Origin of the sequence: Pseudomonas sp. GXZC (assembly GCF_026967615.1) — a bacterium.
Taxonomy (GTDB): Bacteria; Pseudomonadota; Gammaproteobacteria; order Pseudomonadales; family Pseudomonadaceae; genus Aquipseudomonas; species Aquipseudomonas azotoformans_A.
The window spans coordinates 458,495-573,837 of sequence record NZ_CP114115.1 but is presented as its reverse complement, the minus strand read 5'-3'; the positions used below and the strand labels follow the sequence as shown (position 1 = coordinate 573,837).

The 115,343-nt window shown below is 61.0% G+C and carries 103 protein-coding genes and 2 pseudogenes (2 of these 105 running past the window's edge); 50 read left to right on the top strand and 55 right to left on the bottom strand.

Features of this window, described 5'->3' with window-relative positions:
* The 5 genes in view from OZ428_RS02760 to OZ428_RS02740 are tightly spaced (at most 26 nt apart) and all read left to right on the top strand, a layout consistent with a single transcriptional unit that may run on beyond the window.
* A protein-coding gene (locus OZ428_RS02760) for a beta-ketoacyl-[acyl-carrier-protein] synthase family protein (protein WP_269132626.1) crosses the window boundary here: on the top strand, positions 1 to 769 show its 3' portion. 398 nt of this gene lie to the left of the window's left edge; 769 of the gene's 1,167 nt are visible here — the last part of the coding sequence; the start codon falls outside the window, past its left edge; it ends in the stop codon at positions 767 to 769.
* Entirely contained in the window at positions 766 to 1,227 is a 462-nt protein-coding gene (locus OZ428_RS02755) for a hotdog family protein (RefSeq protein ID WP_269132625.1), read from the top strand. Before OZ428_RS02760 ends, OZ428_RS02755 begins: the two co-directional genes overlap by 4 nt.
* Positions 1,224 to 1,952 carry a 3-oxoacyl-ACP reductase FabG gene (gene fabG, locus OZ428_RS02750; protein ID WP_269132624.1) on the top strand — a complete coding sequence of 243 codons (729 nt, stop codon included), beginning with the start codon at positions 1,224 to 1,226 and terminating at the stop codon, positions 1,950 to 1,952. Before OZ428_RS02755 ends, fabG begins: the two co-directional genes overlap by 4 nt.
* Complete coding sequence (locus OZ428_RS02745) at positions 1,952 to 3,178, top strand: beta-ketoacyl-ACP synthase (protein ID WP_033897771.1); 1,227 nt, start codon at positions 1,952 to 1,954, stop codon at positions 3,176 to 3,178. The genes fabG and OZ428_RS02745 overlap by 1 nt, the downstream gene beginning before the upstream one ends.
* Before the next feature lie 26 nt (positions 3,179 to 3,204).
* A complete protein-coding gene (locus tag OZ428_RS02740) occupies positions 3,205 to 3,648 on the top strand; it encodes a hypothetical protein (RefSeq protein ID WP_061435000.1) in 444 nt (147 codons plus the stop codon).
* Between the two features lie 207 nt (positions 3,649 to 3,855).
* Here the strand turns inward: OZ428_RS02740 and OZ428_RS02735 are convergent, their stop codons facing one another.
* Both OZ428_RS02735 and OZ428_RS02730 read right to left on the bottom strand, forming a co-directional pair.
* Positions 3,856 to 4,242, bottom strand: a complete 387-nt coding sequence (locus tag OZ428_RS02735; protein ID WP_028615429.1) for a type II toxin-antitoxin system PemK/MazF family toxin — start codon at positions 4,240 to 4,242, stop codon at positions 3,856 to 3,858.
* Between the two features lie 87 nt (positions 4,243 to 4,329).
* Positions 4,330 to 5,223: a LysR family transcriptional regulator gene (locus tag OZ428_RS02730; protein ID WP_269132623.1), complete on the bottom strand. Its 894-nt coding sequence runs from the start codon at positions 5,221 to 5,223 to the stop codon at positions 4,330 to 4,332.
* A 172-nt stretch (positions 5,224 to 5,395) separates the two neighbouring features.
* On the opposite strand from OZ428_RS02730, the gene OZ428_RS02725 reads away from it, so the two are divergent.
* Complete coding sequence (locus OZ428_RS02725) at positions 5,396 to 6,622, top strand: MFS transporter (protein WP_442964830.1); 1,227 nt, start codon at positions 5,396 to 5,398, stop codon at positions 6,620 to 6,622.
* 119 nt (positions 6,623 to 6,741) lie between these two features.
* On the opposite strand, the gene hemE is transcribed toward OZ428_RS02725, so the two are convergent.
* From hemE to OZ428_RS02670, 11 genes and pseudogenes are all read right to left on the bottom strand, one after another.
* Positions 6,742 to 7,809 carry a uroporphyrinogen decarboxylase gene (gene hemE, locus OZ428_RS02720; protein ID WP_033897765.1) on the bottom strand — a complete coding sequence of 356 codons (1,068 nt, stop codon included), beginning with the start codon at positions 7,807 to 7,809 and terminating at the stop codon, positions 6,742 to 6,744.
* Positions 7,810 to 7,918: 109 nt separating this feature from the next.
* On the bottom strand, positions 7,919 to 9,337 hold the full coding sequence (locus OZ428_RS02715; protein ID WP_038846429.1) for an FAD-dependent oxidoreductase: 1,419 nt from the start codon (positions 9,335 to 9,337) through the stop codon (positions 7,919 to 7,921).
* Positions 9,338 to 9,369: 32 nt separating this feature from the next.
* Complete coding sequence (gene gltB / locus OZ428_RS02710) at positions 9,370 to 13,815, bottom strand: glutamate synthase large subunit (RefSeq protein WP_269132621.1); 4,446 nt, start codon at positions 13,813 to 13,815, stop codon at positions 9,370 to 9,372.
* Positions 13,816 to 14,168: 353 nt separating this feature from the next.
* On the bottom strand, positions 14,169 to 15,734 hold the full coding sequence (locus tag OZ428_RS02705) for an SPOR domain-containing protein (protein WP_269132620.1): 1,566 nt from the start codon (positions 15,732 to 15,734) through the stop codon (positions 14,169 to 14,171).
* A 10-nt stretch (positions 15,735 to 15,744) separates the two neighbouring features.
* Positions 15,745 to 16,845: a 3-dehydroquinate synthase gene (gene aroB / locus OZ428_RS02700; protein WP_269132619.1), complete on the bottom strand. Its 1,101-nt coding sequence runs from the start codon at positions 16,843 to 16,845 to the stop codon at positions 15,745 to 15,747.
* A gap of 125 nt (positions 16,846 to 16,970) precedes the next feature.
* A complete protein-coding gene (aroK, locus tag OZ428_RS02695; protein WP_016979191.1) occupies positions 16,971 to 17,489 on the bottom strand; it encodes a shikimate kinase AroK in 519 nt (172 codons plus the stop codon).
* A 4-nt stretch (positions 17,490 to 17,493) separates the two neighbouring features.
* Positions 17,494 to 18,751 (bottom strand): annotated as a pseudogene (locus OZ428_RS02690) (type IV pilus secretin PilQ); the annotation flags it as partial.
* Between the two features lie 138 nt (positions 18,752 to 18,889).
* Positions 18,890 to 19,849: a pilus assembly protein PilP gene (locus tag OZ428_RS02685; protein WP_269132618.1), complete on the bottom strand. Its 960-nt coding sequence runs from the start codon at positions 19,847 to 19,849 to the stop codon at positions 18,890 to 18,892.
* A complete protein-coding gene (locus OZ428_RS02680; protein ID WP_269132617.1) occupies positions 19,846 to 20,400 on the bottom strand; it encodes a PilN domain-containing protein in 555 nt (184 codons plus the stop codon). Before OZ428_RS02680 ends, OZ428_RS02685 begins: the two co-directional genes overlap by 4 nt.
* A complete protein-coding gene (pilM, locus tag OZ428_RS02675; RefSeq protein WP_050572433.1) occupies positions 20,397 to 21,050 on the bottom strand; it encodes a type IV pilus assembly protein PilM in 654 nt (217 codons plus the stop codon). Before pilM ends, OZ428_RS02680 begins: the two co-directional genes overlap by 4 nt.
* Before the next feature lie 23 nt (positions 21,051 to 21,073).
* A complete protein-coding gene (locus OZ428_RS02670) occupies positions 21,074 to 21,220 on the bottom strand; it encodes a hypothetical protein (protein WP_021492324.1) in 147 nt (48 codons plus the stop codon).
* Between the two features lie 51 nt (positions 21,221 to 21,271).
* Here OZ428_RS02670 and OZ428_RS02665 point away from each other — a divergent pair, with 51 nt between their 5' ends.
* Complete coding sequence (locus tag OZ428_RS02665) at positions 21,272 to 23,731, top strand: penicillin-binding protein 1A (RefSeq protein ID WP_442964829.1); 2,460 nt, start codon at positions 21,272 to 21,274, stop codon at positions 23,729 to 23,731.
* 325 nt (positions 23,732 to 24,056) lie between these two features.
* On the opposite strand, the gene OZ428_RS02660 is transcribed toward OZ428_RS02665, so the two are convergent.
* The 3 genes from OZ428_RS02660 to rpmE all read right to left on the bottom strand — a co-directional run bounded on the left by OZ428_RS02660 (position 24,057) and on the right by rpmE (position 26,555).
* Positions 24,057 to 25,325, bottom strand: a complete 1,269-nt coding sequence (locus tag OZ428_RS02660; RefSeq protein WP_016979185.1) for a malic enzyme-like NAD(P)-binding protein — start codon at positions 25,323 to 25,325, stop codon at positions 24,057 to 24,059.
* Positions 25,326 to 25,506: 181 nt separating this feature from the next.
* Entirely contained in the window at positions 25,507 to 26,301 is a 795-nt protein-coding gene (locus tag OZ428_RS02655; protein ID WP_269132614.1) for a thermonuclease family protein, read from the bottom strand.
* 35 nt (positions 26,302 to 26,336) lie between these two features.
* Positions 26,337 to 26,555 (bottom strand): 50S ribosomal protein L31, encoded by a 219-nt coding sequence (gene rpmE / locus OZ428_RS02650; RefSeq protein ID WP_010213765.1) that lies wholly within the window; start codon positions 26,553 to 26,555, stop codon positions 26,337 to 26,339.
* A 215-nt stretch (positions 26,556 to 26,770) separates the two neighbouring features.
* Between rpmE and OZ428_RS02645 the strand changes: the two genes are divergently transcribed.
* The 10 genes from OZ428_RS02645 to OZ428_RS02600 all read left to right on the top strand — a co-directional run bounded on the left by OZ428_RS02645 (position 26,771) and on the right by OZ428_RS02600 (position 39,589).
* On the top strand, positions 26,771 to 28,990 hold the full coding sequence (locus OZ428_RS02645) for a primosomal protein N' (RefSeq protein WP_269132613.1): 2,220 nt from the start codon (positions 26,771 to 26,773) through the stop codon (positions 28,988 to 28,990).
* 218 nt (positions 28,991 to 29,208) lie between these two features.
* The gene (argS, locus tag OZ428_RS02640; RefSeq protein ID WP_095014382.1) at positions 29,209 to 30,945 is read left to right on the top strand and encodes an arginine--tRNA ligase; all 1,737 of its coding nucleotides are present in this window, start codon (positions 29,209 to 29,211) and stop codon (positions 30,943 to 30,945) included.
* A 1-nt stretch (position 30,946) separates the two neighbouring features.
* Positions 30,947 to 31,648: an SPOR domain-containing protein gene (locus tag OZ428_RS02635; protein WP_025858692.1), complete on the top strand. Its 702-nt coding sequence runs from the start codon at positions 30,947 to 30,949 to the stop codon at positions 31,646 to 31,648.
* Positions 31,649 to 31,924: 276 nt separating this feature from the next.
* Positions 31,925 to 32,455, top strand: coding sequence for an ATP-dependent protease subunit HslV (gene hslV, locus OZ428_RS02630; RefSeq protein WP_003171209.1), 531 nt, complete (start codon positions 31,925 to 31,927; stop codon positions 32,453 to 32,455).
* A gap of 36 nt (positions 32,456 to 32,491) precedes the next feature.
* Complete coding sequence (gene hslU / locus OZ428_RS02625) at positions 32,492 to 33,829, top strand: ATP-dependent protease ATPase subunit HslU (protein WP_038844805.1); 1,338 nt, start codon at positions 32,492 to 32,494, stop codon at positions 33,827 to 33,829.
* A gap of 165 nt (positions 33,830 to 33,994) precedes the next feature.
* Positions 33,995 to 34,372, top strand: a complete 378-nt coding sequence (locus OZ428_RS02620) for a gamma-butyrobetaine hydroxylase-like domain-containing protein (protein WP_038844804.1) — start codon at positions 33,995 to 33,997, stop codon at positions 34,370 to 34,372.
* Positions 34,373 to 34,621: 249 nt separating this feature from the next.
* The gene (gene phaC / locus OZ428_RS02615) at positions 34,622 to 36,301 is read left to right on the top strand and encodes a class II poly(R)-hydroxyalkanoic acid synthase (protein ID WP_061434981.1); all 1,680 of its coding nucleotides are present in this window, start codon (positions 34,622 to 34,624) and stop codon (positions 36,299 to 36,301) included.
* A gap of 22 nt (positions 36,302 to 36,323) precedes the next feature.
* The gene (phaZ, locus tag OZ428_RS02610; RefSeq protein WP_016979176.1) at positions 36,324 to 37,169 is read left to right on the top strand and encodes a poly(3-hydroxyalkanoate) depolymerase; all 846 of its coding nucleotides are present in this window, start codon (positions 36,324 to 36,326) and stop codon (positions 37,167 to 37,169) included.
* An 89-nt stretch (positions 37,170 to 37,258) separates the two neighbouring features.
* Positions 37,259 to 38,941: a class II poly(R)-hydroxyalkanoic acid synthase gene (gene phaC / locus OZ428_RS02605; RefSeq protein WP_269132611.1), complete on the top strand. Its 1,683-nt coding sequence runs from the start codon at positions 37,259 to 37,261 to the stop codon at positions 38,939 to 38,941.
* A gap of 27 nt (positions 38,942 to 38,968) precedes the next feature.
* Entirely contained in the window at positions 38,969 to 39,589 is a 621-nt protein-coding gene (locus tag OZ428_RS02600; protein WP_269132610.1) for a TetR/AcrR family transcriptional regulator, read from the top strand.
* A gap of 13 nt (positions 39,590 to 39,602) precedes the next feature.
* Here the strand turns inward: OZ428_RS02600 and OZ428_RS02595 are convergent, their stop codons facing one another.
* A complete protein-coding gene (locus tag OZ428_RS02595; protein WP_269132609.1) occupies positions 39,603 to 40,277 on the bottom strand; it encodes a response regulator transcription factor in 675 nt (224 codons plus the stop codon).
* A 368-nt stretch (positions 40,278 to 40,645) separates the two neighbouring features.
* Between OZ428_RS02595 and OZ428_RS02590 the strand changes: the two genes are divergently transcribed.
* The 6 genes from OZ428_RS02590 (at position 40,646) to OZ428_RS02565 (ending at position 47,038) form a co-directional block, all read left to right on the top strand.
* Positions 40,646 to 41,227, top strand: a complete 582-nt coding sequence (locus OZ428_RS02590) for a fimbrial protein (RefSeq protein ID WP_269132608.1) — start codon at positions 40,646 to 40,648, stop codon at positions 41,225 to 41,227.
* Between the two features lie 63 nt (positions 41,228 to 41,290).
* Positions 41,291 to 42,067 (top strand): fimbrial biogenesis chaperone, encoded by a 777-nt coding sequence (locus OZ428_RS02585; RefSeq protein WP_269132607.1) that lies wholly within the window; start codon positions 41,291 to 41,293, stop codon positions 42,065 to 42,067.
* 6 nt (positions 42,068 to 42,073) lie between these two features.
* Positions 42,074 to 42,829, top strand: coding sequence for a fimbrial biogenesis chaperone (locus OZ428_RS02580; protein WP_269132606.1), 756 nt, complete (start codon positions 42,074 to 42,076; stop codon positions 42,827 to 42,829).
* 123 nt (positions 42,830 to 42,952) lie between these two features.
* Complete coding sequence (locus OZ428_RS02575) at positions 42,953 to 45,514, top strand: fimbria/pilus outer membrane usher protein (protein WP_269132605.1); 2,562 nt, start codon at positions 42,953 to 42,955, stop codon at positions 45,512 to 45,514.
* Positions 45,515 to 45,557: 43 nt separating this feature from the next.
* On the top strand, positions 45,558 to 46,493 hold the full coding sequence (locus OZ428_RS02570; protein WP_269132604.1) for a fimbrial protein: 936 nt from the start codon (positions 45,558 to 45,560) through the stop codon (positions 46,491 to 46,493).
* A gap of 17 nt (positions 46,494 to 46,510) precedes the next feature.
* Positions 46,511 to 47,038: a fimbrial protein gene (locus OZ428_RS02565; RefSeq protein WP_269132603.1), complete on the top strand. Its 528-nt coding sequence runs from the start codon at positions 46,511 to 46,513 to the stop codon at positions 47,036 to 47,038.
* Positions 47,039 to 47,100: 62 nt separating this feature from the next.
* Here OZ428_RS02565 and OZ428_RS02560 read toward each other — a convergent pair whose 3' ends face one another.
* The 3 genes from OZ428_RS02560 to OZ428_RS02550 all read right to left on the bottom strand — a co-directional run bounded on the left by OZ428_RS02560 (position 47,101) and on the right by OZ428_RS02550 (position 48,885).
* The gene (locus tag OZ428_RS02560; protein ID WP_269132602.1) at positions 47,101 to 48,069 is read right to left on the bottom strand and encodes a phasin family protein; all 969 of its coding nucleotides are present in this window, start codon (positions 48,067 to 48,069) and stop codon (positions 47,101 to 47,103) included.
* A 12-nt stretch (positions 48,070 to 48,081) separates the two neighbouring features.
* On the bottom strand, positions 48,082 to 48,504 hold the full coding sequence (locus tag OZ428_RS02555; protein WP_269132601.1) for a phasin family protein: 423 nt from the start codon (positions 48,502 to 48,504) through the stop codon (positions 48,082 to 48,084).
* 105 nt (positions 48,505 to 48,609) lie between these two features.
* A complete protein-coding gene (locus OZ428_RS02550; RefSeq protein ID WP_269132600.1) occupies positions 48,610 to 48,885 on the bottom strand; it encodes a polyhydroxyalkanoic acid system family protein in 276 nt (91 codons plus the stop codon).
* 144 nt (positions 48,886 to 49,029) lie between these two features.
* Between OZ428_RS02550 and ubiE the strand changes: the two genes are divergently transcribed.
* From ubiE to OZ428_RS02495, 12 genes and pseudogenes are all read left to right on the top strand, one after another.
* Positions 49,030 to 49,800, top strand: coding sequence for a bifunctional demethylmenaquinone methyltransferase/2-methoxy-6-polyprenyl-1,4-benzoquinol methylase UbiE (ubiE, locus tag OZ428_RS02545; RefSeq protein ID WP_016972732.1), 771 nt, complete (start codon positions 49,030 to 49,032; stop codon positions 49,798 to 49,800).
* Positions 49,800 to 50,423 carry a ubiquinone biosynthesis accessory factor UbiJ gene (locus OZ428_RS02540; protein ID WP_269132599.1) on the top strand — a complete coding sequence of 208 codons (624 nt, stop codon included), beginning with the start codon at positions 49,800 to 49,802 and terminating at the stop codon, positions 50,421 to 50,423. Before ubiE ends, OZ428_RS02540 begins: the two co-directional genes overlap by 1 nt.
* Positions 50,420 to 52,024 carry a ubiquinone biosynthesis regulatory protein kinase UbiB gene (ubiB, locus tag OZ428_RS02535; RefSeq protein ID WP_033897736.1) on the top strand — a complete coding sequence of 535 codons (1,605 nt, stop codon included), beginning with the start codon at positions 50,420 to 50,422 and terminating at the stop codon, positions 52,022 to 52,024. Before OZ428_RS02540 ends, ubiB begins: the two co-directional genes overlap by 4 nt.
* A gap of 41 nt (positions 52,025 to 52,065) precedes the next feature.
* On the top strand, positions 52,066 to 52,458 hold the full coding sequence (gene hisI, locus OZ428_RS02530; protein WP_033897735.1) for a phosphoribosyl-AMP cyclohydrolase: 393 nt from the start codon (positions 52,066 to 52,068) through the stop codon (positions 52,456 to 52,458).
* A gap of 2 nt (positions 52,459 to 52,460) precedes the next feature.
* Positions 52,461 to 52,793, top strand: coding sequence for a phosphoribosyl-ATP diphosphatase (locus OZ428_RS02525; RefSeq protein ID WP_003187881.1), 333 nt, complete (start codon positions 52,461 to 52,463; stop codon positions 52,791 to 52,793).
* A 26-nt stretch (positions 52,794 to 52,819) separates the two neighbouring features.
* Positions 52,820 to 53,098 carry a twin-arginine translocase TatA/TatE family subunit gene (locus OZ428_RS02520; RefSeq protein WP_016979166.1) on the top strand — a complete coding sequence of 93 codons (279 nt, stop codon included), beginning with the start codon at positions 52,820 to 52,822 and terminating at the stop codon, positions 53,096 to 53,098.
* A gap of 10 nt (positions 53,099 to 53,108) precedes the next feature.
* The gene (gene tatB / locus OZ428_RS02515; RefSeq protein WP_269132598.1) at positions 53,109 to 53,513 is read left to right on the top strand and encodes a Sec-independent protein translocase protein TatB; all 405 of its coding nucleotides are present in this window, start codon (positions 53,109 to 53,111) and stop codon (positions 53,511 to 53,513) included.
* Positions 53,510 to 54,298: a twin-arginine translocase subunit TatC gene (gene tatC, locus OZ428_RS02510; RefSeq protein WP_010213805.1), complete on the top strand. Its 789-nt coding sequence runs from the start codon at positions 53,510 to 53,512 to the stop codon at positions 54,296 to 54,298. Before tatB ends, tatC begins: the two co-directional genes overlap by 4 nt.
* Positions 54,295 to 55,002, top strand: a complete 708-nt coding sequence (locus tag OZ428_RS02505) for a 16S rRNA (uracil(1498)-N(3))-methyltransferase (RefSeq protein WP_269132597.1) — start codon at positions 54,295 to 54,297, stop codon at positions 55,000 to 55,002. Before tatC ends, OZ428_RS02505 begins: the two co-directional genes overlap by 4 nt.
* Positions 55,003 to 55,161: 159 nt before the next feature.
* Positions 55,162 to 56,172: pseudogene (locus OZ428_RS34560) on the top strand (methyl-accepting chemotaxis protein); the annotation flags it as partial.
* Between the two features lie 33 nt (positions 56,173 to 56,205).
* A complete protein-coding gene (locus OZ428_RS34555; protein ID WP_371317946.1) occupies positions 56,206 to 57,078 on the top strand; it encodes a methyl-accepting chemotaxis protein in 873 nt (290 codons plus the stop codon).
* 105 nt (positions 57,079 to 57,183) lie between these two features.
* On the top strand, positions 57,184 to 59,091 hold the full coding sequence (locus OZ428_RS02495) for a methyl-accepting chemotaxis protein (RefSeq protein WP_269132595.1): 1,908 nt from the start codon (positions 57,184 to 57,186) through the stop codon (positions 59,089 to 59,091).
* Here the strand turns inward: OZ428_RS02495 and OZ428_RS02490 are convergent.
* From OZ428_RS02490 to hutU, 20 genes are all read right to left on the bottom strand, one after another.
* The gene (locus OZ428_RS02490) at positions 59,086 to 59,820 is read right to left on the bottom strand and encodes an amino acid ABC transporter ATP-binding protein (protein WP_269132594.1); all 735 of its coding nucleotides are present in this window, start codon (positions 59,818 to 59,820) and stop codon (positions 59,086 to 59,088) included. The two genes, OZ428_RS02495 and OZ428_RS02490, sit on opposite strands and share 6 nt — an antisense overlap.
* Positions 59,813 to 60,772, bottom strand: a complete 960-nt coding sequence (locus OZ428_RS02485) for an amino acid ABC transporter permease (RefSeq protein ID WP_269132593.1) — start codon at positions 60,770 to 60,772, stop codon at positions 59,813 to 59,815. The genes OZ428_RS02490 and OZ428_RS02485 overlap by 8 nt, the downstream gene beginning before the upstream one ends.
* Positions 60,773 to 60,903: 131 nt before the next feature.
* On the bottom strand, positions 60,904 to 61,701 hold the full coding sequence (locus tag OZ428_RS02480) for a transporter substrate-binding domain-containing protein (protein ID WP_025999974.1): 798 nt from the start codon (positions 61,699 to 61,701) through the stop codon (positions 60,904 to 60,906).
* 219 nt (positions 61,702 to 61,920) lie between these two features.
* The gene (locus tag OZ428_RS02475; protein WP_269132592.1) at positions 61,921 to 62,721 is read right to left on the bottom strand and encodes a transporter substrate-binding domain-containing protein; all 801 of its coding nucleotides are present in this window, start codon (positions 62,719 to 62,721) and stop codon (positions 61,921 to 61,923) included.
* 186 nt (positions 62,722 to 62,907) lie between these two features.
* Complete coding sequence (gene mdoH, locus OZ428_RS02470) at positions 62,908 to 65,478, bottom strand: glucans biosynthesis glucosyltransferase MdoH (RefSeq protein ID WP_442964815.1); 2,571 nt, start codon at positions 65,476 to 65,478, stop codon at positions 62,908 to 62,910.
* On the bottom strand, positions 65,471 to 67,207 hold the full coding sequence (locus OZ428_RS02465; protein ID WP_038844817.1) for a glucan biosynthesis protein G: 1,737 nt from the start codon (positions 67,205 to 67,207) through the stop codon (positions 65,471 to 65,473). Before OZ428_RS02465 ends, mdoH begins: the two co-directional genes overlap by 8 nt.
* A 267-nt stretch (positions 67,208 to 67,474) precedes the next feature.
* A complete protein-coding gene (dtd, locus tag OZ428_RS02460; protein ID WP_033897726.1) occupies positions 67,475 to 67,912 on the bottom strand; it encodes a D-aminoacyl-tRNA deacylase in 438 nt (145 codons plus the stop codon).
* Complete coding sequence (gene pip, locus OZ428_RS02455) at positions 67,909 to 68,880, bottom strand: prolyl aminopeptidase (protein ID WP_033897725.1); 972 nt, start codon at positions 68,878 to 68,880, stop codon at positions 67,909 to 67,911. Before pip ends, dtd begins: the two co-directional genes overlap by 4 nt.
* Positions 68,881 to 68,983: 103 nt before the next feature.
* Positions 68,984 to 69,919, bottom strand: a complete 936-nt coding sequence (locus tag OZ428_RS02450) for an alpha/beta hydrolase (protein WP_269132591.1) — start codon at positions 69,917 to 69,919, stop codon at positions 68,984 to 68,986.
* Complete coding sequence (locus tag OZ428_RS02445; RefSeq protein ID WP_038844762.1) at positions 69,916 to 70,848, bottom strand: choline ABC transporter substrate-binding protein; 933 nt, start codon at positions 70,846 to 70,848, stop codon at positions 69,916 to 69,918. Before OZ428_RS02445 ends, OZ428_RS02450 begins: the two co-directional genes overlap by 4 nt.
* 129 nt (positions 70,849 to 70,977) lie before the next feature.
* Positions 70,978 to 71,778, bottom strand: coding sequence for an N-formylglutamate deformylase (gene hutG, locus OZ428_RS02440; protein ID WP_269132590.1), 801 nt, complete (start codon positions 71,776 to 71,778; stop codon positions 70,978 to 70,980).
* Positions 71,779 to 71,790: 12 nt separating this feature from the next.
* Positions 71,791 to 72,996, bottom strand: a complete 1,206-nt coding sequence (hutI, locus tag OZ428_RS02435) for an imidazolonepropionase (protein ID WP_269132589.1) — start codon at positions 72,994 to 72,996, stop codon at positions 71,791 to 71,793.
* Between the two features lie 15 nt (positions 72,997 to 73,011).
* The gene (locus OZ428_RS02430) at positions 73,012 to 74,421 is read right to left on the bottom strand and encodes an amino acid permease (protein WP_269132588.1); all 1,410 of its coding nucleotides are present in this window, start codon (positions 74,419 to 74,421) and stop codon (positions 73,012 to 73,014) included.
* 215 nt (positions 74,422 to 74,636) lie between these two features.
* Positions 74,637 to 76,175, bottom strand: a complete 1,539-nt coding sequence (gene hutH, locus OZ428_RS02425; protein WP_156717472.1) for a histidine ammonia-lyase — start codon at positions 76,173 to 76,175, stop codon at positions 74,637 to 74,639.
* A gap of 32 nt (positions 76,176 to 76,207) precedes the next feature.
* Positions 76,208 to 77,716, bottom strand: a complete 1,509-nt coding sequence (hutH, locus tag OZ428_RS02420) for a histidine ammonia-lyase (protein WP_269132587.1) — start codon at positions 77,714 to 77,716, stop codon at positions 76,208 to 76,210.
* A 16-nt stretch (positions 77,717 to 77,732) separates the two neighbouring features.
* Positions 77,733 to 78,557 (bottom strand): quaternary amine ABC transporter ATP-binding protein, encoded by an 825-nt coding sequence (locus OZ428_RS02415; RefSeq protein ID WP_050572407.1) that lies wholly within the window; start codon positions 78,555 to 78,557, stop codon positions 77,733 to 77,735.
* Complete coding sequence (locus OZ428_RS02410; RefSeq protein WP_010213842.1) at positions 78,554 to 79,405, bottom strand: ABC transporter permease; 852 nt, start codon at positions 79,403 to 79,405, stop codon at positions 78,554 to 78,556. Before OZ428_RS02410 ends, OZ428_RS02415 begins: the two co-directional genes overlap by 4 nt.
* Positions 79,406 to 79,476: 71 nt before the next feature.
* Positions 79,477 to 80,442 (bottom strand): ABC transporter substrate-binding protein, encoded by a 966-nt coding sequence (locus OZ428_RS02405; RefSeq protein ID WP_177113853.1) that lies wholly within the window; start codon positions 80,440 to 80,442, stop codon positions 79,477 to 79,479.
* Between the two features lie 69 nt (positions 80,443 to 80,511).
* Complete coding sequence (locus OZ428_RS02400) at positions 80,512 to 81,957, bottom strand: purine-cytosine permease family protein (protein WP_269132586.1); 1,446 nt, start codon at positions 81,955 to 81,957, stop codon at positions 80,512 to 80,514.
* Between the two features lie 43 nt (positions 81,958 to 82,000).
* Positions 82,001 to 83,686 carry a urocanate hydratase gene (gene hutU / locus OZ428_RS02395; protein WP_269132585.1) on the bottom strand — a complete coding sequence of 562 codons (1,686 nt, stop codon included), beginning with the start codon at positions 83,684 to 83,686 and terminating at the stop codon, positions 82,001 to 82,003.
* Positions 83,687 to 84,191: 505 nt separating this feature from the next.
* Here hutU and OZ428_RS02390 point away from each other — a divergent pair.
* Entirely contained in the window at positions 84,192 to 84,539 is a 348-nt protein-coding gene (locus OZ428_RS02390) for a hypothetical protein (protein ID WP_269132584.1), read from the top strand.
* Positions 84,540 to 84,581: 42 nt separating this feature from the next.
* Here OZ428_RS02390 and OZ428_RS02385 read toward each other — a convergent pair whose 3' ends face one another.
* Together OZ428_RS02385 and hutC are read right to left on the bottom strand one after the other, a co-directional pair.
* Positions 84,582 to 85,139 (bottom strand): HutD/Ves family protein, encoded by a 558-nt coding sequence (locus OZ428_RS02385; RefSeq protein ID WP_269132583.1) that lies wholly within the window; start codon positions 85,137 to 85,139, stop codon positions 84,582 to 84,584.
* Positions 85,136 to 85,846 carry a histidine utilization repressor gene (gene hutC, locus OZ428_RS02380; RefSeq protein ID WP_232920667.1) on the bottom strand — a complete coding sequence of 237 codons (711 nt, stop codon included), beginning with the start codon at positions 85,844 to 85,846 and terminating at the stop codon, positions 85,136 to 85,138. Before hutC ends, OZ428_RS02385 begins: the two co-directional genes overlap by 4 nt.
* A 147-nt stretch (positions 85,847 to 85,993) precedes the next feature.
* Here hutC and OZ428_RS02375 point away from each other — a divergent pair, with 147 nt between their 5' ends.
* Entirely contained in the window at positions 85,994 to 87,358 is a 1,365-nt protein-coding gene (locus tag OZ428_RS02375; RefSeq protein WP_269132582.1) for a formimidoylglutamate deiminase, read from the top strand.
* Positions 87,359 to 87,488: 130 nt separating this feature from the next.
* Here OZ428_RS02375 and OZ428_RS02370 read toward each other — a convergent pair whose 3' ends face one another.
* Positions 87,489 to 88,058, bottom strand: coding sequence for a lipocalin family protein (locus tag OZ428_RS02370; protein WP_028615380.1), 570 nt, complete (start codon positions 88,056 to 88,058; stop codon positions 87,489 to 87,491).
* 30 nt (positions 88,059 to 88,088) lie between these two features.
* Positions 88,089 to 88,343 (bottom strand): lipoprotein, encoded by a 255-nt coding sequence (locus OZ428_RS02365; RefSeq protein WP_033897714.1) that lies wholly within the window; start codon positions 88,341 to 88,343, stop codon positions 88,089 to 88,091.
* Between the two features lie 222 nt (positions 88,344 to 88,565).
* Between OZ428_RS02365 and OZ428_RS02360 the strand changes: the two genes are divergently transcribed.
* On the top strand, positions 88,566 to 88,838 hold the full coding sequence (locus OZ428_RS02360) for a type II toxin-antitoxin system Phd/YefM family antitoxin (RefSeq protein WP_269132581.1): 273 nt from the start codon (positions 88,566 to 88,568) through the stop codon (positions 88,836 to 88,838).
* Positions 88,835 to 89,158: a type II toxin-antitoxin system RelE/ParE family toxin gene (locus OZ428_RS02355; RefSeq protein WP_269132580.1), complete on the top strand. Its 324-nt coding sequence runs from the start codon at positions 88,835 to 88,837 to the stop codon at positions 89,156 to 89,158. Before OZ428_RS02360 ends, OZ428_RS02355 begins: the two co-directional genes overlap by 4 nt.
* Before the next feature lie 56 nt (positions 89,159 to 89,214).
* On the opposite strand, the gene OZ428_RS02350 is transcribed toward OZ428_RS02355, so the two are convergent.
* The 4 genes from OZ428_RS02350 to OZ428_RS02335 all read right to left on the bottom strand — a co-directional run bounded on the left by OZ428_RS02350 (position 89,215) and on the right by OZ428_RS02335 (position 97,275).
* Entirely contained in the window at positions 89,215 to 90,225 is a 1,011-nt protein-coding gene (locus OZ428_RS02350) for a class 1 fructose-bisphosphatase (RefSeq protein WP_133076478.1), read from the bottom strand.
* A gap of 109 nt (positions 90,226 to 90,334) precedes the next feature.
* Positions 90,335 to 91,690, bottom strand: a complete 1,356-nt coding sequence (locus OZ428_RS02345) for a DUF3999 domain-containing protein (RefSeq protein WP_269132579.1) — start codon at positions 91,688 to 91,690, stop codon at positions 90,335 to 90,337.
* Positions 91,690 to 94,740, bottom strand: coding sequence for a DUF2339 domain-containing protein (locus tag OZ428_RS02340; protein WP_269132578.1), 3,051 nt, complete (start codon positions 94,738 to 94,740; stop codon positions 91,690 to 91,692). Before OZ428_RS02340 ends, OZ428_RS02345 begins: the two co-directional genes overlap by 1 nt.
* A gap of 84 nt (positions 94,741 to 94,824) precedes the next feature.
* The gene (locus tag OZ428_RS02335; protein ID WP_033897710.1) at positions 94,825 to 97,275 is read right to left on the bottom strand and encodes a glycogen/starch/alpha-glucan phosphorylase; all 2,451 of its coding nucleotides are present in this window, start codon (positions 97,273 to 97,275) and stop codon (positions 94,825 to 94,827) included.
* Positions 97,276 to 97,515: 240 nt separating this feature from the next.
* Between OZ428_RS02335 and OZ428_RS02330 the strand changes: the two genes are divergently transcribed.
* Positions 97,516 to 97,950 carry a YkgJ family cysteine cluster protein gene (locus tag OZ428_RS02330; protein WP_017734855.1) on the top strand — a complete coding sequence of 145 codons (435 nt, stop codon included), beginning with the start codon at positions 97,516 to 97,518 and terminating at the stop codon, positions 97,948 to 97,950.
* A 238-nt stretch (positions 97,951 to 98,188) separates the two neighbouring features.
* Here OZ428_RS02330 and typA read toward each other — a convergent pair whose 3' ends face one another.
* Together typA and thiI are read right to left on the bottom strand one after the other, a co-directional pair.
* Positions 98,189 to 100,009: a translational GTPase TypA gene (gene typA / locus OZ428_RS02325; protein ID WP_032890153.1), complete on the bottom strand. Its 1,821-nt coding sequence runs from the start codon at positions 100,007 to 100,009 to the stop codon at positions 98,189 to 98,191.
* 139 nt (positions 100,010 to 100,148) lie between these two features.
* Entirely contained in the window at positions 100,149 to 101,603 is a 1,455-nt protein-coding gene (gene thiI / locus OZ428_RS02320) for a tRNA uracil 4-sulfurtransferase ThiI (RefSeq protein WP_269132577.1), read from the bottom strand.
* Positions 101,604 to 101,937: 334 nt separating this feature from the next.
* On the opposite strand from thiI, the gene glnA reads away from it, so the two are divergent.
* The 5 genes from glnA to ntrC all read left to right on the top strand — a co-directional run bounded on the left by glnA (position 101,938) and on the right by ntrC (position 107,318).
* Positions 101,938 to 103,344 carry a type I glutamate--ammonia ligase gene (gene glnA / locus OZ428_RS02315; RefSeq protein WP_016979133.1) on the top strand — a complete coding sequence of 469 codons (1,407 nt, stop codon included), beginning with the start codon at positions 101,938 to 101,940 and terminating at the stop codon, positions 103,342 to 103,344.
* A gap of 128 nt (positions 103,345 to 103,472) precedes the next feature.
* Complete coding sequence (locus OZ428_RS02310; protein ID WP_133076482.1) at positions 103,473 to 104,009, top strand: chorismate mutase; 537 nt, start codon at positions 103,473 to 103,475, stop codon at positions 104,007 to 104,009.
* 77 nt (positions 104,010 to 104,086) lie between these two features.
* Positions 104,087 to 104,512, top strand: coding sequence for a cupin domain-containing protein (locus tag OZ428_RS02305; RefSeq protein ID WP_269132576.1), 426 nt, complete (start codon positions 104,087 to 104,089; stop codon positions 104,510 to 104,512).
* 287 nt (positions 104,513 to 104,799) lie between these two features.
* Positions 104,800 to 105,885 (top strand): nitrogen regulation protein NR(II), encoded by a 1,086-nt coding sequence (glnL, locus tag OZ428_RS02300; protein ID WP_016979130.1) that lies wholly within the window; start codon positions 104,800 to 104,802, stop codon positions 105,883 to 105,885.
* Positions 105,882 to 107,318, top strand: a complete 1,437-nt coding sequence (ntrC, locus tag OZ428_RS02295) for a nitrogen regulation protein NR(I) (RefSeq protein WP_269132575.1) — start codon at positions 105,882 to 105,884, stop codon at positions 107,316 to 107,318. The genes glnL and ntrC overlap by 4 nt, the downstream gene beginning before the upstream one ends.
* Before the next feature lie 324 nt (positions 107,319 to 107,642).
* Here ntrC and OZ428_RS02290 read toward each other — a convergent pair whose 3' ends face one another.
* Positions 107,643 to 108,083, bottom strand: a complete 441-nt coding sequence (locus tag OZ428_RS02290; protein WP_133076485.1) for a hypothetical protein — start codon at positions 108,081 to 108,083, stop codon at positions 107,643 to 107,645.
* Here OZ428_RS02290 and OZ428_RS02285 point away from each other — a divergent pair.
* Entirely contained in the window at positions 108,082 to 108,537 is a 456-nt protein-coding gene (locus OZ428_RS02285) for a tRNA (cytidine(34)-2'-O)-methyltransferase (RefSeq protein ID WP_016979127.1), read from the top strand. The two genes, OZ428_RS02290 and OZ428_RS02285, sit on opposite strands and share 2 nt — an antisense overlap.
* A 45-nt stretch (positions 108,538 to 108,582) precedes the next feature.
* Here OZ428_RS02285 and secB read toward each other — a convergent pair whose 3' ends face one another.
* The 3 genes from secB to OZ428_RS02270 are packed head-to-tail and all read right to left on the bottom strand — an operon-like array spanning position 108,583 to position 109,773.
* Positions 108,583 to 109,062 carry a protein-export chaperone SecB gene (gene secB / locus OZ428_RS02280; protein ID WP_010213875.1) on the bottom strand — a complete coding sequence of 160 codons (480 nt, stop codon included), beginning with the start codon at positions 109,060 to 109,062 and terminating at the stop codon, positions 108,583 to 108,585.
* A gap of 41 nt (positions 109,063 to 109,103) precedes the next feature.
* On the bottom strand, positions 109,104 to 109,358 hold the full coding sequence (gene grxC / locus OZ428_RS02275) for a glutaredoxin 3 (RefSeq protein ID WP_033896917.1): 255 nt from the start codon (positions 109,356 to 109,358) through the stop codon (positions 109,104 to 109,106).
* Position 109,359: 1 nt separating this feature from the next.
* Positions 109,360 to 109,773 (bottom strand): rhodanese-like domain-containing protein, encoded by a 414-nt coding sequence (locus OZ428_RS02270; RefSeq protein WP_010213877.1) that lies wholly within the window; start codon positions 109,771 to 109,773, stop codon positions 109,360 to 109,362.
* A 151-nt stretch (positions 109,774 to 109,924) separates the two neighbouring features.
* Between OZ428_RS02270 and gpmI the strand changes: the two genes are divergently transcribed.
* Positions 109,925 to 111,451 (top strand): 2,3-bisphosphoglycerate-independent phosphoglycerate mutase, encoded by a 1,527-nt coding sequence (gene gpmI, locus OZ428_RS02265; RefSeq protein ID WP_269132574.1) that lies wholly within the window; start codon positions 109,925 to 109,927, stop codon positions 111,449 to 111,451.
* A gap of 215 nt (positions 111,452 to 111,666) precedes the next feature.
* Here the strand turns inward: gpmI and OZ428_RS02260 are convergent, their stop codons facing one another.
* Entirely contained in the window at positions 111,667 to 112,128 is a 462-nt protein-coding gene (locus tag OZ428_RS02260; RefSeq protein WP_269132573.1) for a PBECR2 nuclease fold domain-containing protein, read from the bottom strand.
* Between the two features lie 305 nt (positions 112,129 to 112,433).
* Here OZ428_RS02260 and OZ428_RS02255 point away from each other — a divergent pair, with 305 nt between their 5' ends.
* The 3 genes in view from OZ428_RS02255 to OZ428_RS02245 are tightly spaced (at most 30 nt apart) and all read left to right on the top strand, a layout consistent with a single transcriptional unit that may run on beyond the window.
* On the top strand, positions 112,434 to 113,729 hold the full coding sequence (locus tag OZ428_RS02255; protein WP_269132572.1) for a murein hydrolase activator EnvC family protein: 1,296 nt from the start codon (positions 112,434 to 112,436) through the stop codon (positions 113,727 to 113,729).
* Between the two features lie 30 nt (positions 113,730 to 113,759).
* Complete coding sequence (locus OZ428_RS02250) at positions 113,760 to 115,076, top strand: S41 family peptidase (RefSeq protein ID WP_033896914.1); 1,317 nt, start codon at positions 113,760 to 113,762, stop codon at positions 115,074 to 115,076.
* A 1-nt stretch (position 115,077) separates the two neighbouring features.
* Positions 115,078 to 115,343: the beginning of a divergent polysaccharide deacetylase family protein gene (locus tag OZ428_RS02245; RefSeq protein ID WP_269132571.1), read on the top strand. 520 nt of this gene lie beyond the right edge of the window; the window shows 266 of its 786 coding nt (coding positions 1-266); the start codon lies at positions 115,078 to 115,080; the stop codon falls past the right edge of the window.

Here is a 115,343-nt window from a genome sequence, read left to right as displayed (position 1 = left end):
CAGCGCCCCGGCGAATTTCCTCGCCGACTGGCTGCAACTGAGCGGCCCGGCCTATGTGATCTCCACCGCCTGCACCTCCAGCGCCCGCGCCTTGATGAGTGCCCAGCGCCTGCTGGACCTGGGTGTGTGCGATGCGGTGATCTGCGGCGGCGTCGACAGCCTGTGCAAGCTGACCCTCAACGGTTTCAGCTCATTGGAAGCGGTGTCGAACGAGCGCTGCAATCCGTTCTCGGTGAACCGCAACGGCATCAACATCGGCGAAGCGGCCGTGCTGTTTGTGATGAGCAAGCAACCCGCGCCGATTGCCTTGCTGGGCAGCGGCGCCAGTTGCGACGCTCACCATATCTCCGCGCCCGAGCCCACCGGCAAAGGCGCATTGCAATCGATGCGCAAGGCCTTGGCCAGCGCCCGATTGCAGCCTGAGCAGATCGGCTACCTGAACCTGCACGGCACCGCCACCCAACATAACGACGCCATGGAAAGCCTGGCTGTCGCCAGCCTGTTCCCGCACGGCGTGGCCTGCTCATCGACCAAACCCATGAGCGGTCACACCCTGGGCGCAGCCGGGGCGCTGGAAGCGGCGTTCTGTTGGTTGAGCCTGGCTCACAATCGCGTGCCGCCCCACGTGTGGGACGGCCAGGCCGACCCGGCCCTGCCCGCCTTGCAGTGGGCGCAGGCCTCGGAAGCCCTGGGAAAGCGCTGCCTGATGAGCAATTCATTTGCCTTCGGCGGCAACAACGTCAGCCTGATTATCGGAGAGGCCCCATGATTGCTTGGCCACTCGCTGAACTGCTGCCCCATGCGGGCGACATGATCCTGATCGACCAGGTGCTGTCGTTCGATGAAGAGCAGATCCACACCCGCGCCACGGTCAAACCCGGCGGCCTGTTCAACCGCCCGGACGGCAGCCTGCCGGCCTGGGTCGGCATCGAGCTGATGGCACAAAGCGTCGCCGCCTACGCCGGTTGCCGCGCGCGCCAGAAAGGCGAAGCGGTGGAACTGGGCTTCCTGCTCGGCACACGTAAGTTCGAGTGCAACGTGGAGCACTTCCCGGCGGGCGCCGAGCTGGCGATCCACGGGCTGCGCTCCCTGGAAGACGACAACGGCATGGGTGTGTTCGAATGCCACCTGATCGGCGACGGGATCCAGGCCAGCGCCCGCTTGAATGTATTTCGACCGCCCCAGGCGGCCAACTATTTAGATGAATCGAAGGACGTAACGCCATGACTGAATCCGTACTGGTCACCGGCTCCAGCCGTGGCATCGGCCGCGCCATCGCCCTGCGCCTGGCCCAGGCCGGGCATGACATCGTGCTGCATTGTCGCAGCGGCCGTAGCGACGCCGATGCGGTGCAGGTCGAGGTTGAAGCCCTAGGCCGCAAGGCGCGGGTGCTGCAATTCGATGTCGCGGATCGGGCTGCGTGCAAGGAAATCCTCGACGCTGACGTCGAGCAACACGGCGCTTATTACGGCGTGGTGCTCAACGCCGGCCTGACCCGTGACGGCGCCTTCCCGGCCCTGTCGGAAGACGATTGGGACGTGGTGATGCGCACCAACCTCGACGGTTTCTACAACGTGCTGCACCCGGTGATGATGCCGATGATTCGTCGTCGCGCGGCTGGGCGCATCGTGTGCATCACCTCGGTTTCCGGACTGATCGGCAACCGCGGCCAAGTCAACTACAGCGCCTCCAAAGCCGGCCTGATTGGCGCAGCCAAGGCCCTGGCCATTGAGCTGGGCAAGCGCAAGATCACCGTCAACTGCGTCGCCCCCGGCTTGATCGACACCGCCATGCTGGATGAAAACGTGCCGGTGGAAGAACTGATGAAGATGATCCCGGCGCAGCGCATGGGCACGCCGGAAGAGGTGGCCGGTGCGGTGAACTTCCTGATGTCGGCCGAAGCCGGTTACATCACGCGCCAGGTCTTGGCCGTGAATGGAGGCCTGTGCTGATGAAACGCGTCGTAGTGACCGGCATGGCCGGCATGACTTCCCTGGGCGGCGATTGGGCGACCATTTCCGCCAACTTCCGCGCCAACCGCAGCGGCATCCGGCGCATGGACGAGTGGGACCGTTTTACCGAACTGAACACGCGCCTGGCCGGGCCGATCGACGATTTTGTCGTGCCCGCGCACTGGACGCGCAAGCAACTGCGCAGCATGGGCCGGGTCTCGCGCCTGGCAGTGTGGGCGGCCGAGCAGGCGTTGCAGGACGCGGGCTTGCTGGGCGACGAGTCGATCAAGGACGGGCGCATGGGCGTGGCCTGCGGCTCGTCTACCGGCAGCACTGACGAGATCAAGGCGTTCGGCAACATGCTGCTGAACTCGGTGGCCGAGGGGCTGAATGCCAACTCCTATGTGCGCATGATGCCGCACACTACGGCGGCGAATATCAGCATCTTCTTTGGCCTGACCGGGCGGCTGATCCCTACATCAAGCGCTTGCACCAGCGGCAGCCAGGGCATTGGTTATGCCTATGAGGCGATCAAGTTCGGCCGTCTGCCGCTGATGCTCGCCGGTGGCGCCGAGGAGTTGTGCCCCACCGAAGCCATGGTGTTTGACGCGCTCTACGCCACCAGCCTGAAAAACGACGCGCCGCAGACCAGCCCACGCCCCTACGACAGCGGCCGCGACGGCCTGGTGATCGGCGAAGGCGGCGGCATGCTGGTGCTTGAAGAACTGGAACACGCGTTGGCCCGTGGTGCGCATATCCACGCCGAGCTGGTCGGTTTTGGCAGCAATGCCGACGGCCAGCACACCACCCGCCCGGAACAGAAAACCATGCGCCGCGCCATGGAACTGGCCCTGGAAGATGCCGGACTGGAGCCCTCCGCTATCGGCTACGTGAACGGGCATGGCACCGCCACCGACCAAGGCGATATCGCCGAAACGCTGGCGACCAGCAGCCTGTTCGGCAGCCGCATGCCTATCAGCTCGCAGAAGAGTTTCCTCGGTCACACCTTGGGCGCGTGCGGCGCGCTGGAGTCGTGGTTCAGCATCGAGATGATGAACCGCAACCAGTACGTGCACACCTTCAACCTGGACTCCGTCGACCCGCAATGCGGCGAGCTGGATTACCTGCAAGGTGAGTTCCGCGAGATGCACCACGACTACGTGATGAACAACAACTTTGCCTTTGGCGGCGTCAACACCTCGCTGATCTTCCGCCGCTGGTCCTGACTTTTAAATCGATTGGAGAATACGGAATGTCTTCCTTGCTGCGCGTCACCTTGATCACCCTGGCCCTGTTGGTCACCGCCGGTTGTACCAACAAGCCGATCCTCAATACCCAGCACGACCTGCCGGCCGATGCCCAGGTCAGCGAAGAAAAAATGAAAACGGTGATCGTCAACGCCCTGCAAAAGCGCGAATGGACGGTACAACGCCTGAGCCCGCAACTGGTGCAAGCCGAAATCAACGTGCGTAACCAGTACTACGCAGCCATCGACATCCGCTACACCCGCAACAGCTACGCCATCACCTACCGCGACAGCCGCGACCTGGGCTACAAGGACGGCAAGATCCATCGCAACTACAACCGCTGGGTGAACAACCTGGATAGCGACATCATGGCGGGGTTGCGCAGCAATGGCGTGAATGAGGCGGGGTCGGCGGCGCAGTTGTTTGAACAAACCGGCACCACCAAGTAAAACGAATTCAGGCTCTACAGAAACGACAAAGGGCGCCTTTCGGCGCCCTCTTCACAAACAGGTTGGCTTGTCATCGCCGCTTCCTGCCTGGCTCTGCGATTGCTGGTTGCCCAGGATCCTCAGAGTCTCACAAGCCCCTTTCGGGAACGTGGGCAGTATGCCTGAAATCAACTTTTCGGCAACCTGTGGCAAAGTGCCGTTCATCCTTCAGCGCAACCCCAGCGCACTGCGCACCGCTGCCTTTATCGCTAGAAGCTGATCAGAAGTGAGCTCAGCGATTTTGTAAGTTCGTTTGCCATGACGATCTTTGCTTTTGATTCGGTCAAGCCGGCCCAAGCTGACGGTTGCCACAATGTCACATTTCGCCCAACAGATAGGGCTCGCTCCTTGAAGATGACTATCAAGCTGGCAGTGGTGATCCAGAACCGTCTGCGGCGCAGTAGTACTCAACGGCACAACCGTCACCAGCAACTTATTGGTTCGGTGCTTACGTATCACAATGACCGGGCGGATTTTTATAATTTCCGGGACCTCATAGCCTCGAAAATCACAAATCAACACGCTGCCCTCCTTGGGCTGATAGAGAAGTGCCATCCATATCACTCGCTTGAAAAGAAGCAATTCTGCGCAACTTTCCGGCGAATCACTAAGCCGGTTGCGTTACCTGATATGTGACAGTGCCTACACAATGGCCTTGCGCGTCAACAACTCCACAAACGCCTCTGCCATCGGCGTCTGCGCGCCCTTGCGTTGCACCAGCCACACCGCCGTCATCGCCTCCTGGTCCAGCAACGTGCGATAGACCACGCCATCAATGCGTATGCGCTGGTATGACGCCGGGAGCACCGATACACCCAAACCCGCCGCCACCAGGCCGATGATGGTCATCGCCTCCCCGGCCTCCTGGGCAAAGTGCGGGCTGAAGCCGGCATCACGCGCCAGGCTGAGCAACTGGGCATAGAGGCCACTGCCGTAGGTGCGCGGGAAAAATACGAACGGCTCCTGCGCCAGTTGCGCCAGGTGCAAGCCCCGTTCACTGCCCTCCACCAAAGGATGGCCGGCATTCAACACAGCGACCAAGGGTTCGCGCATCAACTCGACCACACTCAGCGAATCCGGCAATGGCAGCGGCCGCATCAGCCCTACCTGAATCGACTCATCCACCAGCGACTCGGCCACTTCAGTACTGCTCATCTCCTGCAGGTTCAGATGCACCGCCGGGAACGCCTGGCGAAACGAAAAGATCGCCTGGGGAATGCTGGAGTTGAACGGCGCCGACGAGGTGAAGCCAATCTTCAATTCGCCCAGTTCACCCAACTGCGCCCGGCGCGCTACGTCCGCCGCCTTGTCGACCTGTGCCAGCACCAACCGCGCCTCGTGCAGGAACAACCGCCCCGCCTCGCTCAGCTCGACCCGACGATTGGTACGCTCAAACAGCCGCGCCCCCACTTCCTGCTCCAGCGCCTGGATCTGCTGGCTCAGCGGCGGTTGCGAGATGCCCAGCACCTGCGCGGCTCGGCCGAAATGCAGTTCTTCGGCGACGGCGATGAAGTACCGCAAGTGACGCAATTCCATGGGAGCCTCATTAGGTCGTCAAAGCTATCAAACAGGTCGAACAATATATTGGAAAGAATCATTAGGGAGCTATATTCTTTTTTGCATTGCCTGTCCTGGCACGCTCTTCCTCCCCGAGGTCCCCTTGAAAGCTGCTGTCGCTCCACTCGCTCAAGACGTCCCGCCCACCGCCCTGGATGAGGTGGTGGCCCAGCTCAATGACGAGTTCATCGAAAAAGGCACGCCGATGTTCATGCGTACGGTTCTGGCGCTGTTCTCCGGTGGTTTCGCCACCTTTGCGCTGCTGTATTGCGTGCAGCCGATGATGCCGGCGCTGTCCCAGGAGTTTTCCATCAATGCGGCACAAAGCAGCCTGATCCTGTCGGTGGCCACGGCGATGCTGGCATTCGGCTTGCTGATCACCGGGCCGATTTCCGACCGCCTGGGGCGCAAGCCGGTGATGGTCTCCGCGCTGTTCTGCGCCGCATTAGCCACCATCGCCAGCGGTCTGATGCCGACCTGGGAAGGCATCCTGCTGATGCGTGCACTGGTGGGCTTGTCACTGAGTGGCCTGGCTGCCGTGGCCATGACCTACCTGAGCGAGGAGATCCACCCGCAGCACATCGGCCTGGCCATGGGTTTGTACATCGGCGGCAACGCGATTGGCGGTATGAGCGGGCGCCTGATCATCGGCGTGTTGATCGACTTCGTCAGCTGGCACACCGCCATGCTGATCATCGGCGCCCTGGCGCTGATTGCCGCCACGGTGTTCTGGAAAATCCTCCCCGAATCGCGCAACTTCCGCGCCACCAGCCTCAAGCCGCGCAGCCTGGTGGATGGCTTCGTCATGCACTTCAAGGACGCAGGCCTGCCGTGGCTGTTCCTCGAAGCGTTCCTGCTGATGGGTGCGTTCGTGACCATGTTCAACTACATCGGCTATCGCCTGCTGGCCGATCCCTACGACCTCAGCCAAGCGGTGGTCGGCCTGCTGTCGCTGGTGTACCTCTCGGGTATCTACAGCTCGGCGAAAATCGGCTCCCTGGCCGACCGCCTCGGACGCCGTCGCGTGCTGTGGGGCACCATCGTGCTGATGCTGGCCGGTATGGCCCTGACCCTGTTCACCCCACTGTGGCTGGTGGTACCGGGCATGCTGATCTTCACCTTCGGCTTCTTCGGCGCCCACTCGGTGGCCAGCAGCTGGATCGGCCGCCGCGCGGTGAAAGCCAAGGGGCAGGCGTCGTCGCTGTACCTGTTCTGCTACTACGTGGGGTCGAGTATTGCGGGAACGGCAGGCGGGTTCTTCTGGCACTTTGCCGGATGGAATGGGATTGGGGCGTTCATCATCGCGCTGCTGATCGGCGCGTTGCTGGTGGCGTTGAAGTTGGCGAAGTTGCCGCCGTTGGGGCAAGCGAAGGCCTGAGTTTCTCTGGCTTTTAATGTGGGAGGGGGCTTGCCCCCGATGAGGGTAGATCAGTCATAGTTGTACTGACTGGTACACCGCCATCGGGGGCAAGCCCCCTCCCACATTTGTTTTGCGTGTTATTCGTGATACTGCGCCGACAACTCATGCACCGCACGCAGGAACGCGCCGGCATGCTCCGGATTCACTTCCGGGGTGATGCCATGGCCGAGGTTGAACACGTGCCCAGTGCCTTTGCCGTAGCTGGCGAGGATGCGGCCGACTTCGCTGCGGATCGCTTCCGGCTTGGCATACAGCACGGTCGGGTCCATGTTGCCTTGCAGCGCGACGCGGTTGCCCACGCGCTGGCGGGCTTCGCCAATATCGCAGGTCCAGTCCAGGCCCAGCGCATCGGCACCGGCGTCGGCAATGCTTTCCAGCCAAAGGCCGCCGCCCTTGGTGAACATGATGACCGGCACTTTGCGGCCTTCGTGTTCGCGGATCAGGCCGCTGACGATTTTGCGCATGTAGGCCAGGGAGAACTCCTGGTACGCCGCCGCCGACAGGTTGCCGCCCCAGGTGTCGAAAATCTGCACCGCTTGCGCACCGGCCATGATCTGGCCGTTGAGGTAGGCGGTGACCGACTGCGCCAGCTTGTCCAGCAGCAGGTGCATGGCTTGTGGGTTGTCGTAGAGCATGGCCTTGGTCTTGCGGAAGTCTTTCGACGAGCCGCCTTCGACCATGTAGGTGGCCAGGGTCCACGGGCTGCCGGAGAAGCCAATCAGCGGCACACGGCCGTTAAGCTCGCGGCGGATGGTGCTGACGGCGTCCATCACGTAACCGAGGTCTTTGTGCGGATCGGGGATCGGCAAGGCTTCGATATCGGCCAGGGTGCTGACGACCTTCTTGAAACGCGGGCCTTCGCCGGTTTCAAAGTACAGGCCTTGGCCCATGGCGTCAGGGATGGTGAGGATGTCGGAGAAGAGGATAGCCGCGTCCAGTTGTGGGTAGCGGTCCAGCGGCTGCATCGTGACTTCGCAGGCGAACTCCGGGTTCATGCACAGGCTCATGAAGTCGCCGGCGTTGGCGCGACTGGCACGGTATTCCGGCAGGTAGCGACCGGCCTGGCGCATCATCCACACAGGGGTGACGTCCACGGGTTGCTTGAGCAGGGCACGAAGGAAACGGTCGTTCTTGAGGGCAGTCATGTCGGCATCCGCAAAAAAAGTGCGGGCATTTTCTCAGAGCCAGACGCAAAAGGCACGGTATGAGCCGTGCCTTTTGTCTATCGGGTCAATTTGTCGCGGGTATCAGGGCTCAGACGCCCAGGTAATCCAGGATCCCTTCGGCAGCATTGCGCCCTTCGAAGATCGCCGTCACTACCAGGTCAGAACCACGCACCATGTCGCCACCGGCGAAGATCTTCGGGTTGCTGGTCTGGTGCTTGTACTGGCCTTGTTCCGGGGCGACGACGCGGCCCTGGCTGTCGGTCTGAATCTGGAACTGCTCGAACCACGGCGCCGGGCTTGGGCGGAAACCGAAGGCGATGACCACGGCGTCGGCCGGGATGATTTCTTCGGAACCCGGGATCGGCTCAGGGCTGCGACGGCCACGGGCGTCCGGCTCGCCGAGACGGGTCTCGACCACCTTCACGCCTTCGACGCGGTCTTCACCAACAATTGCGATCGGCTGGCGGTTGTAGAGGAATTTCACGCCTTCTTCCTTGGCGTTCTTCACCTCTTTACGCGAGCCCGGCATGTTGGCTTCGTCACGACGATAGGCACAGGTCACCGACTTGGCGCCCTGGCGGATCGAGGTGCGGTTGCAGTCCATCGCGGTGTCACCACCGCCGAGCACCACGACCTTCTTGCCTTTCATGTCGACGAAATCTTCCGGCGACTTTTCAAAGCCCAGGTTGCGATTGACGTTGGCGATCAGGAAATCCAACGCGTCGTAAACGCCCGGCAGATCCTCACCGGCAAAGCCGCCCTTCATGTAGGTGTAGGTGCCCATGCCCATGAACACAGCATCGTATTCTTCGAGCAGTTGCTCCATGGTGATGTCTTTGCCGATTTCGGTGTTCAGGCGGAACTCGATACCCATACCGGTGAACACTTCACGACGGTTGCTCAGGACGGTTTTTTCCAGCTTGAACTCGGGGATACCGAAGGTCAGCAGGCCGCCGATTTCCGGGTTCTTGTCGAACACCACCGGGGTCACGCCGCCACGCACCAGCACGTCGGCGCAGCCCAGGCCGGCAGGACCGGCGCCGATGATGGCGACGCGCTTGCCGGTCGGCTTGACCTTGGACATGTCCGGACGCCAGCCCATGGCGAACGCGGTGTCGGTGATGTACTTCTCCACCGAGCCGATGGTCACCGCGCCAAAGCCGTCGTTAAGGGTGCAGGCACCCTCGCACAGACGGTCCTGCGGGCACACCCGGCCGCAGACTTCCGGCAGGGTGTTGGTCTGGTGCGACAGTTCGGCGGCGGCGAGGATGTTGCCCTCCGCCACCAGCTTGAGCCAGTTGGGAATGAAGTTGTGCACCGGGCACTTCCATTCGCAATACGGGTTACCGCACCCCAGGCAGCGGTGGGCCTGGTCGGCCGAGTGCTGGGGTTTGAAGGGTTCGTAGATCTCCACGAACTCTTTCTTGCGTTGACGCAACAGTTTCTTCTTCGGATCTTTGCGCCCGACATCGATGAACTGGAAGTCGTTATTCAGACGTTCAGCCATGTTAAAACCTCATCAAACTGTTCAGGCGCATATCACTGCGGGTTGGCACGGATGCTGGAAAGCAACGATTTCAGGTTGGCAGCCTTGGGCTTGACCAGCCAGAAACGACGCAGGTAATCATCGAGGTTTTCGGCGAGGTTGCGGCCCCATTCGCTGCCGGTCTCCTCGACATACTCGTCCAGCACGTGCTGCAAGTGGTTCCGGTAGGATTCCATGGCTTCGCCGCTGATCCGCTGGATCTCGACCAACTCGTGGTTGACCTTGTCGACGAAGGTGTTGTCCTGGTCGAGCACGTAGGCGAAACCGCCGGTCATGCCCGAACCGAAGTTGTAACCGGTCTTGCCCAGTACCGCGACAAAGCCCCCGGTCATGTACTCGCAGCAGTGATCGCCAGTGCCTTCCACTACGGTGTGGGCACCGGAGTTACGCACGGCGAAACGCTCACCGGCGGTGCCGGCGGCGAACAGCTTGCCACCGGTGGCGCCGTACAAGCAGGTGTTGCCGATGATGGCACTGTCCTGGGTCTTGTAGACGCTGCCTTTAGGCGGAACGATCACCAGCTTGCCGCCGGTCATGCCCTTGCCCACGTAGTCGTTGGCGTCACCTTCCAGGTACATGTGCAGGCCACCAGCGTTCCACACGCCAAAGCTCTGGCCCGCAGTGCCCTTGAAGCGGAAGGTGATCGGCGCCTTGGCCATGCCCTGGTTGCCGTGCTTGCGCGCGATTTCGCCGGAGATGCGGGCGCCAATCGAACGGTCGCAGTTGCAGATATCCAGGGCGAACTCACCACCGCTGGCGTCGTTGATCGACGATCCGGCGATTTCCACCATCTTCTCGGCCAGCAGGCCTTTGTCGAAGGGCGGGTTGCGCTCGACGCCGCAGAACTGCGGCTTGTCGGCCGGAATGTGATCGCTGCCGAGCAGCGGCGTGAGGTCCAGGTGATGTTGCTTGGCGGTCTGGCCCTGAAGGATTTCCAACAGGTCGGTGCGACCGATCAGCTCTTCAAGGGAACGCACGCCCAGCTTGGCCAGCCACTCACGGGTTTCTTCGGCGACGTAGGTGAAGAAGTTCACCACCATGTCGACGGTGCCGATGTAGTGATCCTTGCGCAGCTTCTCGTTCTGAGTGGCGACGCCGGTGGCGCAGTTGTTCAGGTGGCAGATGCGCAGGTATTTGCAGCCCAGGGCGATCATTGGCGCGGTGCCGAAGCCGAAGCTCTCGGCGCCGAGGATCGCGGCCTTGATCACGTCGAGGCCGGTTTTCAGGCCACCGTCGGTCTGCACACGGACCTTGCCGCGCAGGTCGTTGCCGCGCAGGGTCTGGTGGGTTTCGGCCAGGCCGAGTTCCCACGGAGCGCCGGCGTACTTGATGGAGGTCAGCGGCGAAGCGCCGGTGCCGCCGTCGTAGCCGGAAATGGTGATCAGGTCGGCATAGGCCTTGGCCACGCCAGCGGCAATGGTGCCCACGCCGGCTTCTGCTACCAGCTTCACCGAGACCAGCGCCTGCGGGTTGACTTGTTTCAAGTCGAAAATCAGCTGCGACAAGTCTTCGATCGAGTAGATGTCGTGGTGCGGCGGAGGCGAGATCAGCGTCACACCCGGCACTGCGTAACGCAGCTTGGCGATCAGACCGTTGACCTTGCCGCCCGGCAGTTGGCCGCCTTCACCGGGCTTGGCGCCCTGGGCCACCTTGATCTGCAGCACTTCGGCGTTGACCAGGTATTCCGGGGTCACACCGAAACGGCCAGTGGCAACCTGCTTGATTTTCGAGCTCTTGATGGTGCCGTAACGCGCCGGGTCTTCACCGCCTTCGCCGGAGTTGGAACGCGCACCCAGGCGGTTCATGGCTTCGGCCAGGGCTTCGTGAGCCTCAGGCGACAAGGCGCCCAGCGAGATACCGGCAGAGTCGAAGCGCTTGAGGATCGACTCCAGCGGCTCGACTTCGCTGATGTCCATCGGCGTGTCCAGGGTCTTCACCTTGAACAAATCGCGGATCATCGACACCGGGCGGTTGTCCACCAGCGAGGTGTATTCCTTGAACTTGGCGTAGTCGCCCTGCTGCACGGCGGCTTGCAGGGTGTTGACCACGTCCGGGTTGTAGGCGTGGTATTCGCCACCGTGCACGAACTTGAGCAGACCGCCTTGCTGGATCGGCTTGCGCGCGCTCCAGGCTTCGGCTGCCAGGGCTTTTTGCTCGGCTTCGATGTCGACGAAACGCGCGCCCTTGATACGGCTCGGCACGCCACGGAAGCTCAGGTCGCAAACCTCTTCGGACAGGCCGATGGCTTCGAACAGCTGTGCGCCACGGTACGAGGTGACGGTAGAGATGCCCATCTTCGACAGGATCTTCAGCAGGCCCTTGGTGATGCCCTTACGGTAGTTCTTGAACACCTCGTAGAGGTCGCCCAGCACTTCACCGGTGCGGATCAGGTCACCCAGCACTTCGTACGCGAGGAATGGGTACACCGCCGAGGCGCCGAAGCCGATCAGCACCGCAAAGTGATGCGGGTCGCGGGCGGTGGCGGTTTCCACAAGGATGTTGGAGTCGCAGCGCAGGCCTTTTTCGGTCAGGCGGTGGTGCACTGCACCCGTCGCCAACGAAGCGTGGATCGGCAGCTTGCCTGGTGCGATGTGGCGGTCGGTCAACACGATCTGGGTACGACCGGCGCGCACGGCTTCTTCGGCCTGGTCGGCGACGTTGCGCACAGCGGCTTCAAGGCCGAGGCTTTCGTCGTAGTTCAGGTCGATGATCTGGCGGTCGAAGCCTGGGCGATCCAGGGTCATCAACGAGCGCCACTTGGCCGGGGAAATGACCGGCGAGCTGAGGATCACTCGGGAAGCATGCTCAGGCGATTCCTGGAAGATGTTGCGCTCGGCACCGAGGCACACTTCCAGGGACATCACGATGGCTTCGCGCAGCGGATCGATCGGCGGGTTGGTCACCTGGGCGAACTGCTGGCGGAAATAGTCGTACGGCGTGCGCACGCGCTGGGACAGCACGGCCATTGGCGTGTCATCGCCCATGGAACCGACCGCCTCGTAGCCTTGCTCGCCGAGCGGACGCAGCACCTGGTCGCGCTCTTCAAACGTGACCTGGTACATCTTCATGTACTGCTTGAGCTGGTCGACATCGTAGAAAGCCGAACCGTGGTCGTTGTCTTCCATGGTCGCCTGGATGCGCAGGGCGTTCTTGCGCAGCCATTGCTTGTACGGGTGACGGGACTTCAGGCGGTTGTCGATGGCGTCGGTGTCGAGGATCTGACCGGTTTCGGTGTCCACGGCCAAAATCTGGCCAGGGCCCACGCGGCCTTTGGCGATAACGTCTTCAGGCTTGTAGTCCCACACGCCGATTTCGGACGCGAGGGTGATGAAGCCGTTGGTGGTGGTGACCCAACGCGCAGGGCGCAGACCGTTACGGTCAAGCAGGCACACCGCGTAGCGGCCGTCAGTCATGACCACACCGGCCGGGCCGTCCCACGGCTCCATGTGCATCGAGTTGTACTCGTAGAACGCACGCAGGTCCGGGTCCATGGTTTCGACGTTCTGCCACGCTGGCGGAATGATCATGCGCACGCCACGGAACAGGTCGATGCCGCCGGTGACCATCAGTTCGAGCATGTTGTCCATGCTGGAAGAGTCGGAACCCACACGGTTGACCAGCGGGCCGAGCTCTTCCAGGTCCATCAAATCGTTGGCGAACTTGGTGCGACGGGCCACGGCCCAGTTGCGGTTGCCGGTGATGGTGTTGATCTCGCCGTTGTGGGCGAGGAAGCGGAATGGCTGGGCCAGCGGCCATTTCGGCAGGGTGTTGGTGGAGAAGCGCTGGTGGAACACGCAGATTGCGGTTTGCAGGCGCTCATCGCTCAGGTCTGGATAGAAGGCGGTAAGGTCCGCCGGCATCATCAGGCCTTTATAAATGATGGTCTTGTGCGAAAAGCTGCAGATGTAGTGGTCGGTGTCGGCGGCGTTGGAAACCGACGAACGACGACGCGAGGTGAACAGCTTGATCGCCATGTCCTGGTCGCTCAGGCCTTCACCGGCGATAAACACTTGTTCGATCTGCGGCAGGCGCTCCAGGGCCAGGCGGCCGAGTACGCTGGTGTCGATTGGCACTTTGCGCCAGCCGACGAGTTGCAGGCCGGCGGCCAGGATCTCGCGGTTCATGTTCTCGCGAGCGGCTTCGGCCTTCACCGGGTCCTGGTTGAAAAACACCATGCCCACGGCGTACTGCTTGGGCAGGTCGACCGCAAATTGTTCTTTTGCGACAGCGCGCAGGAACTGGTCGGGCTTTTGGATCAGCAAGCCACAACCGTCACCGGTCTTGCCGTCGGCGTTGATCCCACCGCGGTGGGTCATGCAGGTCAGGGCCTCGATGGCCGTTTGCAAAAGGGTATGACTGGGCTCGCCCTGCATATGGGCTATCAGGCCGAAACCGCAGTTATCCTTGAATTCATCGGGTTGGTACAGACCTGCTTTCATAGACACTTTCTCACCAGGCTGCCTCTTATATCGAGGCAAATTTCTTTTCAATTCAACCGGTTACCTTCCACGCCGAACGTACGCCGGCTTAGCGGGGGCAAAAGGGAGGTCATTGTACACACCGACACAGACGCTCACAAATTTAGCGACGAAATGTCGCAAATCTATGTCGCATTTATGAAAGGTTTAAAGCGATATGCTGTGCTAGTCAAAACTTTTTTAATTCTGACCGCTACGACTCAAAAGCTACTGTGACGCAGACACCACAAAGCGCGCGGTCTCTAGAGACTGCACGCACTTGCGGTTATTTTTTGAGGTGCCGGGAGGGCGGCCTGGGTAAGGCCGCCGGATCTTCAGCGAGTTGTTGCGAGTTCTTGTTGAACGCTGGCAACAGTGCGAGGCCAAGGTTTACCAGCCTGGACCTTCGCTGGCAAGGTTTTGATCGCAGAATCGGCGGCTGCACGGCTGGAGAAGTTGCCGTAGGTGATCACGTAGAGAGGCTTGCCGTTGAGCACTTTCTTGAAATAACGGTACTCGCCGCCCTGCTCTTTCACGAACGCCTGAGCGTTGGCTTCGGAACTGGTGCCGAGGATCTGCACGACGAAGTTGCCGGTCGGCTGGCTGGCGTACCAGCTGCTGCCAGCGGCGCCGGCTTTGGCAACGGTGGCGGCCGGTTTTTCAGCAGGCTTGGCAGCCGGAGCCGGGGCTGGCTTGGCGGCTGGCGCAGGCGCGACCGGCTTGGTCACAGGCGCAGGCTTGGCGGTGGCGACAGTCGGTGCCGGGGTCGGCTTGGCAACCGCAGCCGGCTGGCCCGCTGGCACGCCCGCAGGCGGCGCAGTGGTGGTCACGGTAGGTGGTGTGGCGCTGGAGCCCTCCAGCGGCACGCCGTCGTCGCCTTCGGAGATGCCACCGGCTTCTTCGGCGAGCGGACCGCGCATCACCGGCTGGCCGACCATCGGCAGGTTGGTCGGTTGGCCGGAGTTGGCGAACTCGACGTTTGGCGTGGGCTTGCCCAGTGGCAACTGCGCCTGTTCGGTTGGCGCGCCGGCCGTGGTCGGTGCCTTGCTGCGGCCTGGAATCAACCAGGCGGCGGCGACAGCGACCACGACAACGGCGGAAATAGCCAATACGTGTTTCTTAGGCATAGTGAACCCCATCTTTGGACGCTTGACCGCAGTGCGGCTGGCAATCATGGCTTCGATCATGGCATCGCGGGCAACCTGGTTGATGGTGCCAGGCCAGCCGTCGGAGCTTTCGTGAATATCAGAGATCTGCTGAGCGGAGAAAAGTTCGATACCGGCCCCTGCGCCTTCAAGGCGTTGAGCCAGGTATTCGCGGGTTTCTTCCTCTTCGTACGGCTGCAGCTCGATGACGTGGAACAGCTCCTGGTCACCGCTGATCTGCTCCAGCTCGGCGATCAGCGACGACTCACCAAACAGGAATACGTGCGGGCGACCTTCCGGTGTACCGGCTGCCAGCGCCAGCAGCGCCTCCAGGGCGGATTCGTCGAGCTGCTCGGCGTCATCCACCAGCAGGTAGACTTCCTGGCCGGTCAGGCCCAGCTGCACCACTTGCTTGAGGATCGCATTCGGCTCGGCAGTCGCCACGTCCAGCGCCTGGGCGACTTGGCGCAGAACGCCCGCCGCATCACCGGCACCACGGGCCGACACCACCACACTCTGCACCGACTGCTTGTTGGTGCTGGCCACCAGGGCCTGGCGCAGCAGGGTCTTGCCGCTGCCCAGCGGGCCGGTCACGACCAGCAGCAGCTGGCTGTAACGTGCGAGGTGGTGCAGCTGGCCAAGCACTGGCTTGCGCTGGGCCGGGAAAAATTTGAAGCCAGGCACCCGTGGAGCAAAAGGGTCGTGGCTTAACTGGTAATGGCCGAGGAACGCCTCGTCGGCATGCAAACTAGTCATCGGGATCTTATTAACCTTTAAGCTGGGCCAGGGCGCGGTAATCCGCTCCCAGCGTGGCCTGTAAAATCTCTTTCGGATAATCGTCGGTCACCACCGCTTCGCCCATGTGGCGCAGCAGCACCAGTCGCAGTCGACCGTCGATCACTTTCTTGTCTATTGCCATATGTTCGAGGAAATCCGCCTCAGTCATCTCCTGCGGCGGGATCACCGGCAAACCGGCGCGCTGGAACAGGCGGATGCCGCGATCACGCTCCTCGGCGCTGATCCAGCCCAGGCGCTGCGACATCTCCAATGCCATCACGGTGCCAGCCGCTACAGCCTCCCCGTGCAACCACACACCATAGCCCATGTGGGTTTCGATCGCATGGCCGAAGGTGTGGCCCAGGTTGAGGGTGGCCCGTACACCGGACTCCCGTTCGTCGGCATTCACCACCAGCGCCTTGGCGGCGCAGGAGCGGGAAATCGCTTCGGTGAGTGCTACTTGGTCAAGGTTGCGCAACGCGTCGACGTGTTCTTCCAGCCAGGCCAGGAACGGCTCGTCGCAGATCAACCCGTACTTGATGACTTCCGCCAGGCCCGCCGACAGCTCGCGCGGCGGCAAGGTGTTAAGGGTCGCGGTGTCGATCAGCACGGCTTGAGGCTGGTAGAACGCGCCCACCATGTTCTTGCCCAGCGGGTGATTGATGCCGGTCTTGCCGCCCACCGACGAATCGACCTGGGACAGCAACGTGGTCGGCACTTGGATAAAGTCCACGCCACGCTGGTAACAGGCCGCAGCAAAGCCGGCCATGTCGCCGATCACACCGCCGCCCAGGGCGATCACGGTGGTGCGTCGGTCATGACGTGCGGTGAGCAGGCCATCAAAGATCAGTTGCAGGGTTTCCCAGTTCTTGTGGGCTTCGCCGTCGGGCAGGATCACGGAGATCACCGAATAGGCCGACAGGCTGCGGCTCAGACGCTCAAGATACAGCGGCGCGACCGTTTCGTTGGAGATGATCGCCACTTGCCGCCCGGCAATATGCGGTGCGAGCAACTCGGGCTGGTCCAGCAGACCTTCGCCAATATGGATCGGGTAGCTGCGCTCGCCTAGATCGACCTTAAGTGTCTGCATGTGTCCCCGCGTTAGAGATATTGTGACGACCGATGACGTCACGTTCTGACGTCACCTGATGGCTCTACGCCACACCCCGCAGGGTGATAGCGCGCCGCCGAGAATAGCGCATTTCGAGCCGGGCTTTAACGGGGTGGCAGCCGTTGCAGGCGCTCAAGAATGTCGAGGACCACCATCCGAGGTGGCCGCTCATCGGTTTCTACCACCAGGTCGGCGATTTCCCGATACAGCGGATCGCGCAGCGTGAGCAGGTCCCGCAGGGTTTTCTCCGGGTTGGCCGTGCGCAGCAACGGGCGATTGCGATCGCGGGCGGTGCGGCCCACCTGCTGCTCGACCGACGCATGCAGATAGACCACCCGACCACCGGCATGCAGCGCGCGACGGTTTTCTTCACGCATCACTGCGCCACCGCCGGTCGCCAATACCACGCCGTCGAGGCCGCACAGCTCGGCGATCATCGCCTGCTCGCGGTCACGAAAGCCCAGTTCGCCTTCCTTATCGAAGATCCATGGGATATTGGCACCCGTGCGCAATTCAATTTCCTTGTCGGAATCTTTGAACGGCAGGCGCAGCTCTTTGGCCAGCAAACGGCCGATGGTGCTTTTTCCAGCGCCCATCGGTCCTACAAGAATCAAATTTCGCACAGAATCAACGACTCACAGCAATCGCCTGGTTATTCATAATACGCGGAGTCAGGAATACCAGCAGCTCGGATTTTTTCTCCGCCATCACATCGCGCCGGAAAAGGCGGCCAAGATACGGCACATCGCCCAAAAATGGCACTTTATCTACCACTTTGCTTTGGGTATTGGAGAAAACCCCGCCGATGACGATGGTCTCGCCATCCTTGACCAGCACCTTGGCGTTGACCTCGTTCTTCTTGATCGGCGGTACGTCGTTGAGTTTGTTCAGGTAGTCGGGCTCGTCCTTGGTGACCTTGACCTCCATGATCACGCGGTCATCCGGGGTGATTTGGGGGGGTGACTTCCAGCGACAGCGAGGCCTCCTTAAATGAAACCGACGTAGCGCCACTGGAGCTGGATTCCTGGTAGGGAATCTCGGTGCCCTTGAGAATGCGCGCGGTTTCCTTGTCGGACGTGACCACCTTGGGTTGCGAGACGATTTCACCGTTGCCGGTTTTCTCCATGGCGGTGAGTTCCAGGTCCAGCAGCAGGTTGTCGGTGATATAGGCGATACCCAGGCCCGAAGTGCCGGTGAGTGACCCCAAGTCCACAAAGGGTGAACTGGGTGGATTTTCCGGCGGTTCCGCGCCTTCAGGCTGAGGTTTCGGAATGCCTCCCGCGCCCCAGTTGCCCCGATTGAGCCGCCCACCCCAACGTGCGCCGAGGCTTTTGTCGTAATCGACATTGGCCTCGACAATCCGCGCCTCGATCATCACCTGGCGTACCGGAATATCCAGCTGTGCCACGATCCGCCGCAGCTCTTCCAGCCGCTCAACGGTCTGGTAGGCGATGATGTTGTTGGTGCGATCATCCACCGCCACCGAACCTCGCTCATCGGTCACGCCTTCAAGGCCGGTGACCGACTGGAACAACTTGGCCAGGTCCGCCGCCTTGGCGTAATTGACTTGCAGCAGCTCCCGGCGCAACGGCGCCAATTCGGCCATCTGTTTGCGCGATTCCAGCGTCAGCAGTTCACGCGCAGCCAGTTCCTCGGCCGGCGCCACCAGCAACACACCGGCCTTGACCCGCTTGTCCAGGCCCTTAGCTTGCAGCACCAGGTCCAGCGCTTGGTCCCAGGGCACCTCCTTGAGACGCAGGGTGATCGAGCCTTGCACATCATCGCTGGCAACCAAGTTGAGGCCCGCCACATCGGCAATTTGTTGCAACGCGGTGCGCAACTCGATGCTCTGGAAGTTGAGGGTGAGCTTATCGCCTGTGTAGGCGCTCAGTGTGCCGATGCCGGGAGGCGGCAACTGGATCAGATCCACACGATTGGGCACAGCAGCAGCCATCGGTGCCGTGAACGCTATCCATAGCGCCACACCGAAGGACGAGAAAGTCCTTTTCATTGTTTGATTCCGTTATGAGTTGATGTTTAACAACAAGGTTCGCGGGCGTTCCAGCCATGCGCCCTGACCATCGGGAAACAGCTCGACCAGTTCTATAGCGCGCTCATGGATGGCCGTGATCCGACCATGATCCGGCCCCAGGTAGTCCCCGACCGCCAGGCGATGGACCTTGGAGGCAGCACGTAACAAGGCAAAAACCTGCACCCCACGGGACAGCGTGCCGACCATTTCAAACTGGTCAACCGCGAGGCTTTCCAGCACGCCACGCGGTCGGGTGAGATCCGGCGCCCGGGCCGGCCGCCCCTTCACAGGGTCGACCTGCGCTGCGAGCAGTTGAAAGGGATCACGCAACCCCGACAAGTCGTAGGCAAAAGGCTGTCGCGGTACACGCTGCCCACCGCCCTGCGCATGCCAGTAAGTCTTGACCAGCAGGTCCAGACGCAGCAGCTTGCCATCACGCCGCAGGGCCCTATCGTACACTGTAGCGATGCGCGACAGGCTGCCCAGACCCGTGAGGAACATTGCCAGATCGTGATAAGTGCCCATGACACCGACCTGCACGGGTTGTTCGTGAAAGAACGGCTGAGACTCCTCATCCAACGGCGTGACGCTCTCGACCAGCAAGCCATTGGCCAGTGCCAAGCGCGCGATATCTTCGAGCAAGCCAGGCATTTCGGACTCGCCGGGCAACGCCTGCGTTAGTTCATTGACCTTAACTTGCATCCGTTGAAGCTGCTGTGCGCGCGCTTCAAGGCTGGCGGCCAGGCCAGTCTTGTGTGCAATTTGCTGTTGTAGGGCCACTTCCCGCGCTTCGACCTGACGCAACCGCTCCCGCGAAGGGCTCAGGTACACAAGGTCGCCCACCACAAACACCACGCCCGCCAGCGCACAGCCCAACAGGGCCTTGCCAGGTAGGGGCCATTTTGCAGCGTTGTGAGTGAGTGCAGAAAGATTGAGCCTTGGCAGGCTCAAGGTTGAGCCTCGGAGGACTCTCCCTGACGCACCATCAGCTGGAATTCATTGTTACCGCGCGCGCCATCCGTTCGCACATGCTGCAGACGCGTGGAATGGGCACCTTCCGCCGCCTCCAGGCGACGCATCAATTGGGCGATGTCCTGGCTGGACTCAGCGCTGCCGCTGATACTGACCGTATCGCCCTTGGCGACCACTTCATGCAGGTGCACGCCGTCGGGGACCGCGCGCGCCAGTTGGTCCAATAGCTGCGCGCCTGGCGAGCGGGCATCGTGCAGGTCTTGCACGACTTTCATGCGCTGGGCCAATTGCTGGCTTTGCTCCTGCAGATCGTCGATGGTCTTGATGCGTGAATCCAGGCCGATGACCTCCTTGCCCAGATGGTCATTGCGGGTCACTTGACGGTCGATGGCCTGGTCGATGACCTGGTCCGCCAGCCACACGGCAGCGAGCGCCGCACAGGTGAACACCAGCAAGCACGCCAGTAGATACTTGCGTCGCCGCTCTGCCAGCGCCTGACGCCAAGGCAGTAGGTTGATTCGTGTCTTCAAGCGAAACTCCTCAGGGCCAACCCGCAGGCAATTCCCATCCCCTGGGCATCCACGGCCCATTGTGCACCATCGACGCGATGGCTCGGCGTGAAGCTGGCGAAATCCTGACGGCAAGCGCGCGCCAATGCAAACGCTTCGATATCGATCACCTTCGGCACCAGCCCCGCCAGCGCCAAAACCGCCTCGCGAGCCTCCACGTGTTCCTTCAAGCACGCGGCCAAGAGCACCTCGACCCGACTCGGATCCAGGGCCGTCGGCCCGCGCACTTGAAAGTCGATAGCCACATCATCCAGCGGATAAGGAATGTACTGGTCCGCCTCCATCTGGATCATCCAGGTCATCTCATCATCAGAGAGCCCGGCGTCCATCTCGATCATCCGCGTGATCACCGAGGGTCCGGACACTGCAGCGACAGCACCACGAACCGAAGTCGACAACCGCGACCACGCGCTGCGCAGGGCGCGCCCTACGCCGTCTAGATCAAGGAACGTGCCATCGACTACCGCTTGCGCCGGCAGCGCCTGTGTGACGTAGCCTTGAACGTTGTAGCCTGAAGCTGAACGGCCCAGCTCGATCAAGCGGATGGCCGTGTCATTGATGTCGACACCCAGCAAGGTGCCGCCTTTTCCCGTGAAAAATCCCTTTCCCATAAAACTCCCTAAAGCTTTGCCTGTCATACCGCCTGATTGCCGCTGGGCGCCATGCATTCGGTCGACTTGTTGAACAGGTGCGAATGACGTCCCAAGTCGAAAAATGCTTTAATGCCCAGCGTTTTTTCCCGCTTTTTATCTGCAGCTCGGGTCGATCCATCGTTTGCCATGCATGCCCCGACGCCTAACTCATTCTTTTCTCTGGAAATCCAAAAGCCTTGATTCGTCTGCTGAAGTTTTTCGGGTACTCCATTGTCGCCATCGTTTGCGGGCTGCTGCTCGTGCTCAGCGGGGCTTACCTCTACCTTAGTCCGGGTTTGCCCTCGGTAGAGGCCCTCAGAAGTATCCAGTTGCAGATTCCTTTGCGGGTCTACAGCAGCGATGAAAAACTGATCGCGGAGTTCGGCGAAATGCGCCGCACACCGATCCGTTTTGCCGATATTCCGCCCAATTTCATCAGCGCCCTTTTGTCAGCTGAAGACGATAATTTTGCCAACCACTATGGCGTCGACCCCAGCAGCCTGGTGCGTGCGGCGACACAACTGGTAAAAAGCGGACACATCCAGTCCGGCGGCAGCACTATCACCATGCAGGTGGCGAAGAACTTCTTCCTCACCAGCGAGCGCAGCTTTTCGCGTAAAGCCACCGAGATCCTCCTGGCGCTGCAGATCGAACGCCAGCTGACCAAGGACGAGATCCTCGAGTTGTACGTCAACAAGATCTACCTGGGCAACCGTGCCTACGGCATCGAGGCGGCTTCGCAGGTCTACTACGGCAAGTCCATCCGTGACGCCAGCCTGGCGCAGATGGCGATGATTGCCGGTCTGCCCAAGGCCCCTTCACGCTTCAACCCCCTGGCCAACCCGGCGCGCAGCAAAGAACGCCGCGACTGGATCCTGGGCCGCATGTACAAGCTGGGCAAGATCGACCAGGCCGCTTACGAAAGCGCCATCGCCGAACCGCTGAACGCCAGCTACCACGTGCCGACGCCGGAAGTGAACGCGCCTTATATTGCTGAAATGGCGCGCGCCGAGATGGTTGGCCGCTATGGCAGTGAGGCCTACACCGAAGGTTTCCGGGTGACCACCACGGTGCCAAGCAACCTGCAGGAAATCGCCAATGACTCGTTGCATTCCGGCCTGATCACCTACGACCAGCGCCACGGCTACCGTGGCCCTGAATCACGCCTGCCAGGCAAGACCCTGAGCGCTTGGACCACCGAACTGGGCAAGCAGCGCGCCATCAGTGGCCTGGAGCCGGCTATCGTCACCCAGGTTAAGAAAGACGGCGTACAGGTGCTGACCCGCACCGGCGAAGCCCATGTAGCGTGGGACAGCATGAAATGGGCGCGTCCCTTCCTGAACACCAACAGCATGGGCGCGCTGCCCAAGCAGCCGTCTGACGTGGCCCAGGTGGGTGATTTGATCCGCGTGCAACGCCAGAAGGACGACAGCCTCAAGTTCAGCCAAGTGCCGCTCGCCCAGGGCGCGCTGGTGTCGCTGGACCCGCAGAATGGTGCAATCCGCGCTCTGGTCGGTGGCTTCGCCTTCGAGCAAAGTAACTACAACCGTGCCACCCAGGCCAAGCGCCAGCCTGGTTCGAGCTTCAAGCCGTTCATCTACAGCGCCGCGCTGGACAATGGCTACACCGCCGCCAGCCTGGTCAACGATGCGCCGATCGTGTTTGTCGACGAGTACCTGGACAAGGTCTGGCGTCCGAAGAACGACACCAACACCTTCCTCGGTCCGATCCGTATCCGCGAAGCGCTGTACAAGTCGCGTAACCTGGTATCGATCCGCTTGCTGCAGGCCATGGGCGTCGGCAAGACCATCGACTATATGACGCGCTTTGGCTTCAACAAGTCGGACCTGCCGCCAAACCTGTCCCTGGCCCTGGGCACCGCGACCCTCACGCCGATGGAAATCGCCACCGGCTGGAGCACCTTTGCCAACGGCGGCTACAAGATCGCGCCGTACCTGATCGACAAGATTGAAAGCCGTAACGGCGACACCCTGTTCACCGCTAACCCGCCGCGAGTGCCGGGGGATGTGGTCAATGGCGTGGCGGCGACGGATGGGCTGGCGGCCCCAGGCAATGGCGGTATCACCATTGAGCCGACTCCAGGTGCCGCACCTGCCACCAACACTGCTGCAACCGAGCCGCAGGCGCCTGCCGTGGCCGAGCGCATCGTGGATGGCCGTACCACCTACATCCTCAACAGCATCCTGGAAGACGTGATCAAGAAGGGCACCGGCCGCCGCGCCTTGGCCCTGGGCCGCCCGGATATCGCGGGCAAGACCGGTACCACCAACGAATCCAAGGATGCCTGGTTCTCCGGTTACAACGCCGATTACGTGACCACCGTGTGGACCGGCTACGACCAACCGGAAAGCCTGGGTCGCCGCGAGTTTGGTGGCACCGTCGCGCTGCCGATCTGGATGAGCTACATGGGCGCCGCCCTGAAGGACAAGCCGCCGCATACCCAGCCGGAGCCGGAAGGTATCCTCAGCCTGCGCATCGACCCGGTGAGTGGCCGTGCAGCGTCGCCAAGCACGCCGAATGCGTACTTCGAACTGTTCAAGAGCGAAGACACGCCGCCGTCGGTCAACGAGCTGGGCAATGGCGTTGTGCCAGGCAGCCCGCTGCCGGCGGATGAGGCGGCACCGATTGATCTGTTCTGAGGTTGGAAGCAGGGCTTATCGTGGTGAGCGGGCTTGCTGTGGTGAGCGGGCTCTTGTGGTGAGCGGGCTTGCCCCGCGCTGGGCTGCGAAGCAGCCCTAAAACATACAACCGAGCTCTAACTGACTTACCGCATTGCCTGGATTAGGGCGGCTTCGCCACCCAGCGCGGGGCAAGCCCGCTCACCACAACAAGCCCACTTACCACAAGGCCTGCTCACCACAAAGGCCTGCTCACCACAGCAAGCCTGACCAGCACAAAGAGATTCGCCACAAAAAAGCCCCGGCTCGCGAGAGCCGGGGCTTTTTGTTGGTGCGTTACAACGACTTAGCCGTTGAACACATCATCCACGCTTTGCAGCGGGTAGTGCTTCGGATACGGCAGGGTCGCAACGCCGGTCTCGATGGCAGCTTTGGCCACGGCATCGGAGATTAGGGTGATCAGGCGCTTATCCATTGGTTTCGGAATGATGTACTCACGACCGAATTCCAGCTTGATACCACCGTAGGCGTCGCACACTTCCTGAGGCACCGGCAGCTTGGCCAGTTCGCGCAGGGCGTTGGCGGCAGCCACTTTCATCTCTTCGTTGATGCGCTTGGCGCGGACGTCCAGGGCACCACGGAAGATGAACGGGAAACCCAATACGTTGTTGACCTGGTTCGGGTAGTCCGAACGGCCGGTCGCCATGATCACGTCGCTACGGGTGGCGTGAGCCAGTTCCGGAGAGATTTCTGGATCAGGGTTGGAGCAAGCGAACACGATCGGGTTGGCGGCCATGGATTTGAGGCCTTCGGCGCTCAGCAGGTTCGGGCCGGACAGGCCGACGAACACGTCTGCACCGTCGAGGGCGTCAGCCAGGGTGCGCTTGTCGGTCGCGTGAGCGAACATCGCTTTGTACTGGTTCAGGTCGGTACGCTCGGACTGGACCACGCCCTTGCTGTCGACCATGAAGATGTTTTCCAGCTTGGCGCCCATGCTCACCAGTAACTTCATGCAGGAGATGGCCGCAGCGCCAGCACCCAGGCAGACGATCTGTGCGTCGGCCAGGGTTTTGCCAGCGATTTCCAGGGCGTTGATCATGCCGGCCGCAGTAACAATCGCGGTGCCGTGCTGGTCATCGTGGAATACCGGAATGTCGCACTGTTCGATCAGGGCCTTTTCGATCTCGAAGCACTCAGGTGCCTTGATGTCTTCCAGGTTGATGCCACCGAAGGTGATGGAAATGCGCTTGACCGTGTCGATGAAAGCCTGCGGGCTTTCGGAGTCGACTTCGATGTCGAAAACGTCGATGCCGGCAAAGCGCTTGAACAGCACGCCTTTACCTTCCATGACTGGCTTGGAAGCCAATGGGCCGAGGTTGCCCAGGCCCAGAATCGCGGTGCCATCGGAAATCACTGCAACCAGGTTGCCTTTGCCGGTGTACTTGTACGCCAGTTCAGGGTCGCGGGCGATTTCACGTACGGGCTCGGCAACACCAGGGCTGTAGGCCAGCGACAGGTCGCGAGCGGTGGCAGTGGCTTTGGTGAGCTCTACACTCAGCTTTCCTGGACGAGGATGGGCATGATATTCGAGAGCGGCAGTTTTCAAATCAGACATATCGGCATTCCGCTTTTACTGTTGGTCGACGGACCGCCGAGGATACGCGTGTCGCAAAGTCCCTACAAGACTGGGCAGTCACAGGTGTCAAGGGCCCTGCGCTACGACTTTTGGCCAAGAGCCACGGGATACAAGGGCTCAACTGTTCACAATCGAATAAAAAAATGTCTACAATTTTTTCTTAATCAGTCGATTTGAGCATGCTGGGGTCGGTCAATGGCAGCACCCAACGTGCGTGGCCGTTTTTCAGGCCACCGCGTTTGGCGCGATCTTGCACCCAGCCACGCGCCTCGATTGCCTTGCCTTGCAGACCACTGAGGGTTGCAGAGTCGAATTGTTTGACGAGGTCGGGTGCAATGCGTAATACCAGTGAACCCTGCAATTCGATCCAGATTCCGCCACGATTGCGTTCGATCTTGCTCACCCGGCCGCTGACCAAGGCGAAGCCGGACTGCTTGAGCCGGGCCACGTTTTGCACCGGCGATTGCCGCCACAGGCCCAACCGCGTGTCACGGGCGCTGTTTTCAGCGGCCTGCTGGCAGGCGACAAGATCCACGTTGGGCGCAACACCTACCTGAAACCCCAGGCCTTCAGCCAGCAGCCGCGCCTCAAGATTCTCGCCATCCGCGCCGTACAGGTGGGCCAACGTGCGGCCGTAGCGGTCCTTGCTCTCGCGCCCAGGCACCAGGCCGACGCGACCGTCGCTGGCATCGACCAATGCCTGCAAGCGCTGGCTGGCGGCGACTGCGTAAGGTTCGTCGGGGCGACCCTTCTTGCCGGTTTCCGGGGCATTGAGGCCAATCATCCGCACATTGCGGCCGTCCTTCAGGCGCAGGGTGTCGCCATCCACTACGCGCTGCACCTCTACGTGGATCAGCGTGGCCGGTGCGGGGCAGAACACCTGGGCCTGGGCGAACGAGAGCCAAATCCCAGGCACAAAAAAGGCGCCCACAAGGGACGCCTTTTTTATCAGCATGGAAAAACCGTAACGGCTTCCCAAGTTGATCGGCCTTAGGCCTTTTTGGCACCGAAAGCACCGAAACGGTCAGCAAAGCGCTGTACACGGCCGCCGGTGTCCAGAGTTTTCTGCTTACCGGTGTAGAACGGGTGGCACTCGTTGCATACGTCAGTACCCAGTGGCTTGCACAGGTTCGAACGGGTTTCGAACTTGTTGCCGCAGCTGCAGGTGACTTCGATGGTTTCGTACGCTGGATGGATATCGGCTTTCATGGCACTTCCTCGGGCTAGCGTGCCGCCACTCGACACTATTGTCGAATACCGCACGTAATTAGGCCGCGGATTCTACCAGACCTTTTTAATCGCGCAAGCCGCGTATCCGGCTGAAAACCTCCTTTCATCAGAAAACCGTGGCATACCCAAGCCCTCCCCTGTCTGCTAGGCTCCCGCCCCTGCGCCACCGCCTGCCTTTATATGAGACTCCCCGCGTGCCCGACGCCATTTTGCGCCTAGCCCTGCCCTCGCCCCTGCGCCGCCTGTTCGATTACCGGGCCCCGGCCGGCGTGCTGCGGGCGCAGTTGCAGCCGGGCATGCGCGTGCGCGTGCCGTTTGGCCGGCGGGAGATGATCGGCATTCTGGTGGAAGTCGCGGACCACAGCGAAGTCCCGGCGGAAAAGCTCAAGCCTGCGCTGGCGATGCTCGACGCCACCCCACCGTTGCCGCCTGCCCTGTTCAAGCTGTGCCTGTGGACCGCCCAGTATTACCAGCACAGCCTCGGCGATACGCTCAGTTGGGCGCTGCCAGTACTGCTGCGCCAGGGCGAACTGGCCGAAGCGCGCCAGGAACGTTTCTGGTCGATGGTGCCCGGTGCGCGCCTCGACGACCCGCGCATCGCCCGCGCCCCGCGCCAGCGTGAAGCCCTGGCGACACTGGCCCAGCACCCCCATGGCGTAGCCCATCAGCTGTTAAGCAAGCTGATGCTGAGCAAAGACAGCCTCGACCTGTTGCTCGCCAAGGGCCTGGTGCAGGTGGAAATCCGCAAACACGCCCCCGATGCCCGCCACGAACACTGGCTGGCCCAACCGGAACTGCCACTGAACCCCGAGCAACGCGCCGCTTATGAGGCGATTCGTGCCGGCTTCGACAGTTTCCATGCGTTCCTGCTGGCGGGCGTCACCGGCAGCGGCAAAACCGAAGTCTATCTGCAGTTGATCCGCGAGACCCTGCAAGCCGGCAAACAGGCGCTGGTGCTGATCCCCGAGATCAACCTGGGCCCACAGACCCTGGCGCGCTTCGAACAGCGCTTCAACGCGCGCATCGCGCTGGTGCACTCGGCAGTCAATGACCGTGAGCGTCTCGAATCCTGGCTGGCCGCACGGGATGGCGAGGCCGACATTATTATCGGCACCCGCTCGGCACTGTTCACCCCGATGAAAAACCCTGGGCTGATCATCATCGACGAGGAGCACGACGGCTCCTATAAACAGCAGGAAGGCTTGCGTTACCACGCCCGCGACCTGGCACTGGTGCGTGCACGCCAGGAAGACATCCCGATTGTGCTGGGCTCGGCCACGCCATCCTTGGAGAGCTTGCACAACGCCTACACCGGGCGTTACGGCCTCCTACGCCTCAACGAGCGCGCGGGTGGCGCCAAGCAACCCAAATTCCTGCGCCTGGACGTCAAAAGCCGTCCGCTGGACAGCGGGATTTCCGGGCCGATGCAACAAGCCATCGGCCAGACCCTCGCCGCTGGCCAACAGGTCCTGGTATTCCTCAACCGGCGCGGTTTTGCACCGACCCTGCTGTGCCACGACTGCGGCTGGATGTCCGAATGCGAGCGCTGCGATGCGCGCATGACCGTGCACCAGCGCTACGGCGAACTGCGTTGCCATCACTGCGGCCATGTGGAACGCGTACCGCGCCACTGCCCGCAGTGCGGCAAAGTCGACCTGCGACCAGTGGGCGCGGGCACCGAACGGGCTGAAGAGCGCCTGGGCATTCTGTTCCCGGATTACCCGGTTTTGCGGGTCGACCGCGACAGCACCTCGCGCAAGGACGCGATGAACCAACTGTTCGCGACCATCCAGAAAGGCCACCCATGCATCCTGGTCGGCACGCAGATGCTTGCCAAAGGGCACCACTTTCCACGGGTGACCCTGGTGTCGATCTTGGATGCCGATGGCGGGTTGTTCTCCGGTGATTTCCGCGCCAGCGAGCGCATGGCGCAGTTGATCGTGCAGGTTGCTGGCCGCGCAGGGCGTGCCGAAGAGCCAGGCCGGGTGATCATCCAGACTCACCTGGCCGACCATCCGCTACTGATCCAGCTGACCGAACAAGGCTACTTCGCCTTCGCCGAGCAGGCGCTGAGCGAACGTCGCGCGGCGGGCCTGCCGCCGTTTTCCCATTTGGCCCTGCTGCGCGCCGAAGCCCACAAGCCAGGGCAAGCAGAGAGTTTTCTGGATGAAGCGTGCAGCGCCGCCGAACGTTTGCTCGGCGAACTGGGCCTGAGCGGCATCGAACTGCTCGGCCCGGTGCCCGCCCCGATGGAGCGCCGCGCCGGGCGTTATCGCGCTCAGCTACTCTTGCAGGCAACCTCGCGCGCGCCCCTTCATCGACTATTAAGTAGCTGGTTGCTTGCCCTGGAGCAAATGCCCAGCGGTCGCCAAGTGCGATGGTCATTGGACGTAGACCCGGTAGATTTGTATTAAATGAACTCTGTGGCGAGGGAGCTTGCTCCCGTTGGAGTGCGCAGCGCTCCCAAAAGCTTGGGGCCGCTACGCAGCCCAGCGGGAGCAAGCTCCCTCGCCACAGGTTAATCGTCTGTAGAGGGTCTTCGAAGGTTGGCAAGCCCGCCCTCGCCACGGATAATGCCCAGTTTTTCCACCTGCGCATCGCGCGCCGCCGCTTGCGGTCGAAAGAGAACACCATGAAAGACACCATTCGCCAGCTGATCCAACAAGCCCTCACCCAACTCGTCAACGAAGGTGTGTTGCCTGAAGGCCTGACGCCGGCGATCCAGGTGGAAAACACCCGCGACAAGACCCATGGTGACTTCGCCAGCAACATCGCGATGATGCTGTCCAAGCCTGCGGGCATGAAGCCGCGCGACCTGGCAGAGAAAATCATCGCCGCGCTGCCGGTGGACGAAAGCGTCACCAAGGCTGAAATCGCCGGCCCAGGCTTCATCAACTTCTTCCAGAACACCCAGGCCCTGGCTTCGCGCCTGGATGCGGCCCTGGCCGACGCCAAGATCGGCGTGCGCAAAGCCGGCCCGCTGCAACGCGTGGCGATTGACCTGTCGGCACCGAACCTGGCCAAAGAGATGCACGTGGGCCACCTGCGCTCCACCATCATCGGCGACGGCGTAGCGCGGGTCCTGGAGTTTCTCGGCGACACCGTGATCCGTCAGAACCACGTGGGCGACTGGGGCACCCAGTTCGGCATGCTGATGGCTTACCTGCAGGAAAACCCGATCACCAGCAACGAGCTGTCGGATCTGGAAAACTTCTACCGCGCTGCCAAGAAGCGTTTCGACGAGTCCGAAGAATTCGCCGACCGCGCCCGTGGCCTAGTGGTCAAGCTGCAAGCCGGCGACAAGGAATGCCTGGAACTGTGGAACCGCTTCCGTGAGATTTCCCTGTCCCACTGCCAGGAAATCTACGAGCTGCTCAACGTCAAGCTGACTATGGCCGACGTGATGGGCGAAAGCGCCTACAACGACGACCTGATCAACGTGGTCAACGATCTCAAGGCCAAAGGCCTGCTGGTAGAAAGCAACGGCGCGCAGTGCGTGTTCCTCGAAGAGTTCAAGACCGCCGAAGGCGAACCACTGCCGGTGATCATCGTCAAGGCCGATGGTGGCTATCTCTACGCCACCACTGACCTGGCCGCCGTGCGCTACCGCAGCGGCGTGCTCAAGGCTGATCGCGCGCTGTATTTCGTTGACCAGCGCCAGGCCCTGCACTTCCAGCAGGTGTTCGAAGTGGCGCGTCGCGCCGGCTTCGTCACCCACCCGATGCACATGGAACACATGGGCTTCGGCACCATGAACGGCGCCGATGGCCGCCCGTTCAAGACCCGTGACGGCGGCACCGTGAAGCTGATCGACCTGCTGACCGAAGCCCAGGAACGTGCCTACAACCTGGTGAAGGAAAAGAATCCGGAGCTGGCCGAGGCCGACCTGCGCAACATCGCCCGCGTGGTGGGCATCGGGGCGGTGAAATACGCCGACCTGTCCAAGCACCGTACCAGCGACTACAGCTTCAACTTCGAGCTGATGCTGAACTTCGAAGGCAACACCGCGCCGTACCTGCTCTACGCCTACACCCGTGTGGCGGGCGTATTCCGCAAGCTGGGCAAGGACTTCAGCGAAGTCGAAGGCCAGATCGTGCTGGACGCCCCGCACGAACAGGAACTGGCCGCCAAACTGGCGCAATTCGGCGAAGTGCTGAACAGCGTCGGTGAAAAAGGCACACCGCATATCCTGTGCACTTACCTGTACGAAGTCGCCGGCCTGTTCTCCAGCTTCTATGAGAACTGCCCGATCCTCACCGCCGACGACGAAGCCCAGAAGCAAAGCCGCCTGCGCCTCGCCGCGTTGGCGGGACGGACCCTCAAGCAAGGCCTGGAGCTGTTGGGCCTGGAAACTCTGGAGCGTATGTAAGTTGGCTGCCAAGAAAAAACCTGCACCCAAGCGCGGCGCCAGCCGCTACCAGGCCCCGGCGAAGAAGCCGATACCGGGCTGGTTGTGGATGGCGATCGGCCTCACCGTCGGTGCGTTTATCGTGTTCCTGATGAAGCTGGATCCGGGCAAGGGCGATGACGTCAAACGGGTCAAGCAGGAACAGCAGAAGGCCACGAAAATGGCCGAAGCCAACAAGACGGCGCCAAGCCCGACCGCACCTGTGAAGCCGAAGTACGACTTCTACACGCTGCTGCCGGAATCGGAAGTGATCGTGCCGCCTGACGCCGTGCCGGAGAAAACCCTGCCGACGCCACAGGTGCCGACCACGCCCGTCACCCCGGCGGAAGCGGCAAAAATCGACACGGCACGCGCCCAGGCCGCGCTGGCTGGCATTACGCCGCCGCCAGCACCGCCGGTTGCCGAGACCAAAGCCGCGCCGGTGACCAAGTTCTTCCTGCAAGCGGGTTCGTTCCCGAAACAGGCGGATGCGGACCGCGTGCGAGCGCAGATCATTCTGCTGGGGCAGTCGGTGACGGTTGAGTCGGGTACGGTGAAGGATGCGACCTGGTATCGCGTGCTGGTGGGGCCGTTCAGCAACCGTGAACAGTTGACTGTGGCGCAGAAGCAATTGGCCGGCGCGGGCTTTAGCAACCTGTTGTTACAACAACGCCAGAGTCGCTGATTACAGTCAACACAGATCAAAATGTATGTATGGGGGCTTTTGTGGTGAGCGGGCTTGCCCCGCGCTGGGCTGCGCAGCAGCCCAAAAATGGGAAAAACCGCCTGTCTGAAAAAAACTGCGCTTCTTATAGTGGGGCTGCTTCGCAGCCCAGCGCGGGGCAAGCCCGCTCACCACAGCAAGCCCGCTCACTACATTTCCTACGGTTGAAATCCCCCCACCACCCCCATATCAGTTTCCATCAGGGCATTTTCGCCCCGCTGCGTGGAGACTCTCCCCTTGACCACCATCGTATCAGTACGTCGCCACGGCAAAGTCGTCATGGGCGGCGACGGCCAGGTTTCCCTGGGTAATACCGTGATGAAAGGCAACGCCAAGAAAGTGCGTCGCCTGTACCACGGCCAGGTTCTCGCAGGCTTTGCCGGCGCCACCGCCGACGCTTTCACCCTTTTCGAGCGTTTTGAAGGCCAGCTAGAGAAACATCAGGGCCACCTGGTGCGCGCTGCGGTTGAACTCGCCAAAGAATGGCGCACCGATCGCTCCCTCAGCCGCCTGGAAGCCATGCTGGCCGTCGCCAACAAAGACGCTTCCCTGATCATCACCGGCAACGGCGATGTGGTTGAGCCTGAACATGGCCTGATCGCCATGGGTTCCGGCGGTGGCTACGCCCAAGCGGCCGCCAGCGCACTGTTGAAGAAAACCGACCTGTCGGCTCGCGAAATCGTCGAGACCGCCCTGGGCATCGCCGGTGATATCTGCGTGTTCACCAACCACAACCAGACCATTGAGGAGCAGGACCTCGCCGAGTAAGCCGTAGGCTTATTCCGCTTGAGGCCGCCAAACACTATGTCCATGACTCCCCGCGAAATCGTCCATGAACTCAACCGCCATATCATCGGCCAGGACGATGCCAAGCGCGCCGTAGCCATTGCGCTGCGTAACCGCTGGCGCCGGATGCAACTGCCCGAAGAACTGCGCGTTGAAGTAACGCCCAAGAACATCCTGATGATCGGCCCGACCGGCGTCGGTAAAACCGAAATCGCCCGTCGCCTGGCCAAGCTGGCCAATGCGCCGTTCATCAAGGTCGAAGCCACCAAGTTCACCGAGGTGGGCTACGTGGGCCGCGACGTCGAGTCGATCATCCGTGACCTGGCCGACGCCGCCCTGAAAATGCTGCGCGAACAGGAAGTGACCAAGGTCAGCCACCGCGCCGAAGACGCCGCCGAAGAACGCATCCTCGACGCCCTGCTGCCACCGGCCCGCATGGGTTTCAACGAAGACGCCGCGCCGGCCTCGGACTCCAACACCCGCCAACTGTTCCGCAAGCGCCTGCGTGAAGGCCAGCTGGACGACAAGGAAATCGAGATCGAAGTCGCTGAAGTCTCCGGCGTCGACATCTCCGCCCCGCCTGGCATGGAAGAAATGACCAGCCAGTTGCAGAACCTGTTCGCCAACATGGGCAAGGGCAAGAAGAAAAGCCGCAAGCTCAAGGTGAAGGAAGCGCTGAAACTGGTGCGCGACGAAGAAGCCGGGCGCCTGGTGAATGAGGAAGAACTCAAGGCCAAGGCCCTGGAAGCGGTCGAGCAGCACGGCATCGTGTTTATCGACGAGATCGACAAGGTGGCCAAGCGCGGCAATTCCGGCGGTGTCGATGTGTCCCGCGAAGGCGTACAGCGCGACTTGCTGCCGCTGATCGAAGGCTGCACGGTGAACACCAAGCTGGGCATGGTCAAGACCGACCACATCCTGTTTATTGCCTCCGGTGCCTTCCATCTGAGCAAGCCAAGCGATCTGGTGCCGGAGCTGCAAGGCCGCCTGCCGATCCGCGTGGAGCTCAAGGCGCTGACCCCAGGCGACTTCGAGCGCATCCTCAGCGAGCCGCATGCGTCGCTCACCGAGCAATACCGTGAGCTGCTGAAAACCGAAGGCTTGGGTATCGAGTTCCAAGCGGACGGCATCAAGCGCCTGGCGGAGATCGCCTGGCAGGTCAACGAGAAGACCGAGAACATCGGTGCCCGTCGTTTGCATACCTTGCTGGAGCGGCTGCTGGAGGAAGTCTCCTTCAGTGCTGGCGATTTGGCTGGCGCGCAGAATGGCGAAGTGATCAAGATCGACGCTGAATACGTCAACAGCCACTTGGGCGAATTGGCGCAGAACGAAGATCTGTCGCGGTATATCCTGTAAGTCATCTCCCTGCGTCGGCGGTCTCTTGTGGCGAGGGAGCTTGCTCCCGCTGGGCAGCGCAGCGGCCCCAAAATATTGGGAGCGCTTCGCACTGGAGCGCCAGCCCGGTCCAGCGGGAGCAAGCTCCCTCGCCACATATACCAGCCATACTGGACGACTTGCGCCATGACTAAATTTCCCACCGCTGTAAACCTGCACAAAACCTCCAACACCCTCGGCCTCACCTACGGGCCCGACGAGGTGTACCAACTCCCGGCCGAACTGCTGCGCACCCACTCGCCTTCCGCCGAGGTCCAGGGGCACGGCAAACCCATCCTGCAATTCGGCAAGCTCAATGTGCGGTTGATCAAGATCGAACCGGCCGGCCAGTACGCACTGAAATTGACCTTCGACGACGGTCATGACAGCGGACTGTTCACCTGGGACTACCTCTACCAACTCGCCGTGCGCCAAGACGCGTTGTGGGTCGATTATCTGGCCGAACTCAAAGCCGCCGGCAAAACCCGCGATCCGGATCAGTCGGTCGTACGGCTGATGCTCTAGCACAGGCCTCTTGCTCTTTAGAGGGCATTTTCTAATTTCATCTGCTTGAATGCCCTGTCGCGTGACCAACGATTGGTCCGCTTGCGAAAAAAATTAAACTCGGGTAACCAATGGAGCTGGCAAGTTCCCTGCATTTGACGATGCGGTATCAACGGTCACCCGAGTCGCAGTACCAGGCTTGTGTTGTGTATCGAAACTGGGTGCGCAGCGGTCCCCGGTACTCGTCTTTCGGACAATGGAGCGTCGTAGATGAGTAACAAGAACAACGATGACTTGAAACGCCAGGCCTCGGAAAACACCCTGGGGCTCAACCCGATCATCGCGTTACGTAAAAAGGATTTACTCGCCTCGGCGAAGATGGTGCTGACGCAAGCCATCAAACAACCGTTGCACAGCGTCAAGCACGTCGCGCATTTTGGCGTCGAGTTGAAGAACGTGATGTTCGGCAAATCCGCGTTGGTGCCCGAGAACGACGACCGTCGTTTCCAGGACCCGGCCTGGAGCCAGAACCCGCTCTACAAACGCTACCTGCAAACCTACCTGGCGTGGCGCAAGGAACTGCACGACTGGATCGGCGACAGCAACCTGTCGGAACAGGACATCAGCCGCGGCCACTTCGTGATCAACCTGATGACCGAAGCCATGGCCCCCACTAACAGCGCGGCCAACCCGGCGGCGGTCAAACGTTTCTTTGAAACCGGCGGCAAGAGCCTGCTCGATGGCCTGTCCCACCTGGCCAAGGACATGGTGCACAACGGCGGCATGCCGAGCCAGGTCAACATGGGCGCCTTTGAAGTGGGCAAGACCCTGGGCACGACCGAAGGCGCCGTGGTGTTTCGCAACGACGTGCTGGAGCTGATCCAGTACAAGCCGATCACCGAACAGGTGCACGAACGCCCGCTACTAGTGGTGCCGCCGCAGATCAACAAGTTCTATGTATTCGACCTGAGCCCGGAGAAGAGCCTGGCGCGCTTCTGCCTGCGCAATAACCAGCAAACTTTTATCGTCAGCTGGCGTAACCCGACCAAGGCCCAGCGCGAGTGGGGCCTGTCGACCTATATCGAGGCGCTCAAGGAAGCGGTGGATGTGGTCACGGCGATTACCGGCAGCAAAGATGTGAACATGCTCGGCGCCTGCTCCGGCGGCATCACCTGCACCGCCCTGCTCGGCCATTACGCGGCGCTGGGAGAGAAAAAGGTCAACGCCCTGACCCTGCTGGTGAGCGTGCTGGACACCACGCTGGACACCCAGGTGGCACTGTTTGTCGACGAACAGACTCTGGAGGCGGCCAAGCGCCACTCCTACCAGGCCGGCGTGCTGGAAGGCCGCGACATGGCCAAGGTGTTTGCCTGGATGCGGCCCAACGACCTGATCTGGAACTACTGGGTCAACAACTACCTGCTGGGCAACGAACCGCCGGTGTTCGACATCCTGTTCTGGAACAACGACACCACGCGGTTGCCGGCGGCATTCCACGGTGACCTGATCGAGCTGTTCAAGAACAACCCACTGGTGCGCGCCAACGCACTGGAAGTGTGCGGTACGCCCATCGACCTCAAGCAGGTCACTGCCGATATCTATTCCCTGGCTGGCACCAACGACCACATTACGCCGTGGCAGTCGTGCTACAAGTCGGCGCAGCTGTTTGGCGGCAAGGTGGAGTTCGTGCTGTCCAGCAGCGGGCATATCCAAAGCATCCTCAACCCGCCGGGCAACCCCAAGGCGCGCTACCAGACCAGCGACAGCCTGACGGCGAAGCCGCTGGAATGGCAGGAGAATGCCACCAAGCACACCGATTCGTGGTGGCTGCATTGGCAAGCCTGGCAGGCGGAACGGGCGGGCAAGTTGAAGAAAGCGCCTACAAGCCTGGGTAACAAAACCTATGCGGCGGCCGAAGCGGCGCCGGGCACTTATGTACACGAACGATAATCCTCACCCGTAGGGTAAGCCCATGCCGCAACCGTTCATCTTCCGCACCATCGACCTGGATGGCCAGACCATCCGCACGGCGGTGCGCCCGGGCAAGCCTCACTTGACGCCGTTGCTGATCTTCAATGGCATCGGCGCCAACCTTGAGTTGGTGTTTCCGTTCGTCCAGGCACTAGACCCGGACCTGGAAGTGATCGCGTTCGATGTGCCCGGCGTGGGCGGTTCCTCCACACCCAATCGACCGTACCGTTTCCCAGGCCTGGCCAAACTCACCGCACGCATGCTCGATTACCTGGACTATGGCCAGGTGAACGCGGTGGGCGTGTCTTGGGGCGGCGCGTTGGCGCAGCAGTTTGCCTACGACTACCCGGAGCGCTGCAAGAAGCTGATTCTGGCGGCCACGGCGGCGGGTGCGGTGATGGTGCCGGGCAAGCCGAAAGTGTTGTGGTTGATGGCCAGCCCGCGCCGTTACATCCAACCGTCCCATGTGGTGCGCATCGCGCCGATGATCTACGGCGGCTCGTTCCGCCGCGATTCCAAGCTCGCCGCCGAGCATGCCAGCAAAGTGCGCTCGGCCGGTAAGTTGGGTTACTACTGGCAGCTATTCGCCGGGTTGGGCTGGACCAGCATCCACTGGCTGCACAAGATCCGCCAACCCACCCTGGTGCTGGCGGGGGACGATGACCCGCTGATCCCGCTGATCAACATGCGCATGCTGGCCTGGCGCATCCCCAATGCACAGTTGCACATCATCGATGACGGCCACCTGTTCCTGATCACCCGGGCGGAAGCCGTGGCGCCGATCATCATGAAATTTCTCGAAGAGGAGCGCATGCGCGCGGTGATCCATCCGCGACCGGCCGTGTAAGGACCGCACCGCCGCGCAACTTGCCAGGAACCGGCTATGGTTCTGAATTGGCGTGCCTGTTTGATGGCTTGACGAAGGAGTGTTGGCTCATGCGAGAAAGACCCGTGACGAACCCGGCGCCCACCCCTGCCGCGTTCATCAATGCGCAAAATGCAATCACCGGCCTGCGCGGTCGGGACCTGCTGTCGACCCTGCGCAGCGTGGCCGCCCATGGCTTGCGCAACCCGGTGCATACCGCTCGCCATGCCTGGGCGTTGAGCGGTCAACTGGGCCGCGTGCTGCTCGGTGAAACCGTGCACGAACCCAACCCCAACGACGGCCGCTTCACCGACCCCACCTGGAAACTCAACCCACTGTACCGGCGCAGCCTGCAAGCCTATCTGAGCTGGCAGAAGCAGACCCGTCACTGGATCGATGACAGCAACCTGAGCGCCGATGACCGCGCCCGAGCGCATTTTGCTTTCTCGTTGATCAACGATGCGGTCTCCCCTTCCAACACCCTGCTCAACCCGCTGGCGATCAAGGAACTGCTCAATTCCGGCGGCAACAGCGTGGTGCGCGGTGTGACCAACCTGTTCGAAGACCTGCTGCACAACAATGGCCTGCCGCGCCAGGTGAGCAAGCACGCCTTCGAGGTGGGCAAGTCGGTCGCCACCACCCCAGGCTCGGTGGTGTTTCGCAATGAGCTGCTGGAGCTGATCCAGTACAAACCCATGAGCGAAAAGCAGTACGCCAAGCCGCTGTTGATCGTGCCGCCGCAAATCAACAAGTACTACATTTTCGACTTGAGCCCCGCCAACAGCTTTGTGCAGTACGCCCTCAAGAATGGCCTGCAGACCTTTATGGTCAGCTGGCGCAATCCGGATGTGCGGCATCGCGAATGGGGCCTGTCCACCTACGTCGCTGCGCTGGAAGAAGCGCTCAACGTGTGCCGCGCGATCACCGGCGCCCGTGAGGTCAACCTGATGGGCGCCTGCGCCGGTGGCCTGACCATCGCCGCGCTGCAAGGCCACTTGCAAGCCAAGCGCCAGTTGCGCCGCATCTCCAGCGCCAGCTACCTGGTGAGCCTGCTGGACAGCCAGATCGACAGCCCCGCCACCCTGTTCGCCGACGAGCAGACCCTGGAAGCCGCCAAGCGCCGCTCCTATCAGCAAGGCGTGCTGGACGGCCGCGACATGGCCAAGGTGTTCGCCTGGATGCGCCCCAATGACCTGATCTGGAACTACTGGATCAACAACTACCTGCTGGGCAAGGAACCGCCGGCCTTCGACATCCTGTACTGGAACAACGACAACACACGCCTGCCCGCCGCGCTGCACGGCGACCTGCTGGACTTTTTCAAGCACAACCCGCTGAGTCATCCCGGCGGCCTGGAAGTGTGCGGCACGCCGATCGACTTGCAGAAGGTCACGGTGGACAGCTTCAGTGTGGCGGGCATCAACGACCACATCACGCCGTGGGACGCGGTGTATCGATCCACCCAATTGCTGGGCGGCGAGCGGCGCTTCGTGCTGTCAAACAGCGGGCATATCCAGAGCATTCTCAACCCGCCGGGCAACCCCAAGGCCAACTACGTCGAGAACCCCAAGCTGAGCAGCGACCCGCGCGCCTGGTACTACGACGCCAACCACGTCGAAGGCAGTTGGTGGCCGCAATGGTTGGAGTGGATCCAGCAGCGCTCCGGCGTGCAACGGGAAACCCTCACCGCCCTGGGCAACCAGAATTACCCACCGATGGAAGCGGCGCCCGGCACCTATGTGCGGGTGCGCTGAGCTCAACGATCACATTAAGAAGACTGGATGAAGACCCGCGACCGTATCCTTGAATGTGCCCTGCAGTTGTTCAACCAGAAGGGCGAGCCGAATGTGTCGACCATGGAGGTGGCCAATGAAATGGGGATCAGCCCCGGCAACCTCTACTACCACTTCCATGGCAAGGAACCGTTGGTGCTCGGGTTGTTCGAGCGTTTCCAGAATGAGTTGGCGCCCCTGCTCGACCCTCCGGCGGACGCGCAACTGGAAGCCGAGGATTACTGGCTGTTCCTGCACCTGATCGTCGAGCGTATGGCGCATTACCGGTTCTTGTTCCAGGACTTGTCGAACCTGGCGGGGCGTCTGCCAAAGCTGGCCAAGGGCATTCGCAACCTGCTGACGGCGCTCAAACGGACCTTGGCGTCTCTGCTGGCGCGGCTCAAGGCCGCCGGGCAATTGGTCAGCGACACCCAGGCGCTGGGGCAACTGGTTGAGCAAATCACCCTGACCTTGCTGTTCTCCCTGGATTACCAGCGGATTCTCGATCGCGAAGGTGAGGTGCAAGTGGTGATCTACCAGATCATGATGCTGGTGGCGCCCCATCTGCAGTCCCCGGCACGACAGGCCACGGAACAATGGGCGTCGCGGTATCTGGACAATCCGATTTAAAGACTCATTAAAATCAATCAGGTCGACCAAACTGCTTAGTGAACATGAAAAGTTCACTGTCGGTCCTGATCCCCAGTTTTCGATAAGCCGATTGTTTTTGTGTACTGATGGTACTTGCACTGCGCGAAAACTTCGCCGCAATTGAATTCACGGACATGCCATCCAAAAAACAACGCAATACTTCCTGTTCTTTGGGCGTTAAAGATCCACTTAATCGCAACGGCATAGCCGTTTCAAGTTTCGACTCGATAGTCATCTGCCGCAAAGCAGACTCCCCCTCCTGCAATACCGACAACATGCCGCGTTGCAGGTAAATCCGCCCTTGGGCGACGGTTCGAATAGCCACGACCAATTCCGTGAGCTGTTGGGTCTTGCCCAGCACCCCCAGGCTTCCAGCCTTCAACGCCAGCGTGACCCTTGCACGTGTGCAGTGCGACGACACCACGAGCACCTTGCAGCGCTTAAAGCGCCGGCTCAGCATCTGGATCAGGCTGAGGCCATCGATGTCCGACGGCCCCAGCGTAAAGTCCATCACCACCACATCCGCAGGTCGCTGTGTGAGCGCATCCAGTAAGGCCCTGGACGTGCTGAATGAGCCGATGACATCCAGATCGGTCTCTATGCGCAGGCCCAGTTCGATCCCCTGTCGAACCATCTCGTGATCATCCAACAACATGATGGTGTGCATATCGGCCACCAGAAAGTTCGCCAAAGTAGGTACAACTTAGTTCAAATACGCTCCTTGCACGAACAGGGTATAGCGCAGCTTTTTTCATGATTCAACATAGAAAAAACAACTCGACCCGCCCTTACAACTTAACCCTACACATATGCCTTACACCTAATTCTTACAGACGCAGACCCATACAATTGTTTTAATTAATATTTTGGACTTCGAACAATTACTAGATAAATCTCGTTACATCTCTATAGGCATCGTTAACGTTCCCAGCCAAATTAGAGCTCCCCGCAATTCGGTAAAAAAACGAAACAAATTACCGATGCAGCACTTCACTGTGCGGCGGGTTACGCAAATAACTCACGATTGGGAGCACTATGAAAGTCAACGTTTTCTCCACCCTTGCCGCAGCACTTGCCTTGGCTGCGGCCGTTTCGCAACCGGCACACGCCGCCAATGACGGAACCATCAATTTCACCGGGCTGGTGAACGATACGACCTGCACCATCGAGGGCGCAGCGCCGGGCACCGGTGCCGTGGTCAAAGACGTCAACCTCGGCGGTGTGTCTGCCGCACGCCTGGCGAAGCCGGGTGATCGCGCCAACCTCACCGGTTTCACCATTCGCATTGGCGCGCCTGGCGAAGGCGGCTGCACCAACGGCCGCACCGCGATGATTGCATTCGACCCCACCAGCCCGGCCATTGATGTGGCGACCGGGCGCTTGAACATCGACGGCCACGATGACCCGTCCGACACCACCAACGCCAAGAACGTCCAGGTTGAAGTGACGAACCGTAACGGCTCGCCGATCAACGTCTACACCGAAAAATCCGAAGGCGTGGTGATCGCCGACAACCAGGCGGTCATCCCACTGGCCGCGCAGATGTACGCCAGCGGTGCCGCGACTGAAGGCACGGTCAAGACGCGCGTCGGCTTCATGGTCGTGTACGACAACTAAACCGCAAGCGGGCCTGCAGTTGCCAGGCAGGCCCATCCGCCTGATTCGTAGAGAACATTGAGCATGAAAAAGCTGGTCTGCCTCGCGCTTGCCACCTGGGGTATCGCAGGGTTACTGCTACACGCATTTCCCGCCCAGGCTGGGGTCATTATCTATGGCACCCGCGTGATCTACCCCGCCGATCAGCAGGAAGTGGTCGTGCGCCTGGAAAACAAAGGTGACCGCCCGGCCCTGGTACAAACCTGGCTGGACAGGGGCGACATCCGCTCCACACCAGCCACGGCGCAGACACCGTTTACCCTTTCGCCACCGATCTTCCGCATCGAGCCGCACCAGCAACAGGCGCTGCGCCTGCGCTATTCCGGGGAGGGCGCGGCCGCCGACCGCGAAAGCCTGTACTGGCTGAACGTGCTGGAAGTCCCACCGCTGACCGCCGGTGCCGAACAGAACAACCAGATCGAATTGGCCTTTCGCACCCGCTTGCGGGTGTTTCTGCGACCGCAGACATTGCCGTACTCGGTGGGCAGCGCGGCGTCCAAGCTGCAATGGAAACTGGTTGCCCACCACCAGGGCTATGCCCTGCAAGCGACCAACCCCACGCCGTACCATGTTTCCCTGAGTTCAGTGGTCTTGGTGAGCGAAGGAAGGCGTTTCGGCAAAGCCGCCAACAAGGAAGCCAACGACAGCCTGATGATGCCGGCCGGCGACGTGAAAGTATTCGCGCTGCCGTCGCTGCGCGAACGCCCTAACGGTGCGCTCAAGGTCGAATTCACCGCCGTCAGCGACTTCGGCGCCCGCGTGCGCCACTCGGCAGACCTTACACCTCCAGTTGCCGGGTAACAGACCATGAACGCCGTTTTCGCTTCACACCTGTCGGCACGCCTCATCGCGCTGACCTTTGCACTGCTGAGCGCCGCCGCGCAGGCCAGCGTGATCATCAGCAGCACCCGGATCATCTACCCACAGGACGACAAGGAGGTGACGGTCAGGCTGGAAAGCAAGAACCAGGCGCCCGTGCTGATCCAGGTCTGGCTCGACGGCGGTGACGAACACTCCACCCCGGATCGGGCCACGGTGCCGTTTATCGCCACGCCGCCGATCTTTCGTATGGAACCGGGCAAGCAACAGGTCGTGCGCCTGGCGTATACGGGTGACAGCCTGCCGACGGAACGAGAAAGCCTGTTCTGGTTCAACCTGCTGGAGGTGCCCGCGCATTCCCAGGAGGCCAATCAGCTGCAACTGGCCTTCCGTTCGCGGATCAAGCTGTTTTTCCGGCCACCGAACCTGCCGTATGGCGTCGACGCCGCGCCCGGAAAACTGCAATGGCGGCGTGAGTCGACCGAGCACGGCCAGGCCTTGGAAGTCTATAACCCCACGCCCTATCACGTGACGTTCGAGCAGGTCGACGTGCTGGACGCTCAGAAGCGTCATGCACGCAAGCCCTCGGCTTCTGGTGCCGGGAACATGGTGCCGCCTGGCGGTCGCACCCGCTTTGAACTGCCCAGCCTCAAAAAACCGCCGGGCAGCGCCGCCACCGTGGAGTTCCAGACGCTCGACGACTACGGGGTGCGCAGCACCCACAGCAGCCCGCTCTCGACATGACCCACACGGCCAGTCTGGCCAACGACTGACCTCACTGCACACGTTCGTCTGATGCCCATTTCCCGGGGCAGGGTTTTGCTTTGCCCGAATTCAGACAGCGCCCACTTTTTGGAAAGGGTACACATGAGTCTGAACATCCACGCCAGCCCGAACAGCTGGCTCCTTGCACGTCATCGTTTGACGCTGATGACGCGCTGCCTCTGGCTGCTGAGCAGCGCCTACGCCGTGGGCGCCCAAGGTGCCGAGAACGTCGGGTTCAACCCCGCCTTCTTTCCGGATGGCGTGGGCGGCCAGCAGGTCGATATCGCCAAGTTCAGCCAGGGCAACGTGGTGCTGCCCGGCAGTTACCGCACCGACGTTTATCTGAATGGCCAGTGGATTGGCCGTGAAACCCTGACGTTCGTCGCAGTCAAGGGCCGGGACGCTGCACAAATGTGCCTGGAGCGCGACGCCGTGCTCAGGTTTGGCATCGACTTGGAGGCGCCGCACAATCAACCCGCCGAAGCCGGTCAGGCGCCTATTCCCGCATTCGCCCCCTGCGAAGACATTGCAACCTACCTGCCAGGCAGCACCGCTCAATTCGACTCGGGCGAAAACCGCCTGACGTTGCAGGTCCCACAGATCTACCTGGCGCGCAAAGCCCGAGGGTATGTCGACCCCAAACACTGGGACGGCGGGGTCGATGCGGCGTTTGTGCGCTACAACGCCAACACCTTCACGACGCGTACGAATGGTCGCTCCATCGACTCTCATTACTTGGGCCTGAACACCGGGCTCAACCTGGGTGACTGGCACTGGCGCCACAACGGCAGCTTCAGCCAGACCGATGCCGTCGCGGGCTACCAGAGCAGTAGCACCTATGTGCAGCGCGAATTGAGCCCGTTGCGATCACAGCTGATGGTTGGCGAGATCTATACCCCAGGCCAGTTGTTCGACAGCGTGCGCCTGCGCGGTGCCAGCCTGTTCAGCGATGATCGGATGCTGCCGGATTCCCAGACCGGCTTTGCCCCGGTCGTGCGCGGCATCGCCGAAACCAACGCGCGGGTCACCGTGCGTCAGCGCGGTGTGTTGCTGGATGAAGTGTCGGTCGCACCTGGCCCGTTCGTGCTCAACGACTTGTTTGCCACCGGCTATGGCGGTGACTTGACCGTCACAGTGACCGAGGCCGATGGCCGTCAGCGTGAATTCATCGTGCCGTTCGCCGCCAACGCCAACTTGTTGCGCACCGGCCACAGCCGCTATTCGCTGAGCGCCGGCCTGCTCGACGAAATCGGCCTGCGTCATCCCCCAAGGCTGATGCAAGCCACTTACCAGCACGGCCTCAGCAACCTGCTGACCGGCTACACCGGGGCGGTGGCGGGTGACGACTATCTGTCGCAGCTATTGGGGGCGGCGTTCAACACACCGTATGGTGCACTGTCCCTTGACCTGACCCACTCGAACGCAGCGCTGCCCGGCCACGGTGCTCGCCAAGGGCAAAGCCTGCAGTTGCGCTACAGCAAGAACTTCACCGACACCGGCACCCACTTTGCCCTCGGCGCCTACCGCTACTCCACGCAGGGCTTTCTGAGCGTCGCTGACGCTGCACGGGTTCGCGACCTCGCCATCGACGGCAACAACCTGGATAACGTCTCGCGCCTGCGCGACAGGATGGACATCAGCCTCAACCAAGGCCTGGCGAACGGCACGGTCTACCTGACCGGCTCTTCGCAAAACTACTGGAACCGCAGCAGCGGCAACCTGACCTTCACCACCGGCTACAGCGGCAGTTGGAAGGGCTTGCACTACACCGTCAGTGCCCAGCGCACCAAGGACCTGCTGAGTGATCGGGTCGACAAACAAGTGGAACTGACCCTGAGCCTGCCGCTGGGCAGCGACGCTCGCGCACCCACCCTGACCACCACCGCCTATCGCGGCGATCAAAGCAGCGGTGAGCGGATGAACCTCGGCGGCACCCTGGGCGAACGCAGCCAATTCAGCTACGGCGTAGGCGGCAGCCGCACGCAGGGCAGCGGCAACTCGGTGACTGCCGACATGAAATACCAGGCCAGCCACGGCGTGCTGTCCGCAGGTTTCGGGCAGAGCGACGCCTACCGGGCAACCTCCCTGGGCATGACTGGCGGCATCGTCGCCCACGCCGATGGCGTGATTTTCGCCCCGGAACTGGGCGACACCCTTGGCATCGTCCAGGCGCCTGACGCGCAGGGTGCGCGGATCAATGGCAACCACGGCGCCCAGGTCGGCAAGCGCGGGTATGCCGTGGTGCCCCACCTCACGCCCTATCGCCAGAACGTGGTCGAGTTGGACCCCAAGGACCTGTCCGTCGACGTAGAGCTCAAGACCGCCGCGCAAAACGTCGCACCCCGTGCGGGCGCGGTGGTGAAGCTGCAATTCGACACGGTCAGCGGCCAGGCGATCTTGATCACGGCCCTGCGCGAGGACGGTAGCTCGCTGCCGTTCGGTTCGGATGTGTTCGATGAAGAGGGCGCCAGCGTGGGCATTGTCGGGCAAGGCGGTAAAGCCTTTGTGCGCGTCTCTCGCCCGCAGGGGCAGTTGAAGGTCAAGTGGGGGGCCAATGCTTCTTGCCGGTTGCAATACGGCGTGGGTCCGCAGCGGGGGCCGGAGGGCGGCAACCGATTGCGCCATCTGGACGCAGGCACTTGCCAAGCCGCTGCCAACGGTTGACCAGGCGCGCTCAAACGCTCTACTTCTTACTACGGGACTGAAGATGAAACACTCCACCAAATTCGTTTTAACAGTGTTGAGCCTGCCGCTGACCGCCCAAGCGTATTGTGATCGGTATCCAGACTCGACGCTGACTCTCAATCTGCCGTCGACCATCACGGTGCCGGACAGCCTGCCCGACGGAAGCCTCATCACCAGCCAGGCATTCAGCGGTCCTTCTCCGTCCTTCGTCGCCAATTGCCCTGTGGCTGTGCGCCGATGGTATGTCGGGCGATACCCGGACCAGCGATACCCAGGCTCCAACATTTACCGCACCGAGGTCCCCGGTATTGGCGTACGCATTTCCATGACGTGGGCCGACGGGGTCAACGAAGCGTTCTTCGCCATTCACACCCAGCCGCCCCAGCAGGTGTACGGCAAGATCCCCAGCTACACCTCTGCGACGGCGCACTTTTACAAAATGGGGCCTGTCACAGACGGAACGATCCCGGCCGGAAACCTCTGGGAGCACCGCTGGATACACACCCCAGAGGTTTACCGCCTTGACCTTGGCAACGCGGTGCGCTTTGTCAGGCCTGCCGCCACCTGCGACCTGGCCGCCGGTGACGTCAACCGCACGATCACGCTCCCCACGATACAAGCCAGCGCCTTGAAGGACGTTGTCTACGCGGGCGTACATGACTTCGAGCTGACCGCCCAGTGCAGCGATGCGGCCAACGTCACCTTCCGCTTCAGCGGTACCCCGGCGCCGGGCAACCCCCTGCTCTTCGACAACACCGGCACTGCCGGCGGCGTAGACCTGTGGCTGTACTCACGCCTCAACGGCGTGCCCCAGACCATCAGCGCCAACGAGGAACGCACCGTGGCGGTGTCCGGCGACCGCGCGGTCTTGCCACTCAGCGCCGCTTATCACAAAAACGGCACGGTCAGCCAAGGCTCCCTGGCCAGTACCACCACCGTCAACATCACCTACAACTGAAACCTGAGGAAAACCCGATGTACCTACGCAGCATTCCCCTTCTGTTGGCAATGACCGGCGGCCTCGCCAGCTTCAGCGCCCAGGCCGCGACAACCGGCACCTTGACCTTTGCCGGGCAGGTCGACGCCGGCACCTGTAACCTGGCCGCCGGCGACGAGAACCGCACCATTACCTTGCCAACCATCAAGATTTCCGACCTGGACGCGACCCCCTCCGCCGGGCAGCTCGATTTCGAGGTCTCCGCCGAATGTGAATCCGATATCCGCAACGTGATCTTCCTGTTTACCGGCACGCCCTCAGCGGGCAATGGCGAGTTATTTGCCAGTACCGGTGGCTCGAAAGGCACCGCGCTGTTACTGGCACATCGCGCACCCGCGCTTTCAACCATCCCGGCCAATGGCACCCCTGACCAGCGCAGCAGAACAGTTGCCACCAGCGGCAACAAAGCTGTCCTTGCGCTTGCAGCGGCTTACCATAAAACCGGCGAAGCCATCACTCAAGGCAGCTTGGCCAGCGCTGTGACCGTGTCTATCACCTACAACTGATACAGACGCAAAAAAAATGCCCGGCCTTTGCAGGCCGGGCATTTTTTGTGTCCTGGGAAAAATCAGGACTGACTGGATGGCGTCGGGGTTGCCGGCGTTGCAGTCGGGGTCACAGCAGCAGGGGTCGGTGCGGACACCGAGTTGGCTGTGGAAGCGGTCGGCGCCGTAGCAGGCTTGGCCGCAACAGCAGGCTTGGGTGCTGCTGGTTTTTTTGCTACCGCTGGCTTCTTCGCGGCGGCTGGTTTTGCCGCTGGCTTGGCTGCAGCAGGCTTGGCAGCCGGTTTCACGGCGGCCGGCTTGGCTGCGGGTTTTGCAGCGGCGGTTTTGGCCGCAGGCTTGGCGGCTGGTTTAGCGGCGGCCTTGGCTGCAGGTTTGGCGACTGGCTTGGCAGCAGCTTTAGCGGCAACTGGTTTAGCGGCAGGCTTGGCGGCCGGTTTGGCAGCGGCGGTTTTTGCCGCTGGCTTGGCGGCTGGTTTAGCCGCCGCTTTGACGGGAGCCTTGGCAGCGGGTTTGGCAGCCGGCTTGGCGGCCGCTTTTACCAGAGGCTTGGCGGCAGTTTTCGCAGCCGGTTTGGCCGCTGCGGTTTTAGCCGCAGGCTTGGCAGCCGGTTTTGCAGCAGCCGTTTTCGCGGGAGCCACTTTAGCGCCGGTCAGTTTTTCGATTTGCTTGGTCAGGGTATCGACCTTGCTGTGCAGCGTCTTCAGCTCTGCCTTGCTTGGCACGCCCAGTCGCGAAATGGCACTGTTGAGGCGCTTGTCGAAAGTTTCTTCCAACTTGCCCCACGTGTCAGAAATGCTCGACTTGGCGGAGCCGGCAGTTGCCTTGGCGGCTTCAACTTTTTTACCAACCGTGGTTTTGGTCAACTTCTCGGCCTTCTCGCCGTCCTTGACCAAAGTCTCGAAGTATTTGCCGCCGTCACTGCTAACCTTCGAGTACACGCCTAAACCAGCAAGCCAGATCTTACGGGAATATTTTTCAACTTCCCCGACCCACGAGCTGCCTTCTTTCTGAGTAGTCTTTTTAACAGCCATCCCGATGTCTCCTTAGTGTTTACGCGCGACACGTTCTAGCAATGTCGTCAGCTCTTCGAGCTTAGCAGAGAGTGTCTCAACGTCATGTTTAGACGCAATGCCGATTCGATTCAAGGCACTGGCAACGCGAGTATCAAAAGCTTTTTCAACTTTATCCAGCTGAACTTCTACCAGACCTTTGACGGAGGAGACATTACTCTTTACTTGGTCAATCTGACTGTTGGCGGCCTCAAGTTGTTCAACTGCAACTTTTTTACCTTTACTTTCAACATGTTGACCGATCTTAACCAGCTCTTTGAAGTACTCGCTGCCTTCGCTTCCAACCTTGGCGTAAGCACCAAGTCCTGCCAGCCAGATCTTGCGGGCGTAGGATTTAACCTCGCTCAGGGTAGTGGTCTGGGCGTCGATTTTTTTCTTCAGGATAACTTTGGCCATGGTGCACCTCACGCAGATTAGGGGGGAGGAACGGCCCGCAGGAGTTGAGGGCTTGGGCACAAAGTAGGCTGGAAAATTAGAATCGGCACCCTAAGAACAGACGGATCACACCAAGGCTTTATCCAGGGCTTTTTCGATTTCGGACTTGATGGTGCCACTCATGGCCGACATCAACAGGCCCAGTTCCACATCGATGCGCAACGAATCTTCAGTGACTAATACCGTGCCCTTAACCCCCGAACGCTTGAGGTTCAAGGTATCGCCGGACCACGACGGCTCCAGGCCATATTGCTCTTTGAGTTTGTGCGCCAACTTGTCGGCCTTCGCCCGCGCGCCCTCTTTACCCAGGGAATGTGTGCGCTCAACGGTTATACGGGCCATTGCAATGACTCCTCTTTATAGGGACGTGAATACCTTCGATGCGGCAAAAGGTCTCGGTGACCACCCATCTTACCTGCAGCCTTGCCAAGACAAAGCAGGCCTTGGGGATTATCATGTCCCGCATTCTCTTTTGGTGACAGCGATATGACTGATCAGCGCAAAGGCAGCGATGCCGAACCCACCACTCACTTCGGCTTCAAGAACGTCCCGGAAAGCCAGAAAGCGGAAAAAGTCGCTGAGGTGTTCCACTCCGTCGCGGCCAAGTACGACCTGATGAACGACGTGCTGTCGGGCGGCATGCACCGCCTGTGGAAGCGCTTCACCATCGAGTTGTCGGGTGTTCGCCCTGGCAACCGTGTGCTGGACATCGCCGGCGGCACGGGCGACCTGGCGGCCAAGTTCTCCAAGCTGGTGGGCCCGACTGGCCAAGTGGTACTGGCCGACATCAACAGCTCGATGCTCAAGGTTGGGCGCGATCGCCTGCTGGATAAAGGCGTAGCCGGCAATATCGAGTTCGTCCAGGCCGACGCCGAGAAGCTGCCGTTCCCGGACAACCACTTCGACTGCGTGACCATCGCCTTCGGCCTGCGCAACGTCACCCACAAGGAAGACGCGATCCGCTCCATGCTGCGCGTGCTCAAGCCGGGTGGGCGTTTGCTGGTGCTGGAGTTCTCCAAGCCGACCAACGCGGTGATGTCCAAGGTCTACGACACTTACTCGTTCGCCTTCATGCCGCTGGTGGGCAAGCTGGTGCTCAACGACCCGGACAGCTATCGCTACCTGGCCGAATCAATCCGCATGCACCCCGACCAGGAAACCCTGAAGTCGATGATGGTAGAAGCCGGTTTCGACCGCGTGACATACCACAACATGACCTCGGGTATCGTCGCCCTGCACCGCGGCATCAAGCCCTGATGCTGCTCGCCGGTCTTCTCGCCAGCGTTGAGCACGGTCTCAACCGTGTGCTGCGCCTGGACAGCACCGCCCTGGCGCGGCTTGCGCACCTCAATGGCAAAGTGATTGCCGTCGACTGCCGCAGCCCCGCCTTGCAGCTGTTTATCCTGCCCAGCGATGAAGGCCTGATGCTCGCGACCCAATGGGCCGCTGAAGCCGACTGCACCCTGCGTGCGCCGGCGTCGAGCCTGTTGCACCTGGCCCTGAGCCGCAACAAGACCGCCATCCTGCACAGCGCCGAAGTGGAGCTGGAAGGCGACAGCTCGGTGCTGATGGACCTGGCTGCCGTGCTGCAGGACCTGGAACTGGACTGGGAATACGAGCTGTCACGCTGGATCGGCCCCGTCGCCACCCAGTTGATCAGCGGGCACCTGCGAAGCCGTTCGCGCTGGTATCAGCAAGGGTTCGCCAGCCTCAACCAGAACCTCGCCGAATACCTGAGCGAAGAATCGCGCACCCTGGTCGGAGAACGGGAAGCGCAAGCGCGCTTTCGTGAACTCGACAAGGCCAAAATCGACCTGGAACGCCTTGAGGCCCGCTTCGAGCGCCTGAGCCGTTCCCTTGATCCAAGCGATAACGCATGAAGCTGCTCGCCGTCCGCCGTTTGTTTCGTATCCAGCGCGTCGTAATCCGCTACCAACTCGATGACCTGCTGTTCGCCCTGCCCCTGCCGTGGTTCCTGCTGGCGGTGCGCTATGTGCTGCCGTGGCGCTGGTTCCCGCGCAAAAAGCTGGAGCTCAGCCGTGGCGCGCGCCTGCGCCTGGCCTTGCAGGACCTGGGGCCGATCTTCATCAAGTTCGGGCAGATCCTCTCGACCCGCCGCGACTTGCTGCCTGAAGACATCGCCGACGAACTGATGCTGCTGCAGGACCGCGTGCCGCCGTTCGACTCCCAACAGTCGATGGCGCTGATCGAAGAACAATTGGGCAAGAAGATCAGCGAAGTCTTCAGCCGCTTTGACGTCGAGCCTCTCGCCTCGGCCTCCGTGGCCCAAGTGCACGCAGCGCAGCTCAAGACCGGCGAAGAAGTGGTGGTTAAGGTGATCCGCCCCGGCCTCAAGCCGATCATCGGCCAGGACCTGGCGTGGCTGTTCATCCTCGCCCGCGCCGCCGAGCGTTTCTCGGCCGATGCGCGCCTGCTGCACCCGGTGGACGTGGTCGCCGACTACGAAAAAACCATCTACGACGAACTCGACCTGCTGCGCGAAGCCGCCAATGCCAGCCAGCTCAAGCGCAACTTCGAAGGCTCGCCCCTGCTGTACGTGCCGCAAGTGTATTGGGACTGGTGCCGCCCGAAAGTGCTGGTGATGGAGCGTATCTACGGCGTGCAGGTCACCGACCTCGCAACCCTGGCCGACCAGCGCACCGACATGAAGATGCTTGCCGAGCGCGGCGTCGAGATCTTCTTCACCCAGGTGTTCCGCGACAGTTTCTTCCACGCCGACATGCACCCCGGCAACATCTTCGTCAGCACCGTGAACCCGTGGAGCCCGCAGTACATTGCGATCGACTGCGGCATCGTCGGCAGCCTGACCCCGGAAGACCAGGACTACCTGGCGCGCAACCTGTTCGCCTTCTTCAAGCGCGACTACCGCCGCGTGGCGCAGTTGCACATTGATTCCGGCTGGGTGCCGGCAGAAACCAAGCTCAACGAATTCGAAGCGGCGATCCGCACCGTGTGCGAGCCAATCTTTGAAAAACCGTTAAAAGATATTTCCTTCGGCCAGGTGTTGATGCGTCTGTTCCAGACCGCGCGGCGCTTCAACATGGAAGTGCAGCCGCAGTTGGTATTGCTGCAAAAGACCCTGCTGAACATCGAAGGCCTGGGCCGCCAGTTGTATCCTGACCTTGACCTGTGGAACACCGCCCAGCCGTTCCTCGAACGCTGGATGCGCGAGCGCATGAGCCCGAAAACCGTGCTGGGCAACCTGCATAGCCAGATGGAACAACTGCCGCACCTGGCCAACATGACCCGCGACCTGCTGGAGCGCATGTCCCAGCCCCACGCCAAGGACCCGGCGCCGCCCTGGAAGCAGCGCAAGGACGACTGGTTCCTGCGCCTGCTGGGCGCTGCGCACCTGGTCGGCGGGGTGATGCTGGCCATCGGTGGCCCGCTGAACCAATTGGGCCACTGGCCGGCTGGCATCATGGTCGCCGTGGGTGTTTATCTGATCGTGCGTCGATAGCCAATCCGGTTATACACTGTCGCAAATTGCCGGAGCCGAACATGAAAGACTGGCTGGACGAGATCAAGTGGGACAGTGACGGCCTGGTGCCGGCCATTGCCCAGGACTACAAGACCGGGCGCGTGCTGATGATGGCCTGGATGAACCGCGAGGCCCTGAGCCTCACCGCCACTGAGCAGCGCGCCATCTACTGGTCACGCTCGCGTGGCAAACTGTGGCGCAAGGGCGAAGAGTCCGGGCACGTGCAGACCCTGCACGAGATGCGCATAGACTGCGACGCCGACGTGGTAATCCTCAAGGTCGAGCAGATCGGCGACATCGCCTGCCACACCGGCCGCCACAGCTGCTTCTATCGCGTTTTCGAGAATGGCGAATGGAAGGTTGTGGAGCCGGTGCTCAAAGACCCCGACGCCATTTACTCGGCAGGACACTAGACATGAGCGATACCCTGAACCGCGTGGCCCAGGTGCTGGAAGACCGCAAAGGCGCGGACGCCGACAGTTCCTACGTCGCCAGCCTGTACCACAAGGGCTTGAACAAGATCCTGGAAAAGCTCGGCGAAGAATCCGTCGAGACCATCATTGCAGCCAAGGACGCGCAAATCAGCGGTGATTACAGCGATGTAATCTACGAGACCGCTGACTTGTGGTTCCATAGCCTGGTCATGCTTGCCCAACTGGGGCAGCATCCGCAGGCTGTGCTGGATGAACTGGACCGACGCTTCGGCTTGTCCGGGCATGCCGAGAAAGCCTCGCGCCCGTCGGCCTGAATAAACAAGACTAGAGGATTTGCAGCATGGGCATTTTTGACTGGAAACACTGGATCGTCATTCTGGTGGTGGTGGTACTGGTATTCGGCACCAAGAAACTCAAGAACCTGGGCACCGACGTGGGCGAATCGATCAAGGGCTTCCGTAAAGCCATGAACGACGACGAGAAACCGGCCGACCCGGCTGTAAATCCGGTGCCTCCGGCGCAGCCTGTGCACCCGCAGGCCACCCAGCCGATCACCGAGCGTCGCACCTTCGACGTGCAGGCTGAGAAAGTCGAAGAGCCGACCCGCAAAGACTCGTGAGCACTGACTAATGTTTGGTATCAGCTTCTCTGAACTGCTGCTCGTCGGCCTCGTGGCCCTGCTGGTACTGGGGCCGGAACGCCTGCCCGGTGCAGCACGCACGGCCGGCCTGTGGATCGGGCGCCTGAAACGCAGTTTCAACGCCATCAAACAGGAAGTTGAACGGGAAATCGGCGCGGACGAGATCCGCCGGCAACTGCACAACGAGCACATCCTGTCGTTGGAGCAGGAGGCCCGCAAGATTCTGTCGCCGGTGCAGGAGCCCGCCAAACCGGCGGAGCCTGTGGCTGAAAACAGCATTGCACCGGTTGCCGAAGCCGCCCCCGTGGCACCGATCGCGCCCACCGAGCCTGCGCCGACGCCCACCGCGTCGCCCGCGCCCCATGACCCTACATTGCCGCCGCGAGCCCCATGAGCGCTGATAAACCGGAAAACGACCAGCATATGCCGCTGGTCTCGCACCTCACCGAGCTGCGTACCCGCCTGCTGCGTTGCGTAGCGGCCATCTTCATCATCTTTGCCGGGTTGTTCGCCTTTACCCAGCAGATCTACACCTTCGTCTCCACGCCGCTGCGCCAGTACCTGCCGGCCGGTGCGACGATGATCGCCACCGACGTGTCGTCGCCGTTCCTCACGCCGTTGAAGCTGACCATGATGGTCTCGCTGTTCCTGGCGATCCCGGTGATCCTGCACCAGATCTGGGGCTTTATCGCGCCGGGCCTGTACAAGCATGAGAAGCGCATCGCCGTGCCGCTGCTGGTGTCGAGCATCCTGCTGTTCTACACCGGCATGGCGTTCGCCTACTTCCTGGTGTTCCCGCTGATCTTCAAGTTCTTCGCCGCCGCCACCCCGGCCGGCGTGGAAATGATGACCGACATCACCAGCTACCTCGACTTTGTGATGACGCTGTTCTTCGCCTTTGGCGTGGCCTTCGAAATCCCGGTGGCCGTGGTGCTGCTGGTATGGATCGGCGTGGTCAACGTGGCGTACCTGAAGAAGATCCGCCCGTACGTGATCATCGGCTGCTTCGTGGTCGGCATGATCCTTACGCCACCGGACATCTTCTCCCAGACCCTGCTGGCCGTGCCGATGTGGATGCTGTTCGAGATCGGCATTCTGTTCAGCGGCTTGATCAGCAAGCGCGGCGAACACCCGGATGACCAGCCCGACGACGACCAGCCGCCAGCGACCCAGCCGTGAACCTGCTGCTCCTCGAAGAGGCCGACTTCATCGCGGCCGACCGTGTGGTGCTGCGTGATCGACGCCTGGTGCACATGCAGGAAGTCCACCGCGCCGCCGTCGGCGACAGCCTACGCGTCGGCCGCATCGGCGGGCAGATGGGCAATGCCCAGCTGCTGCGCCTGGAAACGGCTGAAGCCGAGCTGCACGTCAGCTTCGACCAGCCGCCGCCGGCCAAACTGCCGCTGACCCTGCTGCTGGCGCTGCCGCGCCCGAAGATGCTGCGTCGGGTGCTGCAGACCGTAGCCGCCATGGGCGTGCCCAAGGTAGTGCTGCTCAACAGCTACCGCGTCGAAAAAAGCTTCTGGCAAACCCCATTCCTGGAACACGAAGCGATTCGCGAGCAACTGATCCTCGGCCTGGAACAGGCACGAGACACGATCCTGCCCGAGATCATCATCGAAAAACGCTTCAAACCCTTCGTCGAAGACCGCCTCCCGGCCATGACCGCAGGCACCCTGGGCCTTATCGGCCATCCCGGTGATTACCCGGCCTGCCCACGCGGGCTGGACGAGCCGGTAACCCTGGCGATCGGCCCGGAAGGTGGCTGGATTCCTTACGAAGTAGATTTGCTCAGCAAAGCGGGCTTACAGCCTGTGCAGCTCGGCGCACGCATCCTGCGCGTCGAAACCGCCGTCACCGCCCTACTCGCCCGCTTGTTCTAACCCCGCTTACTCCGGATGGATGGGCTTTTTGTGGTGAGCAGGTTTGCCCCGCTCACCACACAAACCCTCTCCGACATTCGACCTTGTTCCTACAGAACTCACCTACGCTGCCGATAAGCTCTTAATAAGTCCAAGCCTTGTTTCAGGGGAGTTCGCAGCATGTATCGTTGGTTAGCCGAAAAGCTGGGGAATGTAAGCGTCAATCGCAAGCTGGGCGTAGGCTTTGGCTTGGTGTTGATCCTGACGCTGTTGATCACCTTCACCGGCTGGACCGGCCTGGGCGACGTGATCAATCGCGGTGACAAGCTGGGCTATATCTCCAGCCTCAACGGCCTGACCAAGGACCTGCGCCTGGCGCGCCTGGACTTCGAAATGCGTCGCGGCGAACAAGGCACTGACGCCGTCAACAACTTGATCACCAAACTGGACAGTGGCCTGAAAACCGCCGCCGACCTGATCGAGCAACCCGACGACAAGGCCCTGGTGGAACAGCAACAAGACGCCCTGAACCAATACAAAAAAGCCTTTGCCGCCATGGTCCAGGCTGGGCTGAAGCGCGAAGGTGCCCGCAGCAAACTGGGCGACACCGCCGACAACGCCGTGGCGAAGATCAGCGAGGTCGAAAAAAGCCTGCTGCAAGGCGACAGCGTCACCCAGTTCAACAGCGTGGTCGACCTGAGCAAGCTGATTCAGCAAGCGCGTTTCCAGGTGCGCGGCTACACCTACAGCGCCAAGGTCGAGGCTGAACAGCCGGCCCTCGATGCCATAGATAACGCCATCAAGAAGATCACCGAACTGGAAGGCCAACTGCCCGCGCAGTACCAGGCCAACCTGCAGCAGGCCAGCACCTCGCTGCAGGCCTACCGCGCGGCCGTAAGCCAGTACCGAGACTCCCAGACCGCCGCCGCCGAGGCGCTGAAAATCATGAGCGCCCAGGGCGACCTCCTGCAGGCCCACAGCGAAAAACTCACCACCTCGCAAACTATGGTGCGCGACACCGACGCCGCGCAGGCCAAACAACTCTTGCTGCTGGCGACCGTGCTGGCGTTGATCTTCGGCCTGGTGGCCGCCTGGGCGATCACGCGCCAGATCGTCATCCCGCTGAACCAGACCCTCAAGGTGGCCGAGCGCGTCGCCTCTGGTGACCTGAGCCACAACCTGACCTCCACCCGTCAGGACGAACTGGGCCAGTTGCAACGCGCCATGCAAAGCATGACCGTCGGCCTGCGCGAGCTGATCGGTGGTATCAGCGACGGTGTCACCCAGATCGCCAGCGCCGCCGAGCAATTGTCGGCCGTGACCGAACAGACCAGCGCCGGGGTCAACAGCCAGAAGGTCGAGACCGACCAGGTTGCCACCGCCATGAACGAAATGGCCGCGACCGTGCAGGAAGTGGCACGCAACGCCGAGGAGGCCTCTGAAGCCGCCGTAGCGGCTGACCAACAGGCCCGTGAAGGCGACAAGGTGGTCGGCGAAGCCATCGCCCAGATCGAACGCCTGGCCACCGAGGTGGGCAACTCCACGGTCGCCATGGGCGACCTGAAGCGCGAAAGCGACAAGATCGGCAGCGTGCTCGATGTGATCAAGTCCGTGGCCCAGCAAACCAACCTGCTGGCCCTCAACGCGGCGATTGAGGCTGCGCGTGCCGGTGAAGCCGGGCGTGGCTTCGCCGTGGTGGCGGACGAAGTGCGCAGCCTGGCCCAACGTACCCAGAAGTCCACCGAAGAGATCGAAGAGCTGATCGTCGGCCTGCAAAGCGGCACCCAGCAAGTGGCGACCATCATGGACAACAGCCGTGGCTTGACCGACAGCAGCGTCGAACTGACCCGCCGTGCCGGGAGCGCCTTGGCAAGCATCACCCGCACGGTCTCGACCATCCAGGCGATGAACTCACAGATCGCCACGGCCGCCGAGCAACAAAGCGCAGTGGCGGAAGAGATCAACCGCAGCGTGTTGAACGTGCGCGATGTGTCGGAACAGACCTCGTCGGCCAGTGAAGAAACCGCTGCATCCAGTGCCGAGCTGGCCCGCCTGGGCATTTACCTGCAAACGCTGGTGGGGCGTTTCCGGATATAACCCGCAGCTTGTGAAATTTCCTACGCAGTTATCAGCCCAGCATGACCCCGAATCGAATTAGCGTTTGCTCTGTCGCGAAACGCTTTTCCGATTCGGAGGTTCATCATGTTTTCTTGGCTGACCCGCTGGCTGGTCAATGCCAGTGTCCGACTCAAACTCGCCCTGGGTTTTGGTCAGGTGCTGATCCTCAGTTTCATCATCGCCATGACCGGCTGGCAAGCCTTGAATGCCGTGCTATTTCGTTCGGGCAACCTGACCGAGCTGGGCAAGCTGGCCGCGGTGGCAGAAGCCATGCGCGCCGACCGTATCGTGTACCGCACCCTGACGGACACCGCCAGCCTGGGCAAAATGAAATTGCAGATCGAAAAAATCGACCAGCACCTCGACTACCTGCAAAACCACCTGAAAGACCCAGCCGACCTGCAACGTATCCAGGAAGCGAAGGGCTTGGTGTCCAGCTTCAAAACGGCACTCGTTGAACTGGCGCCACTGATCGAACAGCGCGAAACCACCCGGCCTGTCCTGCGCAAATCCGCCCTACAGGCCAGCGATACCCTCGCCCAATTAGCCAGTGAACTACCCGACCAGCAGGATCAAAAAGCACTCGATGCCATCGAGAACCTGCGGCAAACCATGGAGCAAGCTGAAGAGCGTGCCCGCAACCCTGCCTGGGCTGCCGAATCGCTACAAGCCTATGTCGAACTGCTCGGTACAACACTCGATGCTCTGGACATCGCTCAAGCCGCCGTCACGGAGCTGCCCGTGGACTCGGTGCTGCTCAAAACCGACCTGGCCAATTACCGCGCGCAGTTACTGGCGCTCAAGGACGCTCAAGTCACGACTGAAACCGTGCAGAACCGCTTCGAGCAACAACTCAACCAGTTGCTCGAAAAAACCGACCGGGTGAGCGAGGGGCAAATCGTCAAGCGTGACGGTGAGGCGCAACAGACTCGCCTGTTGCTGGTGAGCGTCACGGTTGCCGCACTGTTGCTGGGTGCGCTGGCGGCCTGGTGGATCGCCCGGCAAATCGCCCTGCCGTTGCGTCAGGCCTTGGCCGCGGCGAACCGAATCGCCGAGGGCAATCTGAGCGACAACCTGGTGGTGGAGCGTCGGGATGAACTCGGCCAACTTCAGCAAAGCATCGCGCAAATGTCTCGCAACCTGCGCAGTTTGATCAGCGGCATCGGCGACAGCGCTCGGCAGATCGCCAGCGCGGCCACCCAGCTCTCCACCGTCACCGAACAGACCCGCGCAGGGGTCAGCAACCAAAGGGACGAAACCGATCAAGTGGCCACCGCCATGAATGAAATGCTCGCCACTGCCCAGGAGGTCGCGCGACATGCCGAACAAGCCTCGGCGGCGGCCAATGAGGCCGATGAACAAGCCACTGTCGGGGACAAGGTCGTCGGGCAGGCTGTGGAGCAGATTGGCCACCTGGCCCACGAAATGGCGCGCGCCGGCCAGGCGATGATTGCACTGCAACAGGAGAGCCAAAAGATCGGCGGCGTGCTGGACGTGATCAAGTCCGTGTCGCAGCAGACCAACCTGCTGGCCCTGAACGCCGCCATTGAAGCCGCGCGGGCGGGCTCGGCAGGCGAAGGCTTTGCCGTGGTCGCAGACGAAGTGCGCAGCCTGGCTTTACGCACGCAGGCATCCGCTGAAGAGATCGAAGGGCTGATAATCGGGTTGCATGCCGGTACTCAGCAGGTGGCCGATATCATGGACGGCAGCCGTGCCCTGACTGACTACAGCGTCGACCTGAGCCGTGATGCAGGCGATGCACTCGCGGCGATTATCCGCACGGTGTCGATCATCCAGGAAATGAACCCGCAGATCGCCGCCGCCGCCGAGGAACAGAGCGCAGTGGCGGAAGAGATCAATCGCAGTGTGTTGAAGGTGCGCGATGTGTCCGAACAAACTGCCGCCGCCAGTGAGGAGACGGCGGCGGCGAGTGTTCAACTAACCCGGCTGAGCCTGGATCTGCAGGCGCTGGTGGGCAAATTCAGGCTATAGGACCTGACGCAGGAAAGCTTGGGCCCGTGGGTCTTTCGGCGCATCGAAGAACGCAGCCGGGGCGGCGTCTTCCAGCAGTTTGCCATGATCGAAGAACAGCACGCGGTCAGCCACTTCACGGGCAAAGCCCATTTCGTGGGTGACACAGACCATGGTCATGCCTTCCAGGGCGAGGGTCTTCATCACGTCCAGCACTTCACCGACCATTTCCGGGTCCAGTGCCGAGGTGGGCTCGTCGAACAGCATGACCTTGGGGTCCATCGCCAAGGCTCGTGCAATCGCGACGCGCTGCTGCTGACCGCCAGACAAGCGAGATGGAAACTCATTGGCCTTCTGTGCAATCCCGACTTTCTCCAGCAACGCCAGGGCTTTGGCCTCGCGCTCCTTCTTGCTGCGCTTGCGCACGACTTTCTGCGCCAGGCACAGGTTGTCCAGCACCGTCATGTGGGGGAACAGGTTGAAATGCTGGAACACCATGCCGACTTCGCGGCGATAGGCATTCACGTCGGTCTTCGGGTCGGCCAGTTGCAGGCCGTCGATGCTCACCGAGCCCGAGTCGAATTCTTCCAGGCCATTGAGGCAGCGCAAGAAGGTGGACTTGCCGGAGCCGGACGGGCCGATCACCACCAGCACTTCCCCCTTGGCCACTAGGGTGGTCACGTTGTCGACCGCGCGGACCACCTGCCCACGGGTGTCGAAGACTTTTACCAGATCGCGGACTTCAATCACTTTGCGCGAGCCTCCGCTCAAGCCGGCTGGCCATTTTCGACAGCGGCAGGTTGATCAGCAGGTACAGGCCTGCGACGCAGAACAGGATTTCAAACGGCGAGAACGAGGTGGTGATCACCTCACGGCCGCTCTTGAGCAGTTCGGTAATCGCAATCACCGAGACCAGCGAAGTGTCTTTCACCAGGCTAATAAATTGCCCGGCCAACGGCGGCAGCACGCGTTTGAAGGCTTGTGGCAACACCACATGGCGCATCGACTGGCTGGCACTCAGGCCCAGGGAGCGGGCGGCTTCGTTCTGGCCACGGGTAATGGACTGCACGCCAGCGCGGACGATTTCCGCCACGTAGGCGCCGGTGAACAGCGACAGCGCGGCGATCCCGGCAAATTCACGGGACAGGTTGAGCACCGTGCCGATAAAGAAGTAGAAGATGAAGATCTGCACCAATAGCGGCGTACCGCGTACCAGTTCGACGTAGATCGTCGACAAATCTCGTAAGGTCGGGTTGCTGGACAAACGGCACAGGCCGGTCGCCAGGCCGATGATCAAGCCAAGGATGCCAGAGACAACAGACAGCCACAGTGTGGTCCACAAACCCCACATCAGTGGGCCCAACGCCCAATGGCGGGTCACGCCAACCACATCGCCTTCGGCCACATCGTCGCCACGCGCCACTTGCAGGCTGTTGTCGGCAACGGTCAGCTTTTGCTCGACGCCCGCGTCGTTGCGCAAGGTCACTTCGGCGATATCGCCTTTGCGTACCAGCTCGACGACCGTGGAGATATCAGCGGCGCGCTGGGACGTTTCAGCCTGGTAGGCGAAGTATTGCGGTACACGGTTCCAGCGCCACTCGTAGGACATCAGCGACGTGGCGTAGTACAAGGCGCCGGCCAGGCCGACCAGCACGACCACGGTCAGCAGGTGCCAGGGCCATTGGGCTTTTTTCTGTTTCATTTCAGTTTCCGCGATTTGTGTTGCCTGTGAGGCCGCCATCGCGGGCAAGCCCGCTCCCACATTTTGATTTGTGAACACCGTCAAAGGTGGGAGCTGGCTTGCCTGCGATACAGGCAACTCGGTCTAAAGCCTTATTCCATGTCCTTGAGCCACTCGGAGCTCTTGAACCACTTGTCATGGATGCGATCGTAGGTGCCGTCGTTGCGGATCTGGTGCAGGAAGTTGTTGATGAAGTTGATGCTGTCGTAGTCGCCTTTCTTCAGGCCGAACGCCAGGGGTTCGAAGGTGAAGGGTTCTTCGAGGTACACCAGCTTGCCGTTACCGACTTTCTTTTCGGCCACCACGTTGTACGGCGCGTCATACACAAAGGCGTCGGCCTTGCCGTTGACCACGTCCAGCACGCCTTCCTGCTCGTTGTCATAGCCGTGGTACTTGGCCTTGGAAATCAGCTTCTTGGCGACCATTTCGCCGGTGGTACCGAGCTTGGAGGTCAGGCGGTATTTCTCGTCGTTCAGGTCTTTGTAGGACTTGATGGTGCCTTCCAGTTCCTTGCGGATCAGCAGGGTCTGGCCGACCACGATGAAGGGTTCGCTGAAGTTCAGGCGCAGGTTGCGTTCCTGGGTCAGGGTCATGCCGCTGCCGATCATGTCGAACTTGTTGGTCAGCAGGGCCGGGATGATGCCGTCGTAGCCGGTGGAGATTGGCTCGAACTTGACGCCCATGGACTTCGCCATGGCCTTGAGGATGTCCACTTCGAAACCGATGATTTCGCCGCGTTTGTTGGTCATCTGGAACGGCATGTAGGTCGGGTCCATGCCGACTTTCAGCGTGCCGCGCTTGACCGCATCATCGATGGCGCCGGCCTGGGCCGCATTGACCGCGACCAGCGCGGTGACGCCAAGCAGCAGCATCGAAAGATACTTTTTCATCATCAAGTCCCCTGAACGATTCTTATGAGGTCGGCGCGCAAACGGGCTGCACCATTTCGGGGTGCGATCCTAACCCACTCGCCTGCTGTCACAAAGGTTTCACCGCTATTTGTTGTCGGCGTATGTCGGAAAAGCCCCACAACCGCGCAGCAAAGGGCAGATGTAGACACGTGCAAGGTCGATGGAAGCAACGGCTTGATGTGTAAGCAGTTATGACTTTCAGTCGATCTCCGCCAGCCAGGCGGTGTCTTTAAACCACTTATCGTGAAGACGATCATAGGTGCCGTCCTGGGCAATCTGGTTGAGAAAATGGTTGATCCAGTTGAGGCTGTCGAAATCGCCTTTTTTCAAGCCAAACGCCAGCGGTTCAAACGTGAAAGGTTGCTCGAGCGCCAGTAGCGTGGTGTTTTCCGGGCGGTTCAGGGCGATCAGGTTGTAGGGCGCGTCATAAATAAAAGCATCTGCCTTGCCCTGTACCACTTGGCGTACTCCTTCCTCCGGCGTGGAGAAGCTACTGAGTCGGGCCGCCCCTAGAAACCGTCGCGCCGCCAGCTCGCCAGTGGTGCCTTCGGTGGTGGCGATCCGGTAGCTGGCGTCATCCAGGTCTTCGACGCTGCCGACCTTGCCCGCCAGGCTCGGGTGCAACAGCACGGACTGGCCGACCACAATGAACGAGTCGCTGAAATTCAGCTTGAGGTTGCGCTCCTGGGTGACCGTCATGCCGCTGCCGATCAGGTCGAATTTCTTCGCCTGCAACCCCACCACCAGCTCGGTGTAGGGCACCGCGACCAACTCAAGTTGCACACCCAGTGCTTGGCTCATGACGTTGAGCAGGTCGATTTCAAAGCCGATGATTCGCCCCTGTTTGTCGGTCATTTCGAAAGGCACATAGGTGGGTGTGGTGCCGACCTTCAGCACGCCGCGTCGAACGGCGTCGTCAATCGCGCCGGCCTGCGCCAACCCCATGTGAATCAATGCGGCAGCGCTTAGCAGCAGCGCCAAACAATAGCCTTTGCTCATGAATACCCCTGTGGCAAGTCCAAATCCGGGGCGATGCTAACTCAGTCACGGGCACGGCAATATGCCTCGGACGAGGGACTTTTGTTTCGAAAAAACAAGACGTTAGCAGGAGATAGGAGGGAGCGGAAAACGCTGTAGGACCAGCGCATGGAACGCCCCCGAGGAGAACCCTCGGGGGCGTCTGAATCAGGCCGGTTGGGCCTGGGACGACAGCGGTTGCAGCGGCAGCAACGGCGCGTGCGGATCAGCCTTGATCGAGTCACGCCAGGCGGTGAGCCACTCGGCATGGCCTTCGTTCCAGACGTGCTCATGCAGGCGAGCCAGGGCGACCGGGTCGCTCAACAGAGCCAGGCGTTCACCGTTGTTGAGGCCGGCCGGGCCGACTTTCAACGCGTGACGCACACGTTCGGTACGCAGGTACTCGATCGGCTCCGCTTCACGGTGACGCGAGGTCGCCAAGGCGCAGGCCAGGGCGTTCTGCTGCGGGTCGACCACCGAACGCACGAAGCCATCGTTCAGCGCATGCCAACGGTTTTCATGGGTGTACTGCTCGGTCGACAGCAACGCTTGCGGCGGATTGTATTCCTCGGGAATCAGGAACAGGCTCTCGTCGCGGGACTTGAGGCCCAACCCGACACGGCTGGAGATCACCGACACCGGGATCGACAGCATCAGCGACCCCACAATCGGCACCAACCACCACAGGAAGCTCGGGTTCAACCACACCACCAGCAGGGCCCACAGGAAGCCCAACACGGTTTGCGGACCGTGGCGCTTGACCGCTTCGCTCCATGGGGTGGAGTCGTCGTCACGCTGCGGCGAGTTCCACGTTGCGGCCCAGCCGAGGAACGCGGCGAGTACGAAGCGGGTGTGGAAGATCATCCGCACCGGCGCCAGCAGCATGGAGAACAGCATCTCCAGCAGCATCGACAACGTCACCTTGAACTTGCCGCCGAACTCTTTCGCGCCCTTGGCCCAGATCAGGATGATGCTCAGCAGTTTCGGCAGGAACAGCAGCACGATGGTGGTGGAGAACAGCGCCACCGCCTTGTCCGGGTGCCATTGTGGCCACAGCGGGTACAACTGGCGTGGCGCCATGAAGTACTGCGGCTCCATCAGGGTATTCACCGCCAGCAGCGCCGTGGACAGCACCAGGAACAGGAACCACAACGGCGCCGACAGGTAGGACATCACGCCGGTCAGGAACACCGCACGGTGCACCGGGTGCATGCCCTTCACCAGGAACAGGCGGAAGTTCATCAGGTTACCGTGGCACCAGCGACGGTCACGCTTGAGTTCGTCCAGCAGGTTCGGCGGAAGTTCTTCGTAGCTGCCCGGCAGGTCGTAGGCAATCCACACGCCCCAGCCGGCACGGCGCATCAGCGCCGCTTCAACGAAGTCGTGGGACAGGATGGAACCGGCGAACGCGCCTTTGCCCGGCAACGGCGCCAGGGCGCAGTGCTCGATGAACGGCTTCATGCGGATGATTGCGTTGTGACCCCAGTAGTGGGATTCACCGAGCTGCCAGAAGTGCAAGCCGGCGGTGAACAGCGGGCCATACACGCGGGTAGCGAACTGCTGCATGCGCGCATACAGGGTGTCCATGCCCGACGCACGCGGCGCGGTCTGGATGATCCCGGCATCCGGCGTGGCTTCCATCAGGCGTACCAGGCTGGTCAGGCATTCGCCGCTCATCACGCTGTCCGCGTCGAGCACGACCATGTACTTGTAGTCACCGCCCCAACGACGGCAGAAGTCGTCGAGGTTGCCACTCTTGCGCTTTACGCGACGGCGGCGACGGCGATAGAAGATCTTGCCGAAGCCACCGGCTTCGCGGCACACGTCGAGCCAGGCTTGCTGTTCGGCGATACAGATGTCGGCGTCATTACTGTCGCTGAGCACGAAGAAATCGAAGCGGTCCAGGTCACCGGTGGCGGCGACCGATTCGAACGTGGCGCGCAAACCGGCGAATACCCGAGGCACGTCTTCGTTGCAGATCGGCATCACCAGCGCGGTACGGGCGTCTTTCGGAATCGGCTCGTCACCGGCACTTTTACCGGAGATCCGATATTTATCGTGGCCGGTCAGCAGTTCCAGGAAGCCCATCAACGCAGTCCAGAAACCGGCTGACACCCAGCAGAACAAGATCCCGAACATGATCAGGATGCTGGTTTGCAGGGCGTAAGGCAGTACCTGAGTAGCAGTTTGCAGCAGGGTCTGGTTGCGGATTTCGTCGAAGTCGACCAGCGACCAACCCTGGTACGGCATGATGCCTTTCATGTACCAGCCAGCCACGATGGTCTGGCCGAGCATCAGCACCAGCAGGATGTAACGACGGATCGAACCGACGGTACGCCAGCGCGCGGCCGGCAATACACGCTCATCCTTCGGCGGCGCCGGAGGATTGCTGCGCCCGGTGAGTCGGCGCCAGCCGCGCACCAGGATATTGGTGCGCCACGGCTCCGGCACCACGCGGGTACGGCGGATCGGCGGCGTGGCCTTCAGGCACACACGGCCAGCGGCGTCGACCGCCAGCATTTCGGCGTCTTGCAGCTCTTCGGCGGTGTTGAGGGTCAACCGCGTGCCAACCGACGCCTGGGCGGCGTCGACCGGCGCGTCGAAGGTCGAGGACGACAAGCGTTCGTGCAACTCGGTGAAGGATGTGCAGCCCGCCAATTCGGCGCGCTGCTCAGCGGTCATCGGTAGATGCGCCAGATACTCCTGCAGAGTTTCTGGCTGGACTTGAGAATTACTCATCGGCAGGCAACTGATAGCTCCAGGTTTCGGTCAGGACTTGTTCAGTCTTGATCGGCTCCGGCGTGGCTGGGGCAGCTTCTGGCTGCTTGGCTTCCTTGTCTTTCGCGTCTTTCTTGGCCTGTTTCTCGTGCTGCTTGGCCAGGACCTTGTCAGCCTTGAGCACGTGGCTCGAGTCCTGCTCAGGAGCCGGTGGCGGAACGTCCTGCACCAGCGCAGCGCGCATTTCGGTCGGCTTGCCTGCGTCCTTGATCTTCATACGCAGGGTCAGGCGCCAGCCTTTGGTGTGTTCGTTGTAGCGCACGCTGTTCTCAACCAGTTCGGCGTTGTCGCCGACACTCACCTGGCTGCGCACCGGGGCATCCGACGGCAGGGCCTTCAGGGACGGGCCCTCGAAGTCCACCAGGTAGGCCACGCTGCCGTCAGGCTGGCGGATCAGATTGGATTGCTTCACGTCACCGGTAGAACGCAGGGTCTGCTTGACCCAGGCGCTGTCGCTTGGGTGCAGGGATTTTTCGTCCATGGTCCAGTGCAAGCGGTAGGACACATCCAGTGGCTTGCCGACTTCAGGCAGCTCGGCCGGGCTCCAGAACGCAACGATGTTGTCGTTGGTTTCGTCAGCCGTCGGAATTTCCACCAGGTTGACGGTGCCTTTGCCCCAGTCGCCCTCAGGCTCGATCCAGGCGCTTGGGCGCTTGTCGTAGTTGTCGTCGAGGTCTTCGTAGTGGCTGAAGTCGCGACCGCGTTGCAGCAGGCCGAAACCTTTCGGGTTCTCTACGGTGAAGTTGCTGACCGACAGGTGTTTAGGGTTGTTCAGGGGGCGCCAGATCCACTCGCCGTTGCCGGCATGGATCGACAGACCGCTGGAGTCGTGCAGTTCACGACGGTAGTTCAGCACTTTGGACGGCTGGTTCGCGCCGAACAGGTACATGCTGGTCAACGGGGCAACGCCCAGTTTGCTGACCTTGTCGCGCAGGAACATCTGGGATTTCACGTCAACAATGGTGTCGGTGCCCGGACGCAGAATCAGGCGATACGCGCCGGTCGCGCGTGGGGAATCCAACAGGGCAAAGATCACCAGTTGTTTCTCACCCGGCTTTGGACGCTCGATCCAGAACTCGGTGAAACGCGGGAATTCTTCGCCGGACGGCAATGCGGTGTCGATCGCCATGCCACGGGCAGACAGGCCGTACGCCTGGCCCTTGCCGACCACGCGGAAGTAGCTCGCGCCCAGCATGGTCATGATTTCGTCTTGTTTGTCGGCCTTGTTGATCGGGTACAGCACACGGAAGCCGGCATAACCCAACTGTTCGGTGGCTTTGGGATCAAACTTCACGTCGCCAAAATCGAAGCGTGTCGGGTCGTATTTGATTTCCTGGACGCTGTCGGCGGTGACTTCGTTGATTTTCACCGGTGTATCGAAGTGCATACCCTGGTGATAGAAGGACAGCTTGAACGGGGTGTTCTGATCGGCCCACTCGGCTTTTTCGTTGCGGAAACGAATCTTCTGGTAGTCCGCGAACTTCATTTCGCGGAATTCGTTCGGCAGATTGCTGCGCGGAGCTTCGTATTTCTGCCCGGCCAGCTCTTTTGCCTTGGCCGACACATCGTCCAGACTGAATGCCCACAGTTGACCCGCGCCGAACAGGCAAAACAGGGCGGAGCCCGTCACCAGTGCGTTTCGTAACCGTTTGGCAGACAATTTTGGTGCATTACAGGGACTAACAATCACGAGCAACCCTCGCCGAAAACAGATCAAAAAACCAACGGCCAGCTATCTATATGCCAGGTTGGCGAGCATTGTTCCGACTCCCCTGGGGCAAAATGATTCCCCATGGGTGGTCGGACAAGTCTCTACCTAAGTCAAAAATGGACCAAACAACGCTGATCCCCGTAGCGCGCGATTATCTAGTAGCCCGCGAAACAACGCATCAGGGATAACGAAGTATTTGTAGCGAAACCCTGCGTTTTTAGGCATTAAAAGTCGTTTTTAATACATTCACGTCTGCAAGAGGAAGGTCACAGGGCCATCATTGACCAAATGCACCTGCATATCGGCGCCAAAACGCCCCGACGCCACCTTGCCATGCAATTGTTGCGCTTGTAACAGCAAGTGATCAAAAAGCGCCGCTCCCAGGGCCGGCGGGGCCGCTGTAGAGAAGCTCGGCCGCAGCCCGCTCTTGGTATCCGCCGCCAGGGTGAACTGCGACACCAGCAGCAAACCGCCGTCGATATCTTTCAACGACCGGTTCATCTTGCCTTCGTCGTCGCTGAACACCCGATAGTTCAACAGCTTGTGTAACAGCTTATCGGCACTCTCCGGCGTATCCGCAGGCTCGACGGCCACCAGCACCAGCAACCCCTGGTCGATGGCGCCGACGATTTCGCCCGCGACCTCGACCCGGGCGCCGCGCACCCGTTGCAGCAGGCCCTTCATGCTTCTTCGGGCGGCAGGTCGAGCAAGCGACGTGCCATCTGGCTGGTCGCCCGCACCAAGGCATCGGTGATGCCGGGCTCGGACGCGGCATGGCCAGCCTCGCGAATCACCTGCAACTCACTGTTGGGCCACGCCTGGTGCAACTCCCAGGCGTTATCCAAAGTGCAAATCATATCGTAGCGCCCGTGAATGATTACGCCAGGCAGATGGGCGATCTTGTGCATATCGCGGATCAGCTGGTTGGGCTCCAGGAAGGAGTTGTTGGTGAAGTAGTGGCACTCGATCCGCGCGATGGACAGCGCACGTTGTGGCTCGGAAAACCGCTCCACATGCTGCGGGCTCGGGCACAGGCCGAGCATGCGCCCTTCCCAACCGGACCAGGCCTTGGCCGCGTGCATCTGGGCGATCTGGTCGTTGCCGGTGAGGCGTTTGTGGTAGGCCGCGATCATGTCGTGACGCTCTTCCGGCGGGATCGGCGCAATGTAGTCCTGCCAGTAGTCCGGGAACAGGCGGCTCGCGCCTTCCTGGTAGAACCAATGGATGTCCTGCGGCCGGGCCAGGAAAATGCCGCGCACGATCAGGCCGAGCACACGCTCGGGATGGGTTTGCGCGTAGGCCAGTGACAGGGTCGAGCCCCACGAACCGCCGAACAGCACCCACTTGTCGATGCCCAGGTGCTCGCGGATGCGCTCAAGGTCGGCGACCAGATCCCAGGTGGTGTTGTTTTCCAGGCTGGCGCGCGGGGTGGAGCGCCCGCAGCCACGCTGGTCGAAGGTGACGATGCGGTACAAGTTAGGGTCGAAATAGCAACGGCTCTGGGCATCACAACCGGAACCCGGGCCACCATGGATAAAGACGACGGGCAAGCCTTCGGGGGAGCCACTTTCATCGACGTACAGCGTGTGGATGTCATCGACGGCCAGATCGTGCCGGGCGTGGGGTTTGATCTGCGGGAACCAAGTCTGCATTGCGCGCTCCGTAAGGGGTCGGGTTCATCCCTGGGGGGACGTCTTTTATTTTGCCGTCTGGCACTATAAACCCGAATTGTGCAATGAGCATGTCCTAGAGCACTTAGACCTGTGTCAGCCCTTCGCTCCCCAGGTAATCCAGCAAGTAATCGTAGAGCCGGTCCACTTCCGGCACCTGCCGCCGCGCACGCAGGCAGCCGTGCACCAGGCCTTTGCCGGGATACAGCACGGTGGCTACGCCCGCCACCTGCAGACGTTCGGCGTAGAGCATGCCGTCGTCGCGCAGCGGGTCGAACTGGGCCACGGCGATCAACGCCTTGGGCAAACCGCTGAAGTCTGCGGCCAGCAGCGGCATGGCGTAGGGTGACGGGTTGCCACTGCCCTGCAGGTACAGCGCCAGGTAGCCAGCGGTGTCGGCGCTGCTGAGCAAGGGCGCGTCCATGCAATCACGCCGCGATGGCAGGTCGCAGGGGCCGCCCAACCCCGGATAGATCAAGACCTGGGCGCGCGGCAACGGTTGCCCGTCGTCGCGCAATCCCATACACAATGCTGCCGCCAGGTTGCCGCCTGCACTGTCGCCCATGACCACCAGGCGCCGCAGGTCGAGGGCATACGGCGCCTGCCTCGCCTGGAGGGCCTGCCACACGGCGCGACAATCCTCATAGGCGGCCGGGAACGGGTGTTCAGGTGCCAACTGATAATCGATGGCGATCACCAACACCTGCAAGGCTGTGGCCAGCTCGAAGCAGATGAAATCGTGGGAATCCAGCCCGCCGACGACCCAACCACCGCCGTGCATATAAAGGAGGCAAGGCCAGCCATCAGCCGGGACCGGCGAGGCCGGCAGATAACTGCGCACGCCGACGCCAGCCAAGGTCAAGTCCTCGACCTGCAAGCCTTCGGGTTTCGCCGGGGTGAATGCCCGGCACATGCAGTCATAGTTTTGGCGCAACCCCGCCAGCGACGAGTCGTCGCTGGTGAAGGACTCCGTCTTCTTCACGAACGCTGCCAGTTCTGGCGAGATCGGGTATCGACTCATTTAAGACTCGCCTGCACTGCCGCCGCCCCATCGCTGCCATCAAACGCCTTGACCCCAGCCAGCCAGCGCTGCAAATCCTCGGGGTGATCACGCAGCCATTGCTTGGCCACGTCCTGCGGCGATTTGCGCTCCATGATCGGCACCATCAACTGGCTTTCCTGGGCAGCAGTGAAGGTGAGGTTTTCCAACAGGCGATTGGCATTGGGGCAGCGCTCGGCAAAATCCGGCGCAGTGACGGTGGAGACGGTGGCGCGGCCTTCGTCGGGGCCGAATACGTCTTCACTGCCGGTGAGATAGGCCATTTTCATATTGATGTTCATCGGGTGCGGGGTCCAACCGACGAACACCACAAACTCCTTGCGATTCACTGCCCGCTGCACCGCTGCCAGCATCCCGGCTTCGCCGGAGGCGACCAACTTGAAGCCGCCAAGGCCGAAGCGGTTGGTGTCGATCATTTTCTGGATATCGGTGTTGGCGCCGCTGCCCGGCTCGATGCCATAGATCTTGCCGCCGAGCTTGTCCTTGAAACGGGCGATATCGGCGAAGGTCTTCAAGCCCGCATCCGCCACGTATTGCGGCACGGCCAGGGTGGCCTGGGCGTCGGCGAGGCTGGGTGTATCGAATACCTTGACCTGCTTGGCCGCCAGGAACGGCGCGATGTTGTTGTCCATCGCCGGTTTCCAGTAACCGAGGAAAATATCCAGGCGCTTGTCGCGGATGCCGGCAAAGATGATCTGCTGCACGGCGCTGGTCTGCTTGCTGTCGTAGCCGAGGCCATTGAGCAGCACGTCGGCCATGCCGGAAGTGGCGACCACGTCGGTCCAACTAACCACGCCCATGCGGATGTTCTTGCAGGAGGCCGGTTCGGCGGCCATGACGTTGGCGCTGAGCAACGCGGCGCCGGTGAGGGTCAACAACAGTTTTTTCATGGAAAAGGTCTCACTCGGCAGCTTTATTGTAGGAGTGGCGTCTGACGCGCCGTATCCACAACCTTACCCAGCGAGACCTCGATAAAAGCGACCTGTGGCGACCGGGTTTTGCACCCAGGCGACAGACGGTCAGCCGTAGCGCTTCTGCCCCCACGCCAACAAACCTTGCAACAATTGCTTGAGCACCACCCGCGTCGGCTCGGCCAGATCCGCTCGATACCGGAACGGCTCGAACTCTTCCATGTAGGCGCTCTGGCACAACTCCAGCTGCACCGCGTGGATATCCTGGGCCGGGTCACCGTAATGCCGGGTGATGTGGCCGCCCTTGAAACGCCCGTTCAAGACATGGGTGTACTGCGGATACGCCGCGCAAATGGCTTCCAACTGGCTGGCCAGTTCCGGATCACAGGCGGCGCCGTTGAAGGTGCCGAGGTTGAAGTCCGGCAGCTTGCCGTCGAACAGGTGCGGGATCACCGAACGGATCGAGTGCGCATCGAACAGCAAGGCGTAGCCGAACTCGGCCTTGAGCCGTGCCAGTTCTTCCTGCAGCGTGCGGTGATACGGGCCCCAGACCTTTTGCAGGTAGCTGGCGCGCTCGGACTCACTGGGTTCCAGGCCTTCCTGGAACAACGGCACGCCATCGAACAATGTGGCCGGGTACAGGCCCGTGGTGGCGCCCGCGTACAGCGGCTTGTCGTCGGAGGGACGGTTAAGGTCGATGACGAACCGCGAGTACTCGGCCGCCAAGGTGCTAGCGCCCAGTTCTTCAGCAAAGTCATACAACGTGGGGATGTGCCAGTCGGTGTCCGGCAGGCTTTGCGCCTCGGGAATCAACCCCGCCTCGACAACAGGCGTCAGGCGCAGGCCCGCGTGGGGCATGCTGATCAGCAGCGGCACACGGCCTTGTTTGAAGTTCAGAACCTTATCCACGAACAGTACTCCTCAAACAGTGACATCGACGCCATGGCGTACGACGCGTTTATCCAGCTCGCCGCCCAGCCAATAGGCCAGGTCGGCAGGACGATCAATCTGCCAGGCGACGAAGTCCGCGACCTTGCCCACTTCCAGGGAGCCGTGGCTGTCGCCCATGCCCAGTGCGGTCGCCGCATGTTGAGTGGCGCCCGCCAAGGCTTCTTCCGGGGTCATGCGGAACAGTGTGCAAGCCATGTTCAACATCAGGCGCACCGACAGCGCCGGCGAGGTGCCGGGGTTGAGGTCGCTGGCGATGGCGATCTTCACGCCGTGCTTGCGCAGGGCGTCCATCGGCGGCAACTGGGTTTCGCGCAGGAAGTAGAACGCGCCCGGCAGCAGCACCGCGACGGTGCCAGCAGCGGCCATGGCGATGGCGTCTTCTTCGGTCATGAACTCCAGGTGGTCCGCCGACAGCGCCTGGTAACGCGCCGCCAGGCTGGAGCCGTGCAGCGACGAGAGTTGCTCGGCGTGCAGTTTCACCGGCAGGCCGAGTTGCCGGGCAACCTTGAACACGCGCTCCACCTGCTCGGTGGAAAACGCCAGGTATTCACAAAACGCATCCACCGCGTCCACCAGCCCTTCCGCCGCCAAGGCCGGCAGCATCTCGGCGCAGATGTGCTCGATGTAGTCGTCGGCGCGGTCCTTGTATTCTGGCGGCAACGCGTGGGCCGCCAGGCAAGTAGCGCGCACGCTGACCGGCAGCGCTTCACCAAGGCGACGGGCAACGCGCAGCATCTTGCGTTCGTTGGCCAGGTCCAGACCGTAGCCGGACTTGATCTCCACGGTGGTCACGCCATCGCGTAGCAGACTGCGCAGGCGTTTTTCAGCGCTGGCAAACAGTTCATCTTCCGTCGCCGCACGGGTGGCACGCACAGTGCTGGCAATACCGCCGCCCTTGGCCGCGATCTCGGCGTAGCTCACGCCTTCGAGGCGTTGCTCGAACTCGCCGCTGCGGTTGCCGCCGAACACCGTGTGGGTGTGGCAGTCGATCAGCCCGGGGGTGACCCACGCGCCTTGCAGGTCATGCACCTGGGCGTAATCCGCCGTGGGCGCCTGGCTGCGGGGGCCGATCCACTCGATGAGCGAACCGACGGTCACCATGGCGGCATCCTCGATGATCGAGTATTTGCCCTGTGCCATGGTTGCGACGTGGCAGTGTTGCCAAAGCGTTTTCATCAACGCCTCCCTAGATTAACGATGAGACAAAGCCGAGTCGTAATAGACCTTGGCCGCTTGCCCGGCAGCGGGCTTGACCCACAGCAGGTAAGCCACCACCAGCAGAACGATCCACACAGCACCGACCAGCAAAGCGGCCTGGGTGTCCGGGAAGTAACCCAGCACGCCAAACACGAACAGCATGAACACAATGGCGGCCGCCGGCGCATAGGGCCAGAACGGCACGGGGAATTTCAGTTCGGCCACCTGCTCTTTAGTCATCGAACGGCGCATGGCGACCTGGGTGAACAGGATCATCAGCCACACCCACACGGTCGCGAAGGTGGCAATCGAGGCGATCAGCAGGAACACGTTTTCCGGGATCAGGTAGTTGAGCACCACACCGCCGAGCAGCGCCGCGCCCATCACCACCACGGTCATCCACGGCACGCCGTGTTTGGACAATTGCGCAAAGCCTTTAGGCGCCTGCCCTTGCTGGGCCAGACCGTACATCATGCGGCCGGCGCCGAAGATGTCGCTGTTGATCGCCGAGACGGCTGCCGAGATCACCACGATATTGAGAATGGTCGCCGCCGAGCCGATGCCGAGGTTGCTGAAGATCTGCACGAACGGGCTGCCCTGGCTGCCGATCTGCGGCCATGGATAAATGGCCATCAGCACAAACAAGGTCAGCACGTAGAACAACAGGATGCGCAGCGGCACGGCGTTGATCGCCTTGGGGATCACGCGCTGTGGGTCCTTGGCTTCACCGGCGGTGATGCCGATGATTTCGATGCCGCCAAAGGCGAACATCACCACCGCGAACGAGGCGATCAGGCCGCCAATGCCGTTGGGCATGAAACCGCCGTGGGCCCACAGATTGCTGAGGCCGCTGGCTTGGGTTTCACCGGCCGAATGAATGCCGAACAGCATGATGCCAAACCCGCCGAGGATCATCGCCACAATGGCACCGACCTTGAGCAGCGACAGCCAGAACTCCATTTCGCCAAACACTTTGACGTTGCACAGGTTCAGGCCGCCGATCAAAAACACAATGCCGAGCACCCAGACCCAGCGCGCGACGTCGGGAAACCAGAAGCCCATGTAGATACCGAAGGCGGTGACGTCGGCCAGGCAGACGATGATCATTTCAAAGGCGTAGGTCCACCCGAGGATAAACCCGGCCATGGGGCCCAGGTAGGTGCTGGCGTACTGGCCGAACGAACCGGCCACCGGGTTGTGCACAGCCATTTCGCCGAGGGCGCGCATTACCATGAACACGGCGGCGCCGCCGATCAGGTAGGCCAGCAGCACAGCGGGACCGGCCATCTGGATGGCGGAGGCAGAGCCATAGAACAGCCCGGTGCCGATCGCGGAACCGAGTGCCATGAAGCGAATATGTCGGGCGCTGAGCCCGCGTTTCAATCCTTTCTCTTGCTGGTGCATTTCTCTTCCCTAGTTATTTTTATCCCGAGAAAATTCCGACCCTGTCGCCTGACAACTGTAGTGAGCGGGCTTGCCCCGCGTTGGGCTGCGAAGCGGCCCTGACGTTGCCACCGCATTTCTTCAGACAGAACGCGGCGGCAGTTTTTGGGGCTGCTGCGCAGCCCAGCGCGGGGCAAGCCCGCTCACCACAGGGAGCATGCCGTCCTCTGGATCGGTTACAAGCTCGGCAGCAGCTTGGCCGGTACCAGCTCATTCAGGCAGCGGCTGGCCAACAACTCGCTGGCGGCGTTGATGTCCGGTGCGAAGAAACGGTCCTTCTCATAGAACGCCACTTTGTCACGCAGAATCCCGCGCGCTTTTTCCAGCGCAGGCGAGGTTTTCAGGCCTTCGCGCAGGTCCAGGCCCTGGCACGCCGCCAGCCATTCCACGGCGAGAACGCCACGGGTGTTCTCGGCCATTTCCCACAGGCGCTTGCCCGCAGCCGGGGCCATCGAAACGTGGTCTTCCTGGTTGGCCGAGGTCGGCAGACTGTCGACGCTATGGGGATGGGCCAGCGCCTTGTTTTCGCTGGCAAGCGCGGCAGCGGTCACCTGGGCGATCATGAAGCCGGAGTTCACACCGCCATTGCCCACCAGGAACGGCGGCAGTTGCGACATGTGCTTGTCCATCATCAGCGAGATACGGCGCTCGCTGAGCGAGCCGATTTCAGCGATGGCCAGTGCCATATTGTCGGCAGCCATGGCCACCGGTTCGGCGTGGAAGTTACCGCCGGAAATCACGTCACCTTCGGCGGCAAAGACCAGCGGGTTATCCGACACGGCGTTGGCTTCTACCACCAGCACCTCGGCGGCCTGGCGGAACTGGGTCAGGCACGCGCCCATGACTTGTGGTTGGCAGCGCAGCGAGTATGGGTCCTGCACCTTGTCGCAGTTCTGGTGCGACTGAGACACCTGGCTGCTTTCGCCCAGCAGGTGACGATAGGCTGCGGCTGAATCGATCTGCCCACGCTGGCCGCGTGCGGCATGAATGCGTGCGTCGAAGGGTGAGCGCGAACCCAGCACTGCTTCCACGGTGAGCGCGCCGCATGCCAGGGCGCCGGCGAACAGGTCTTCGCCTTCGAACAGGCCACGCAGGGCGTACGCGGTGGACACCTGGGTGCCGTTGAGCAGCGCCAGGCCTTCTTTGGCGGCGAGGGTCAGCGGCGTCAGGCCGGCGACTTTCAGCGCGTCGGTGGCTTCCAGCCATTCGCCCTTGTAGCGTGCCTTGCCTTCGCCCAGCAGCACCAGGGACATGTGCGCCAAGGGCGCCAGGTCGCCGGAGGCACCGACCGAACCTTTCAACGGAATATGCGGGTACACCTCAGCGTTGATCAGCGCGATCAGCGCGTCGATCACCTGCCGGCGGATCCCGGAGAACCCACGGCTGAGGCTGTTGACCTTGAGCACCATGACCAGCCGCACCAGCGCATCGCTGATCGGCTCACCGACGCCGGCGGCGTGGGACAGCACCAGGGAACGCTGGAGGTTTTCCAGGTCTTCGCTGGCGATGCGGGTCGAAGCCAGCAGGCCGAAACCGGTGTTGATGCCATAGGCAGTGCGGTTCTCGGCGAGAATCTGCTCCACGCAAGCAACACTGGCGTCGATCTGCGCCGTGGCGCTGTCATCCAGACTGAGGGTTACCGGCTGCTGGTAGATGGCTCGCAGTTGGGCAAGGCTCAGTTGGCCTGGAATCAGGTTTAGCGCAGTCACATTCATACTCCTTTTGAATTGTTCTTTTGAATAAGTCTTCAGTGCAAATTCGGTAAGTCGGTGCTTTTGAGCAGTTGGGCAGCGGCCGCAATGTCCGGCGCCAGCCAGCGGTCTTGCTCGTAGGCCGGGACCACTTCACGCAACAGGCGCCAGGCGCGGTCGGTGCCGGCGCCGAATCGCTGGTCCTTCAAGAATTCGAACGCCTGGGCCGCCAGCAAGTACTCGATGGCGAGGATCTGCGTCACGTTGGCCAACACCTGGTGCAGCTTGAGCGCGGCATTGGTGCCCATGCTCAGGTGGTCTTCCTGCAGGCCCGAGGTGACGAAGTTGTCGAGCACCGCCGGTTGCGCCAACTGGCGGTTTTGCCCACACAGCGAAGCGGCGACGTACTGCACGATCATCATCCCGGAGTTGACCCCAGGGTTGCTCACCAGAAACGCCGGCAAGCCGCTGACGTGCGGGTTGATCAGGCGGTCCAGGCGGCGTTCGGCCACCGAGCCGATTTCGGCCATGGCGATTGCCAGCATGTCCGCCGCCAGAGCCACGGATTGTCCGTGGGGGTTGGCCTGGGACACCACGCGGTAATGGTCTGGCGTGCCGAGTACCAGCGGGTTGTCGGTGGCGCTGTTGAGTTCGGTCTCGATCTGGCGGGTGGCGTGTTCCACCTGGTCGCGGGCCGCGCCGTGGATCTGCGGTATCGAGCGAATGCTTAACGCATCCTGTGTGCGAATGCCCTTGCTGCTGGCGATCACTTCACTGCCATCGAGCAAGGCGCGCAGGTTGATGCCGACGTGTTGCATGCCAGGGTGCGGTTTTAAGGCGATGATCTCTTCGTCAAACGCGTCGATCTGGCCGCGCTGGGCTTCAAAACTCATGGCGCCGATCACGTCGGCCCACTGCAGCAAGTGATGGGCGTCGGCCAGGGCCAGACAGCTCAGGCCGGTCATGCACGGCGTGCCGTTGACCAGGCACAGGCCGTCCTTGGCGCCGAGCACGACCGGGTGCAAACCTTCCGCGCTTAAGGCCTCTTGAGCCGGAACGATGCGGCCTCGGTAACTCACATTGCCCACGCCCAACAAGGCCACGCCCACATGGGCCATGTGGGTCAGGTAACCCACCGAACCCTGGGACGGCACTTGCGGTGTGATGCCGTGGTTGAGCAACGCCAGCAACGAGTGCACCACCTGCGGATGCAGGCCGGATTTACCGTGACTGTAGTTGATGATCGCCGCGCAGATGATCGCGCGGGTCTGCTCGTCGCTCAGCACCGGGCCGACGCCACAGGCATGGCTCAGCAAGGTATTGCGCGACAGCTGGCTGAGTTGCTCGCCCTTGAGCGACACATTGCACAGCGCGCCCAGGCCGGTGTTCACGCCATAGGCGCGCTCACCGCTGGTGACGATGCGTTGCACGATGGCCTGGGCATTGTCGATGCGCGCCCAGGCCTGGCCCGAGAGTTCGAGGACCGCGCCGTGGCGGGCGACGGCGACGACGTCCTGCCAACGCAGCGGGGCGTCGGCAATGATGATTTTTGCTGCCTGGAACATGGTTGACCTCTTCAATTCAAACCACCGCCGCCCGCCGCTGAACGAACCGATCCACATACTCATCCGCCGGCGAATGCAGGATCTCCCGAGGGGTGCCGACCTGGATCAGCTTGCCGTCCTTGAGGATCGCAATGCGGTTGCCGATGCGCACGGCCTCGTCAAGGTCGTGGGTGATGAACACGATGGTTTTGTGCAGGGTCTTTTGCAGCTCCAGCAACTGGTCCTGCATCTCGGCGCGGATCAGTGGGTCGAGGGCACTGAAAGCCTCGTCCATCAGGATGATGTCGGTGTCCGCCGCCAACGCGCGGGCCAGGCCGACGCGCTGGCGCATGCCGCCGGAAAGCTGGTGCGGGTATTTGTTTTCGTAGCCCTTGAGGCCCACGGTTTCGATCCAGTGCAGGGCGCGTTCGGCGCAGACCTGCTTGGTTTCGCCACGCACTTTCAGGCCGTAGGCGACGTTGTCGAGCACGCTCTTGTGGGGCAGCAGGCCGAAGCTCTGGAACACCATGCTGATCTTGTGCCGACGGAATTGGCGCAGGGCCTCCATGTCCAGTTGCAGGATGTCTTCGCCGTCCACCAGGATCGCGCCGCTGGTGGGGTCGATCAGGCGGTTGAAGTGGCGCACCAGGGTGGACTTGCCGGAACCCGACAGGCCCATGATCACGAAGATCTCGCCGGTGCCGATGCTCAACGACAAATCGTTCACGCCGACCACGCAGCCGGTCTCGGCCAGCACCTGGTCCTTGGTCTTGCCCTGGCCGATCAGCGACAGCGCATCCTTGGAGCGGGCGCCGAAAATCTTGAAGACGTTTTTAACTTCGATTTTGCTGACAGTAGTCATTTGCTCGCCTCATGCCGTGGACGACCATAGGCCTGGGTAATGCGGTCGATGACCACTGCGAGAATCACAATCGCCAGCCCGGCTTCGAGGCCACGGCCGACGTTGAGGGTCTGGATGCCGACGAGCACGTCTTCGCCCAAGCCTCGGGCGCCGATCATCGAGGCGATCACCACCATCGAAAGCGCCATCATGGTGGTCTGGTTGATCCCGGCCATGATGCTCGGCAACGCCAGCGGCAGTTGCACGCCGAACAGTTGCTGCCAGCGGTTGGCACCAAAGGCGTTGATGGCTTCCATGACTTCGCCGTCGACCTGGCGAATGCCCAGGTCGGTGAGGCGAATCAGCGGCGGCGCAGCGTAAATCACGGTGGCGAAAATCGCCGGGACTTTGCCCAGGCCGAACAGCATCAGCACCGGAATCAGGTACACGAAGCTAGGCATCGTTTGCATGATGTCGAGCAGTGGCATCAGCACCGAGCGCAGGCGATTGCTGCGTGCGGACAGAATGCCCAGCGGCACGCCGATCAGCACCGAGATCACCGTGGCGACCATCATCAAGGCCAGGGTCTGCATCAGCTTGTCCCACAGGCCAACCGCGCCCACCAGGAACAGCAAACCGACGATCACCGCCGTGGTCACCACCTTGCGGGTGGCGTGCCAGGCGACACCGCCGACGATGGCCAGCATCAGCCACCAGGGCGCTGCGCGCAGCAGCCCTTCCAGGTTGACGATGGCCCATAGCAGGGTGTCAGAAATGTGCCGGAACACATCACCGTAGTTGGTGACCAATGAGTCCACCCAACCGTTGACCCAGTCGGCGATGGAAAACGTAAAACTCTCAGGAAACATATCGTGCTCTCGATCCAGTGGGTTGTGGCCAGGCGCCCGGCTGCCCCTCAGGGTAGCCGGGCACGCTTGACCTACAAGGCCGCGTCGATTTTCTTGGCTGCGTCGTCGCTCACCCAGGCGTGCCAGACTTCAGGATGTTCCTTGAGGAAAATTTTCGCCAGTTTTGGCGACTCAATTCGCTCCTTGGCCATGCGACCCAGGTTCTGGTTCAGCAGGTCGATCGGCAGGTTGACCTTTTCCAGCACGGCCACCAGTTCCGGGGCTTGCTCGTGGAAGGTCTTGGACAGGCCGACCTTGATGCTCACGCTTTTATCCACACCGGGTTTTTCTTCCAGCTTGACCAGGTCGACCTGGCCCATCAGCGGGGTGGGCGACCAGTAGTAGAACAGGATCGGCTCGCCACGCTTGTAGCTCGACAACACCGCTGCATCCAACGCCGGGCCGGTGCCTGGGCGGAAGTTGGTGTAGGAATTTTCCAGGCCGTAGCTTTTCAGCATTTCGCTGTTGTCCAGCTCGCAGGTCCAACCGGCCGGGCAGTTATAGAAACGGCCTTTGGAGGGTTCTTCCTGGTCCTTGAACACCGCGGCGTACTTGGCCAGGTCAGCAATGTTTTTCAGGTCGGGGGCCTTGGCTTCCAGCTTGCGCTTGGCATCGCCTTCGATCACATAACGCGGCACGTACCAGCCTTCGATGGCACCGACTACCGGGGCGCCGACGCCGACGACTTTGCCGGCCTTCTCGGCCTTGTTCCAGACCTCACTGCGGCCCACCCACTCTTCGGCGAAGATCTGGATGTCGTTGCTGCTCAGGGCGTTTTCCATGGTGATAGAGTTGCCCGGCAGGCTGTCGGTTTTGCAGTCGTAGCCTTTTTCCAGCACGGTTTGCAGGATGTCGGTGAGCAACATGCCGCTTTCCCAGTTCAGGCCTGCGAATTTCACCGGCTTGCCGGATTCGCACCAGCCGGCCGCCTGGGCGCCAGCGCTTGCCAGCAAACCTGCAGAGAGCAGGGTGGCCATCAGGGTCTTATGCATTTTCATTGTTGTGACGCTCCCAATCTTGAAATGGATTACGGCAGTCAGTAGGCATCCTGCCCTGTCCACGTCCCATCAGGCTTGTGCCGCCAGCCCGTTTGTTCTTGGTATAGCGCCCTGCTCTGTCGGCAGGATCAGTTGATCGGGCACCGTGCCGTGCCATTTTTTCGCACACAGGTAATACAGCGCTGCCGGCAGTACCAGACCGATGATCCAGGAAATGTCCACATCACCCAGCGCAGCCACCAAAGGACCGGTGTAGAACTTGGTGGAGATGAACGGCAATTGCACCAGCACGCCGAACACGTACACGCTGATCCCCAGCAGGTTCCAGCGACCGTAGCGACCGTTCGGATCGGCCAGCGCCGGTACGTCATAACGCTCACGGGTGATGCAGTAGTAGTCCACCAGGTTGATCGCGCTCCAGGGCGTGAAGAACGCCAGCAGGAACAGGATGAAAGACTTGAACGCGCCGAGGAACGAATGCTGGCCGAGCAAGGCGATCAAGGTTGCGGTGCCGACAATCGCCAGCACGAACACCAGGCGTTGCAAGCGCGTGACCTCCAGGCGGCCACGGAAGCCGCTGATGATGGTGGCAATGCACATGAAGCTGCCGTAGGAGTTCAGCGTGGAGATGGTGACCTTGCCGAACGCGATGCTGAAGTACAGCAGCGCCGCAGTGGCCCCAGTGCCACTCAAGCCGACGATGTAGGCCACTTCATGACCGGCGAATTGCCCGTTGGACATGGCCGCGGCAAACACGCCGAGGACCATCGCCACCTGGGCGCCAATCACCGAACCGGCACCGGCGGCGAGAAAGGTTTTTACCGAAGAGGTCTTGCTCGGCAAATAGCGTGAGTAGTCCGCCACGTAAGGGCCGAAAGCGATCTGCCAGGACGCCGCAAGCGACACCGCCAGCAGGAAACTGCTCCAGCTGAAGTGGCGGATCTGCAGGAGTGCGCCAACGTCGGTCTGGCTCATCAGACGACTGAACAGGTAGACAAAGGCGATCACGCCAATGACGCTGGCAACGCGACCGATGAAGTGGATCACCCGATAACCGAGCACCGTGACCAGCACGATGACACTGGCGAAAATCAAGATGCCAGTGCTGTCGCTGACCCCGAACAACTGGCCCAGCGCCTGACCGGACAATACCGTGCCGGTGGCGGTGAAGCCGAGGTACATCAGGCACACCAGCACGATCGGAATCGCCGCGCCGTACACGCCAAACTGCACCCGGCTGGAGATCATCTGCGGCAGGCCCAGCTTGGGCCCTTGCGCCGCATGCAACGCCATCACGCCGCCGCCGATCAATTGACCGACCAACAGGCCGATCAACGACCAGAACACATCACCGCCCAGCACCACGGCCAAGGCCCCGGTGACAATCGCGGTGATCTGCAGGTTGGCACCCATCCACAGAGTGAACTGGCTCAATAGACGACCGTGTCTTTCCGCTTCCGGGATGTAGTCGATCGAACGTTTCTCGATCAACGGGGTGGTGTCATTTGCAGCCATGGATGTTCAACCTCTGATGGATTGTTTTCAGGGGGGTGCTGGCTTACTTGATCATCGGCAGGTTCAAGCCCTGCTCCTTGGCGCAATCAATCGCGATCTGGTAGCCGGCGTCTGCGTGTCGCATCACCCCGGTGGCCGGGTCGTTGTGCAGTACTCGGGCAATACGCTCGGCCGCTTCGTCGGTACCGTCGCAGACGATGACCATGCCGGAGTGCTGGGAGAAGCCCATGCCCACGCCGCCGCCGTGGTGCAGCGAAACCCAGGTCGCGCCGCTGGCGGTGTTGAGCAAGGCGTTGAGCAGCGGCCAGTCGGACACGGCGTCGGAACCGTCCTGCATGGCTTCGGTTTCGCGGTTCGGGCTGGATACCGAGCCGGAGTCGAGGTGGTCACGGCCGATCACCACCGGTGCCGACAGCTCGCCGCTGCGTACCATTTCGTTGAACGCCAGGCCGAGCTTGGCGCGCTGGCCCAGGCCCACCCAGCAGATACGCGCCGGCAGGCCCTGGAAGCTGATGCGCTCGCGCGCCATGTCCAGCCAGTTGTGCAGGTGGGCGTCGTCGGGGATCAGTTCTTTGACCTTGGCGTCGGTCTTGTAGATGTCTTGTGGGTCGCCGGACAGTGCCGCCCAACGGAACGGGCCGATGCCACGGCAAAACAGTGGACGGATATAGGCCGGGACGAAACCTGGGAAGTCGAAGGCGTTTTCCACGCCTTCTTCCTGGGCCATCTGGCGGATGTTGTTGCCGTAGTCGAAGGTCGGGATGCCTTGTTTCTGGAATTCCAGCATGGCTTTGATGTGCACGGCCATCGACTGCTTGGCGGCCTTGATCACAGCAGCCGGCTCGGTCTTGGCGCGGGCGCGGTATTCGTCCCAGGTCCAGCCGGCTGGCAGGTAGCCGTTGAGTGGGTCGTGGGCGCTGGTCTGGTCGGTGACCATGTCCGGGCGCACGCCGCGCTTGACCAGTTCCGGCAGGATTTCTGCGGCGTTACCCAGCAGGGCAATGGAGATGGCCTTGCCTTCCTTGGTGTACTTGGCGATACGCGCCAAAGCATCGTCGAGATCGGTGGCTTGTTCGTCGACATAACGGCTGTTGAGGCGGAAGTCGATGCTGACCTGCTGGCACTCAATGTTCAGCGAGCACGCGCCGGCGAGGGTTGCGGCCAAAGGTTGCGCGCCGCCCATGCCGCCGAGACCGGCGGTGAGTACCCAACGGCCAGTCAGGTCGCTGTTGTAATGCTGGCGACCGGCTTCGACGAAGGTTTCGTAGGTGCCTTGGACGATGCCCTGGCTGCCGATGTAGATCCAGCTGCCCGCGGTCATCTGGCCGTACATGGCCAGGCCCTTGGCATCCAGTTCGTTGAAGTGTTCCCAACTGGCCCAGTGCGGCACCAGGTTGGAGTTGGCGATCAGTACACGCGGGGCATTGCTGTGGGTTTTGAACACGCCGACCGGCTTGCCGGATTGCACCAGCAGGGTTTCGTCGTCATTCAGGTTAGTGAGGCTCTCGACGATCTGGTCGTAGCACTCCCAGTTGCGCGCCGCACGGCCGATACCGCCGTACACCACCAATTCTTTCGGGTTCTCGGCCACTTGCGGGTCGAGGTTGTTCATCAGCATGCGCAGCGGCGCTTCAGTCAGCCAGCTTTTGGCGGTGAGCTTGTTACCGTGGGCGGCACGGATTTCGACGTCGCGGTATTTTGTAGGCTTGGCTTTAGAAAAATCGGTCACTGCTGGACTCCTCGGCACGATGCGCGAACATGGATGGTGCGAAGGAGAGTCTTACGCACACATCTTTACTTGTACATACAAGCATATGCAATCAAGCGGCCAACTTTAGAAAGGCGTCGTCGGGATTTTTTGTGAAGGGGTGTGCAAGCCTTGGAAATTGAGGCTTTGAGGCTTGATGAAATTTCTTGCAGACGTTTCTTGCCGGGAGAGGGGCTTGTCACTCCAACGCAGCGTTGCGCCGCATTGGGGCATTCGGTAACAAAATGGTGCGCACGGTTGGGAAGCGAGGGTGGGCATGCGTAGCAGTGAAATAGCGCGCCTGACCTGCCAGGCAAAAGGTGCGTCCCAACGACGATTTTTCTGAGTTATCTGTAGCCCAGTAAAAACGGATTTTTTCGTATATTCAGTGGTTTAGAGTCGGCTTTCACACACCCAACACCCTGGAAGACTTATCGTGACCACTCTAAAACGGGCAGGCATCTTTATCGTACTCATGGCGACAAGCATGGCTTCAGTCCAGGCCATTGCCGCCACCTTTACTGCGACCCTTGATAAAACAGGAAAAGTTACTGCGCAGTCACCCAAGTGGATCAAGGACGTGAAACTCACCGCCCAACCTGATTACTTCTCCGATTACAAAGTCAGGTTTGTGCCGGGGGTGTTCAAGGACGCGCCACGGTTTTGCACCGTGTCGGTGACGGACGTCAGCTCCAATGATCACATTTTCTACGGCCACGCCAAGTTGGGGAGCGTCCCGGCGATCAACTACGTCAACGTTTTAACGCTGAAAGTGGGAGACAACAAACCCGCTGGCGATTCTTCGATGGGCTTTCAACTGATGTGCGTTAAGTAAACCCATCTCTCCATACTGGCTGAGCGCCGGTCATACAAGCGCTCAGCGGTTGCTCAGTTCGATAACGCAACAGCGACCGCTCACGGTAACCTCCAGCAGGTCAGTGTTACCGTCCACTTGCAGGCAGTCGTGATGGCCAAGTTTCTGGTCCAGCACCTTCACTTCATCCGCAACACTGAACACCAGCACCGTCTGCGCGGTGCTGAAGAAGCGCTGTTCGCCATCGATCCATTGCAGCCGTGCGTGGTAACGCTGGGGCGAATAGATCAGGTTGAAGTCGCGAATCGGCCCGGTGATCAAACGGCATGACACCTGGCTGTCACCCTTGAACGCAAAGGCTTGCAGCGGTAACAACCCGCGCTGCTCCTCGCCATCTACGGTCAACACCATGCCGGCGCCCTGGATCACGGTGATCACGCGCTGGTAGCCGGCAAAGGTGGAGAACCCGCCGGACTCAGCGATATCCGCAATCGACAAGCGCCAACCAAAGCCATCCAGCCCTGTACCGGCATCTCGGGTGATTTCTTCAGTGCTGCCGCCGCCGTTTTTCCACGGCATGCGCACGTAATCGGCGGCGCGCCAGACTTTTACGGAACTCATTTACTGAAACGTCCTTCCAGGCTGTGACGGGAACCGGGGTGGATCAAACGCGCGGCGGTCACCGGCTGGCGACCCGACCAGGTGCGTCGGCGAATCAACAGGCACGGCTCGGTGGGTTCGATCTGCAGCAGCTTGCACTCGGCGGCGTCGGCAAGGATGGCTTCCACCACGTGCTCGCCTTCGGTCAGCGGCGCTACTTGGTTCAGGTAGGCGTACGGCGTTTGCTGGGTGAAATCCTGTTGCAGATATTCCGGCGCGACCAGGGCGTTGACGAAACGGTCTTCGATTTGCACGGGAATATCGTTTTCGAAGTGCACGATCAACGAATGGAAAACGCGCCCGCCTTCACGCATCTCCAAGGCAACGGCGCGCTCGGAACCGGCAGCCTCTTCGCCCAGGTGGATGACTTGGCAGGTATGCCGATGACCGCGGGAGGCGATCTCATCGGCAATGTTATGCACTTCGAACAGGGCTGACTGGCTCTTGGGCTCAGCGACAAAGGTGCCGACACCTTGCATGCGCACCAGCAAACCTTCAGCGGTGAGCTCGCGCAGGGCACGGTTGATGGTCATGCGGCTGAACCCCAGCTGGCTGACCAGTTCGCTCTCCGACGGCACGCGGTAATGGGGCGGCCAGTTGCCGTTGAGAATCTGCTGGCTGATCATCTGTTTGACGCGGGCATACAAGGGCGCCGGACTTTCGTCCATGTGGGCAGCCAGCGAAGACTTGGCAGGCGGAGTCGGCACAGGGAATCCTTGCAGGGGGAAAAGATGCATAGATTGCCGGAGTTTACCGAGCAGGCAAACGTCTGTATATGTATATACAAATAAACACACGACCGGGGTGCCTTGATCATGTCCGCTTTCTTTGCCGAACGCGCGCTGCTGCCTAATGGATGGGCCAACGATGTACGTCTTGAAGTCAGCGCCGATGGGCGGCTGACAAAGGTTGAGGCCAATGCCAGCGCAGAGGGTGCCGAACGGCTGAGAGGCCCGGTGTTGGCGGGTATGCCGAACCTGCATTCCCATGCGTTTCAACGCGCCATGGCGGGTTTGGCGGAAGTTGCTGGCAACCCGAATGACAGTTTCTGGACCTGGCGCGACCTGATGTACCGCATGGTGGGCAAGATCAGCCCGGATCAATTGCAGGTGATCGCGCGCCAGCTGTATATCGAGATGCTCAAGGCCGGCTACACCTCGGTAGCCGAATTTCACTATGTGCACCATGACGTCAGCGGCCAGCCGTATGCCGATCGCACGGAACTGTCGCGACAGATCAGCCAGGCGGCGGCCAGCAGCGGGATTGGCCTGACATTGCTGCCCGTGCTGTACACCCACTCGGGGTTTGGCGGCCAATCGCCTAATGACGGCCAGCGGCGGTTTATCAACAGCACTGAAAACTACCTGGACCTGCAGGCGCGGTTGAAACCCCTCCTCGCCGCACAACCGGCGCAGCAGTTGGGGCTGTGCTTCCACTCGTTGCGCGCAGTCACGCCGCAGCAGATCAATGATGTGCTGGCCGCCAACGACAAGGCGTGCCCGGTGCATATCCACATCGCCGAACAGCAAAAGGAAGTCGACGACTGCCTGGCCTGGAGCGGCAAACGCCCGCTGCAATGGCTGTATGACAATGTTGAAGTGGATGAACGCTGGTGCCTGGTGCACGCCACTCATGCCGATGCGGATGAAGTCGCACGCATGGCCAAGAGCCGCGCGATTGCCGGCTTGTGCCTGACCACCGAGGCCAACCTGGGTGATGGGATCTTCCCGGCGGTGGATTTTCTCGCCCAGGGCGGACGCATGGGCATCGGCTCCGACAGCCATGTGTCATTGAGCGTGGTAGAAGAGCTGCGCTGGTTGGAATATGGTCAGCGCCTGCGCGATCAGCGGCGTAATCGTTTGTATCGCAGTGATCAGCCGATGGTCGGCCGTACGCTGTTTGACGCCGCGCTGGACGGCGGTGCCCAGGCATTGGGCCAGCCGATTGGTCGGCTGGAAGTGGGCAAGCGTGCGGATTGGATAGTGCTGGATGGCAATGATCCCTACCTGGCCACGGCGACTGAGGACGGAATTCTCAACCGCTGGTTGTTCGCGGGCGGCGATCGGCAGGTGCGGGACGTGCTGGTGAACGGAAAGTGGGTGGTGCGCGATGGGCATCATGCCGGTGAGGAAGAAAGCGGCCGGGCGTTCACGCACGTCTTGAGAGATCTACTGGGCTAACCAGCGACACATAACAAATGTGGGAGCTGGCTTGCCTGCGATACAGGCACCTCGGTGTATCAGTTACACCTCAGTGACGCTATCGCAGGCAAGCCAGCTCCCACATTTTTTGATCGGCGGTGACCCAGGGTTATTGCGAGGTCTTCGCCATCTGCTTGTCCGACGTACGCCAGATCAATCGCGTGGTGTCATACCCCTGCTGCCGCGCCCTGCTCAGCAGGTCTTCGCGGGTGTCCGCACTGACCGTCGGCGTGCGCGACAATATCCACATGTACCGCCGGCTCGGGCTGCCCACAATCGCGGTCTTGTAGTCATCACTGACGTACAACACCCAGTAATCGCCCTTGGCAACGCCCGGCAACAGCGCGGTGAACCAGTTATTGAATTCCACCCAGAGCTTGTCGGTCTTGCCCGGCACTTGCGGGGTGGCGGTGCCTTTGGCTTCTTCCCACTTCCATTCGGTCGTCAGGCAGCGGTTGAACACCGACATGTCGCCATCGGGCAGCAAGGTGTAGCGGGCTTCGGACTGCGCGCAATTGCGCTGGAAGTACATCGGCAATCGAGCCAACTCATACCAGGTGCCCTGGTAACGCTTGAGGTTGACGTTGCTCGCTGTCTTGGGTTGCAGATCATCGCCAGAATGGCTGGCGCAGCCCGCCAAAAACAGGCTGGCACAAAGGAACAAAACAAAACGCATCATTCTTCTTCTCCCGCAGGCTCTCGCCCCGGTTTACTTCAGGCCTTGCCCGGAAAACATCAGAACCTTGTCACCGGCATATTGAACGCTGATAAAGCTGTTTTTATCGCCCCAGGTGCAGCTGGACATACCCAGCGCGCCGGAACAATCGGTCGGCTTACCCAGCAACGACTCCACCTCAGCCTTGGCCATGCCAGCCGACAATTTTTGATAATTTTCTTGGTTGACCTTGCTGCAAGCGGCCAACAGCACGCAAAAAGCCAGCAAAGCGAGACGGCGTAACGACATGGAAAAACTCCTGGAGGGACGAAGCAGCGTGGGTATCTGCCAGAAGCTTAGAAGGGAAAAGAGGTGTCTGGTTCCCGATGAGGGTTGGTATTTATTTTTTCTGTGAACGGGCCCTTTTCACCGTGTTTTCGAACGCGTAACGATCAACCTTTCATCGGACGCGCGCTTTATAAGACCGAATAAAGACTAAAATCAGTCCTGTCGTCGAGCGAGGGTCTTACCGTGAAATTCTCATCCCAGATAAAACCGATCAGTTACCTGAAAAGTCATACCGCCGAAATCGTCAAAACACTCTCTGAAAGCCGCGAGCCGCTGGTTATCACCCAAAATGGTGAGGCCAAGTTGGTCGTGATGGATGTGAAGAGTTTTGAGGAACAGGCAGAAACCATGGCGTTATTAAAACTGTTGGCCTTGGGCAACCGGCAGATTGAATTGGGGCAGTTCCAGGAGATGGAGGACGTGTTCGCTGAACTGGACAAGGACGACGCCCAATGACCTTCAGGGTTGTGATTCTCCACTCGGCAAAAAACGACCTCAAGGACATCAAGTCATACCTCATCCGGCAGTTTTCCACATCGACCTGGCAGCAGTCCTATGACGCTTTGAAACAAGCCATTCGCCGCCTTGAGACTCAACCCTATGCAGGCTCGATACCCGAAGAAATCGAGAAGCTGAATCTCAGTCATTATCGGCAAGTGGTTAGCGGCATGAACCAGATCATCTATGAGATTCGTGATCAAAGCGTCTTCATTCATATCATCGCCGACACTCGCAAAAGCCTGCAGGCGCTGCTGCTAAAACACCTCATCCAATAAGCAAAAAACCCCGGAATGCTGACAGCACTCCGGGGTTTATTTTTTAGCTCAAGGTCTTACGCCTTGTGATACGCCGTCACCCGCTCAACTTCTTCCTTCGAACCCAGGAACACCGCCACACGCTGGTGCAGGCCTTCAGGCTGGATGTCGAGGATGCGCTGGTGGCCGTCGGTGGACGCGCCGCCGGCTTGCTCAACCAGGAAGGACATCGGGTTGGCTTCGTACATCAGGCGCAGTTTGCCTGGCTTGGACGGCTCGCGGCTGTCGCGTGGGTACATGAACAGGCCACCACGGGTCAGGATACGGTGCACGTCGGCAACCATTGCGGCCACCCAGCGCATGTTGAAGTTTTTCTTCAACGGGCCTTCTTCGCCGGCCATCAGCTCGCCCACGTAGCGAGTGACAGGCTCTTCCCAGTGACGCTGGTTGGACATGTTGATCGCAAATTCCTGAGTGGACGCAGGAATGGTGATGTCTTCGTGAGTCAGTACGAAGCTGCCCATTTCACGGTCCAGGGTGAAGCCTTTGACGCCATCGCCCAGGGTCAGCACCAGCATGGTTTGCGGGCCATAGATGGCGTAGCCGGCAGCAACCTGTTGGGTGCCTGGCTGCAGGAACGCTTTCTCGTTCAGCGGCTCGTTCTGGCTCAGGTATTCATTCGGGCAACGCAGTACCGAGAAGATGGTGCCGACCGGTGCGTTGATGTCGATGTTGGACGAGCCGTCCAGTGGGTCGAACACCAGCAGGTAGGCGCCTTTCGGGTATTTGCCGGGGATCTGGTAGGCATTGTCCATTTCTTCGGACGCCATGCCGGCCAGGTGACCGCCCCATTCGTTGGCTTCGAGCAGAATCTCGTTGGAGATCACGTCGAGTTTCTTCTGCACTTCGCCCTGCACGTTTTCGGTGCCCATGCTGCCCAGAACACCACCCAGTGCGCCTTTGGACACGGCGTGGCTGATTTCCTTGCAAGCACGCGCCACCACTTCGATAAGGAAGCGCAGATCGGCAGGCGTGTTGTTGCTGCGGGTCTGCTCAATCAAATAGCGACTCAAGGTAACGCGGGACATGTAAGGCTCCGGAAAAGGGGGGGCTTGAAAACCCGCGCAGTTTAACGCGAGTCGGGGCGTATTTCCTCCTATCAGAGGATTTAAACCCAATAGAGTTCATGGACTTTATTTAACGTGCCACCGGCGGCTTGCGCAGCAAACTGTAGGCCATGGCGCCCAATGCCGCCACGCCGAGCAGCAACACGGCCCAGAGGCCGAGTTTTTTCCAGTCTGTTCCGGCATCGGCAGCGGGCGCGACGGCGGGCGGCGCAGTGGCGATTTCCCCGGTGACCGTTGCCTGCCCCAACGTCTTGAGACGCTCGGCGCTGTAGTCGGGGATCAAGGTCGAGAGCGGAAGGTTCGCCGCCTTGGCCGACGCATTGCCCAACGCCAGGGTGAACGGCGGCTCGCCCCGTGCCAGGAACACCAATTGCGTGGCACGTACCGCAAAACGCAGCGCCGGCGCCTCGACACCCAGGCCGCCACCGCGCTCATCGACAGTCAACTTGAGCTCGGCAACCGTCTGGCCCGGCAGCTGCAACTCATTCTGCACCACGTCCCGGCCATTCTGGGTCAGGCGATACAGCACGCCATTGCTCAGGGGCTGCCAGGCCTGTTTGCTGTCCCTGCGCCCCGCCAGCGTCACGGGCGCCAGGGTGTTGGGTTGTTTCAACTCGATGCGCAGCCGCTCAAGACTCAGCCCCGTGGGCAACTGCCAGCTGTATTCCCCGGCCTTGAGCCGCGTGCCCGCCAAGGGTTGCGACCATACCAATGGCTGGGGCAAGTGGCTGCGGGTGGCACTCACCAACTGGGCAGAGGTCAGCAATGGCGCTGCCTGGCCTTGCCAGACCAGACGCAGGTAACGCGCCGATTGCCCCGGCAGACTCACGTCATGCTGCTCGACCCGTTCGTCGGCAAATGACAAGCGCGCCACCTGCCCATCGCCCCAGGCTTGCCAGTGCTGCAAGTCATCACTGGCTTCAATGCTGAAACGCTGGAAGCCCTCCTGCTCATGGCTCCAGTCCAGGCTCAATTGCTGCAAAGGCGCCTTGATTGCACTGGCGTCCAACACCCAGCCGCGCAGCACTTGCTTGCCGGGTTTGGGCGCAGAGGATGGCGTGATTTCCACCAAGGTGCCTGTGGTGGTGGCCTTCATCACCACGTCGGGCAAGGCTGCTTGAGTGTCGGCAGCGTACAGCGGGAACCACTTCACGTCGGTGACGTTGCGAGTCTCGGAGCGTTGCGCGGACTGACGCGACAACGCATAGGCCTGGGGTTCACCGGCAGCGTTGAATACCCGCACATCGCTGAGATCGGCCTGGCGTGCACTTAGTTGAACCGCCAATGGCAGTTCCAGGCGATACCAGGGCCCCGTGCCGCTCACGGCCAGCGGCACCTGGGTGGCGAAATCAGCCGGACGTTCTTGAGCAAACGCCGCCGAGCACAGCATCCACACCGTCAACCCACTCAGACTCAGCTTGCCCATCAAGAAGACGCTCCCTCAGTTTCAACGCGTTTGGGCGGCAGCGGCGCAAAGTAGCCCACCACCAGCAACAAACCGCCCACGCCGATAAACGACACAATCCGCGCCAAGCCGCCACGATTGCTCAGTTCGACAAAGAACAGCTTGGCCACCACCACGGCAATCAGAGCCGCGCCGATCAGCCACACTTCGCGGCGATGACGCAGGTGGCCGCCGATCATCAGGCCGAGGGCGATCAGGGTCCAGACGATCGACAGGCCCGCCTGCACCAGCATGGACTCGAGCAGCGCATCCAGATGAAACGGCACGCCGCCCCAATGGTGGGCGGTACGCATCACCACCGCGGTAAAGAAGGCAAATAGCGAAATGCCTGCCACGCCCTGAGCGATCAACTCGACACGCGGCCCGCGCTGCGGCGCCACACTGCGCAACCACAGGTAAATGCCCAGCAATGCGAACAGCAGGCCCAGGTCCAGCGGGTTGAGCAGCGGCACATAGGGCAGCGGCTTGGCCGTGCCGTCACTGAAGAAATTCGCCAGCCAGAACCAACCGAGCATCAGCACCGCCAGGGGCAATGCGGCGAGCACGCGGTACTCCCTTGGGTACGCGCAAACTGGCCACGGCCAACTGCGCGGCGCGGCGGCCAGCACCAGGTACAGGCTTGGCAGGATCGCCCAGCCCAGCCAGCGCCAGGCGTTGTATTCGCTCGACAGCACCAGCAAACCGTAACGCAGTTCCAGCGCCAGCACGCCGATCAGCATCCAGCAGCCCAGCACATGAGCCGCGCTCAGCACTTTGCCGGGCACCACCGTTGCTAAACGCCGCAGCGAGATGAAATGCACCACGAACACCGCCAGCCAGGCCAGCCAGCCGAACTGCGCGGCCGGGTGGTAATACTCGGTCCACGCGCCCCACAACACCAGGCCCGCCGCAGGCATCAGCAACGTGCTGGCGATACCCAACGCCACCCAGCGCAAACGCAGCGCCAGTGTTGTCCAGATCACCCCGCTCAGCGCAGCCGCCAGCAGCAACAGCGCAGCGTGCAAAGATGCAGGCGCCAGGCGCCACACTTCAATGATCACCGCCAACGCCCACCACGCCACGCCCCAGGCCAGCAGACCTGCGGACAAGCGGCCACGGGGCAAGCGCCAGGCGCCGAGCATTGCCGCCAAGGCAATGATCATCGGTGTCCAGGCATTGTTCACCGGGTCGAGCGCAAACAGCGCGCCGGCGAGCACTTGCACAGCAACGCCACAGCGCACCACCACGGGCGAGCCGATTCGCTGGCCCGCCCACACGGTCGCGAGGCCCGCAACCGCCCAACTGACGATGCTGCCTTGGGTCGAAAACAACAGCGGCGCCAGAAGGTAGGCGCAACCCAGGCCGAGTACGGCGAGTGCCGGAGCGCCGATGCGCTCCCAACGCCGGGTCTGCTCCGGCGCGGCTTTGTGTAGTTGATAAAAGCTGAACAACAATGCCGCGCCCAGCAACAACGCCCCTAGTGGAGGCCCCTGCAGCAACGTGTCCTGGCCATCGCGCAGCTCGCTGAGGAAGGCGAGCAGCGAACCCAGTTGCAGCAACAAGGCGAACGCGCGCGCCACAGGGCGATACTGGCGCAGACCGAGCCAGAAGATCCCGGCGCCTTCGACAGCCCACGCCGCAGCCGTCCAGCGCGCATCGAGCCCCAAGGGGATGGCCAGGCTGGCGAAGATCACGCCCAGGGCCAGGCAGGTTTCCGTCAGGAGCACGGCGCGCCCGCCACTCAGTACACGGGCCAAGACCATGTAAAGGATGCCCAGGCCCAGCGCACTGAACGCCGCGGCGAACTCAAGGTGTTGCACCAGCGCGAACTGCAAGCCAAAACCCACCAGCGGCGGGCCGAACAACAAGGTGCCGTCGACATAGTCGCCCTTGCGCCATTGCGCACCCAGGCTGTCGCCCTCGCCCGCCTCCAGCAATGTGCGCCGGGCGTACAACAGGCCGATGGCCAGGTACATCGTGAAAAACAGGATCAGGAACGGCTCGGTGCTCCACAACAGCTCCGGCGTGTAGGAGCGCATGCCCCAGGCGAAACCAATCCCGAAGGTGCCCACAAAACCGATCACGTTCAGCAGGCGCCAGGCTTTGAACCAGGCAATTGCGAGAATGCCGGCATTGAGCAACGCAAAGTAGCTGAACAGCGCCACATGGCTTCCGGCGCCGGTCGATACCAGGATCGGCGCCGCAAAACCGCCCAACGCCGCCGCACAGGCCAGGCCGAGCGCATCCTGGGTGATCGCCAGGATCGCCGAAAATACCGTGACGGCGACCAGCAACCCCATTGCCGCGCCGGGATCGATCAGCGGGTGCAAACGCATCGCCGCAAACACCGTGAGGTACAACACCGCAATACCCGCACCTTGCAGCATCAAGCCGTAGTTGCTGTTACGCAGCCGCAGCCACCAGCCCAGACCCAACAGGCCCAGCGCAGCGGCGGCAACACCGGCGTAACGCAACTCGATCGGCACCACCATGCCTTCAGTGGCATAACGCAGTAGGAAGGCCAGGCCGAGGAATAACAGCACCACGCCGACGCGCAGCACGGTGTTGCCGCCGAGCAGCCAATTGCGCGCACCTTCGATGGCGCGTTCGATCAGGTTGGGGCCGCGAGGGGTTGCGGGTTCTTTAGGCGTCGGCGCTTGGGTCCACAGGTCATCCGGTAGCGGCTGGCTCGGCTCCGGGACCAGGGCAACGGGTGCCAATTCGGCAGGCAGCTCCCACACCAATTCGGGTGACTTGGCGACAGGTGCCGATTCGGGAACAGAGGGTTCAACCCTCATGCTGCTTGCAGGCGCAGGGACTTCCAACTGCCTCAGGCGCTCGCCCAGCGCAATCAGCGACTTCTGCGTGGTTTCCAACTGACGTGCCTGCTGGTCCGCCTTGGCCGACAGCTGCGCCAGGCGAATCGCCTGGCCAATGCCCAACCCCAGCAGCGCACCCATGCCCGCATCACTGAACGACTCGTCGAGCGTCCAGCCGAGCACCAGGCCAATCAGCATGAAAATCCATTGCATGGTCGATATCCCTAAGCAAACCGAGGCCTAGTATATCGACAAGGCCCAACAGAGGTTGGGCCTTGGGGCACAGATCTGGAAAACTCAGTCGAGGGCTTTCCAGATCTCCGTGGCGTACTCCCTGATCGTACGATCCGAACTGAACCAGCCCATACGCGCCGTATTCAGCACCGCCGAACGCCACCAGGCCTTGGAATCATGCCAATGCGCCTCGACCCGCGCCTGGGCGTCCCAGTACGAATCGAAGTCGGCACACACCAAAAAGCGGTCGTAGTCGATCAGCCCATCGATCAACCCTACATAACGGCCCGGATCATCCGGCGAGAACACCCCGCCACGGATCGCTTGCAACACGTCGTTCAAGCGGTGAGACGCCGCGATATCAGGACCCGCATTGAATTCACCCGCGTGCTTGCGGGCTTCAACCTGCTGCGCACTGAGGCCGAAGATAAACATGTGCTCGGCGCCCACACGTTCATGCATTTCCACGTTGGCGCCGTCCATGGTGCCGATGGTCAGCGCGCCGTTGAGGCCGAATTTCATGTTGCTGGTGCCCGACGCTTCGAAGCCGGCAGTGGAAATCTGCTCCGACAAGTCCGCCGCCGGGATGATGCTTTCCGCCAGGCTAACGTTGTAGTTGGGCAGGAACACCACCTTGAGCAAACCGCGCACGGTCGGGTCGTTGTTGACCGTACGGGCGATATCGTTGGTCAACTTGATGATCAACTTGGCCTGGTGATAACTGGCCGCCGCCTTGCCGGAGAAGATCTTCACCCTCGGCACCCAGTCGGTGCCCGGTTCGGCGCGGATCGCCTGGTACAACGCCACGGTGTGCAGCAGGTTGAGCAGTTGACGCTTGTATTCGTGGATCCGCTTGACCTGCACGTCGAACATCGCCGCCGGGTTGACTGCAATGCCCAGGCGCTCATGAATGATGTCCGCCAGCGCCCGCTTACTGTGCAGACGTTGCTCAGCGAAGGCCTTGCGGAACGTCTGTTTTTCGGCAAATGGCTCAAGCTCCACCAGCCGTTCTTCGGGCTTGTCGAGGATGTCCGGGCCGAGTGCCTCCACCAGCATGGACGTGAGCTTGGGGTTGGCCTGGTACAGCCAGCGACGGAAGGTAATGCCGTTGGTTTTGTTGTTGATGCGCTCCGGGTACAGCTTGTGCAGCTCCGAGAACACCGTGCTGCGCATCAATTGGGTGTGCAGGCCGGACACGCCGTTGACGCTGTGGGAACCGAGGAACGCCAGGTTACCCATGCGCACGCGACGACCGTTGTCTTCTTCGATCAGGGACACGGCGCGCAGCACGTCAAAGTCATGGATGCCTTTGGCGCGCAGCGAATCGATGTGTTGGGCGTTGATCAGGTAGATGATCTGCATGTGCCGGGGCAGCATGCGTTCCATCAAGCCAACCGGCCAGGTTTCCAGCGCTTCGGGCAACAGGGTGTGGTTGGTGTAGGAGAGGGTTTCGACGGTTACATCCCAGGCGGCTTCCCACGGAATGTCGTGCAGGTCGACCAATTGGCGCATCAACTCGGCCACGGCGATGGACGGGTGAGTGTCGTTGAGCTGGATCGCGGCATGTTCGCCCAGGCTCAGCACTGAGCCGTGCATATTCTTGTGGCGGCGCAGCAGGTCTTGCAGGGAGGCGGCGACGAAGAAATATTCCTGGCGCAGGCGCAGTTCCTGCCCCGCTTCGGTGCTGTCGGCCGGGTAAAGCACTCGGGAGATGCTTTCGGCACGCGCTACTTCGGCGACGGCGCCCAGGTGATCACCGGCGTTGAAGCGCTCCAGGTGCAGGTCTTCCACCGCACGGGCACGCCAAAGGCGCAGGGTGTTGACGCTGGCGCCGCGCCAGCCGACCACCGGCGTGTCATAGGCAATGGCGCGCACGGTTTCATTGGGGGTCCACCGCTGAACCATCTTGCCGGTGCCGTCATCCAGGGTTTCGACGCTGCCACCAAAGCCGATCGGGTACACCACTTCAGGGCGTTCGAATTCCCAGGGGTTGCCGAAGTCCAGCCAGTGTTCGGTCTGCTCCTGTTGCCAACCATCGACAATCGCCTGGCGGAACAGGCCGTGTTCATAACGGATGCCATAACCGTGGCCGGCCACACCCAGGGTCGACATGCTTTCCATGAAGCACGCCGCCAGGCGGCCCAGGCCACCGTTACCGAGCGCGGCATCGGGCTCCAGCAGGCGGATGCGCTCCAGGTCGACGCCCAGCTCCGATAGCGCTTCGCGCGCAATCTCCAGCACGCCGAGGTTGCTCAGGCTGTCATAGAGCAAGCGGCCGATGAGGAATTCCAGGGAAAGGTAGTAAACCCGCTTCTGGCCTTTGCGGTAGATGCGCCGGGTGTGGTCCATCCAGTGATCGACCATCTGGTCGCGCGCGGCCAGGGCAATGGCTTCAAACCAGTCGTGGTCGAAGGCGTGATCCGGGTCCTTGCCCACCGCGTAGGTGAGTTTGGTCAAGACGGCATCGCGAAATGCGGCTACCTCTGCTTCTCGTGCAAGTGGTTCCTGAGACATCAATTGCGACCTCGGGCGAGATAGAAGGAGTTGCTAGAGCCTAGACGGTCTGACAGACGGTAGACGCTCTGGTTCGGCACTTTTTTAACGCATTTACCTTTGCAGGGTTTTGATGCATTGGCCGTGCCTGCTTTTGGCAAACGCACGCCTTCTGGCCGAAACCCACAAAATATTGTTCAAAAAATCACCAATCCCGGTATGATCGCGCGCCCGGATACAGCCCCACCTTTTGGAACCCTGATGAAGCCTCAATTGATCGCCGCCGCGGAACTCGACCGTCTCGAAACGTGGCAGAAATATTCCGCGCACATGTGCGGTGGTTGCGTGTCCAGCTGCTGCACGCTGCCGGTGGAAGTGAAGGTCAAGGACCTGATCCGCATCGGCCTGGTCGATGAGTTCGAACTCGGCGACCCTGCGAAGAACATCGCCAAGCGGCTGCAAAAGGAAGGCATCGTCGAGCGCTTCAATTCCAAATCCGAGATTTTTACCCTGCAGCGCATGAGCAACAACGATTGCCTGTTCCTGGATCGTAAGACGCGCTTCTGCACTATTTATGACAAGCGCCCGGATACTTGCCGCAATCACCCGAAAATCGGGCCGCGCCCAGGGTATTGCGCGTACAAGCCAAAGGAAGTGGTGCGCGAGACCAAGTTCAAGACCCTCGACAAGTTCTGATCAAAAGCCGAACCCTGTGGTGAGCGGGCTTGCCCCGCGCTGGGCTGCGCAGCAGCCCCAATAAGACCGCTACGTTCCTCCTGATAAATCGCAGGGCCATGTTTTTTAGGGCCGCTTCGCAGCCCAGCGCGGGGCAAGCCCGCTCACCACAAGAACCAGCCCAACACACAAATCGCAGGCACAAAAAAACGCCCCCGGCCTTTCGACCGGGGGCGTTTTTCATTCAGCCTGAGTTAACTCAGTTCTTGGCTTTCTTGGCAGCGCGGGTACGCTCGCCTTCGTCCAGGATCTTCTTACGCAGGCGGATCGACTTAGGCGTGACTTCGCACAGCTCGTCGTCCTGGATGAATTCCAGGGCCTGTTCCAGGGTGAAGCGAACAGGTGGAACCAGAGCGATGGTTTCGTCTTTGCCCGAAGCACGCATGTTGTCGAGCTTCTTGCCTTTGGTTGGGTTGACACCCATGTCGTTGTCACGGCTGTTCAGACCAACGATCTGACCGTTGTAGATCTCTTGACCGTGTTCAACGAACAGCTTGCCACGCGCCTGGAGGGTTTCCAGGGAGTAGGTCAGCGCCTTGCCGGTTTCTACCGATACCAGAACACCGTTCTGACGGCCGGACATGTCGCCGGACTTCATGGTGTCGTAGCGATCGAAGATCGAGGTCAGGATGCCAGCACCGTTGGTCAGGGTCAGGAACTGGTTACGGAAACCGATCAGACCACGAGCAGGGATGTTGTATTCCAGACGTACACGGCCTTTGCCATCCGGCACCATGTTGGTCAGGTCGCCTTTACGCAGACCCATCTCTTCCATCACCTTGCCCTGGGATTCTTCCGGGGTGTCGATGGTGACGTTTTCGAACGGTTCCTGCTTCACGCCGTCAACCTGACGGATGATCACTTCTGGACGACCAACGCCCATTTCGAAGCCTTCGCGACGCATGGTTTCGATCAGTACCGAGAGGTGCAGCTCACCACGGCCGGAAACCTTGAACTTGTCAGCCGAGTCGCCTTCTTCAACGCGCAGAGCAACGTTGTACAGCAGCTCTTTGTCCAGACGTTCCTTGATGTTACGGGAAGTCACGAACTTGCCTTCTTTACCGCAGAAAGGCGAGTCGTTTACCTGGAAGGTCATGGAAACGGTTGGCTCGTCAACGGTCAGAGGCTTCATGGCCTCAACGTTGTCTGGCTGGCACAGGGTGTCGGAGATGAACAGCGAGTCCATACCGCTCACGCACACGATGTCGCCGGCGAAAGCTTCTTCAACGTCGATACGGTGCAGACCGTGGTGACCCATCAGCTTCAGGATACGACCGTTACGCTTCTTGCCGTCGGCGCCGATGGCGACAACCGGGGTGTTCGGCTTGACGCTACCACGAGCGATACGGCCAACACCGATAACGCCCAGGAAGCTGTTGTAGTCCAGTGCCGAGATTTGCATCTGGAACGGGCCGTCACGGTCAACCTTTGGAGCTGGTACGTTGTCGACGATCGACTGGTACAGCGGGGTCATGTCTTCAGCCATGTCGGTGTGTTCCAGACCGGCAATACCGTTCAGGGCCGAGGCGTAGACGACTTTGAAGTCCAGCTGTTCTTCGGTAGCACCGAGGTTGTCGAACAGGTCGAAGATCTGGTCCAGAACCCAGTCCGGACGCGCGCCTGGACGGTCAACCTTGTTGATGCACACGATCGGACGCAGGCCGGCTTCGAAAGCCTTTTTGGTCACGAAACGGGTTTGCGGCATAGGGCCGTCTTGAGCGTCAACCAGCAGCAGAACGGAGTCAACCATCGACATTACGCGTTCTACTTCGCCGCCGAAGTCGGCGTGGCCCGGGGTGTCCACGATGTTGATGTGGTAGCCGTTCCAGTTGATAGCGGTGTTTTTAGCCAGGATGGTAATACCGCGCTCTTTTTCCTGGTCGTTGGAGTCCATCACGCGCTCGTCGTTGAGCTCGTTGCGCTCCAGGGTGCCGGATTGACGCAGGAGTTTGTCTACCAGGGTGGTTTTACCATGGTCAACGTGAGCAATGATGGCGATGTTACGTAGATTTTCGATCACTTGTGTATCTCGATCAGAGGATTCGGTGTGCTGACAGGTCGTGGCAGCGATTAACAGTAGAGTCAGGCCTTGCCGTTACAGCTTGACGGCAGAGTCGGGGGGCCGGTGACGCAGGCCACAGGCAAACAGCCCCGGGCTCTTAGCTCGGTCGATAAACGCGCACATTGGCATGCCCCTCACTGAGCAAATGGTGGGCATGCAGGCGACTCATCACGCCTTTGTCGCAATACAGCAGGTACTGACGGCTGTTATCCAGTTCCTTGAAACGCGCGTTCAATGCATAGAACGGCAGCGTTTGTACGTCGATGCCAGCGATTTCCAGCGGCTCATCTTCAGCGGCGTCCGGGTGACGGATGTCGATGACGATCTGGCCGGCCAGGGCTTCGCTGACTTCTTCGATCTTCACATCCTGGCCCAGTTCGTCGATCACGCGATCGATCGGGACCAGCTTGGCGTTCTCGAGCGCACGCTCCAGAATCGCCATGTCGAATTCTTTCTCTTCATGCTCCACGCGGTGACGCTTGGCGTGGGTCTTGGGGTTCACCGAAATGATCCCGCAGTACTCAGGCATGTGCTTGGCGAAGTCGGCAGTGCCGATTTCTTCTGCCAGGTCGATGATGTCCTGCTTGTGGCTGGCGATCAGCGGGCGCAACACCAGCTTCTCGGTAACGCAGTCGATGATCGACAGGTTCGGCAGCGTCTGGCTGGACACCTGGGAGATCGCCTCGCCGGTCACCAGCGCGTCGATCTGCAAGCGGTCGGCAATCTGCGACGCGGCGCGCAACATCATACGCTTCAATACCACGCCCATATGACCGTTATCGACTTTGCCGAGAATTTCGCCCAGCACTTCTTCGAACGGTACGCTCACAAATAGCACGCGTTGGGAGCTGCCGTACTTCTTCCAGATAAAGTGCGCGACTTCCATCACGCCCAATTCGTGTGCACGCCCGCCCAAGTTAAAGAAGCAGAAGTGGCTCATCAGGCCGCGGCGCATGATCTGGTAAGCAGCAACCGTGGAATCGAAACCGCCGGACATCAAGACCAGGGTCTGTTCCAGGGCACCCAACGGATAACCGCCGATGCTGTTGTGCTGGCTGTGGATGACAAACAACCGTTGGTCGCGAATTTCCATGCGCACTTCAATTTGTGGCGCTTTCAGGGAAATTCCGGCGGCGCCGCACTCGCGACGCAGCTTGCTGCCGACGTATTTTTCGACGTCCATGGAGCTGAAAGTGTGCTTGCCGGCACGCTTGCAGCGCACCGAAAAGATCTTGCCTTCCAGCTCGCTGCCGTAGTGCTGTTTGCACTTCTCGGTGATGTCGTCGAAGTCGCCCAGCGGGTACTCATCCACCTGCAGGAAATGCGCGATACCCGGCATGCAGCTCAGGCGCTCGGTCATGTCCTTCAAGGCTTTGGGCTCGGTGACACGGGTTTCCAGCTCGAGGTTGTCCCACACGCCGTTCACCACCACAGCCGGGTCCAGATCGCGGAGCACGGCACGGATGTTCTTGGCCAATTGACGGATGAAACGCGTCCGTACCGGTCGGCTTTTGATGGTGATCTCGGGGAAGACTTTTACGATTAATTTCATGGAAACAGCGCGCGCCGGGCCTGCTGAAAAAGGGGGGCGCGGATTATAGCGGAAATCGCTCAAGGTTTAACCAGTTAATATGCATCGCAAGCGCAACGCACTAAAGAGGTGCATTTGTGCGCCTTTGCGCTACATTGCGGTGCGCTATTTTTGGGCTTTTGTCGCAATGCACCTTTATAGGGGCGTTTTTGGAGCAGAAAACCCATGTTGGCGCACTGGCATGCAATTTGCTCTCTTGTGAGGCAGGTTGCCATGGCGGACTATCCGCGCCGGCATCACCCACATTCTAAGGGCTAACTCCACTACCCCAGCCCGAAGCCACCCGGAGGACACTATGTCGAAGTCGGTTCAACTCATCAAAGATCATGACGTTAAATGGATTGATCTGCGCTTCACGGACACCAAAGGCACTCAGCACCACGTGACCATGCCGGCTCGCGACGCGCTGGATGAAGCTTTCTTCGAAGAAGGCAAAATGTTCGACGGTTCCTCCATCGCTGGCTGGAAAGGCATCGAAGCCTCCGACATGATCCTGATGCCGGACGACAGCACTGCCGTACTCGACCCGTTCACCGAAGAGCCGACCCTGATCCTGGTCTGCGACGTGATCGAGCCTTCGACCATGCAAGGCTACGACCGCGACCCACGTGCGATCGCCAAGCGCGCCGAGGAATACCTGAAGTCCACCGGTATCGGTGACACCGTATTCGTAGGCCCAGAGCCAGAATTCTTCATCTTCGACCAGGTTAAGTTCAAGTCCGACATCTCCGGCTCCATGTTCAAGATCTACTCCGAACAAGGCTCCTGGATGTCCGACCAGGACGTGGAAGGCGGCAACCATGGCCACCGTCCAGGCATCAAAGGTGGCTACTTCCCAGTTCCGCCGTTCGACCACGACCACGAAATCCGTACCTCCATGTGCAACGCCATGGAAGACATGGGCCTGGTCATCGAAGTGCACCACCACGAAGTGGCCACTGCTGGTCAGAACGAAATCGGTGTGAAGTTCAACACCCTGGTTGCCAAGGCTGACGAAGTACAGACCCTGAAGTACTGCGTACACAACACTGCAGTCGCTTACGGCCGTACCGCTACCTTCATGCCTAAGCCACTGTACGGCGATAACGGTTCGGGTATGCACGTTCACCTGTCCATCGCCAAAGATGGCAAGAACACCTTCGCTGGCGAAGGTTATGCCGGCCTGTCCGACACTGCCCTGTACTTCATCGGCGGTATCATCAAGCACGGTAAGGCCCTGAACGGCTTCACCAACCCGTCGACCAACTCCTACAAGCGTCTGGTCCCAGGTTTCGAAGCCCCGGTAATGCTGGCCTACTCGGCGCGCAACCGTTCCGCTTCGATCCGTATTCCTTACGTGTCCAGCCCTCGCGCTCGCCGTATCGAAGCCCGCTTCCCGGATCCAGCAGCCAACCCATACCTGGCCTTCGCTGCCCTGGTCATGGCTGGCCTGGACGGTATCCAGAACAAGATCCACCCTGGCGACGCCGCCGACAAAAACTTGTACGACCTGCCGCCTGAAGAGGCCAAAGAGATCCCACAAGTGTGCGGCAGCCTGAAAGAAGCCCTGGAAGAGCTGGACAAGGGCCGTGCGTTCCTGACCAAAGGCGGCGTGTTCAGCGACGACTTCATCGACGCTTACATCGGCCTGAAAAGCGAAGAAGAAATCAAGGTTCGCACCTTCGTACACCCACTGGAATACGAGCTGTACTACAGCTGCTGATCCGGTAGCGCTATTTAACGTAGCGTGATGAAAAAGACCTCCTTCGGGAGGTCTTTTTTTGCCTGACATAAAAGCCTGACACCCTCACTATTGAGACCTCGCCCAACTGCCCGACAAGGAAACCGACCTTGAACCTGCGAATCGCCTTTGCCCTGCTATTGATCAGCGCCAATGCCTCTGCGGCGCCCGCCACGCTCGAGCCTCTGCTCAACAGCATCGCCGAACGCCTGGAGATCGCCGACCAGGTAGCCCTGAGCAAATGGGATAGCCACAAGCCTGTAGAGGACAAAAAGCGCGAACAAGAAGTGATCGCCAGCGTCGTCGCCCAAGCACCGGAATATAAGCTGGCACCTGCCGCCGTCGAGCAGTTTTTCGCGGCGCAGATCGAGGCGAACAAACTGGTGCAGTACACCCATCTGTCTGACTGGCAGTTTCAGGGCAAGGCGCCTGACGATCCGCGCCCGGACCTGGTGAAACAGATCCGCCCGCAGTTGGACGAACTGCAAAAACGCCTGCTGCAGCAATTGGCGGACTTCACCCCACAGCGCACCGACCCACAGTGCCCACAGTGGCTGGCCGAAGCCGTGCATGAGCCGCTGAACGATCCGTTGCGTCAGTTGGCGATGATCCGTGCCACCGCAGAATTGTGTACGCGACCTACTTGATTTGAGGCCCCGTCCTGCATCCTCACTGCGATCAATCGCCATAGCCTGACTGTTCACTGACCGAACAGGATGGAACCATGGATATCTGCAAGTGTTTGATCGCAACAATGCTGGGTTTAACGCTGCTTGGCTGCGGCGTCCAACCAAAGGACGCTACGCAAATCGAGAAAGAAATATTGCTTGAAAGCAGCGAGTCGTGGGACGGCATGCCCTATAGGGCCTACCCCGCTGGCCCGCCGCAGCTCACGCTGATACGCCTGAAGATCCCTGCGCGCACGCAACTGCCCTGGCACACCCACCCCATGCCCAACGCCGCCTATATCGTTTCGGGTGAGTTGACCGTTGAAGCCCGCAGCAGCGGGGCTACACGCACGTTGAGGCAAGGCCAAACCCTGGCCGAGATGGTGGGCACCGAGCATCGCGGCGTCACCGGAGACACCCCGGTGGAGCTTCTGGTGTTTTACGCGGGCACACCGGGCATGCCGCTGTCAGAGCAACACTGATCGCTGCGGATCGTTTTCACCTCATATAGAAAACGGTCCATTCACTGCTTCCTGAACAACCTTCACAAAACCGCACTATATTGGTGCGATAGGCTGCACCCTTCCCACCTGTCCAGCCCATTTTGGTTCGAAACTTCCCGAGCAAGCTGGCAGAACGCCACAGTTTCGCGCCTAAAACCCCCATTTCAGGGCTTGCACGCTTCTTTTCGGAGCCTTGGTTTGGTTTTTGCATTTTCCTTGTATCAGCGTGAGCCTCAAGCCCGCGCCTTGCTCCAAAAGAGGTCCTGATGACCATCAGCGATGCACTGCACCGTTTGCTACTCGACAACCTGACCACCGCGACCATCCTGCTCAATGACGACCTGCGCCTTGAGTACATGAACCCGGCGGCGGAGATGCTCCTGGCTATCAGCGGCCAGCGCAGCCATGGGCAGTTCATCAGCGAATTGTTCACCGAGTCGGCCGAAGCCTTGAGCTCGCTGCGCCAGGCGGTGGAGCAGGCGCACCCGTTCACCAAGCGCGAGGCGATGCTCACGGCGCTTACGGGCCAGACGCTGACCGTCGACTACGCCGTGACCCCTATCCTGAGCAACGGCGCCACCCTGCTGTTGCTGGAAGTGCACCCCCGCGACCGCCTGCTGCGCATCACCAAGGAGGAAGCGCAGTTGTCCAAGCAGGAGACCAGCAAGATGCTGGTGCGCGGCCTGGCCCATGAGATCAAGAACCCACTCGGCGGCATCCGTGGCGCGGCGCAGTTGCTGGCCCGCGAGCTGCCGGACGAAAACCTCAAGGACTACACCAACGTCATCATCGAAGAAGCCGACCGCCTGCGTAACCTGGTGGACCGCATGCTCGGCTCCAACAAGCTGCCTTCGCTGGCGATGACCAACGTGCACGAAGTGCTGGAGCGTGTCTGCCAACTGGTCGAGGCCGAAAGCCAGGGCTGCATCACCTTGGTGCGCGACTACGACCCAAGCATTCCCGACGTGTTGATCGACCGCGAACAGATGATTCAAGCGGTACTCAACATCGTGCGCAACGCCATGCAGGCCATCAGCAGCCAGAACGAGCTGCGCCTGGGCCGCATCAGCCTGCGCACCCGCGCCCTGCGCCAGTTCACCATCGGTCACGTGCGCCATCGCCTGGTGACCAAGGTCGAGATCATCGACAACGGCCCGGGCATTCCTGCGGAACTCCAGGAAACCATTTTCTTTCCCATGGTCAGCGGCCGCCCGGACGGTACCGGGCTGGGCCTGGCCATTACCCAGAACATCATCAGCCAGCATCAGGGCCTGATCGAATGTGAGAGCCATCCTGGCCACACCACCTTCTCGATCTTTCTGCCACTGGAACAAGGAGCCCCATCGACATGAGCCGTAGTGAAACTGTCTGGATCGTCGATGACGACCGTTCTATCCGCTGGGTCCTCGAGAAAGCCTTGCAACAGGAAGGCATGACCACCCAGAGCTTCGAGAGCGCCGACGGCGTGATGAGCCGCCTGGCACGCCAGCAGCCCGACGTGATCATCTCCGACATCCGCATGCCCGGCGCCAGTGGCCTGGACCTGCTGGCGCGCATCCGCGAGCAGCATCCACGCCTGCCGGTGATCATCATGACCGCGCACTCGGACCTGGACAGCGCTGTCGCGTCCTATCAGGGCGGCGCCTTTGAATACCTGCCCAAGCCGTTCGACGTGGACGAAGCGGTGGCGCTGGTCAAGCGCGCCAACCAGCACGCCCAGGAACAACAAAGCCAGGAAGCCCCACCGGCCCTGACCCGCACCCCGGAAATCATCGGCGAAGCGCCGGCGATGCAGGAAGTGTTTCGCGCCATCGGGCGCTTGAGCCACTCCAACATCACCGTGCTGATCAACGGCGAATCGGGCACCGGTAAAGAGCTGGTGGCCCACGCCCTGCACCGCCACAGCCCACGGGCGGCCTCGCCGTTCATTGCGCTGAACATGGCGGCTATCCCGAAGGATTTGATGGAGTCCGAGCTGTTCGGCCATGAAAAAGGCGCGTTCACTGGCGCAGCCAACCTGCGCCGCGGCCGCTTTGAACAGGCGGACGGCGGCACGCTGTTCCTCGATGAAATCGGCGACATGCCAGCCGACACCCAGACGCGCCTGCTGCGCGTTCTGGCCGACGGTGAGTTCTATCGAGTCGGCGGGCACACGCCGGTCAAGGTCGACGTGCGCATCATCGCCGCGACCCACCAGAATCTGGAAACCCTGGTCCACGCGGGTAAATTCCGTGAGGACTTGTTCCATCGCCTCAACGTGATCCGCATTCACATTCCACGGATGTCGGACCGTCGCGAAGACATCCCGACCCTGGCCCGCCACTTCCTCAGCCGCGCCGCCCAGGAGCTGGCCGTCGAGCCGAAACTGCTGAAAAGCGAGACCGAGGAATACCTGAAGAACCTGCCGTGGCCCGGCAACGTGCGCCAGCTGGAGAACACGTGCCGCTGGATCACGGTGATGGCGTCCGGGCGCGAAGTGCACATCAGCGACCTGCCGCCGGAGCTGCTGAGCCTGCCACAGGATTCGGCGCCGGTGACCAACTGGGAGCAGGCCCTACGCCAATGGGCCGACCAGGCCCTGGCACGCGGCCAGTCGAACCTGCTGGACAGCGCCGTGCCGGCGTTCGAGCGAATCATGATCGAAACCGCCCTCAAGCACACCGCCGGTCGCCGTCGCGATGCCGCCGTGTTGCTAGGCTGGGGCCGCAATACCCTGACTCGCAAGATCAAGGAGCTGGGGATGAAGGTCGATGGTGGTGACGATGATGAAGGCGATGAAGGCTAAAGGTGCACCGCTTCAATGCACCATGAACCGGCATTGGGCATGGATCCAACCTATGAGACTTCGGCCTCACTGATAAAAATCTAAAAGCCTAAAACACCAAAGCCCCGTATTCCGGGGCTTTGCGCTTTCTGGAGAAATTTTTTGGCACACTTTGCCGACTCTGGCACGCGCCCTGCAATAACCCTTGTACTACCCAGTTTCGGGGACCTTGGTACAGGCAGGCCGAGAATCCCCTCTTTACACCCGGGGTGCTTGATGCGAACCGCGTCGCGCTCCACACCGCTTTGGGGAACCTCGGTACAGGCAGGCCGGGAACTCCCTCTTTTATTGCTCTTGGAGATGGATCTCCAGCCGCCAGCGGCCGTCAGCTTTCTCCCCTTTCCATTCCCCACGCAACGGCCGAGCCGCCACCAGGTTCAGTAGCAGGCCGCCATCGGTCTTGCGCACCCGCCAGTTCACATCCTTGTCATTGACCTTGAGTTGCCCACTGCCAGCCTTGCCTTGCGCGTCGAACAGCAGCGCCACGGTGCCGTCGATATGCTCGCCGTGCAGCTTGGGTTCGCTGTTGAACCACACCACTACGCCGTCCGCTGCGGTCTCGACCTGTTGCAGCTCGACTGGGTCTGGCGTGGTCAGGCGGCCGATCATCAGGCCCACCATCAAGCCAACAATTGCCAAAGAGCCCATGACCCGTGGCATTAGCTTCGGTCTTGGGTCCTCTTCGGGGGTAGAATGCAGCGCATCTTTACCTTCGGAGCCGTGCATGTTTCACGTCATCCTTTTTCAACCAGAAATTCCGCCGAATACCGGCAACGTTATCAGGCTGTGCGCCAACAGTGGCTGCCACCTGCATTTGATCGAGCCTTTGGGCTTCGACATGGACGACAAGCGCCTGCGCCGTGCCGGGCTGGACTACCACGAGTACGCCACGCTCCAGCGCCACGCCGACCTGGCCAGTTGCCTGGAAAGCCTGGGCCACCCACGGTTGTTCGCGTTCACCACCAAGGGTTCGCAGCCGTTCCATGATGTCAGCTTCGCCGAAGGCGACGCCTTCCTGTTCGGCCCGGAAAGCCGGGGCCTGCCGGCGGAGGTGCTTGACGCGCTGCCCGACGGTCATCGCCTGCGTTTGCCGATGCGCGAGGGCTGCCGCAGCCTGAACCTGTCCAATACCGTGGCGGTTGCTGTCTATGAAGGTTGGCGCCAGCTCGGGTTCAAATAAAAAAAGCGCCGGTCACGGCGCTTTTTTATGGGCTGCATCGGCGGTTTACTGAACCGTCGACGAACCTTCCTGTTGCATGCGCTGCAGCTCTTGAGCGTACAGGGCATCGAAGTTCACCGGAGCCAGCATCAGCGCTGGGAACGAGCCACGGGTGACCAGGCTGTCCAGGGTCTCGCGGGCATACGGGAACAGAATGTTCGGGCAGAACGCGCCCAGGGTGTGGCTCATGGACGCTTCGTCCAGGCCCTGGATCAGGAAGATACCGGCCTGTTGCACTTCAGCGATGAAGGCCACTTCTTCGCCGTTCTTGACGGTCACGGAGAGGGTCAGCACCACTTCGTGGAAGTCACCTTCCAGTGCTTTCTGGCGGGTGTTCAGGTCCAGCGCAACGCTTGGGGTCCATTCCTGGCGGAAGATGGCCGGGCTTTTCGGCGCTTCGAACGACAGGTCACGCACGTAGATGCGCTGCAGCGAGAACTGTGGCGCTTGGGCTTCTGCAGCTTCGGTGTTCTGTTGGTCAGTCATCGCAGATCCTTGTGATCTTGGGGTCTTTTAGGGTTTAGGAGTCAGACGAGCAGCAGCGCATCGAGTTTACCGGCGCGCTCAAGGGCGAACAGGTCGTCGCAACCACCGATGTGCCTGGCGCCGATCCAGATCTGCGGCACGGACGTGCGCCCCGCCTTCTGGGCCATTTCGGCGCGCACCTGGGGTTTGCCGTCGACCTTGATTTCTTCGAAGGCAACGCCCTTTTTCTCCAGCAAGGCCTTGGCCCGCATGCAGTAAGGGCACCAATCGCTGGAATACACGACAACCTGGCTCATATCACTTCACCAGCGGCAGGTTATCGGCGCGCCAGCTGCTGATGCCACCGGACAGCTTGGCCGCGGTGAAACCGGTCTTGAGCATTTCGCGGGCGTGGGTGCCGGCGTGCTGGCCTTGGGCGTCGACCAGGATGATGGTCTTGGCCTTGTGCTTTTCCAGCTCGGCCAGGCGCGCGATCAGCTTGTCCTGCGGAATGTTCAGGGCACCGACGATGTGGCCGGTGGCGAAATCCTTGGCTGGGCGGATGTCAACGACAACGGCCTCGTCCTTGTTGACCAGCGCGGTCAGCTCCGCCGTGCTCAGGCTGCGGCCACCGCGGCTCAATTCGTGAGCGATCAGCAGCGCCAGCAGGATGACGAAGGCACCCACAAGCAGATAGTGGGCAGTGGCAAATGCAATCAGGTGATCAACCATCAAGGAGGTTCCAGGGCGTTAAAATGGCGGTAAGTATACACAGCCGTCAGGGGGGGCCAACCCCCGTAAAGCGGTGACGTGGTCGGAACTTCGCTTTAAACTGCCACTCCCTTTTCAATTGTCTTCCTTTATTACCGCCGCGAGAGGATCTATGACTACTACGCCTAAACCTTTGGTCCTGATAATTCTCGATGGCTTCGGACACAGTGAAAGCCACCACGACAACGCGGTATACGCGGCCAAGAAGCCGGTACTCGACCGCCTGACCGCTACTGTACCCAACGGCCTGATCTCGGGTTCCGGCATGGACGTAGGCCTGCCGGACGGCCAGATGGGCAACTCGGAAGTCGGCCACATGAACCTCGGCGCCGGACGAGTGGTATACCAAGACTTCACACGCGTGACCAAAGCGATCCGCGATGGCGAGTTCTTCGAGAACCCGACCATCTGCGCCGCGGTAGATAAAGCAGTGGCCGCTGGCAAGGCCGTGCACTTCATGGGCCTGCTGTCCGATGGCGGCGTCCACAGCCACCAGGACCATCTGGTGGCCATGGCCGAACTGGCCTTCAAGCGCGGCGCCGATAAGATCTACCTGCACGCCTTCCTCGACGGCCGCGACACCCCGCCGAAAAGCGCGCAATCGTCCATCGAACTGCTCGACGCCACCTTCGCAGCGCTGGGCAAAGGCCGCATCGCCAGCCTGGTGGGCCGTTACTTCGCCATGGACCGTGACAACCGCTGGGACCGCGTCTCCCAGGCCTACAACCTGATCGTCGACGGCCAGGCCGAGTTCCACGCCGCCACCGCCCAGGAAGGCCTCGAAGCCGCCTACGCCCGTGGCGAGAGCGACGAATTCGTCAAGGCCACCACCATCGGTGAGCCGGTGAAGGTAGAAGACGGCGACGCCGTGGTGTTCATGAACTTCCGCGCCGACCGCGCCCGCGAGCTGAGCCGTGTGTTTGTCGAAGACGGTTTCAAGGAATTCGAACGCGCCCGCCAGCCGAAAGTGCAGTACGTGGGCCTGACCCAATACGCCGCCAGCATCCCGGCCCCCGCCGCCTTTGCTCCGGGCAGCCTGGACAACGTGCTGGGCGATTACCTGGCGAAAAACGGCAAGACCCAGCTGCGCATTGCCGAAACCGAAAAATACGCCCACGTGACCTTCTTCTTCTCCGGTGGCCGCGAAGAGCCGTTCCCAGGCGAAGAACGCATCCTGATCCCATCACCAAAGGTCGCCACCTACGACCTGCAGCCGGAAATGAGCGCACCGGAAGTCACCGACAAGATCGTCGACGCCATCGAACACCAGCGTTACGACGTGATCGTGGTCAACTATGCCAACGGCGATATGGTCGGCCACAGCGGCAACCTGGAAGCCGCCACCAAGGCCGTGGAATGCCTGGACCTGTGCGTCGGCCGCATTGTCGATGCCCTGAAAAAGGTCGGCGGCGAAGCGCTGATCACCGCCGACCACGGCAACTGCGAGCAGATGTCCGACGAATCCACCGGCCAGGCCCACACCGCCCACACCACCGAGCCAGTGCCGTTCATCTATGTCGGCAAGCGTGATTTCAAGGTGCGTGATGGCGGCGTGCTGGCGGATGTGGCGCCGACTATGCTGATGCTGATGGGGTTGGAGAAGCCGGTGGAGATGACGGGCACCTCAATCCTGGTCTGAAATATTTCAGGGGTTGCTCAATGCGAGTAGCCCGTCAATAATGGACCTGAGCGCGAAACCAGTTGCCTCCAGCGGCGATAACTGGCGTAGGAACCCCGTCGATGGCTGGACATCAGCGTAGGGTGAGACCTCCACACCCCCGCTTGAGGGTGTGTATATGAATATCAAGCACGTCATTTAGGGCAGTTCTCTTGAACTGCCCTTTTCTTTGCCTGCTATAAAAGTTGGTAGCGCCTGTAGATCAGTTCGCCATGACGGTGCTTGTTCAAGGCCTTGGCATCGGTCTGCATGAAATTCCACAGCAGATTGCCTGCCTGGATATGCACAACCACCAGCATTTGCCGTTTGGTTTCATAAGCGCCAATGAAGGCCAAACGAGTCGAACCATCACTGTAAGCGACACGCCAAATTTCCAGAGGCCCGGTGAGTGTATCCAGCGCAAACTTCACATATCGCTCTCTGGCATCTTGTCGCTTTTCAACTATGTGCCGCAGCGTTACACGCCGAATCAACACTTCTCCTAACGGAGAAACGATACGAATTTCTGAGGACGCTGAATCGGTAAATCCCAAGTTGGAAGCCACGACTTCAACAGCATCAGCAATGTCCTTGCCTGTCGCCACTTCCTCAAGCGAACAGGACCGATAAGCCCGGTCGAGGCTACGCAAGTCGGGCAAGCCGTGATCAAGCCGTGATCAAGCCAGGTTTGCTGGCCTTTGAGTTCATGAATACAGGGCATTACCGATCGGGCCGACTACCTTATGAGCGGGTTCGAGAGTCTATTCCCAGAACCAAAAATCCGTTCAACCGGAGCGTTTCAAGGCGTTTCTTCGATTTTGTTTAAACCCTTAAACCAACCGATTAAATCGCCCTAAACGGCTTTTTATGACGAACGCCTCAAAGCAGTTGGCTTTGAGGCGTTTTTTTTGCTGCGCTTGGCGGGCATACTAGGCCGTCCATTTCCCTGGTGTCGCCCGCCTCTATGCTTCGCGCCTTGATTACCCTTGCTCTTGTCTGCCTGCTCCAACCGGCGTTTGCCGATGAGCGTGCACAAACCCAACAACAGTTGGACGCTACGCGTCAGGACATTACCGAGCTGAAAAAACTGCTCGGCAAGCTCCAGGAAGAGAAATCCGGGGTGCAGAAAGACCTGCGCGGCACGGAGACCGAGATGGGCAAGCTGGAGAAGCAGGTCCAGGAGCTGCAAAAAGAACTAAAGAAGAGCGAGTCGGAACTGGAGCGACTCGACGCTGAGAAAAAAAAACTCCAGAGCGCACGCGTTGAACAACAACGCCTGATCGCGATCCAGGCCCGTGCCGCCTACCAGAACGGCCGCCAGGAATACCTCAAGTTGCTGCTCAACCAGCAGAACCCCGAGAAATTCGCGCGCACCCTGACCTACTACGACTATCTGAGCAAGGCCCGCCTGGAGCAGCTTAAAAGCTTCAATGAGACCCTGCGCCAGTTGGTCAACGTCGAGCAGGAGATCGCCAACCAGCAATCCCAACTGCAAGACCAGAAAGTCGCCCTCGACACTCAGCGCAACGAATTGGACAAGGTCCGCAAGGAACGCCAACTGGCCTTGGCCAAACTCAATGATGACGTAAAGGCCCGTGACGCCAAGCTGCAGGCCCGCGAGCAGGACCAGGCTGACCTGGCCAAAGTGCTCAAGACCATCGAAGAAACCCTGGCCCGCCAGGCACGTGAGGCCGAAGAAGCGCGTCAGAAAGCGCTGATCGCCCAGCAGGAAGCCGAAAAAAAGCGCCAGCGTGAGGCCGAACTGGCTGCCACCTCGGACGCGCCGGCACCGCGTAAACCGGCACATGCAGCGCCTGGCCCGCTGGTTTCCAGCGCCGGTGAGAACTTCGGCGGCCCTTTTGCTTCAGCCCGCGGCAAACTTCCATGGCCCGTTGATGGTCGATTACTGGCACGCTTTGGGGAAACCCGTGGCGATGACACCCGCGCGAAGTGGGATGGCGTGATGATCAGCGCCTCCGCCGGCAGCCAGGTGCACGCCGTCCACGGTGGGCGCGTGGTGTTTGCCGATTGGCTGCGCGGTGCCGGTTTGTTGGTGATTCTTGACCACGGTAATGGCTATTTGAGCCTTTACGGCCACAATCAGACTTTACTCAAGTCGGCAGGTGATGTTGTAAAAGCCGGTGAATCCATCTCCACTGTCGGTAACAGTGGTGGCCAGGACACCCCGGCGCTGTACTTCGCTATTCGTCAGCAGGGTCGCCCGAGCGATCCTGCACAATGGTGCCGTTCCCAAGGATAGGGCTGCATCTACATTAGGAGTTCGTTCGACATGCTGCATTTGTCCCGCCTCACTTCGCTGGCCCTGACGATCGCCCTGGTGATCGGCGCGCCTCTGGCATTTGCCGACCAGGCCGCTCCGGCGGCACCTGCTGCCTCGGCCGCGACCACCAAGGCGCCGTTGCCGCTGGACGAGCTGCGCACCTTTGCCGAGGTCATGGACCGGATCAAAGCCGCGTATGTCGAACCCGTAGATGACAAGACCCTGCTGGAAAATGCCATCAAGGGCATGCTCAGCAACCTCGACCCGCACTCCGCCTACCTGGGCCCGGAAGACTTCGCCGAGCTGCAGGAAAGCACCAGCGGTGAGTTCGGCGGGCTGGGCATCGAAGTGGGCTCCGAAGACGGCAACGTCAAGGTGGTCTCGCCGATCGATGACACCCCGGCGTCCAAGGCCGGCATCCAGGCTGGCGACTTTATCGTGAAGATCAACGGCCAGCCGACCCGTGGCCAGACCATGACCGAAGCCGTCGACAAGATGCGCGGCAAGATCGGCCAGAAAATCACCCTGACCCTGGTACGCGACGGCGGCAACCCGTTCGACGTGACGCTGACCCGCGCGACCATTGTGGTCAAGAGCGTGAAGAGCCAGCTGCTGGAGTCGGGCTACGGTTACATCCGTATCACCCAGTTTCAGGTCAAGACCGGTGACGAAGTGGCCAAGGCCCTGGCCAAGCTGCGCAAGGACAATGGCAAGAAACTCAACGGCATCGTGCTCGACCTGCGCAACAACCCAGGCGGCGTGCTGCAGTCGGCGGTGGAAGTGGTCGACCACTTCATCACCAAAGGGCTGATCGTGTACACCAAGGGCCGTATCGCCAACTCCGAACTGCGCTTCTCGGCCACCGGCAACGACCTCAGCGAAAACGTGCCCCTGGCCGTGCTGATCAACGGCGGCAGCGCCTCGGCCTCGGAGATTGTCGCCGGCGCCCTGCAAGACCAGAAACGCGGTGTATTGATGGGCACCACCAGCTTTGGCAAAGGCTCGGTGCAAACCGTGCTGCCGCTGAACAACGACCGTGCGCTGAAGATCACCACCGCGTTGTACTACACGCCGAATGGCCGTTCGATCCAGGCCCAGGGTATCGTGCCGGACATCGAGGTGCGCAAGGCCAAGATCACCAACGAGATCGACAGCGAGTATTACAAAGAGGCCGACCTGCAAGGTCACCTGGGCAATGGCAACGGCGGCGCCGACCAGCCAACCGGCAGCAGCAAGAAAGCCAAGCCGATGCCGCAGGACGACGATTACCAGTTGGCCCAGGCGCTGAGCCTGCTCAAGGGCCTGAGCATCACGCGCAGCCGTTGATATGCGTTTTGCCCTGATCATCGCTGTGCTGTGCAGCCTGGCCGGAGTCGCCCACGCGACCCCGGCCAGCGAGCCATCCAAAGCCTACCTGTCCCTCATCATCGACGACCTTGGGCAAAACCTGCCCCGGGATCGTCGTGTGCTGGCCCTGCCTGGGCCGGTGACCACGGCAATCATGCCCGACACGCCCCACGCCGCCGAATTCGCCCGCGAAGCGCACAAGGCCGGCAAGATCGTGATCCTGCACATGCCCATGGATCCGGCCAC

Excerpts from the sequence above, each read along its gene's own strand:
- OZ428_RS02755 (WP_269132625.1), top strand. The coding sequence starts at position 766 with ATGATTGCTTGGCCACTCGCTGAACTGCTGCCCCATGCGGGCGACATG.
- fabG (WP_269132624.1), top strand. The coding sequence starts at position 1,224 with ATGACTGAATCCGTACTGGTCACCGGCTCCAGCCGTGGCATCGGCCGC.
- OZ428_RS02745 (WP_033897771.1), top strand. The coding sequence starts at position 1,952 with ATGAAACGCGTCGTAGTGACCGGCATGGCCGGCATGACTTCCCTGGGC.
- OZ428_RS02740 (WP_061435000.1), top strand. The coding sequence starts at position 3,205 with ATGTCTTCCTTGCTGCGCGTCACCTTGATCACCCTGGCCCTGTTGGTC.
- OZ428_RS02735 (WP_028615429.1), bottom strand. The coding sequence starts at position 4,242 with ATGGCACTTCTCTATCAGCCCAAGGAGGGCAGCGTGTTGATTTGTGAT.
- OZ428_RS02730 (WP_269132623.1), bottom strand. The coding sequence starts at position 5,223 with ATGGAATTGCGTCACTTGCGGTACTTCATCGCCGTCGCCGAAGAACTG.
- hemE (WP_033897765.1), bottom strand. The coding sequence starts at position 7,809 with ATGACTGCCCTCAAGAACGACCGTTTCCTTCGTGCCCTGCTCAAGCAA.
- OZ428_RS02715 (WP_038846429.1), bottom strand. The coding sequence starts at position 9,337 with ATGGCTGAACGTCTGAATAACGACTTCCAGTTCATCGATGTCGGGCGC.
- gltB (WP_269132621.1), bottom strand. The coding sequence starts at position 13,815 with ATGAAAGCAGGTCTGTACCAACCCGATGAATTCAAGGATAACTGCGGT.
- OZ428_RS02705 (WP_269132620.1), bottom strand. The coding sequence starts at position 15,734 with ATGACTAGTTTGCATGCCGACGAGGCGTTCCTCGGCCATTACCAGTTA.
- aroB (WP_269132619.1), bottom strand. The coding sequence starts at position 16,845 with ATGCAGACACTTAAGGTCGATCTAGGCGAGCGCAGCTACCCGATCCAT.
- pilM (WP_050572433.1), bottom strand. The coding sequence starts at position 21,050 with ATGGGAAAGGGATTTTTCACGGGAAAAGGCGGCACCTTGCTGGGTGTC.
- OZ428_RS02670 (WP_021492324.1), bottom strand. The coding sequence starts at position 21,220 with ATGGCAAACGATGGATCGACCCGAGCTGCAGATAAAAAGCGGGAAAAA.
- OZ428_RS02660 (WP_016979185.1), bottom strand. The coding sequence starts at position 25,325 with ATGTCTGATTTGAAAACTGCCGCTCTCGAATATCATGCCCATCCTCGT.
- OZ428_RS02655 (WP_269132614.1), bottom strand. The coding sequence starts at position 26,301 with ATGCTGATAAAAAAGGCGTCCCTTGTGGGCGCCTTTTTTGTGCCTGGG.
- rpmE (WP_010213765.1), bottom strand. The coding sequence starts at position 26,555 with ATGAAAGCCGATATCCATCCAGCGTACGAAACCATCGAAGTCACCTGC.
- argS (WP_095014382.1), top strand. The coding sequence starts at position 29,209 with ATGAAAGACACCATTCGCCAGCTGATCCAACAAGCCCTCACCCAACTC.
- hslU (WP_038844805.1), top strand. The coding sequence starts at position 32,492 with ATGTCCATGACTCCCCGCGAAATCGTCCATGAACTCAACCGCCATATC.
- OZ428_RS02620 (WP_038844804.1), top strand. The coding sequence starts at position 33,995 with ATGACTAAATTTCCCACCGCTGTAAACCTGCACAAAACCTCCAACACC.
- phaC (WP_061434981.1), top strand. The coding sequence starts at position 34,622 with ATGAGTAACAAGAACAACGATGACTTGAAACGCCAGGCCTCGGAAAAC.
- phaZ (WP_016979176.1), top strand. The coding sequence starts at position 36,324 with ATGCCGCAACCGTTCATCTTCCGCACCATCGACCTGGATGGCCAGACC.
- phaC (WP_269132611.1), top strand. The coding sequence starts at position 37,259 with ATGCGAGAAAGACCCGTGACGAACCCGGCGCCCACCCCTGCCGCGTTC.
- OZ428_RS02600 (WP_269132610.1), top strand. The coding sequence starts at position 38,969 with ATGAAGACCCGCGACCGTATCCTTGAATGTGCCCTGCAGTTGTTCAAC.
- OZ428_RS02595 (WP_269132609.1), bottom strand. The coding sequence starts at position 40,277 with ATGCACACCATCATGTTGTTGGATGATCACGAGATGGTTCGACAGGGG.
- OZ428_RS02590 (WP_269132608.1), top strand. The coding sequence starts at position 40,646 with ATGAAAGTCAACGTTTTCTCCACCCTTGCCGCAGCACTTGCCTTGGCT.
- OZ428_RS02585 (WP_269132607.1), top strand. The coding sequence starts at position 41,291 with ATGAAAAAGCTGGTCTGCCTCGCGCTTGCCACCTGGGGTATCGCAGGG.
- OZ428_RS02580 (WP_269132606.1), top strand. The coding sequence starts at position 42,074 with ATGAACGCCGTTTTCGCTTCACACCTGTCGGCACGCCTCATCGCGCTG.
- OZ428_RS02575 (WP_269132605.1), top strand. The coding sequence starts at position 42,953 with ATGAGTCTGAACATCCACGCCAGCCCGAACAGCTGGCTCCTTGCACGT.
- OZ428_RS02570 (WP_269132604.1), top strand. The coding sequence starts at position 45,558 with ATGAAACACTCCACCAAATTCGTTTTAACAGTGTTGAGCCTGCCGCTG.
- OZ428_RS02565 (WP_269132603.1), top strand. The coding sequence starts at position 46,511 with ATGTACCTACGCAGCATTCCCCTTCTGTTGGCAATGACCGGCGGCCTC.
- OZ428_RS02560 (WP_269132602.1), bottom strand. The coding sequence starts at position 48,069 with ATGGCTGTTAAAAAGACTACTCAGAAAGAAGGCAGCTCGTGGGTCGGG.
- OZ428_RS02555 (WP_269132601.1), bottom strand. The coding sequence starts at position 48,504 with ATGGCCAAAGTTATCCTGAAGAAAAAAATCGACGCCCAGACCACTACC.
- OZ428_RS02550 (WP_269132600.1), bottom strand. The coding sequence starts at position 48,885 with ATGGCCCGTATAACCGTTGAGCGCACACATTCCCTGGGTAAAGAGGGC.
- ubiE (WP_016972732.1), top strand. The coding sequence starts at position 49,030 with ATGACTGATCAGCGCAAAGGCAGCGATGCCGAACCCACCACTCACTTC.
- OZ428_RS02540 (WP_269132599.1), top strand. The coding sequence starts at position 49,800 with ATGCTGCTCGCCGGTCTTCTCGCCAGCGTTGAGCACGGTCTCAACCGT.
- ubiB (WP_033897736.1), top strand. The coding sequence starts at position 50,420 with ATGAAGCTGCTCGCCGTCCGCCGTTTGTTTCGTATCCAGCGCGTCGTA.
- hisI (WP_033897735.1), top strand. The coding sequence starts at position 52,066 with ATGAAAGACTGGCTGGACGAGATCAAGTGGGACAGTGACGGCCTGGTG.
- OZ428_RS02525 (WP_003187881.1), top strand. The coding sequence starts at position 52,461 with ATGAGCGATACCCTGAACCGCGTGGCCCAGGTGCTGGAAGACCGCAAA.
- OZ428_RS02520 (WP_016979166.1), top strand. The coding sequence starts at position 52,820 with ATGGGCATTTTTGACTGGAAACACTGGATCGTCATTCTGGTGGTGGTG.
- tatB (WP_269132598.1), top strand. The coding sequence starts at position 53,109 with ATGTTTGGTATCAGCTTCTCTGAACTGCTGCTCGTCGGCCTCGTGGCC.
- tatC (WP_010213805.1), top strand. The coding sequence starts at position 53,510 with ATGAGCGCTGATAAACCGGAAAACGACCAGCATATGCCGCTGGTCTCG.
- OZ428_RS34555 (WP_371317946.1), top strand. The coding sequence starts at position 56,206 with ATGCAAAGCATGACCGTCGGCCTGCGCGAGCTGATCGGTGGTATCAGC.
- OZ428_RS02495 (WP_269132595.1), top strand. The coding sequence starts at position 57,184 with ATGTTTTCTTGGCTGACCCGCTGGCTGGTCAATGCCAGTGTCCGACTC.
- OZ428_RS02485 (WP_269132593.1), bottom strand. The coding sequence starts at position 60,772 with ATGAAACAGAAAAAAGCCCAATGGCCCTGGCACCTGCTGACCGTGGTC.
- OZ428_RS02480 (WP_025999974.1), bottom strand. The coding sequence starts at position 61,701 with ATGAAAAAGTATCTTTCGATGCTGCTGCTTGGCGTCACCGCGCTGGTC.
- OZ428_RS02475 (WP_269132592.1), bottom strand. The coding sequence starts at position 62,721 with ATGAGCAAAGGCTATTGTTTGGCGCTGCTGCTAAGCGCTGCCGCATTG.
- mdoH (WP_442964815.1), bottom strand. The coding sequence starts at position 65,478 with ATGAGTAATTCTCAAGTCCAGCCAGAAACTCTGCAGGAGTATCTGGCG.
- dtd (WP_033897726.1), bottom strand. The coding sequence starts at position 67,912 with ATGAAGGGCCTGCTGCAACGGGTGCGCGGCGCCCGGGTCGAGGTCGCG.
- pip (WP_033897725.1), bottom strand. The coding sequence starts at position 68,880 with ATGCAGACTTGGTTCCCGCAGATCAAACCCCACGCCCGGCACGATCTG.
- OZ428_RS02450 (WP_269132591.1), bottom strand. The coding sequence starts at position 69,919 with ATGAGTCGATACCCGATCTCGCCAGAACTGGCAGCGTTCGTGAAGAAG.
- OZ428_RS02445 (WP_038844762.1), bottom strand. The coding sequence starts at position 70,848 with ATGAAAAAACTGTTGTTGACCCTCACCGGCGCCGCGTTGCTCAGCGCC.
- hutI (WP_269132589.1), bottom strand. The coding sequence starts at position 72,996 with ATGAAAACGCTTTGGCAACACTGCCACGTCGCAACCATGGCACAGGGC.
- OZ428_RS02430 (WP_269132588.1), bottom strand. The coding sequence starts at position 74,421 with ATGCACCAGCAAGAGAAAGGATTGAAACGCGGGCTCAGCGCCCGACAT.
- hutH (WP_156717472.1), bottom strand. The coding sequence starts at position 76,175 with ATGAATGTGACTGCGCTAAACCTGATTCCAGGCCAACTGAGCCTTGCC.
- hutH (WP_269132587.1), bottom strand. The coding sequence starts at position 77,716 with ATGTTCCAGGCAGCAAAAATCATCATTGCCGACGCCCCGCTGCGTTGG.
- OZ428_RS02415 (WP_050572407.1), bottom strand. The coding sequence starts at position 78,557 with ATGACTACTGTCAGCAAAATCGAAGTTAAAAACGTCTTCAAGATTTTC.
- OZ428_RS02410 (WP_010213842.1), bottom strand. The coding sequence starts at position 79,405 with ATGTTTCCTGAGAGTTTTACGTTTTCCATCGCCGACTGGGTCAACGGT.
- OZ428_RS02405 (WP_177113853.1), bottom strand. The coding sequence starts at position 80,442 with ATGAAAATGCATAAGACCCTGATGGCCACCCTGCTCTCTGCAGGTTTG.
- OZ428_RS02400 (WP_269132586.1), bottom strand. The coding sequence starts at position 81,957 with ATGGCTGCAAATGACACCACCCCGTTGATCGAGAAACGTTCGATCGAC.
- OZ428_RS02390 (WP_269132584.1), top strand. The coding sequence starts at position 84,192 with ATGGCTTCAGTCCAGGCCATTGCCGCCACCTTTACTGCGACCCTTGAT.
- OZ428_RS02385 (WP_269132583.1), bottom strand. The coding sequence starts at position 85,139 with ATGAGTTCCGTAAAAGTCTGGCGCGCCGCCGATTACGTGCGCATGCCG.
- hutC (WP_232920667.1), bottom strand. The coding sequence starts at position 85,846 with ATGGACGAAAGTCCGGCGCCCTTGTATGCCCGCGTCAAACAGATGATC.
- OZ428_RS02375 (WP_269132582.1), top strand. The coding sequence starts at position 85,994 with ATGTCCGCTTTCTTTGCCGAACGCGCGCTGCTGCCTAATGGATGGGCC.
- OZ428_RS02370 (WP_028615380.1), bottom strand. The coding sequence starts at position 88,058 with ATGATGCGTTTTGTTTTGTTCCTTTGTGCCAGCCTGTTTTTGGCGGGC.
- OZ428_RS02365 (WP_033897714.1), bottom strand. The coding sequence starts at position 88,343 with ATGTCGTTACGCCGTCTCGCTTTGCTGGCTTTTTGCGTGCTGTTGGCC.
- OZ428_RS02355 (WP_269132580.1), top strand. The coding sequence starts at position 88,835 with ATGACCTTCAGGGTTGTGATTCTCCACTCGGCAAAAAACGACCTCAAG.
- OZ428_RS02350 (WP_133076478.1), bottom strand. The coding sequence starts at position 90,225 with ATGTCCCGCGTTACCTTGAGTCGCTATTTGATTGAGCAGACCCGCAGC.
- OZ428_RS02345 (WP_269132579.1), bottom strand. The coding sequence starts at position 91,690 with ATGGGCAAGCTGAGTCTGAGTGGGTTGACGGTGTGGATGCTGTGCTCG.
- OZ428_RS02340 (WP_269132578.1), bottom strand. The coding sequence starts at position 94,740 with ATGCAATGGATTTTCATGCTGATTGGCCTGGTGCTCGGCTGGACGCTC.
- OZ428_RS02335 (WP_033897710.1), bottom strand. The coding sequence starts at position 97,275 with ATGTCTCAGGAACCACTTGCACGAGAAGCAGAGGTAGCCGCATTTCGC.
- OZ428_RS02330 (WP_017734855.1), top strand. The coding sequence starts at position 97,516 with ATGAAGCCTCAATTGATCGCCGCCGCGGAACTCGACCGTCTCGAAACG.
- thiI (WP_269132577.1), bottom strand. The coding sequence starts at position 101,603 with ATGAAATTAATCGTAAAAGTCTTCCCCGAGATCACCATCAAAAGCCGA.
- glnA (WP_016979133.1), top strand. The coding sequence starts at position 101,938 with ATGTCGAAGTCGGTTCAACTCATCAAAGATCATGACGTTAAATGGATT.
- OZ428_RS02305 (WP_269132576.1), top strand. The coding sequence starts at position 104,087 with ATGGATATCTGCAAGTGTTTGATCGCAACAATGCTGGGTTTAACGCTG.
- glnL (WP_016979130.1), top strand. The coding sequence starts at position 104,800 with ATGACCATCAGCGATGCACTGCACCGTTTGCTACTCGACAACCTGACC.
- ntrC (WP_269132575.1), top strand. The coding sequence starts at position 105,882 with ATGAGCCGTAGTGAAACTGTCTGGATCGTCGATGACGACCGTTCTATC.
- OZ428_RS02285 (WP_016979127.1), top strand. The coding sequence starts at position 108,082 with ATGTTTCACGTCATCCTTTTTCAACCAGAAATTCCGCCGAATACCGGC.
- OZ428_RS02290 (WP_133076485.1), bottom strand. The coding sequence starts at position 108,083 with ATGCACGGCTCCGAAGGTAAAGATGCGCTGCATTCTACCCCCGAAGAG.
- secB (WP_010213875.1), bottom strand. The coding sequence starts at position 109,062 with ATGACTGACCAACAGAACACCGAAGCTGCAGAAGCCCAAGCGCCACAG.
- grxC (WP_033896917.1), bottom strand. The coding sequence starts at position 109,358 with ATGAGCCAGGTTGTCGTGTATTCCAGCGATTGGTGCCCTTACTGCATG.
- OZ428_RS02270 (WP_010213877.1), bottom strand. The coding sequence starts at position 109,773 with ATGGTTGATCACCTGATTGCATTTGCCACTGCCCACTATCTGCTTGTG.
- gpmI (WP_269132574.1), top strand. The coding sequence starts at position 109,925 with ATGACTACTACGCCTAAACCTTTGGTCCTGATAATTCTCGATGGCTTC.
- OZ428_RS02255 (WP_269132572.1), top strand. The coding sequence starts at position 112,434 with ATGCTTCGCGCCTTGATTACCCTTGCTCTTGTCTGCCTGCTCCAACCG.
- OZ428_RS02250 (WP_033896914.1), top strand. The coding sequence starts at position 113,760 with ATGCTGCATTTGTCCCGCCTCACTTCGCTGGCCCTGACGATCGCCCTG.